Source organism: Actinoplanes sp. DH11, assembly GCF_020873875.1.
Taxonomy (GTDB): domain Bacteria; phylum Actinomycetota; class Actinomycetes; order Mycobacteriales; family Micromonosporaceae; genus Actinoplanes.
Genome location: NZ_JAHWGU010000008.1, coordinates 171,054 through 286,396 on the forward strand (window position 1 = coordinate 171,054; position 115,343 = coordinate 286,396).

Consider the following 115,343-nt stretch of genomic DNA (forward strand, 5'->3'; position numbering starts at 1 on the left):
GTTACCAGGTGGGTGCCGAGGGAGGCGGCGTGGATCTGCCCGGTGCGGTAGATCCAGATCGGTTGGTTCAGGCTGCACAGATGACAGCGCCGGAACAGTCCGGGGAGCAGGTGCGCGGGCTGCGGCATCACCGGGTGGTCGCCGTCGTAGGGCACCACCGGGTGCTCGAAGGTGGTGTGCCCGTCCCGGACGACCGCCACCAGGGCGTAGCCGCACACCCGGCACCCCATGTCGACTTCGATCATGCCGGTGCCTGCCCGTGCTCGGTGCGGTCGCGCAGCCGAGGCCCGTGCCGGCCGGCGGTGCGCGGCATCCGCATCTCCGTGCGGTACCTGCGGTAGCTGCCGCGTTCCTGTTTGGCGTGGTGCAGGGCGATGTCGGCGCGGTGCAACAGGTCGGCGTAGCCGAGGTCGCCGTCGCGTACGGCGATGCCGGCGCTACCAGCGGCCGGGATGGTGATGTCACCGTCGTCGGTGCGCAGGACGGCGGGGGCCTGCAGGTCCAGCACGGCCTGCCAGGCACCGACCTCGCCGGGCAGCAGGAGCACGAACTCGTCGCCGCCGAAGCGGGCGGCCACGCCGCCGTGGTGCTCGGCGCACCGGGCCAACCGTTCGGCGGCGGCTCGGATCAGGTCGTCGCCGGCCTGGTAGCCGTAGGTGTCGTTGACCTGTTTGAACCCGTCCAGGTCCACCAGGGCCAGCGTCACCGGCGCGTTGTTCTTGACGGCGCGCAGGAAGTGGCGTTCGGCGGCGGTGCGGTTGTACAGCCCGGTGAGCTGGTCGTGGTCGTTGAGGTAGCGGGCGGCGTGCAGCAGGGCGTTGAGGCCGGCGACGTTGCGGGCAAGGCGGCAGATCCGGGCGGCGCCGGTGGCCCAGCCCAGCAGCATGCCTGCGGCTGCCGCACCGATCAGATGGATGATCAACACGAGGGGTTCCTCTCGTCGTGGTGAGACGACGAACGGCCCACCACCAGGCGGGCCGTTCGTCACAGGGGCGTGATCAGCGGGACAGGGTTTCCGCTGTTTCGATGACCTTGTCGCGGCGCGCCACCGGCAAGGCGGCCAAGGCCGCGACCAGCTGCTGTTCCTCGACGGTCAGGGGCGCGGCGAAGGCGGCGCGGTACGCCAGCCGGGCCGGCTCGTGCGCGGCCTCGATCGCGGCGCGGGGCGCGTACCCGACGGCGTGCTCGCGTAGCTGGCGCATGGCCGCGACCGGGTCACGGGGCAGGGCGATGCCGTTGACGCGGAGTCCGGCCGGGCGCGGCGCCGCCCGCAACGCCGTGAGCAGGCACATCTCGGCCTCGACGTGGTGGGCGAAGGCCTCGGTGTGGCCGCGCACCTCGCCGCGGGCGCGGGCGGCGGCCAGACCGGCCTGCCAGTACAGCTGGGCCTCTTTGGCGCGGCCCGCGAGCGCGAGCAGCATCGCCACGGCCGGGTCGACCGGCGCGGACCGGCGGCTCACCGGGCGCTCAGCAGGTCGAAGGCGCGCCGTTTGGTCCGGGTAATGGTGCTGTCGGTCAGGACCCGGTTGGCCCGGTGCAGGTCGCTTTTGGCGGGCTGGTGATGGTCCAGCCATTCCACGATCGCCTGGTAGCCGGCCCACGCGGTGCCGTGGATGCCGGCCTGTGTCGGTGCTTGGGTGAACAGGTGTCGCAGGTCGTCGTCGCGGCTGTTGCGTTTGTCGGTGGCGGCCGTGGTGTCGTCGTCGGCGGGCCACAGGTGCGCGGCGATTCGCTGTAGTTGCTCCCACTCCAGCTGCTGCTCGATCATCTTCTCGGCTTCGGCCTGGAACTGGTCGAGGTAGACGGGCACCAGCTTCAACGCGGCACGGATTTCGGCCAGCTTGCCGCTGATGTCGCCGCTGTGCCGCAGCGCGTACTCCCCCACGTTGTTGCGGAACGCCGCCGCCTGGGTGTTCGCGCACACGATCCGCACCGGTGTCGCCAGGATCCGGGTGGCGCGGCTGCCGTCGTGCGAGGTGCACACCGCCAGATACAGGTCCATGTCGTCGATGCCGGCGATCCGCATCGAGGTCGGCAGTTTCATCGTCACGAACACTTCGCGGCCGCCGCGCAGGCTGCCTGCGGTCTCGTGATGTGCGCCGGTCTCGTCGACGATGCAGTCGAGCAGGTCGCACACTTGCTCGTTCTGTACCACCTTGTAGTTCTTGCCGACCACGCCGAGGGCTTCGCGTTCGCCGGTCTTGGGGTGCTGGCGGGTGGTGGCGTACCGGTCGGTCACGATGGCGCCGGATGCCACCGCCTGCAAGATTTCTTTGCGCACGTCCCAGCCGCCGAGGTAGGCCACTCGCAGCACGTCCGTGGCGGCCAGGCAGCCGGTGGTCACGGTGCCGAGCTGATGCCAGGCGTCGCGGCGGGCCGAGAAGAACGCGGCAGTGCCGTCGGAGAACTGTTCGATCTGATGCGCCATCACAGCGCTCCCTTCCAGGTCACAGATACGGGTATGGCCGGCGCCGCTACCGTGCGGGCCGGCCGGGCGGGTGGTGCGTGGTCAGCGCGTCGCGATGTCCAAATGGGCCTCTTTGACCCGGCCTGCGGCTTCGAGCAGCCGGGCGGTGGCCGTCGCCAGCGCGGCACTGGCCCGCTGCCGGTCGGGCACGGACGCCCGGGTCAGGTCGGCGGTGGTGCCGGCGTGGACCTGCTGGGCGAGGCGGCCGCTGATCTGTGTCAGACCGGCCAGCAGCAGGTTGAGTCCGTGCAGCAAGGTGGCGATGTCGTCGCGGCAGGCGAGAGCGGCCGGGCCGTGCGGGACGGCGTCGGTGAGGTACTCGACCATCTGCAACGCCACTTCCACGGCGGCGCCGGTGCGAGCCGGGTCGATGGCGGCGCCATGGCCGAACAGTTCGTGCAGCTGGGCGGCGAGGCCGGGGATCGGCAGCTGCCGCGGATGGTGGCTTTCGGTGATCGCATACCAGGCGGGTTTGATCATCGGGTGCTCCTTTCGGGCATGACGACAGGGGCGTCCACAACGACGGCGGACACCCGGTGGTGAGCTGAGATGCTCTGAGCGCTCGGTCGTGCGCCGGCTGCCGACCCGCGAAGGGTGGACAGATGTCGGCGCGCCAGCGAAGCGGCGCTCAGGCGGTGGATCGTGGTGCAACAAGTGAAGTGGCGAGGCTAGCCCGCACGCCTGACACCGCAGGTCAGCACGGCATCACCGGAACTGACAGGGCCTGTCAGCGGGCAGGGCGAACACCAGCACATCGGTGTGCAATTCACGCTCGGCGGCGCCGACGAGGTGCTGCACGTAGGCCAGGCCGGCGGTACGGGCGGCGGCGATCAGGCGCGGGTTGACGGTGAAGTCGATGCCGTCGAGCACCACCACGGCGTGTCCCCCGGCCAGCAGCCGGGTCGCGCAGTCGGCGAAGAATATCGCCGGATCGCCCGGCGCTGCCGCCACGATCAGGGCGGCGCTCAGATACGGAGCCCCCAGCGTCGCCGCGGTGTGCCGGGCGTGGCGCCGCCGGCTGGTGCGGGCGACGCGCGCCAACTGCTCGCCGCCGGTCAGGTCGAGAACCAGGTTGCGGCGGCGGGTGAAGTTGACGATCAGCCGCTGCGCCAGGCGCAGCGACATCGTCTCGCCGCGCGGGGCCGCCGGGACCTGCCAGACCTCGATCGGGACCAGGGCGGCACCGGGGGCTGGCGCGGGTTCGGGGAAGTCGGTCATCGGTGGTGGCCCCCTGCGGGCGGGCCCGGCGTACTGACATCCCTCAGACACCGGTTGTCAGCCTCACCGAACCCGGCGGTGACCTGACACGGCCTTACCGCAGCTGACAGCACCTGACAGTGCCCTGCCGGTGACAGGTCGGCGTGCCGGAATGGTGCCTCGCCCCACCGCATCCACCTCGGGAGTTCTCATGCTGCGTACCGCCCTGACCATCGCTGAAGACGCCTTCGGGCTGCTCGTCTGCGAGCCGGCACCGCTGGCGTTCGACGCCCGGCCCGTCGCCGGGCTGCCGGACCGGATGATGGTGCTCGACGAGCTGCGGGACCGGCTGCGTGCCGGCGCCGGCACCGACTGCGTTGACGCGGTGTGGCGTCGCCTCGCCCGGCACGCCCGCGACGACGGACCGGCTTGGGTGGTCGGTGCGGTCGGTGTTGCCGCACCGGGGCTGACCCGGATGGCGAGCCGGTTGTCGGCCGGCCGCCGGGCGCTGGCTGACGACATCGATGCTGAACTGCTCGCCGGTTTCCTGCAGGCGCTACGTACCGCCGATCTGGCCGCACCGCGGGTGTGGTTGCGGCTGTGCTGGGCGGCGTGGCGGGCCGGGTTGACCGCCCGCACGGTTCCTGAACTGCTGGAACTTCCCGCCGAGGTGCCCGTCGACGTAGCGACGGCGGCGGGCACACCGGGCCGACCGTACGGGCATCCGGACCTGATCCTGCGGCGAGCCGTGCACGCCGGGGTGCTCAGCAGCGAGCAGGCCGAACTGATCGGGCGCACCAGGCTCGGCGATGTGCTCATCGAGCAGGTTGCCGCCGAGTGCGGGGACACCGCGCCGGTCGTGCGGATGAGGCGTAAACGGGCCGAGCGCAGACTGCTGGCAGCGCTGAACCGCGGTGACCTGTCGATGCCGCGTACGCCGGCACCAGCGCCACGCTGACATCGACAGAGTTCGTTGTCGTTGCCGGTCGGCGATGGCAATATGCACTGTCGCGGCCGGTTTCGTCGCCGGTAAAGCTCGTTGTCGCGGCCGCAGGGCTGGCGACAACATCTGCTGTCATGACAAATTCGACGACGACAGCGGCTGTTGTCGGACGGAAGGATTCCGATGCCGGGCAGAACCAGCGCTCAGCACTACTGGTGGCGCGACGAACTCGCACGTTTGACCCTCCGGCTCGCCCAGCAGATCGCCGCCGACGCCGACATCGACCGGGAGGCGGTCGGCGATCGGGAGGTCGCGCTGGCCGTGCTGGCGGCAACCCACAGGATGCGCACAGAACTCGACGAACGCCTGACCGAGGCGGCGCAGCGAGCGGCCGCCACCGGCGCCGACTACGCCGAGATGGGGCACGCGGCCGGCCTAACCCGCCAGGGTGCACGACGACGCTGGCCGGACCTGGCCAAGATCACCCGAGCCGCTCGGGCATGACCCTGATGCGGCGGCCACGGATGTTGGCCGCACCGCCGACCCCACTCATACCAGCGACGGGCGGCTGTCCCGGTTCGGCCTGTTGCCGAGGTCCTCGGCGAGCTTGCCTGCGGTCCTTCACTGTCTCCAGCCAGGGACGGACACGGCCGGCGCCTTGAACACCATTCCGGTGCACGAGTGTCCGCACGGCTGCAGGGTGTACACCACCAGAACGGCCTGCACCATCGTGTCGCCAGCAGCCTCGGCCTGGGGCAACACCTCGCCCTGTACGTCGACTATCTCCGCACCGCAATGCATGCAGTTGATGTCGGCGCTCAGAATTGCCTGAACGTCGGTCGGGTCCTCTATCGGGTCCATGAGGTTCATCATGCGCGCCCTGGCCTGCCGGGGACATGGGTAGCGCATTGATCGTTCACCCCTGTCGCTCAACCGTGGACGGGGCCGCCGTTGCGCACCGGTGGGCGCGGCCCCAGCGGCGACAGGTGGACACCATGACTGCGACCACCCAGCTCGAGGCCGGGCGGCGATGATGACGGCGGATCCGCCGACCGGCGGAGTGCGCGGCACGTCGTGCGGGGAACAGGTGATGGTCGTCGCCGAGGCCGAGCAACTCACCCGCCGGGAAGCCGCACCGAGAAGCGGTCGGGCGCAGGCGGGCCGCGCGCCGCGTCCCGGCACGAGTACCCCAGCCGGTTCGGGGACCCGGCAGCCGCCGCTGACCAGCAGTGTCAGGTGCGGTGAGGTGCTGTCAGGTCGTATTTGCGTTCGCCGGACCTGACAGGGGGGTCTGGGTGGTTGCATGCCGCGTGACGGTGTGCCCGCTCCGGCGACGCTCGTGCTGAGGCCCGCCGGCCGTGTACCGGGTTCGGCGTACTGACCCCCAACCTTTGCGATCACAAGGGAGGAGCGCCCCCGGCCGGCCGGTCGCGCCGACGGCGAGTGATCGCCGGAGCGGTCCCCATCATCTCGTTGGGAGACCTTTCCATGGATCATTTCCTCTCGTTGGCTGCCGATCTCACGCCGTTGGCGGCGGTCAAGACCATTCCGCAGGTCATCGACGGTCTCCGTGCCTGGATCATGGGTATCCTCGCCACGGTGGCCACGCTGTTCCTGGTCATCGGCGGTTTGCGCTACACCGCCGCCGGCGGGGATCCGGCGCAGGTGGAGCAGGCGAAAGCCAACTTCCGGGCCGCACTGGTCGGGTACGCCTTGGCCGTGCTGGCCCCGGTGGTCCTGCAGGTGCTGCAGGGCATCCTGACCGTCTGATCATGACGGGCTGGATTTACGCGGGTTTCGTCGAGTGGCTCGCCGAACAGGTGCAGGGCATGCTCGCCGGTCTGGTCACCTTCCTGACCGGCAGCTTCTTCCTCTCCCCCGACGTCACCGTCTTCCCTCAGGTGCGCCAACTCGCCGACCGGTCGGTGCTGGTCGTCAACGCCGCCTACGTGCTGGTGATCATCACGGCCGGGGCCATCGGCATGACCCACGGCAGTCTGCAGATCCGCTATGCCGTGAAGGATCTGCTGCCACGCCTGGTCGTCGGATTCGTGGCCGCGAACTTCGGTGCCCCGATCTGCCGGGCGCTGACCGAGACTACCAACGCGTTGACCACGAGCCTGGCCGGGCAGTCCGCGCCCGGCCCGGACGCGGTGCGATTCGTGCAGGCGCGCATGCTGGCCGCTGCTGGTGACCCGGCGGTGGCACTGCTGGCCGCGGTGATCGGTGTGCTCATCGTGGTGCTGTTTTATCTGCTGCTGGTCGGCTGGATCACCCGGGTCGCACTGCTGATCGTGCTGGCCGGGATCGCCCCGGTGGCGCTGGCCTGTCACGGCCTGCCGCAGACCGAGGCCGCGGCGGCGCTGTGGTGGCGGGCCCTGCTGGGGTGCCTGGTGACGCCGACCTTGCAGGCGGTCTTCTTCACCACGGGCATCGGTTTGCTGCAGGGACCGGTCAACCTGGCCGGGCTGCTCGAGCTCGGGCCGGCCCCGGTGATGGAAATTTTCAATCTGCTGGTCGCGGCGTGCCTGCTCGCGTTGACGGTGCGCATCCCGGGCCTGGTCGCCCGGCATGTCAGCCGTTCGCGGCCGGGCACGCCGGGCGCGGTGATGATCCGCGCCGTGCTGGTTTCCACTGTCACCCGCCGGCTCCGGCTGGGCCGCTGAAGGTTCGGGGAGTTTCTCGTGGACGACGACATTCCGCGGGCCACGGTGCCCGCCGACATCGACACTCCTGACGCGATCGCGTGGGGGTTGTCCTTCCGCCAGCTGTCGATCATCGCCGTGGTGGCCGGTGCCGGCTGGCTGGCCTACGCCAGTGCCGGCGCGCTGCTGCCGCCGGCGGTGTGGCTGGTACTCGCGGTACCGGTCGCTGCGGGCACGGCGGTGGTGGTGCTGGGCCGCCGCGACGGCCTGCCGTTGGAGGCGTGGCTGCGGCACGGCCTGCAGCTGCGACGGGTGCCGCGCCGGCAGGTGCCCGGTGCCCCGGCGGATCACGCGCTGACCGCGACGGCGCCGGCGCCACCGGTGCCGGCGCCGTTGCGCGGGCCCGCCGTGCAGGTGGCCGCGGACGGCACACTCACCGTCGACGGCACGGAGCGCACGGTGATCGCCTGCGGCACCGCGAACATCGCGTTGCGCACCGGCGCCGAGCAGGCGGCGTTGCTGGCCGGGTTCGGGCAGTGGCTGACCGCGCTGAACGCTCCCGCCCAGTTCGTGGTCGCCGCGCACCGCCACCACCTGGGCGTGTACGCCGACGCGGTCGACGACGCGCGGGCCGGTCTGCCGGATGCGGCATTGCGGGCGGCCGCCGACGACTACGCGGCATTTCTGCGCCAGCTCGACACCGACCGGGAACCGCTGCGCCGGCAGATCGTGTGCGTGGTGGCGCAGGGGGCGTCGCGGGAGGCCACGGTGCGCGGGTTCGCGGCGATCGGTGTGGCCGCCGAGGTTCTCGACGGCCCGCAGGTCGCGGCCGTGTTGGCGGCCGCGGTCGACCCCTATGACCCGCCGGTGCCGGGTCCGCGCGCCGTGCCCGGCGAACCGTTGCGTTTGAGGAGGCAGACATGAGGTTGTTCCGCAGAATCGCCGGCCCTGCCACGGTGGGGCCGGCGGTGTTGGAGGTCAGCGCCGACCGGGTGCGGGTCGGTGACGGGTACGCGGCCACGCTGGTGGTGTGCGGGTATCCGCCGCAGGTGAGGCCGGGCTGGTTGGCGCCACTGGTGTCGTATCCGGGCCGGGTCACCGTGGCCGTGCACACCGTGCCGGTGCCGGCGGAGCTGGCGGCGCCGCTGCTGCGCCGCCAGCGGGCCCGTCTGGAGTCGACCCGGCACCTGGACGCGGACAAGGGCCGGCTGAGCGATCCGATGGTGGAGGCCGCCGCGTCCGACGCCGCCGGCCTGGCCGACCGGGTCGCGCGGGGCGCGTCGAAGCTGCACCGGGTCGGGGTGTACGTCACCGTGCACGCCCGCACCGTCGAGGAGTTGCGGGACACGGTCGCCGGGGTCCGTTCGGCGGCCGCGGCGATGCTGCTGGATCTGCAGCCGGCCACGTTCCGCCATCATCTCGGCTACACCAGCACCCTGCCGCTGGGGGCGGACGGCCTGGGGATGCGCCGCATCTTCGACACCGAAAGTTTGGCGGCGGCGTTCCCGGTGGCCTCCGGTGACCTGGCCGCGCCGGCGCCGGGGCGTGCCGATGGCACCGGCGCGATCCTGTACGGCATCAACACCACCTCGGCCGGGGTGGTGTTGTGGGACCGGTGGGCGCAGGACAACCACAACACCGTGGTGCTGGCCCGTTCCGGGGCCGGCAAAAGTTATCTGGTGAAGTTGGAAGTGCTGCGTTCGCTGTATCAGGGCGTCGAGGTCGCCGTGATCGACCCGGAGGATGAGTACACGGCCCTGGCCGCCCATGTCGGCGGTACCGTCATCCAACTGGGTGCGCCCGGGGTGCGCCTGAATCCGCTGGACCTGCCACCGGGCCGGCAGCCGGCGGCGTTCCGGGATCACCAGCTGCGGCTGCACACCGTCGTGGCGGTGCTGCTGGGCAGTGTGCCCCCACCGGAGGAACGCGCCGCCCTGGACCGGGCGATCACGTCCGTGTACGCCGCCACCGGGATCAGCCACGACCCGGACACCTGGGTGCGGCCGGCGCCGCTGCTCACCGACCTGGCCGCATGCCTGGCAGCCGACGGTGAGGCGGGGGCGCGGCTGGCGGCGCGGCTGACCCCGTGGGTCAGCGGTGCGTTCAAGGACCTGTTCGACGGGGCGACCTCGGTGCGCCCGCACGGGCACCTGGTGGTGTGGAGTCTGCGGCACCTGCCGGACGAGTTGCGCACCATCGGCACCTTGCTGGCCTTGCAGCACGTGTGGGCCGGCATCGACCGGGCCGGCGACCAGCGGCGCCGCATCGTGGTGGTGGACGAGGCGTGGCTGCTGATGCGCGACGGCGAAGGCGCCCGGTTCCTGTACCGGATGTCGAAGGCGGCCCGTAAACGCCGCGCCGGGCTGACCGTGGTCACCCAGGACGCCGCCGACCTGCTCGGTACCGAACTGGGGCTGGCGGTGGTCAGTAACGCGGCCACCCAGATCCTGATGCGTCAGGCCCCGCAGGCCATCGACGCGGTCACGGCGGCGTTCGGTCTGACCGCCGGGGAGGCGCGGATGCTGCTGGCCGCCGACCGCGGCGCCGGGATCCTCATCGCCGGTCAGGCGCGGGTGCCGTTGCGGTCGCAGGCCTCGGCCACCGAGCACCGGCTCGCGACCACGGGGATCGGCGGTGACCAGTGAGCCTCGTGCCGAGCTGGTGGCCGTGGCTGGTCGCGGCCGCGGTCAGCGCCCTTCTCGCCGCCATCATCAGTATGGATCTTGTGCGGGGTTGGCGGCATCGTCGGCTCGTGCGCGGCGCCCGGTGGGTCAGCATCGCCACGCCGCCCGACGTCGACGAACACGCCGCGGCCACGCTGTGGGCCACCATGATCGGCGTGCTGACGCCGTCGCGGCGGCACCGGATCGTGTGGGGTGTGCCGCACATCGCCTGGGAGTACCAGTGGACCGGCCGGACCCTGACGATCCGGTTGTGGGTGCCGGGCACCGTGCCGGTCGGTGCGGTGCAGGCGGCGCTGCGGGCGGCGTGGCCGGCCTGCACGATCAACGTCGGTGATGCCGCAGCGCCGATCCCGGTCGGGGTGCGCGGGCAGGCCGGCGCGGCGTGGTGGCCGCAGCACCCTGACGTGCTGCCGCTGCGCACCGACCACCACGACGACCCGTTGCGCGCATTGCTGTCCGCCGGCGCCGACGTGCGCACCCGCGAACACGCCTGCTGGCAGATCCTGGCCCGCCCGGCCGCGCCGGCGACGGTGCGGCGCTCGCGTGCCGCCGCCTCCACCGGCCGTGGCACCGACCTGCTCGGCCGGCTGACGACGCTGCTGATCACACCGCTGCTGTGGCTGGTCGAGGTGTTGCTGCCCGGCCCGCACCGCCGCCCGGCCGCACCACCGGCGCGGCCGACGAAGGACCCGGTGGCGGAGGCGCAGCTGCGCCAGATCACCGACAAGGCGGTGCGGGTGCCGCATTTCGAGATCGCGGTGCGCTATGCCGTCGCGGGGTCGGATCCGTCGCGTCTGACGGAGGTGGCGCACGCGTTCGCTGCGGCGGCCGCCACCTACACGCGCCCGAACCGGCTGCGGCCGATGCGACTGCCGAACCCGGTGGCCGTGCTCGCGGCCCGGCCGCTGCGCCACGGCTTCCTCGCCACCGTCGAAGAAGTCGCCGCGCTGGCCGCCCTGCCTCGCGATCTGGCCGTGCCCGGCCTGGACCGGGCCCGCGCCAAAGCCATGCCCGCGGCGGCGTCGATCCCGTCCGGGGGCCGCACCGTCAAGGTTCTCGGCCGCGCCCAGATCGGCGGGCAAGCTGTCGGGCTGAACGTGGTCGATGCCCGCCAGCATGTGCACCTGATCGGTAAGACCGGCGTCGGCAAATCCACGCTACTACTCAACATGATCTTGTCGGATGTGCATGCCGGGCGCGGCACCGTGGTCATCGACCCGCGCGGGGACCTGGTGCTCGACATCCTGGACCGGCTGCCGGCCGCGGCCGCCGACCGGGTCGCCATCATCGACCCCGACCAGCCGCACCCGGCGTGTTTCAACCCGCTTGCCGGCGCCGGGGATCCGCACCTGGCGGTTGACAACCTGGTCGGGGTGTTCTCGAAGATCTTCCAGCGGCATTGGGGGCCGCGCATCGACGACACGTTGCGGGTGTCGTGTCTGACGTTGATGCGTCACCCCAATCCGACGCTGTCGCTGGTGCCGCCGCTGCTCAACGACCGCCAGTTCCGGGCCCGGTTCACTCACGACCTGGCCGACCCGGAAGGCCTCGGCGGGTTCTGGACCTGGTACGACGCGATGAACGAAGGCCTGCGCGCCCAGGTCATCGGCCCGGTTCTGGCCCGGCTGCGGGCGTTTCTGCTGCGCGACTTCGTCAAGGACGTCATCGGCACCGCGCACACCAGTTTCTCGATGCCGCAGATCCTCGACGGCGGGCTGCTGCTGTGCCGGCTACCGAAAGGCATCCTGGGTGAGGACACCGCCCGGATCCTGGGGTCGCTGATCGTGGCCCGTACCTGGCAGGCCGCGATCGCCCGGGCCGGGCAGCCCGAAGCTCAGCGCCGGGACGCGAGCCTGTACATCGACGAGGCCCACAACTTCCTGAACCTGCCGGGCTCGGTCGACGACATGCTCGCCGAGGCCCGCGGATTCCGTCTGGGCCTGGTCCTGGCGCACCAGAACCTGGCGCAGCTGCCGCGCGAGACCGCCGAAGCCATCTCCGCGAACGCCCGCACCAAGATCATGTTCAACGTCGACCCCAACGATGCCCGCGAACTGGCCAAGCACACCGCCCCGGAACTCGACGACCACGACCTGGCCCACCTCGACGTGTTCACCGCCGCCGCCCGGCTGCTGGTCACCAACCGCGAAATGCCGACCTTCACCTTCACCACCAACCCGCCAGCCCCAGTCGCCGGCAACGCGGCGGCGATCCGCGACCGGGTCGCCGCCCGGCAGGCTCACCCGGCCGGGACCACCCCGATGCATCAGGTCGCCGGCCGCGCCATGGGCCGGCGTGCCCCGCGGCCCTGAGCCGGCGGCGCCCGGGCCTGCACCCGGGGCGGCGTCCGGGACTACCCCGACCCGACCACGAAACGAAGCCCCGACCGCAGCGAAACGACCGCTGCACCTGCGCAGAAGCCGTCACCGCCGTCCAGACTCCCCTTTTCACAGGGGACCCTTTCTCTGCCCGAGGGGACGCCTATGGCCTTTCCCGTGTCACACCTGAACCTGCTCACCTTCTACGCGCACCTGACCGACCGCGACCGCGCCGTGCTGTCCACCCTGGATGAGCACCGGGTGATGACCACTGACCAACTCACCCGCCTGCACTTCCCGTCGACCCGGACCTGTCAGAACCGGCTGCGCGCGCTGCTGCACCTGGGTTTGCTCGACCGGTTCCGTTACGCACGCACCGGTGGCGGCGCCTACCCCTGGAACTGGGTCCTGGGCCTGCACGGCGCCTGGTACGCCGCCGGCACCAACGGATACCCCCTGCCCACCCAGCGCACCCACCGCGACCGCATCCTGCGGCTGAGCACCTACCCCCGCCTGCGCCACCAGTTGATGACCAACGAGTTCGGGGTCCGGCTGGCCCACGCAGCCCACCGCGACAGCACGGTGCGGCTGCAGCGGTGGTGGTCCGAACGCACCGCCACCAGCCGGTTCCTGCGGATCCGGCCGGACGCACACGGCCTGTGGACCGCCGGCGCCAGCACGGTCGGGTGGTTCCTGGAATGCGACATGGGCACCGAGTCCCTGCCCACCCTGATCGCCAAGCTCGACGCCTACCGGACCCTCGCCGCCGCGGGCGGGCCCGCCTACCCGGTGCTGTTCTGGCTCCCCAACGCTCAACGAGAAGCGAACTTACAGACCCTGCTGCGCCGCCAACGCCCGGAGGTTGCCGTCGCCACCGCCGTGCACGACAGCGACCCCGCCGGCCGGACCTGGACCTCGGCGACCGTCGAGGGCCGGGTCGGCTTGGTCGGGCTGCCCAGCAGCCACGGCCTGGACACCGCCGCCAACCCCAACTACACCGACGGCCACCTCGACCTGACACGACCTGACAGCCGCCCCGGACCAGGCTGAGCTGTCAGAGCCCGGCCCTACCGTCGCCGACAGCCCCTTACCAGTCACACCGTTCCCCCACCGATCCGCTCGCGCCCGGCGCGAACACCCGAAGCGCCCACCCGTGCGGTCGGCCGCGGTGTCCGCCCCTGCGGCGTTGCCGATAGCGATCACCCGGGTCGCGGTGCGGCTGCCTGCTGTCCACTTCTGCGAAAGGAGCACCTGTCATGAGCACCTTCACGGTCGTCGTCTCCCTGCCCGCCACCGGCGAGATCGACTGGTTCAGCGCCTGCGAACGGCTGGAATGGCACAACATTCCCGCCGGTACCCCCCGGCCCATGTACCCGATCCGACGGCCCTGGCTGCGGCGCCTGGCGGCGCAGCAGTTGATCCAGGTCACCCGGCACGGAAAGACGGTGTGGGCCGCCGGCGGCCGCAAGGACCGTCTCGATCTGCACGGTGCGGTCACCGCCGCCAACCATCGCGCCAGCTACCGCTGGCACGTGTGGGCGCAGGTGGTGCGCGGCACCCCGCAGGCCCGGCTGTGGACAGAATTTCACCAGCAGCACACCAGCAACCCGCGCAAGGTCAGCCTCGCCCAAGCCCGGCGCCGCTTCGAAGCCCAGCCGCGGGTGCTGGCGATGCTGGCCTACGCCGCGCACCCAGGCACCCACCTCGAGCTCGACCCGTACGAACTCGACGCCTACCAGGCCGGGCAGCCCACCTACACCCTGCTGCACTGGCAGCACGCCGTCACCGGTGACGCCCTGATCACCGACGACGGCCGGCTGCTACGACCGGCGACCTGGTCTCTGGCTGACCGGTTGCGCTACTGCGGTGACGCCGGCACCTACCTGTCCCGGCTCGCCGGCAGCAGCAGCTTCATGGCGCTGACCATCACCGGTCAGCTCTGAGCCCGTATCCCATCGGACAACAGTTCGCGCAGCAGCCGCCCCCTGGACGGCTGCTCGTCTTTCACGCCCGGCACCCGCCGGGCGGCCATCCGTGGCCGCCCCGAGCGGACGGCCCGAACGTGAGGAGAACACCGTGCCCTACGACCCGGCGGTGACCGCGATAGCGGTCGCCACCAAGGCCGCCCTGCCCGAGCACGTGTGGCGCCACGACATCACCGCCACCGGCAGCACCAACCCGGTTGCGCACCTCGCCGAAGACCTGCACCACAGCGCCCTGCAGTTCACCGCCACCGCGCAGCTGCTGCACCGCCTGCTCGAGCACCTCGCCGACATCTACGGCACGGGATCCGCCGCCGTCAGCGACGTCGCCGACCTCGACCCGCGCACCGTCGAAACAGCGCAGCTGCACCTGGAACAGCACATCGGCCGCTTCGACGCCCAACGCGCCAGCCTGCTCACCCTCTACCGGCTATGGCGCCGCCACCGCCCCCTGTCGCGCACCCCGCGCCGCCAGCATCTGTGGCTGCAACCCCACGACCCCCGCCACGGCATGATCACCCTGGACGCCGACGAGTCCGCGCTCGCCTGGTGGGTCACCCCCGACGACACCGCCGCCGCCGCGTTCGGCACCCCCGACCCGGGCGTCGTCGCCGGCGACGTCTGGCCCGGCAGCGCCGGCTGGCACGCCACCGCCTACCGCGACCACGAGCACCGCCACACCACCGTCGACCAGGTGTTCCACCTGCCCGCGGCCGCCACCCAGCTGGGGGCTTGCCGGGCCCTGCTGCGCTGGTGGGCGCTACACGCCACCACCAACGTGCGCCCCGACGACCTCACCGCGGCCGTCCAGTCCGCACTCACCGCCTGATCACCACCGGGGTACGCACACCGTCCCCGCCACTCAGACAGCCCCGCATGCCACGGCATCGCGGCGCCCGCCTGTCCCACCTCACGGCCGTTGCCCGGCCACCAGCACCACCCGGGCACGGCCGACACGGCCGTGCCCGGGCCCTCCCACCACGAAGGAGACGGTCCCGACATGGCCTCGCATCCCGTACCGCCACACCCCGACGACGAGCAGCGGCTTGCCCGCGCCGTGCTCACCACGATCACCGCCCCCGGCGACCCGGACGTGCACCGCCTCATCACCGACCACGGCGCCATCGACACCTACCTGCGCCTGGGGTCCCGCGGCCGCCACCGGCTCACCACGACCTCCTGGCACGACTCCGGGCGAGCCCATCGGGTGCGCACCCTGCTGCACACCCCCGGCATCCGGCTGCTGATCCCCGGCGACCCCGACTGGCCCACCACCCTGGACAGGCTCGCCACCCCGGAGGCGGCCACGCTGCTCGGCCCAACCCACGCCCCACCGGTCGCGCTGTGGGTGCGCGGCACGGCCTCCCTGTCCGCACTGCTGTCACGGGCGCTCACCGTCACCGGCGCCCGCGCCGCCACCAGCTACGGCACCCACCTCGCCACCACCATCACCGCCGGCTGCGCCGAGCGCGGCTACACCGTCGTCGCCGGCACCGGATTCGGGATCGACGCCGCCGCCCACCGCGGCGCCCAGTCCACCGGACGTCCCAGCATCGCCGTACTGGCCGGCGGACCGGACCGCCCGCATCCCGCCGCCCACACCGACCTCTGCGACCGGATCGCCGAGAACGGGCTGCTGCTCAGCGAACAACCACCCGGCGCCAACGCCACCCGCACCTCCTACTCCGCCACCCACCGGCTGCTCGGCGCGCTGAGCGCCGGCACCGTCCTGGTCGAGGCCGGCCCGCGCAGCGGCGGCATCCGCACGGTGCACGCCGCGATCGGCACCGGCAGCGCCGCGATGGCCGTACCCGGACCCGTCACCTCAGCGCTGTCCGCCGGCTGTCACCTGTTGCTGCGCGACGCGCGCGTGCATCTGGTCACCGACATCGCCGACGTCCTGACCGTCCTTCACGGGCGCCAGCCTTGATCGCCCGCTGTTTCTGTGTGGCTGCCCTGTCGGGCGGCCACGCGCCCCTTCTTCGCCCCTGCCCGGCACGCACGCCGGTGCCGTCACGTCAGGAGAAACCCCCATGCGCAAACTGATCATCGGTGTCATCGTCGGCGTTCTGACGCTGCCGCTGCTGGGCGCGACCGCCCTGAGTAGCCCCACCGGCGCCACCTGCACACCAACGCTCGTTACCGGCAGCGGCTCGTCGAGGCACACGCCCGACTGGGATGCCGACCAGGTTGCGAACGCGACCACCATCGTCCGCGTCGGAGCAGGCAAGACCATCCCGCAGCACGGCTGGGTGATCGCCGTCGCCACCGCCATCCAAGAATCCACCCTGCGCAACCTGCCCGGCGGCGACCGCGACTCCATCGGGCTGTTTCAGCAACGCCCCAGCCAAGGCTGGGGCACCCCCACCCAACTGACCGACCCCGCCTACCAAGCCACCACGTTCTACGACACCCTGCTCGCCGTCGACGGCTGGCAACACCTGCCACTCACCGACGCCGCACAGGCCGTGCAGAAATCGGCGTACCCGCAGGCGTACGCCAAGCACACCAACACCGCCACTCAGCTGGTCGTCGCCATCGCCGCCTCCCTGGATCTCCCCGCCGGCGGCTCGTGCCTGAGCCCGTGCACCGTCACCGTCGCTGCCACCGGTACTGCGTGCGGCGTCCCGGCCGCGGTCTTCGACCGCGCGAAGACGTGGCTGACCGCGTGGAACGGTGGCCCGGTGCCGTACCTGTCCAGCGGCAACCCCGCCGACTGGCACGCCGGCTACCGCCGCGACTGCTCCGGCTACGTCTCCATGGCCCTCGGCCTGCCCGGCCCCGGCCTCAACACCGCCGCCCTGGCCGCCCGCTCCCAACCGCTCACCCAAGCCGACCTGCAGCCCGGTGACTTGCTCATCAACCCCGCACCGAATCTGCGCGGCCACGTCGTGCTCTTCGAACGCTGGGCTGATGCGGCGATGACCCGCTACTGGGGATACGAACAGTCCGGCAGCGGCGGCACCCACTACCACCAGATCCCGTACCCCTACTTCGGCCACTACCCGATGACCGCCTACCGACTCCACCACCAGGCAGCCAACTGACCATCCGCCACCATCGACACCAAGGAGCACCCGCCATGGGCGCCGACCTCGCCATCCGCCACCTCTACCTCATCGCCGACACCACCTACGACCTTGACGCCGCACTCGCCACTGCAGCAGGCCTGTGCCTCTGCGCGGACATTGCCGCGCTGCACCACCTCATCGACGAACAATGGCTGCCCGACCACGACTCCGGCCGCATCGACGACCTGACCGGTACTGAGCTCGAGCAGCGCATCGCCGAACTACGACAGCAGGCATACCGAGTAATCGGCGATCAGCTTCGGGCCTTCGCCGCCTCGCTCAGTTCCCGCGACGTAGCGCGCCTACGCTTCGACAACGCGGAAGATCCTGGCATCGACGCCTACATCACCGGCGGCCTCAGCCACGGCGACGACCCCACCGACGCCTACACGGCCTGGACCATCATCATGGAAGACCACCGCTTCCCCGACGGCTGGTCCGAGCAACTCGGCCAAGCCGGCGGCCTGCTCCACCCGTACGGAACCGGCCAGCCCGTCACCGCCGTGACCCTGCGCGCCTGGGCAGCCGACACCCTGGCAGGAGGTCAATAGGTGCAGGCGGAACCGACCATAGCGGAATTGACCATCCACTCCACCGGACACGTCGTCTGGGAGGCCATAGAGAGCCGGTGGGGCCCCATCGACGCGGACCGGCGAGCACTGCTCAACATGCAGCTGCTTGCCGACGACAGCCGGCGGCTGCTCACCCGAGCCGATCAGATCGAGCGCTGGGGCCAAGGCGAGCGCGACGACATCGCCGCGGCACACGCAGCCGGCCACACCCTGGCCGAGTACTACGCCAGCCGGCAGAGCAACAACGAGTCCGACTGGTAAGCGCTGGAAGAAGACCTGGACGGAGACTTCCCCTCAGTCAGGCAGGCCCTCCCCGATTTTCGGTCTGTCGAGCGCCGGACCGTAGAGTGGTCGGCGGAACCCACGGGCCAGGCTGTCCCTGCCAGGACGGTTTCGGTATCCCTCACGACGTGGAGCGGGATCCCCGCCGCCTGGAGAAACGCTCGCAGCGTCGCGGCGAGCGACTCGACCTTGTCGTCTTCGACGAAGATGGGCACCCCGGCAACCAAATAAACGCCGAGTCAAGGCTCGGCGCAGCTTCCCGGCTATCGCCAGGGGTATCCGAATCCTTCTAATTCGTCGGTGGCTCATCGGGGTTGCAGGCGTACTCCGCAGCCGCGTCCAACAATTCGGCTCGCTCTTCATCGCTCAACCTCGCCTGTTCCTGTTGGAACCTGGCCATTGCTTCCAGAAGCGGCGCTGAGTAGGCCGACGTGCGGGTGACGTCTCGGAGGCTGATCCGCCCGTCGAGCACGTCGCGGGCCATCTCTGCCAGATCGGGACCGGCCGCGCCCTCTCGGAGCGTTTGAAGATTCCTTCTGAGCTCTCCGGCGAGCTTCCGGTTGCCGGTTACCTCTTCCAGCTCACGCTCTACCGCGTCATCGGCCACCTCATGCCCCCGGCTTGGCGTAGGCGCCTGCGGGCAACGGGATGGTGGTCAGACTTCCGCCCCTGTAGCCGACAGTCATACCCGTTCCGAAGATGCCCATGACCGTGCTGCCTACGGTGTTGATGAGGATGGAGGCTTTGTTGACCATCGCCAGAATCTCCACGGCTTGCAGGGCCGCAACGCCGTAGCCGGCTCCTGCACCGACGCCCGTAGCGGCACCGGCCGCCGCCGCGATCGCCCCGATGACGAATTTGTCCGCGATAGCCTGCAGGATGTTGCTCAACTGGTTGGAAAGCTGCCACGCACCCAACGCCGCCTTCTGGTAGCCCTGCTCAATCTCCTTCAAGTCGATCTGCTGGCCGTTGAGCGCTGCCGCGAAATCAAGGAAGTACTGATGGGCAGCATCAGCAGCATTACCGTCCCAGTGCTCATCTAGCTGGATCACGCCGTCGCGGACGTTGATGCCGAGTTGATCCAGGCATGCGGCCAGGTTCCCGACGGCTTCGCCGAACTTCCAGATCGCATCCCACTCGCCGGTGATGGCATCGGTGAAGTACCCGAAGACGTCGAAGCCGGTTACCGCCTCGACGCCCTTGTTTGTCCACGCGGCAGGAGAGGCGTAGTTGAAGAGATCCACCGGATTCACGAAGCCCTGCGTCCAGGTCTCGTCCGGCACCGACGGCGCTACCAGGTGACTAGTCGGATCGGGCATGCCCCATCCCCCGCCTCGGCTCGGTCTCATAGTCCCAAGAACCGCCCCGCGGCACTCCCGGATAGCCCGCGTCGATCTCGGCAGCGGATCGTGTATCCGTACGTTCGTACTCAGCCGCAGCAGCGCCCACAGCCCGCTCAGACTCGATGCCCAGGTTCTTGAGGTGCGCCATCAAGCGGTGGAACTCGGCGACGAGAACACGGTGGCCCGGCGCGACGAAGCCCATGAGGCCTTGCTCGTGAAGAGCGAGATCCCCGTACACAGAGATGTAGCGATCGGCTTCTTCGGCCACCTGGTCAATGTCACCAAGCTGGCGGGCGTACGCCCGCAGTACCAAGGGCTCCACATGGAAGGTCATACTGGCGTGATCCCGTTGATGATGACGACGGCAGCGATTAGCAGGGCTGTTCCGGCGACCGCATAGAGCAGGCTTCGTCGCCACAGCCGCGCCGCTTGCACCTCATCCGCGGTTCGGTGCAGCTTGACCGCGTCGAGGAACGAGACAACGAACGCCGCACCCGGCAAAAGCATGATCGGCCACCCGAGCAGGGGGATGGAATAGCCCGTTGTCGTGCTGACCACGAGACCGAAAATCACGAGCAGGTAGACGCCGGTCAGGAAGATGGCGAACTTGCCCGCTCCCCGTTGCATGTCGAGCCGTGAACTGACCACCGGGCATCCCTTTCAGCGCTGGCTACTGCTGGGAGGCTAGCGAGTGACCTGCGAAGATCACCGACCCGCGAGCTACGCCCATCGATCCCTGATGGCCTCCCGTAGTGGTACACGCCAGTTAGAGCTAGCCAGTTCAAGGCGATCTTTTCGCGCAGCCGAGAAATTTCGACGAGGGCCCTGGGGGAAGTCGAGCACCCCCATAGCACTTGATCACTCGCCGGGGCTGCTGGTGTGACAGCGCACCCAGACATCTTCTCCGGGCATTTTGCCGAAGGGTGGTCCTGCACTTTGCACACTCGGCGAAAGCGCCGGTACGTGATCTTCGTAGGGGGCGGTGTGGCGGCGATACTGCGGCGTCTGGGCGTCAGACCAGCGTTCGGGGGACCTTCACCGGCGGCAACGGGTACATGACCTGGTGCAGCTGAACGCCTACTCGGACCGCGGCGACGAGGCGTTTAAGGCGGGCGGCCCTGTGCGGCGTGCGCCCGCCCACCGCTGATGTGGCCCCAACTGGCCGTGCAGACGACGGAGTCGACATACGCGGCTGCATGCACGCTCGTCAGCCTCTGCGATCAGATGTCGGCCGCGCGTATTCGTTCCTCGCATGGCGTCCCCACGACCATGCCGAAGACCGAAGCCGAGCGGCTCGGCATGCGCACCTGCTCGTGGTTTGGCAGGCCGATGCCACTGGTGCCTGCCCGAGTTGCCCTCGGTTGCTGCTTGGGCCGACTCCGCACGATGCCGAGGAAGCCCGCGAATGGGCCCAACCTGCCGACACGCGCCGTCGGTCTCGGAGCCGGCTCTTCGTACGCGGCGCCGCACAAATGGCGGTCGCGAGGCCGGCGGGTGCGTGCAACGGACCGCTCCGCGTCGCAGAGTATGCCGAGCTTGCGCGCCGGGAGCAGGTGCACCTGCAGGGGCACCAGCCGCGTATTGGTGGTCGTCAGGTTGGCCGCGTCTATCGTGCGTGGATGACCGTCGCCTTCGACCGGCCGGTACGCGAGATCACCGTCCGAGCCGGCACGCAAACCAACTGTGGAGGGTTCGCCCAGATTTCCGCCGACTTCGAGCCGGCCGATGAGTTCGCGTTCGTGGACGCCCACGATCCGCAACGGACAGGCAGCCGTGACCAACAGTTGATCGATGCCTGTGTGACCGCGGTGTGCCGCGGTGTCGTCGAAGAATTGACCAGCATCGGGCAGGGTGAGCTGCCGGCGGTCCGGTTCGTGTTGCGGCGGGTCCTGGTGCACGAGGTTGACTCGGTGGACTTCCGCAACGTACAAGCCGGGCGGAAGGCCGCCATCGAGGCAGTTCGCCGGCTAGGTGAAGCCTCCTGACGGTTGCCTCGATCCCGGCGGCTGAGGCCTTTGGCGCAACGGGCACGGATCGTGCACGAAACCATCGGGGCCGCATAGCTGATTCTGACAGGCCTGAACCGGGCTCCTGGACGGGAGCCCGATCTGGGGTTCATAGCATCACTCCGGCTAACAACACGCTTCGCTGGCGGAATCACCGCCCGACTGGCCAGAAAGCTGAAACGTCATAACCGCCGAACTGCAACGAGGGGAGTCCCAGTTACAGTGCGGCGGGTTGGTCCGTTTTAGGACGAACAGGTATTGAGCATCGCCTGTAGGGCGCTCTTCTCCGCAGTCTGCACCTTCAGCGCCCAGTGGGATTTCACCGCGACCCACATCTTCGCGTAGGTGCACCGGTAGGCACTGCGGGACGGCTGCCAGGTCGAGGGATCCTGGTCGCCCTTGGCCTGGTTTACGTTGTCGGTGACCGCGATCAGCTGCGGCCGGGAAAGGTCGTTGGCGAAGTTCTGCCGCTTGCTGGTGGTCCAGGTGCTGGCGCCGGAGCGCCACGCTTCGGCCAGTGGCACGACGTGGTCGATGTCGACGTCGCTTGCTGCGGTCCAGGTTGCGCCGTCGTACGGGGAGTACCAGGAGCCGGAGGTCGCTGCGCACGCTGAGCTGGTCACCACGCTGGTGCCGTCGCGCTTGAGGACGGTCTCGCGGGTATTGCAGGTGCCGCTGATGGTGATCCAGTGAGGGAACAGGTCCCGGTCGTAGCTTCCGGCATTGGCTTCGGCGGCGACGGTGAGCCCGTTGAGCTGGTTCTGCGCGGTGGCTTTGCTCGGGATGCCGGGCGGGGTGGCAGCGGCGGGGGCGGCTGGCAGACCCGCAGCGGCGGTGACGATGAGGGCGGCGGCGAGAAGATAGCGGATACGGCGCATGGTCGACTCCCATCGCTGGCGGCATCCCCGGATGGTGACGCCACATAGATGGGAGTCAGTGTGCGGCCGCAGTGGTTGCCGTCGGTCATCTTGAAAACGTCGTACGGCAACCGGGATGGAAACAGTTCGGCTACGGAGCCGAGGCAGCCGCCTACTTCTGCGGTCTTTGACGTCCTCGAGCGCATCACGCGCCACGACCGCGTCGCGTAGTCCAGTTGTCGAGCTGAGCGGGCGTTGCAACGCGCCGCCAAGGTTTGTGCGATCTGCCAACAGCCGCCCATGTCGCGGACCTGAGCAATGTCGCGCCTGTCGTCAAGGCCGCCGTTGCGCAACCCGACAGCTTCAGGCACGGTCTGAGCCTCAGCGACGCGACCGTGTCGCCGAGCAGAAGGATGCGGGACGCCCGGCCGGCGGAAGCCATGGTTCCCTGGATGTCAGAGCCACCCACCGGCGGGCGCCACCGCCAGCGCCAGCGCCAGCACGCGGTCGCAAGCGCGCTTCGCGCGGCCGCAGCTCACGGCGTCGGCCAGCCGGTCAGCTCGCCGCGTAGTGACTCCCTGTCGTGCCGTGGTTGAACGTGTCAAACAGGGCGCCGCGGCCACGCCCCGTGATCGGGCGTCGGCGATCAACCGCCAGAGGTGTGATCCTGCCCGCCAGGCCAGCGCATCGATGAACCCGTGGAGACGGCGGTGATCTGGATGCACATTGCGCCGGGCAGCGCGGCCGATCTTGGATGGAATGCCGATCGTGTCGGCGATGACCTGAACGATCACCCCGTGACGGCTGGGAACTGCCGGAGTATTGCGGCTGCTGGTCGGCGGTGCGGCCGATCGGGATCAGCGTGCCGCGCATGCGAGATCAAGGTCGAAGAAGGGCTCGGTGGCTGCCGCCCGTCGTGGTGGCGGTCAGGTCGAGGGCCGCACCTCTATCCCCTGCCGTGGGTGCTCATCCACAGCTCCACGTCCACGGTCTTCCAGATCTTGCCTTGGGCGAGATCTGCGACGGGAGCAAGGAAATCTGCGCGCCTGGTCAACTCGAAGGTCCGTTGCCGGCTGACGGCGCCGAGCCTGACGCGAATTTCGTGGGCGCCCATGAGGGAAGGCGTCTGTTCCATGCGCACGACAATAGGCGCGCGACAACCGAGGGCGCGATCCATCGACCGGGTATGAATCAGATTTCGGGGTTCACCCCCTGCCGTCGTTCACCTGGCTGCGTTAGTCAGACATCGACGGAGGCGTCGATCCGGATGTCGGCGGCCACAACGTGGGCTGGCGTCGCTTGCACCAAGTTCACCGTTGCGGCTCGGGCCGCGGGCACTCCGATCAGCGGAGATCCGTACTCAGGTTCGACCGGCAACGCGAGGCGGATCTCTCAGCGCGGGCGGTGACCCATGCCGGTAGGGGCCAGCCTGTTGCCCCGGGTTGCCGGCTCACAGGGATCGCGGGCATCGGCCTGGCCCACAAGGATCGGACCCGCCGCGAGCCTCGGCTGTGACCGACCCGCCTGGGATGCCGACGGCCCGCCAGCATTCACGGCTCCCCTCCCTCGCTGCAGGCGGATACGACTACAGATGGATCACGGCATGACGTTTCACTGCGGCGGCGGGCCGGCGTAGGTGGATGGCGTTGCCCCTTCTCATCAGGCGTGCTCAAGATGTTGCGAAATACGGCCTGCTCTCGAAAGGTTGGTAAAAATGAGGGCGATTCGCGATGAGCCTTCATGGGCGCTACGCGGAACGCTTTAAGATCTTGTTACGGCTTCGCTGAGTAAGGTCGCGTTCACACATATCGAACGATTTGCTGGAACATGATCGAATAAACATAATACGGCCCATGGACCGCCAAAGTCTGTGGCAAGCAACGGGGCCTGCCCTGCTCGTGGCCGCACTGTCGATACTCGCAATCGTGACTGCGAAACGATCATTTGTTCACGTCGTGCAAACGTTCTCGGTCCGCCTCGGGCGGCGATCGTCCGGGCGGCTTCTGCCCAAACGGCTCGTCGGACGGTACCGCCGCGCCGTGCGGGACAACTTCGCACGCCATCGGCTCGGTTTCGTCAACGAGCAGCCCAGCATGAGCACCGTCGACGTGATGAAGATCTATGTGCCGCTGGAGTACCAGGCCGGCGAGGAACGCAAGGATGTCTACAAGTGGCTGCGCCGCCAGATGCGGGTGGTCATCCTCGGACCTCCGGGCGCCGGTAAGTCGATGCTGCTCAAGCACTCGATGCTCATCTGGGCCGGGGAGAGCACTCCGCGGTCCGCGCGGTTGCCGGTGCTGATCGAACTGCATCGCTGCAACGCCAATGACGCCACCCTCGATCAGATGATCCACGAGGAGTTGGTGCGCAATGACACGCGGATGAGCCCGGACTTGCTGCACGTCGCGCTGCGCGAGGGCAAGTTGACGCTTCTGCTTGACGGCTTGGACGAGGTGGGTAAGGACGATCAGCGTCGAGTAGCAATGCTGCTGAGGGACTTCGCCCGCACCTACTCGGGTTGCCAGATGCTGGTGACGTGCCGGTCGGCCGCCTATTTCGGTCAGCTGCAGACCGAATTCGTGGATCATGTACAGGTGGCGGATTTCGACGACGCCAATATTCGGCGGTTTTTGAACAACTGGCCGGGCATGACCGATGCGGACTCGATGAAACTGTTTTCCGATCTGCAGCACAATCAGAATCTGATGCGTCTGGCGGCGAGTCCGCTGCTGCTGACCATGATCGCATACATTCACACCGAAGTGCTCGCGAAGAGCAGGCGTAGCCTGCCGGGCTCACGTCCGGCGTTCTATGAGATGGCCATCGACCATCTCCTGAAGCGTGATCATGACCTGGTACGCCACAAGTCCATTTCGGTCTACGACTGGCAGGAGAAACTCGCCGTACTCCAGAGGATCGCGTTGACGTTGCAGGACACTCCGGCGAACCACCCTGACCGGCGGTCGATCGACCGTAATGAGCTCGTGGCCATCACCAAGCAGATACTGCCGGATCTCAACCTGGGCCCGGACCATGCGCAGAAGCTGATCGATGAGATCGACGAGCGCAGTCAGCTGCTGGTCAAGCTCGACAACCGCAGCTCCCGGTACGCCTTCCCGCACCTGACGCTGCAGGAGTATCTCGCCGCGGTGGAACTGACCGCGCAACCGGAGACGCTGCTGCAGCGCTACTTCACCGACCGGCCCGCGTGGCGCGAGACCGTCAAGCTGTGGTGCGGAGCGTCCAGCAGGGACTGCACCGACGTCGTACGCACCATCCTGAACACTGGTAACCACGCGGACCGAATCCTCGCCCTGGAGTGCCTGGCGGAGGTCAAGCGCATCGACGACTCCTTCGCGCGGCAGGTAATCGTGGATGCGATGCGGTCGACGACCTCTCGCGGCTGGGACGAACGAGCGCTGACCGCTGCCTTCGCCGCGGTTGCCGCAGACGGCAGGCCGCGGGGCGCGTTCACCTTCAACCTTCTCGTCGATCAGGCCAAGAGTGGTGAGGAGCCCGGTGCCCGGTGGTCGATGGCGGCTCTCGCCGGCACCCGGCTCCCTCGCGCCGCCGCGTTCTTGTCCGAACTCGCCGCGGGAGGCGACCCGCAGGCGCGGGCGGCCTTGCGGTCCATGGGGGAACAGGCCATCGCCGCGTTGACGTCCTGGGCGTGGGCGGGTTCGTTGCAGGCCCTCGACGACCTGGCTGTGGTGGCAACACCCGCAGCGAGCGAGGCGCTGACCTCCATGCTGTGGAACGACGACGCCAAAGCGGTCCGATCGGCGTGGCATCTCGCGGCGCTCATCCAGAATTCCGAGATCGAGGCGAATCTTGCGCTGAGCGATGTCGGCGTCCGTGGCGACTGCAAACGACTGACCTGGGTGTGGCAGCCGTTTCACCGCGAGGGCGCGGGCAAGTTCCAGATCATCGTCGAGCGCATCGCTCATCTCATCGACCAGGGGGACGTCAATCAGATTCCACCGGAGGTCAAGCAGATCGACCCTCGGTTGGCGATTCCGCTGGGCATCGTCGCCGCCGTGTCCCAGCTGAAGCCTGTTGACACCGCGCCGAGCGAGGAACTCATGCGGGAGTTCCAGTCTCTCGGCCTCAATGTCAGGCAGTTCCCGCATTGGCTGGCGGGCGAACGGGCCTTGAGCTCTTTCTATCAGACCACAATGCCTGCCCGTGTCGCCTCCGTCTGCGATCACATTCTGGACGCCCATGGTGTCGATCCGTACCGCAAGCGCATCATTCGGATGCTCGACGACCGGACCTATGCCGAAGCGATCGTGCGGGTGTTCTGCCGCTTTCGGCCGAAGGCGTCGAAAGAACAGTGGGGCACCGTGCAGGACGCTCCAGCCAAACCGCGTCTGCTGAAGCTGTGTACGTACCTGTCGATCGGGTTCTTGGTGTCCTGCCTCGTGGTGCTGGGCGTAGGCCGCGCCGTCGGCACGGTTTTCGGCTTCTGGCCCTGGGGGCCGGCCAGTCTCAGTGCGGTGGTCGCCGTCCTGGTCGTGCCGGTTCTGGGGATCGCACTGTTCGCTTTCATCAACGATATCTTCGACGCTTTCGATTTCGCCGATCCCCTCGTGGACTACCTGGAAGAAAAGGTCGTGGACCGGTATCAATGGGCGGGCACACTGGTCGCCGCCATCTCGGTCAGCGGCCTGACAACGCTGGCGTTGAGCGCCGTCGCCGGCTGGACGAACTGGCCGATCGCCATCGCCATGCTGATCGCACTCGCGTCCCAATCCGCATTCCTGATGCTGCGCTACCGCCGACGGATATCTGACATCGACAACGCGCTGCGCCCGATCCGAGACCGCGCCCAGCTCAACGTGTCCAACCGTTTGTCGATCATCGGCAACAGCTTGTGAACCAATACACCGACCCCAAGGACGATCTCATGCCGGACACCACTGACCACCGACGGCAGGCCAACTCCACGGCACGGGCCCGGGCCTGCCGTGCCGGCCTTCTGCACTGGTTCCATCAGCAGCGGATCGCGAAGACGCACCTGCCGATCACCGAGGAGTTCACCAAGGGCGACGACGCCGTGTGGGAAGGCGTTCGCTTCTCCTCCGTCGAGGTGCAGGACGCCGCCGAGTACCTTGCCGACAAAGCTCTAATCAAGGGCGTCACCGTCGCCCAACTTCGTGGCCCGATCCGAGCGGAGATCACCACGGCCGGCATCGACTGCGTCACCGATTGGAACAGCGACGTGGCTGAGTACCTGCGCAACCAGCGTGGCTACGCTCCGACCATCAACCAGGGCCCGGTGTTTCACGGCAACACTCACGGAGGGCAATGGGCGTGGGGCAACCGCGACGTGACACAGACCCACACCGTTCAGGAGATCGCCCCCGGATTCGAGCCGCTGGCACAAGCTGTCGCCGCGATCCTGAAAGAACTACCCGCCTATGGCCTCGACGCCGACGACAGACAGGACGCCGAGGACGCCGCCAACGAGGTACTCGCCGAGATCAGCCGGGAAGAACCGGAGCCACGCCGGGTACGTCGAGCCGTGGCCGCTCTGCGCGGATTCCTCATGCCTGTCGCTGCCACCGCCGCACGCAGCGAGGTGCAGGTTCTCGCCCAGCACGGCATCGACCAACTCAACGCCGCCATCGGCTTGTGACGCCCCACCGCAGCCCAGCGTCATGGGTATGTCCGCAGCGCCCCGAACCCAGAGATATTGGCGCGACGAGGACTGAAGCCGCTTGCTGTCGCGGCCATCCGGCGTGGAAGAGTCGCCAGCAGAATTCGTTTCTCGCCGACGAGCTGATAGTCAGGGAGGCTGCGGATAGCGAAGGCGGGCCCGCGATGCGCTGCTGATGAACGGCTACGGCAGGTCGCGCTCTGCCGTAGTCCTAGCCGCAAGTCGACAACGAGCGCCAGCGCCCTCGCAGAAGACAACGCTCACTGTCGGGTTGACCGGGCCACGATAAGCCCATCCAACACCGGACCATCTCTGCGAGGCCAGGCCGGCAAGCCCTGCGTGATCCGCGGGTGCGGGATAGCAACGCCTCGGACTCAGGTGAGCCCGCGAGGGCCGGTCTGCGTACCGGATCCGGACGATGGCGAATTGCCGATCTTGGGCCGGTGCCGATGAAGGTCTTCACCCGCCGACGGAAATGCCAGTCGGAGCCGCTCACTAATTCATATTGACGCCAGCACCTGCTGCTGTTCACAATAGATGGCACGATCGATGCATCGCACGACCACCGCGAAATTAGATGCACCTTCGAGCACTGCCATCTAACGTCTCCCCCGCACCCTCACGAAGCAAGGAGCAGCCCGATGCGTCGCTGGCACGCCGAATCACACTCGCAGCCGACGCTGTCGGGTACGGCCGCCTGCTCCTTCGGGGCAGGTCACGAGCAGATCGACAGTACCGAGCCCACCGCCGGGAGGCGCACCTAGCGCCCGCCGAAGCGCCCAGCGCCGAAGCCGCCTCCCGCACCGGGACGGCGGTTTTTCTGTTTCACCGACAATTGCTTATAGGGGTGTGGCGCAATGGGGTAGCGCAGCGGCCTCCAAATCCGAAGGTTGCAGGTTCGAATCCTGTCACCCCTGCTTTCGTGTCCCCCGCGGCACCGTGCGGGCCGGACTCGCCTTTTGCGAATTCTACAGTGTGATGGCATGGAACTCTCGCCGCCGGGGGCCCGCCGCGAGCCCGCCGCCGGGGACACGACCCGTGTTGCACCGCGCCAGCCGCCGCACAATTCGGTCAACACGCTCGGGTGCAGCAGGGAAAACGCCGCTGCTGCGTGGCGGCGGTGCAGATCAAACTCAGTCGTTCCAGGAAGGAGACACACCGGTCCACAGGCGATTCGCCACGTCAGCTGGCTGAAGCGCCAAGGCGAGGCGTTGTGGTGTGGGCCTGCACGGATCGCGGCGATCGGTGCTGGCGGACATAACCCGTCGTCCCGATGTCTGCATGCCCTGAGACACCACAGGCACACGATCCGGACGATGCCGTCCCGAGATGGGCGCTGCCGTTGTAAGCGGGTAGCACGGCAGCGCGGACGAGCAGCGCAGATGCACCGGTCGACCGCCGTGCGCGCCTCGGCACCGCCGATAGGAAAGAGGAGCACTCCTTGACGACGCCGGCACTGGAGCCGTCGTCAGACGACGGCCCTGCAGGTAGAACCAGCCGCCCCGGCGTGACAGGCACTCGACTGTCGATCGAGCGGGCGCGGGTTCGCGCCCCGCCGGTGGCGCGCAGCAAGCAACACGAACTGGGAAGCGTGGCCGAGCGGCCTATGGCACCGCCCTGCTAAGGCGGATCGGGAAACCGACGGAGGTTCGAATCCTCCCGCTTCCGCATATCGACCGGACCATCCCGGGCCACGACAGTGAGACGGCTTCCGGCAGCAGGGGCAGCAGTTCGCCGCTGCCGCCGGTGGCGTCGAGGCCCGCCCGGGGCGCGGAGCAGGAAAGTTCGAGTCTCTCCGCTCAGACCCGGAGAATGGCGCCCAGTGGTGGGCAACCGGCCTCGAAAGCCGGGCCGTCGGCAACGGCGAGGGTTCGACTCCTTCATTCTCCGCTCGTACACCAGTAACTCAGCAGGAGGCGATCGGTTCCTCGGAGACAACAATCCCCTCCTGGCGGGCGCACGCGGTTGTTACGCAGCCCACGCGGGTTACTCAACCAGACCGTCAGGAGGCTCGACTCCGGTCGCTGGCGCCTTCACCGTCAGCTTTTCGGCGGCAAAACGAACGCGGCGCTGACCACGCCGGGCGGCACCAGCGCCTCGTGCCACAGAGGGGTGGTACCGCGCGGCGTGGGCACAGCACGGTGAACCAGCGCCAAATTCTGGCGGGTCTGGAGGTCCCCGGACGCGGCCCCGGTACGCCGCCACCTATGCCTTGGGCGCCCGGCCGGACTGGCGCTCGGCTCCTGGCCCGGAAAGATAAGGTTCAAAAAAGCCGCTGCCGGCATAGCCGGACAGCGGCTGGGCGTGTTCCGTCAGCAGGGCGCGGACATCCGCAACCGAGGCGTCCGGCTTCATCGCGTAGTTCAGGGCCGCCGCGCCGGAGACGACAGCGGCCGCCGGGGACGAACCGCGGATGCCGCGCCATGGCAGTCAAGAGGTTTGGATGGCCAACTGTCACGTGACGCCTATCTCGCACAAGGGCCGCGAGACGCTACGATCCCTTCATGCCACACGACCCCGACGACAAACGCGCCCTATTCCAACGGGTCGTCGACGACATCCTCGACCAGATCCGCGACGGACGCCTTCACCCCAACGACCCACTCCCCTCGGCCCGCAAGATGGCCGACCTCTACGGCGTCGCCTCCATGACCGCCCAACGCGCCCTACGCGAACTCCAGAACCGGCGCATCACCTACAGCGTCGCCGGCAAAGGCACGTTCGTACACCCCGACGCCTTCGACCTACTCCGCGGCGCAGTCCTGCAAGAACCCATCGCAGACCCCGAGCTACGCGGACGGGTCGCCGCCTACCTCACCGAACAGCAGGCCATCACAGCCCGACACCACGGCGCTCGCACGCTCGAAGACAAAGACGCAGCGCTGCACGACCTGCTCCGGCATGCAGACACTCACGGCCGGCTCATCGACGATGTGATCAAATACCACGCCGACCACGGCAACTACGCCAAACCACCCGCGCACATGATCCGCGACGACGCTCCCGGCGCCCAGGACGAGCCACCCGCCAAACCACCGCAGAACGGCACGAAGACTCGCCGCCCGCGCAAGCCCACCACCTGATCACGGTGGAGCTGGTCCAAAACTGCTTCACGTAATCAAGACGGCCCGGCTGACGCCGGGCCGCGCGCACGCGCTACAGGCCTACGGCCCCGCGCGCACGCCCAGCGATACCGAACCGCCGCCAGAAGAAGCAGACGATCTGCCGAGCGACGGCATGACGATCGCCGGGACACCCCCGTACCCCCGCGACGCACATTCGGCGATCGACGCCGCATCACTACGCGGTACGCGGCACGCCAATGACCGAACGGCTACCCAGTGCGAAAACATCGAAGTTCTTGGATTTGGATCCTCACATGACGGCAACGGTGACGGCAACCCAAGCGGACCGGGTCAACCATCGACACCCTTCCATCACGGATCGTCACCGTCGATCATTGCGCCGGAAGGGGCCAAACAACGCCAGTCAACAGCATCGCTTGGCCCTCCGCGCATTGGCTAGGCCTACGCCATTAAGGTCGCTCTCGCGAACGCTGCACGAATATCCCTACGTCCTCAAGTGCGTTATTTGCCCGCGAGGAAAGGGACGGATCAGTTTGCATTTCTTCCAGTCGAGAAACAACACCGCCTGAAATCGCCCGATGAATACGGGCCACATGACCCAAACAAATTACCGCCAACTGCTTTATCTGAAGATCGAAATCGCCGTCAATTACACCTAGAAGCACGCCTTCAATCCAACTCCGATCGCTCTCGTGATTAACCAATGAGAGCAATGCTTCAGTCGCCCGCGGCACGTCGCCGCTCGCAACCTCTGCCATCATATCTGCACGCCAGGCCAGGTCGACCTGCGGCGAGTCTCCATCATTCACCTTAAATCCAAACCTTACTCGTGCGGCGGTATGCATCGGTCGCTACAGCGGCCGGCCTTTTCGGTCGACTAACCCGGCCTTCCTAAGAGCGCTTTGCATACCTGGAGATAGGTCGCCCCAGCCACGAACATGACCATGCCAGATATCATTCGTACCGCCGTCCCGACTGCAACCGCAAGCCGCCTGTCGGGTTCGGTCCATAATTACGATCTCGCCATCCGAAACACCGATCCTCCGGGGAGCCTGGCCGGGGCCTTCGGACGTCCACTCAATCGAATTTTCGAGGGCACCTTGACCATTGCTTGGCTCGGCGCTATTTGTTCCTCGCGAAGAACTCCTCGCAGTGGGGCCATGCTTCCCACCGGCTTCATAAATGCTCTTCCCGCAATTGTGGACGAGAACCGGGGTTTTGCCGGCGAGCACATAGTACGTATGGATGTCGGCAACGGTCAGGTCGAGCATCCGCTCACTGCCGGTGTGTGTGACCACGCCCGCGGCCCAGACACGCTTGGCGGTGGTAGACCGAAGCTCAGAACCGACTTGGAGGTCGTCGGCCGCTATCCAGGCGTCGTTGCTTTCGTCCCAGAACCGGTGTTCGACGGTGGTTTCGATCAGCAGACGTCTGCCGTTCGCGTCTACGACTTCTACATCGGCGAGCTCTGAATCAACGTGGTCGTGGAGGTCGGTCACGGGTTTGGCGACGGACTCCCCGGAGACAGGATCGGTGGCAAGAACCTCGTCCCCGACCCGCACGTCGCGGATCGGCTTGGTGCTGCCGTCTGCCATCAGGACTGGGGTATCAGGATCGAAGCTGTGGCAGGATTTCTTGGATTTCGACGACCCGCGACCTGTCAGGGAGCCGCCGGGTCCCTCGCCTCCGATTCCGAAATCCTCGGTGGCGAGCCGGAGAAGGTTGGGCGTCGAGGTCATCGCATCGATCTCCGAGCCGCACCCGCCCTCACCGTGGCAGACGTCTTTCAGCATTTTGGTGAAGTTGTAGGGCAGGAAGTCCTCGGGGTCTTCGCGACAGAAGCCGTTCGAGGAGCAGAACAGGTAGCGATACGCGGACCAGAAGCGTTTGATGATGCGGTTCTGCTTCTCCACACCCAGGTGCGCGCGCAGGATAATTTTCTTGTACAGAACCTGCTGCCCGTCGCAGGTCGCGTGGCAGCTGTCCTTCGCCTTCTCGCGCGCCTTGCCCTTGCCTCCGGTGACGCCGCCGCCACCGCTCGGCGTCTTGCTTTCATCGTCGGTGTTCGGCTCGTCGAAGTAGTCGTCTTCGGTCTCGTGTCCGTCGCAGGCGCCGCCGTTGCCGGGGGCGCAACCGGGCCGGTCCGGGTCCTGTCGTCCGAGGCCGGAGGGGTCTGAGTAGGTGATCGGGTTACTGCCGGCGTAGGTGTAGCCGCCGAGTTGCGTGGGGTCGTTGCTGAACAGAAGCGGGTCGATGCTGATGAATCGGCCGATGGCGGGGTCGTACTTGCGGGCACCGACGTCGGTGTAGCCGGTGTGGGTGTTCTTGGGTGCGCCGAGGTAGCCGCGGGTCATGTCCGGCCACATGGTGGTGTTGGCGCTGGAGCGTGGTTCGCCGTATGGCTTGAATTGCTGGCGGGACACCTTCTGGGTGGTGGTGTCCATGGACAGGGTGGCGGTGCCGTGCGGGTCGTTGATCAGGTAGTGGGTGCCGCCGCCGGGCAGGGTGGATCGCATGGCGATCGCTGATCCGGTGCCGCCGTGAGCGTAGGTGCGGACCGCGCCGAGCAGGACTGCGGTTGCCGCGGACGTGTCGACGACGATCTCGGTGTCGCCAGCGAAGAGAGTGGTGCGGCCGGGGTCGCGGCGGATGAGCTGGTTGCCGTCGGCGTCGTACAGGTACTTGGTGACTGTCGTACTGCTGCCGCTGGTGGAGACCTGCGCCAGCTGGCCTTCGTCGTTCCAGGTCAGGGACTGGTTGTTGTTCTTGCCGGTGGTCCGGGTCAGCAGGTTGCCGGAGACGTCGTACACGTTCTTGGCGGGGTCGCTGCCGCCCAATGTCTCGGTAAGTGTGTGTGGCTGGCGACCGGTGGTGTTGCAGCCGGTGGTGCAGCCGTACTTGTAGCTGGTGGTGACGTCCTGTCCGCCGTTGGTGGAGTGGTCTACCAGCTCGGTGCGGTTGCCGACGGTGTCGTAGTCGAAGCTCTGCCAGTAGGCGCCGGTGGCGGTGGCGACGTCGGCGGCCGCTGGCTTGAGGGTGGCGGGGCTGGGGCAGGCGCTGGTCGCGGTCCAGGCGTTGACGAGCCGGGCGAGCGCGTCGTAGCGGTAACACTGGTTGTCGGTGACGGCGTTGCCGCTTTCGGTCTGGCGGTTGGTGACCGACAGTGGGTTGCCGGCGTCGTCGTAGGTGTAGCTGAGTTCGTCAACGAGCGGTCCGGGCGCCTGGTACCGGTGCGTTGCTTGTTTGCTCAGTCGTAGCGTGTGTTCTTCGTAGGTGTAGAGCGTCTCGGCCTGGTTGGTGGTGTCACCGCGGGTGACGTGCGAGGGCTGGCCGAAGTCGGTGTAGACGGTGTCGGCGATGTATAGCTCGGCACCGGCGGTCTTGGTCGGGGTGCCGATCTTGCTGCGGGTGTAGGTGATGGCCTCGCCGGGCAGGGTGCCGACGGCCGGGTCGGTCTGCTGGGCGAGCATTTCGGTGTTCGGGGTGTATTTGAACGTCGTGGAGTACGACGTCGGGAGCGGGCGTTCGACACCGGGCAGCGTGATGGTCTGGCCCAGGGGGTTACCGAGGGTGGTGTACCCGGTGACCGCGACGGTGTAGGAGCCGCTGACACCGGAGACGAAACGCGACGACGAGCTCGGTTTGCCGATGCGCAGGGTGTCGTAGGTCCAAGCGGCGAGTTTGAAGTTGGCGGCAGGCTTGGAGGTGGAGAGCTTGCGGCCGATGAGGTCGTAGGTGTGGGTGAGCGTGGTGCCGCGGGCGTCCTTACTGGTGGTGATGTTGCCGGCATCGTCGTACCCGGTGTAGCTAGTGCCGGCGTCGGGGTCGGTTTTGGAGATCTCCCGGCCGCGGTGGTCGTAGCCGAAACCCCACTCCGAGCCGTCCGGTCCGGTGAAGGATGCGAGCTGCCCGATCTCGTTGTACTGGTATGCAATGCTCTGGGTGGTGCCGCCGGAGGCGGTGAAGCCGCTGGTGATGCCGCCGGTCAGGGTGGGCCGGGTGGTGTAGTGCTTGAGCTGGGTGGTGTTGCCGCGGGCATCGACCGTTGTCGCGGTGGCGGTGCCGCCGGTCGGCGGCAGGACGATCGTGGTGTCGCCGGTGTACGCGGTGCGGGTACGCCAGGTCTGCTCGGTTCGGTGTTCCTCGCCGATCTCGGTGACCCGGCCGAGATGGTCGTACTCGGTGACCGTCACCGACGGGATGCTGACCTGCGAGAGCCGGTCACTGATCAACTCATTGCGCGGGTCGCCGCCGATGGCGTACGCGTTGTTGGTGATGACGGTGCGGCCGTGGGAGTCGTACTGGGTGTCGTTGACGATGGTGCTGCCGTTCTCACCGGTCTCCTGGGTCTCCAGGGGGCGCAGCAGTGCGTCGTAGAGCACTTTGCTGACGTGGTAGGCGGGCGCGTCGCCGACCTTCTCCGCTTCCAGCAGCGACTTGGTGGTGACCACGGTAGGTGCCGTGGACGACAGTGCGTAGGTATAGGTCATGTTGGCGGGCGCACCCGCCACCTTGCTTTTGTTGGGTAGCCACACCGCGGTGAGACGGCCGAGCGCGTCGTAGGTAAGGGAGGTGAGCGCTCCGGCGACGTCGGTCTTGGCGGTGGGAAGCTGCCGCACGGGGTTCATCGTGACCGTGGACAGCTGACAGTCCTTGCTGGTCTTGGTGACGGCCGAGCAGTTGACCCCCGCCGTGACCTGCGTGACGGTGGTGACGCTGGTGGGCAGCGCCCCGGCTGCCGGCACGTATCGGTTGTAGGTGCTCTGCGCGAGGCTGCTGTTGTCCGGCGCGGTCGATTTCGGCGTACGGGTGGTGGAGGTTATCCGGCCGTAGCTGTCGTAGGTCGTCGCCATGACGTCCACGAAGGCGGTGACCGTCGTACCACTGACAGCAGCGGACTGCTGGATCAGCGTGGGGTTTCCCCGCGCCGGGCGCGCCGGGTTCGCCTGGCCGTCGCCGTTGCGGGCGAAGGGATTGCCGTCGTACGAGGTGCGGGCGACCGCGGTCAGCATGCCGGACGGGCTGGCGCCGGCCTGGGCGCAGTCCTGATTCGTCGTGACGATTTCGGCCTGCACGACCAGGGTGGCGACACTGCCGTCGAGGTAGCGGGTGAAGGTGCACCGCGGCTGGTTGCCTTCAGCGCCAACCTCACCGCGGTCGACGCTCTGCACGGGCATGCCCGTGGTGCTCTGGCCGAGGGTGGTGTTGTAGAAGGTGGCCATCTCGGTCTTGCGATAGCCGTAGGAGACCTTGCTGCGGGACACGACCTTCGCGGTCCGCACCATGCTGGCTTCGAGTTCGGGAAGCCCGGTCCGGGCACGCGACGCGGTCGGGCCAATCTTGGTAGGAACGGTGACGGTGCTGCGCTCGACCGTTTCACCGTCCGCGGTTGGGGTGACGCTTTCGAACAGCTGCCCGGCGTACTCGTTGACGTCCGGAACCGTGATCGTCTTGTCTGTGCTGACAAGAGCGGGTGCGGCTCGCTTCTTACCGCCGGGGAGCGTGTCCTCGTTCATGCCGCGGAAGTAGTAGTTCTTCGTGAGCGACTTGCGGTCGTAGATCTGGTTACCGTTGTTGCGGTGGGCGACGCCCGTGTCGCCGGTGATGACATGAACTTCGGGGTATCCGCGGAACTGGCCCCAGGTCCGGTGTTTGGCCTTGACGGTCTCGTTGTCGTCGTAGTGCCAGCCCGGGTCGCCGTGGTAGGTGTACTCGGTTGTTGTTTTCGGCTGCGTGCCGTCCTGGTAGTGGTTGTTCTCGTCGTAAGTGGTGACGGCGGTGACCGGATGCGTGTAGAACCACTCGAGCAGGGGCTCGGGCTGCGCTTCGGGGGTCCAGAACACCGGGAAGCAGGCGGTCGTGTTCGCGGCGGCGAAATCGCGTTTCACCTCGGCCGACGCGCTGTCGGCGGGCAGGCCGGCGCACGTCGGCGTCTTGTAGTCGATCACCGTTTGCGCGCCGGTCTCGGAGAAGACGCGGCCGATCCGGTTGAAGTAGTACCTGAGCGATCCGGTCACCCGCGCGACACGGTTGGCAAGTTGGACCGGGTCGAAGGTGACGGTGCCGGCCGACACGTTGGACCCGGCGCCGCCGAGCAGGTCCTGCCCGGTGCGTTCGATGGACTTGAGGAACAGGGTTGGCTGGTGGTCTCCGTTGTCCGGAAAGTCGTGAACGAGGTCGTAACGGTCGACCGGTTTAGGGACGCCGCCAACCCGTACCGTTGTGGTGATGGCTTTCAATGCCCGGCGCGACCAGAAACTGGGGGCGTGGTTGGTGCAGTCCTTGCCTGAGGTGCAGTTGAGGTCGATCGGGACATCCGGCCAGTAGGCCGGATTGGATACCGAGAACTGGTTCGCCGCGCAGGTGTTGCCGGCAGGCAGGCCGGCGATGCATCGTTCACCGGTCACGAAGGTGACCTGGTTCAGCGCTGGCGCCGAGTAGATCGTCGACGCGGTCAGGCCGTAGTCAATGCGCTTGAGCGTTCCACCGCGGATGTACGAGACCGCGGTGTTCTTCATGTTCGGACCGTAATAACCGGTCTCGGGGTCGTAGTAGTACGCCATCGCATTGCCGTTGGGGTCAACGACGTAGTCGAGGTTGAACCGGTATCCCAGCGTGCAGGCGGTGTCGGCGAACGTTCCGTCCGGGCATTCCGCAGCGCCGGCGCGGGCCTTGTAGACCGGAACGGTCCAGGCGGACTCGGTCTCTTCGGCTCCTGCGCTCCAGCCGGGGAGCCGGTTGAGTCCGAAGTAGTACTGCACCCCGCCTTCGGTGACGCGAAAAGCTTCCTTGTTCGTGGTGCCGTTGGTGGCGTTCGGCAAGCGTTCGATCTTGGTAGTGGAGCTGTCTTCGACGGGCCGCAACGTCGTCCCGTCGTGGACGATCGCCGTCGACTTGCCGTTCAGCGACAGGGTCAGGATCTGGCCGGCCCAGCACAGATCGCCGCCGTACTTCGGGCCGCCGGTGCCCTCGATCTCCGTGCAGGCTCGGTACGTCCGCTCGATGTAGTTGTCGCCGCTGGTCCAACCGTCGCCAATCCAAGAGGACTGGTTGTTCGTGCCGATCGTGCGCGCGTCCTGCGAGCTCGAGTCGTAGGACAGCGACAGGCTCGGTGCCACGCCGCCGAGCGGCTGGGGAACGTTGATCGGGTAGCTATAGGTGAACGCGCCGGTATTGCCGCCTGCCGACCAGGACCCGGACGGAGACAGGCTGGTGGCCGAGTAGTCGCCGCCTTCTCCACTGGTTCCGGATGTCGCGGCGAGAACCCTGACATCCGATGCGGCAGTCAAGGTGAGCTTGGCGCTCAGTGGCTCGCCGGGCTCGGTGACCACCGGCGATTGTGTCCGGCACTCGTCGCGTTCGGGAGTGCTCAGTGCGCAAGCAGGCAGGCCTACCAGGCGCAGCCGGGAGGCGTAGGCGCCGCCGTAGGCGTTGCTGAAGGTTGACGGGTCGATGTTGACGGTGACGTCACCGGAGCCTTGCTCGCTGCTCAGTGCGACCATCACGCCGCGCACACCTGCGGCCTTCGCGGTCTTTTGATCGATCGTGGACACCCGCACCTGTTGTGGCGCCTGGCCGTGCGCCGGGCGCGCGACCGAGACCGTGGAAGAACCGGCACGGGCCCGCTTGCCGACGGCTGGCAGCGTAACGGTGTCGTCGTTCGGTGCCGGCAACTCCGCCCGGGTTGACGGGTTGAATCGGGCGTACTTCTTGCGCAAGTTGACCGCCGGCTCGTTGCGCGGCTCGCCGAGTTGGACCCTCGGTATCTGCTGCGGGTCCGGGATCTTCGGGGCTGCTGCAGCCGGCTGACCTGCCAGCAGGCTGGTCAAAGCGGGCAAGAGGAGCAGGGTGAACGCGGCAGTGGCGATACGACGCCGGCCGTCTAACAGCCGTCCGTTGGCCCTGTTGCTGGGCAGCATGAAACAGACCTCCCCGTGCGCACACCCGATCAGCGCGTCGTGACGCGCGTCGATGGATGAACCGATGCCGATCGATCTTGATCCCGGCGCGCACAGAGTACCGCCAAGATCGCATGCCGCGAACAATCGATGATCTTTTTCACCGCAAGATCGAGAATGGTAGGTACATCGATGGGCGAGACGGCACAGATCGGATATGTCCAGCAGGATCAGGGGTCGAGCTGGCGAGCTCGGACAGCCACAATGACCGCCACTGTTCCAAGATCACCGAAGTCAGAGGAAGGCCCAGGGCACCATGCCGTCACATCTAACGCGACGGGGGCATCGTCGGCGATTGAGCACGGCGATCGCCGCGTTGCTCATCACCAGCACCGTCGGCATCGCACACCCGGCTCACGCCGAAACGCCGACTCCCGCACCGACCGTCCCTCCGGAAGCGCCCCCGATCATCGGTCAGCCGCCGCAGGACCTGGAAGGCGAGGAAGCTCCCGCCCCGAGGCCGGCCGACCCGGTCGGCAAGGCGCTCGACGAGGCCAAGAAGACAGGCGCGGCGGTGTCGATCCCGTCGATGACCGACGAATTCTCCACAACGGTCGCCACCCCTGACGGCTCCTTCTCCACGACCTACTCGGTCAGCCCTGAGCGGGTCAAAAAGGACGGCAACTGGGTCGACATCGACACCACTCTCGTCCGCAATGCCACCGGTGATTACGTGCCGAAGGCCGCGGCCGCCAACGTGACGTTTGGTGCCGGTGAGGACACCACCCTGGTGACTCTCAAGCGCGGAGGCAGCGCGCTGACATTCACCTGGGACTCCAAACTGCCGAAGCCGAGTATCAGCGGCGACACCGCCACGTACGCCGAAGTCCTTCCCGACGTGGACCTGCAGCTCACCGCGAACGCCACTGGCTACTCCTCCATCTTCGTGGTGAAGACGCGCAAAGCGGCCGCCGACCCCGAGGTGCAGGAGCTGACGCTCGGCCTGTCGGGCAAGAAAGTCAAGATCGCGCAGAGTACGGCTGGTAGCGCCGAGGCTGTCGACACCCGGACCGGCGAGAAGGTTTTCCAGGCCAACGCCGCGTTGATGTGGGACAGCACGCCTGACCTAGACACATCCGCAGAAAACGCCGCGGCCTTGAAACCACTCGACAGCCCCAGGGATGCCCATGAGGCGGCGTCCAGCCTCGGCCGCAACCGCGCCGCGGTCAAGCTCGGCTTCAGCAAGGGCAAGCAGTCGCTGACTCTCGACAAGACGCTGCTGAACGCGGCAACAACCAAGTACCCCGTGTACGTCGATCCGGACTGGTCGGCTTACTTCGGCAATCAATCCGCCTGGGCACGGATTTCCAGTAACGGCTGGAACGTCTACAATTCGACGGCCACGACCGGCTCCTACAGTGCCCGGATCGGGCTCGACGACTGGCCTGGCGGTGCTGGCGAACGCGCCCGCACCTATTACAAAATTAACACCTCGGGAATCAAGGGCGCGATCGTCAAGTCGGCGCATTTCAACGTCAAACACCGCTGGTCCGCCTCGTGCGCCAAGACGGCAGCGGTCGTGTACGCGACCGGCACGCCGGCCGGCTTCACCGACAAGACGCTGTACTGGGGCAAGGAGCCGCAACGTGGCTCGCTGCTCGACACCGAACTGGGCCAGGAACTTAAATGCGGCACGTCGAGTCCTGCAGCGAGCCCGGCAAGCTTCCCCTTCGACGTGACCAACCACATCAGGGACGCGGCCAAGAACAAATGGAACTCTGCCCATTTTCTGGTCGAGGCCAAGGACATGAGTGACAGAAATTCATGGAAGCAGCTCGGCTACAAGGGCGGCGCGAGTCTCTCCGTCCAGTACAGTTACCGTCCAACGCTGAACGCGGACGACAAGAAACAACATGTGTTCCCGTCCGTCAAGGACGACAGCGGCAGGGTCATCACCACGTCACGGACTCCGACACTGAGGTGGCGGGCCACCAACAGGTTTCCCAACGGCACCGAACGAAATCTCATGGTCGACTACCACATCGAAAATGTGGCCACCAAAAAACTCGTCACCTGGGGATATGGGCCGGGTGAAAACAAGTACAACAAGAACGGGTCCGACTGGCAAACTCCTGTAGCTCTGCCTGACGGCAACTATCGCTGGCGGGTCACCGCCAAGAATCAGGACGGATTGTGGGCACCGGCGTGGGGGCCGTACATGTACTTCACCGTCGATGCAACAGCGCCCGGTAGGCCGACTATTCGATCTACCCAGTTTCCCTCCGGAATGGTCGGGGACGCATATTCGGACAAAGGAAAGTTCGTTTTCGGAAACGATCTGAAGAATAACGTCATCGGCTACCTCTTCAGCCTCGACGGCAATCTGGCCAACGTCACATCAGCAACAGCGACGCCGTGGGTGGCAGGCACCGCTATCAAGCGGGGAGTCGCCTACTACGCGAAAGCCGACAACAGTGACGGCACCGGTGCGGTGGTGATCAATGGAAGCGCCGCGCCTGTCTTTGCCCCGGGAACGGCGGGAGCGCATGCTCTGGTAGCCAAGGCTGTCGATCAAGCAGGTACCACCTCTCTGCAGACCACGTACGAGTTCATCGCCGGCACGAGCACCCCGGTCTACGTCTACGGCGAGAAGTTGGTCTCCGGCTGGACGGCCACGAACACCGACGGGACCACTACGGTCGTTCCACCGTCTACCACGACCAGCACGACAGGCGAACTCGTCGTGCAGTCCGGCGGCGCCACCTGGCCCTTCGTGACCAGGCAGGTGAAGTTCGCCAACAAGAGCACGACGAGCACGGTGCGGGCGAACGACACCGCCACGTTCTACTTCAATCTACCGCACATCGGTCTGTGGCAGCTTGGCGCGAACCTCACCACCGCCGCTGACTACGGGACCTACTCCTTAACGCTGGACAAGGGCAAGGCAACCGAAACGGAGCTGATCACCTTTGACGCCTACAGCTCCCGCGTCAGCACGACCTACCGCAACCTGGGCATTCCCAAAGATGCCGACGAAACCCCCCTGGTGCTCGACCAGGGCCTGCACACTCTCACCTTGAAGGTGACTGGAAAGAATCCAAGTGCGGTCGGCTATCAAGCCGGCATCGACGTCCTGCGGCTGGCCCCCACGCTGACATGCGCGATCAACGACACTCGCGGCTGTCTCAACAACAAGGCCATCAGCAAGTTCACGGCGGGCACCACCCCCACTGTGACAACGGCCGACGCCGACGGGTACGGCCACAGCCTCGAGGTCACCGACCTACGCAACGCGGGATGGGCCCCCAATGCCACCGTCACGGCCCACGGTGCGGCGATCAAACTGCCGGGGGCCGGGGGTGACGGCAAAGACGACAACATGCTGTCCTCCGGTCAGGTCATCACCGTGCCGAAGACCGGCGTGGTCAACAAAGGCAACGCCGTGGTCTTCCTTGGCTTCGCCGTCAACGGCGCAGTGAAGAACGCCACCGGCCGGGTCACCTATGCCAAGGACAGCGGATGCAACGTCTCCAGCCAGGCCTACACCATCGACTGGGTGCCCGACTGGGCCTACCCGCCAACCGACAGCGCGGTACTGCCGATCAACCGGCGTAACCGCAACACCGCAGTCCAGTACACGAACCTGACGATGGGCATCGGGGCGTTCAGCATCCCGCTCGTCTGCCCCGACGCCGCAGTCACCAGCGTCTCTCTGCCGCTGGTCTCGGGCACCGTCGTTGACCACCCGAACGCCCTGCACGTGCTTGGCATCGGCATCCGGCCCGTCTCGAAGACCGGCAGCGGCAACTCCGCAACCCGCTGGGTCGGCACCTGGTCGTCCGCGCAGGACACGGCCGCCATCCCGGGCTTGACCCTGAACGGCCAGACCATCCGCATCCCGGTGCGGCTGAGCATCGGCACGGGCACCGATCCGGGCAAGGTACGCATCCGCCTCGACAACAGCCGCGGCAAGACCCCGGTCACCTTCAGCCGGGCCTCCGTCGCGCTGCAGGACCCCGCCTCGGGCGGCGCGGCGACCACCGGCGAACCCCTGCCACTGACCTTCGGCGGCAGCAACACGCTCACGCTCCCAGTCGGATCCGAACGTCTGAGCGACCCGGTCGACCTCGCCGTGCCGGACCTGACCACAGCACTGATCAGCCTCCAAGTTGCCGGCTCACGCAATCCCGTTCCTGGTCACCTGAACAGCCCCACGCCCTTCTACGTCAGCGCGACCGGCGGCGCCAACCACACCGCCGACATCGACGGCGCCGCCTTCACCGAATCGACAGCCACCGGACTGCCCTATCTCGCCGGCATCGACGTCAGCACGGCATCGGACGCGCCTGCCGGCGCGCTGGTCCTCTACGGCGACCAGACCATCAACTCCGACAGCGCAACCCGCGACGGGCGCAGCCAGCTCAGTGACCACATCGCCACCGCGTTGTCCACCGACGAGTTCGGCAACCCCTATCCCCTGCGCACCGGCGTTCTCAGCCAAGGCAGCAGCGCCGGCATCACCCGGTCGCTGCTGCCTACCGTCGGCAACGACGAGCTACCCCCGAACGCGTACGGGCTGACCGATCGCCAGATTCTCAGCCAGACCAACGCCCGTACCGTGCTCGTCTCGGCCGGTGCGGCTGACCTGCTGGCGTGCACCGGCACCGCCGACGCCTGTGCCGGTACCGTGCAGGCCAAGCTGCACGCGCTGGCCAACCAGCTGCAGCAGTACAAGGCCGACGACGCCTTGGACTACAGGGTGCCCCTGCCCACCGCGTCGCGCGGTGCGAAGGTCTACGTCGCGACAATCCCACCGTTCATCGGCACCTACACCGCCGTACAGGAAAACGCGCGCAAGCTCGTCAACGCGCATGTCCTCAGCGGCGGCGTCATGGCGATGGACGGCTACGCCGACGGCTTCATCGACTTCGCGGCAGCCGTATCCGCTGATGGCACCACCGTCAAAGCCGAACTCCTCTCGTCCGGTCGCCCAAACGACGACTACTATCGGACCCTGGCACAGCAGTTCGTCATCGACGTCCACGACGCGGACGCGGTCTACGGCGACGGCGAGGCCCCGGTTGATCCGAACTCCGGGCCGGTCGGGGAATGGGCCTTCAAGGAGGGCAAGGGAACCGGCGCGGGTGACAGCGGCTCAGGTTATCCGAGCGGAACCTTCCACGACGCGCCACTGTCCAACGTCGGGTGGGGCCTCGGCCGAGGAGCGGACCGCAAGGCCGGCGTCTTCAACGGCTCCACCAGCTTCGCAGACACCCAACTGCCGTTCAACACGGCCAGGAGCTTCACGGTGTCCGCGTGGGTGAAGCTGTCTGACAAGGCCACGGACCGGACGTTCTTCGCCAAACAGGGTGCAGAAAACGCCAACGACTCGTTCACCTTGCAGTACGACAAGGCCCGGGACGGGTGGCGAGCCCGGATGCCGTCGGCCGCCTCCGGCGACACCGTCAAGTGGTCGGAAGCGGTCAGCAACGACGAAACCCCGGTTCGCGTCGGTGTCTGGACCCACCTGGCGGCCGTCTACGACGCGTCGACCAACGCCCTGACCCTCTTCGTCAACGGCGAGGACCAGAGCACCGCCGACGAGGTCCTCTCCTTCAACAATCCCGACACCACAGCCTGGATCGGGCGCAGCGAGAAAACCTACTTCGCTGGGGACATCTCCGACGTGAGCCTGTGGCTGCGCCCACTGGCGATCGGTGACGTCCAGATCATCGCAGCTCCTAAGGCACCTACGGTCAACTGGCAGTTCGAGGATCAGAGCGCCGACATCGCCACGGACTCGTCGTACTCCGACCCGGCTGCCACCGGGACGTTCGCCGGCGGCACGAGCTGGAACGTGGAGGGTCACCCGCTGCCCGCCGATGCCACCGACGGCGTCGACGTCGACCGGGGATCCGTCAACCTTAATGGCACGGACGCCGCCGTGACGACTCGCGCACGGCTACGCACCGACCAGTCCTACACCGTGGCCGCATGGGCACGACTAACTTCGGGAAGCACGTACGTCAATGTGGTGGGTCAAGCGGGTGCGCATTCCAGTGCCTTCCAGCTCAACTACGGGTCGAACTGCAGGTGCTGGAGGTTCGTGCTCACCAACACCGACACCGACGCGAATCCCGCGTCGGTGATCGTCCAGGATCCCACGGCCACGGCGCTCAACACCTGGACACACCTCGCCGCCGTCTACGACGCCACCGCCGGCACCGCCCGGCTGTACGTCAACGGCGTCGAGGTTGCCCAAAACCTGGCAGTGCCGCCTCGTACCTGGAACGCGACCGGTGACTTCATCGTCGGTCGCGCCATGTGGAACAGCGCCCTCAGGGACTACTTCCCGGGCGGAGTCGATGACGTATCCGCCTACCAGGAGGCTCTCACCGGTGCCGAAATCACCAATCTGATGAGGAGTGAATCCGTCAAGGGCTGATGCCACACGCGCTTCGATGGCCGCCCAGGCGGCGGCCATCGAAGCCTCCCTTCCAGCACAGTCTTCAAGATCGCTACACTGCCCTGGTGACAGACGCTGATTCGTCGCCGACCTCGCCGAAGACATCCCGCAGGCTTGCTCTCGCCGCGATCCTCGTCCTCACGCTCGGCGTCGCCACCATCGGGTTTCTGGCTCTGCGCAAGGACGGCACCCAAGTCCGCTACGAAGTCGAGACGGGCAGCGGCCGCACCATGATGGTCGTGTACACCACTGCTGACGACATCGGTCTCGGCACCTACAGGTCCGACGTGCCGGGAGAAACCGTCAGCACGCCTTGGTCGACCACGGTGACGTTCGCCCAGCCCACGTCACTGATCAGTGTCTCCACCGACGCCGCCGAGAGCAGCGACATCGCCACCTGCCGCATCTTCGTCGACGGCGAGAAGGTCGCCGAGACCAACGGTATCGGCGGTACCAACTGCGAGGCCCGGATCCCCTAAACCTTAACGCCATCGACCGGGTCACGTACCAACGGCCATGTTCCAGCAGTGCCACGCAGCCGAGCCACCCGGATTTAGCCTCCGCGCCGCATAGGCGATGATCTCCCGCGTCCGCTCACGTCCGAGGATAGAAGGCGCTGCGCGTGAGCCGGTCTTCGACAACAGTGGCGTTACACCGTGGGAGGGCCAGGCGGCCGACGGTGTTCAGTGACAGACATTCCGTGGCCGGGGTGGTTCTTGGCCCAGTTGTCGTCGACGGCGTGCTTCCACGAGGTCACGTCTTCGAGGGTCTGCCGGATCAGCTCGTCCTTGAGGCGCTGCGCCTGCTGGCGGACTGTCTGCTCGTATGCCGCGCCGGCCAGGTCCGGCGGCGTGGCGGTCCGGCCCCTCAGAACATGGGGAATGCCTCGCGGGATAGTTGCGGTAGCGGCGGTTGGTGATTCCCCGATCGCCCCGTCATCTGGGCGGCGATAATCAGGCGCGTCTCTGATGCTCCGAGGGGGAAGATCGGCTGATGGTGCCAGGAAATGCAAGTTCGGAGTTGCCGCCGAAGAGCGCGGACGCGCTTCCAGATTCCACCGAGCCCAACGGGCCATGCCCCAGGTGCGGGCGGATCAGCAACTTCACGGTGGCCGGCAATGCTCCGGTCACCTTCAACGGCAAAACGACCGTCTTCAGCGGCAAGGGCAGCTCCCGCGATTTCGATGAACGTCTCTCGATTCTGGAGTGCCACGGCTGCGCGCAGAACATCGTTGTAGTCGAGGAGAAGTTCATCGGTGGCGTCGCGGCGCGTGATGGTGCCGAGTTCGGTGGTGCCATTCAGTGGCGCGGCATCCACTGGTGGCCGACGCCGGGCATGACGGCTCCGAACCCCGACGTGCCCGTCACTGTCGCTGGCGAGGTCACGGAGGGCACCCGCTGCTTGGCAGTTCAAGCGCCCCGGGCAGCGGTCGTGATGTTCCGCGGAGCCCTCGCGGAGATCGTCCAGGACCGTGGCTCGGCAACGGCGAAGGGCAAGCACACGCTCTTCGACCAGCTCAAGCAGATGACCGACGACGGCGATCTCGTTCCGGCGTTGTCGGACTGGGCGAGTCACATTCGCGTCCTGGGCAACGCGGGCGCGCATCCGAGCACCCTCGCGCCGGTCTCCATGGAGGAGGCCGAGGAGCTGCTGCGGCTGGTGAACGCGCTGCTGGACTACCTGTATGTGATGCCGGCGAAGGTCCAGCGGGCTCGAGCTGCTCGTCCGTAATCGTTCCGGGCGGCCTGGCGCGCGGAGCAGGTGGCGCCAGGCATGACCGGGTCGGCGTTATTGCGGGAGCGCGTTGATCACGTCCCCGATGACTCGGAGGAAGTCTCCCAGGTTGTGAAGGTTTCCGATCCCGATGCCGACCGCGATCCAGCCGAGGCGGCGGGACATGCGGAGGTCGAGCTTGAGTCGGAAGATCGGGTCAGAGGGGCCGGGGATCTGCTGCTGGGTCACGCTGCGCTCGCTTCGGGTCGTGGCTGAGCCTTCGGACGCATCCAGCGGGCGAGCCGGTATTGATAGAACTTGGTTGATCCAGTGGGGGTGAGCGGCGCCTCCTTGAAGACCTCGCGCCGTTCGACCAGGTCCAGGGCGACGAGCTTCTTCAGCCCGCGCAGGGTGGTGTCGGCCGACCACCCATACCACTCGTCCATGCGCTCGGCCGGGAACGCGTGCCAGGGCTTCTCCGCGGCGACCGCGAGGAGCATGGCCAGCCCGGGCAAGCCGACCTTCGCGTCGTAGCCCTTCGTCCAGAACGTGACGGGCAGGCGCAGGTAGGCGTCCTTGTCGGCGATGCCGGGCCGGGTGTAGTCGTTGCCGGAGCCGTCCTCGCGGAGCAGGGTCACCGAGATCTTGCGGCTGCCGCGGGCCCGGGTGAGTTTGACGAGGTCGCGGTCCGCGAGACGGTTCAGGATGCGCCAGGCCGTGGTGCGGGCGCCCTGCTCGCCGGCGGTGTAGAGATGGGCGTCGAAGAGCCTGGCCCAGACCAGGCTGTCCAGCTCGGTGGTCCAGCCGTCCTCGTTCACCTGGCTGTTCGCCGCGACGGTGATCAGGTAGGCGCGGGCGCCGCGCTCGTCACCGTTGGCGACGAACTCCTTGAGGGGCCCGTGGCGTGGATCCTCCCCGGGAGGGCGCTGGACGAAGACCCTGCGAAGTGGGACGGTGGAACGGATGGCGCGCTTGAGAAGGGCTGTCCGGGTCGCCTCGCCGGTGACGACCGGCTTCTCGACTTTCGGCTGACCGCTGCGTGTGTTGTTCATGCCGATGAAGGTAGGTCACGCAGCCCGCCGAACCCAACCGCGATAGTCGTCCTGGATCTGACTGTTCCAGCGGGTGTAATAGCGATGACCGTGATGCAATATCCGTGATGCAAGCACCCACTGCGAGGACCATGCGATAACCCAATGCTAGGCAGTTGGGCCGAGCCAGCGGCGGGCCCTGGCGGTTGGGGCGGGTCCTGCTTGTCACTTCGGCGCGGCAGGCCAGCCATTTCATCGAGATCCGCGAGCGCGAGGATTTTGTCCCTCTTGATCCCCTTCCTGGGGCGGATCGCGCCTGGCGCTCGCGCGGCTCACCGGTCAGCGCGGCGGAGAAGGTCCGCCGCGTAGTCCGCGGCGGGAGATCCCGCTGTGGCCGTCCACCGGGTCGCCGTGCTCAGGTGGAGGTCGAGTAGCTGGCTCAGGACGACTGCAGGCAGGTCTGCGGCGAGGTCGATCAGGGAGGTGTTCCGGGCTGGCCGGGCGTGGACGCCGAGGGCCTTCATGTTGCGCTGGAGCTGGTGGCTGCTGAGGTGCCCGCCGGGAACCCCGCCGGGGAACAACCACGGGTTCGAGTCGGTCCGGCCGATGGCGGCGTGTCCCTGCCGGCGGTCCCGAAGCGCCCGGAGCAGATCGTCCAGCGGCGGCGGGATCTGGATCGGCTCCGCGCCCAGCGTGAGGGTGAGGAGCACGCCGTCGTCGTCGATCTGGTCGATGGTGAGGGTGCTGATCCGGGTCAGCGGTTGGGCGAAGAGGAGCAGGATCAGGCCGGCGACCCGGTCGCGCAGGTCGAGGGTGTCGTCGTGCAGGAGTCGGCGGATCAGGTTCCAGCGCTTGTCGGTGTGGATGCCGGCGCCGGACAGGCGTTGTTGCCGGGCGGGAATCTTGACCTTCTGCGCGTGCCGGTTGCGGACGGCCCAGGCCAGGAAGGTTCGGGCCAGGACGCGCAGCCAGGCCGTGCCGGTCAGCCACTCGTCGATGTCGTGCTGACGGCAGTCGGCGAGGGTGGTGCCGTGCTGCCGGAGCCAGTTGACCAGTTCGGCGGCGGCCTTGATCTCGGTCCGGGCGCTGTTGATCTGCTCGTAGGAGGCTGGCTGGCTCCGGCGCCGGAGTCGGCGAAGGTGGTGCCAGGTCGCGAAGCTGCGGACGGTCCGCCGGTCCCCTGGGTCGATGACCCGGGCGGCGATCCGCAGGACCTGGTCCTCCAGCCGGGCGAGTTGTTCGTCGCGGGGCGGTATGGCACCGGCGGTGACGAGGGCGGCGCGGATCAGGCGGACGGTGCCGTAGGGCTGCAGCCGGTCGAGGGTCTCGTGGGTGACGGGTCCATGGCCGGCGGCGAGGTCTTGCAGGGCGCCCTGGGGTGAGGGGTTGCGCAGCCAGTGCATGACACTCGTCGCGTCGCCGTTCTTCAACGCGTCGAGCAGCGGCTCCCTCGAGCCGGGGATGACGCCGCGGCTGCACCTGATCGCCCGGCAGAACACCTACCCCACCTGTGAGCGTTTCCTGGTCGCTGCCCCGGTCGGCGTCCGCGACAAGGAAGACACCGGCTTTTCCGTCCTGTGGGCCTCGACGCTGGCCGCCCAAGGCACGGCCGGGCGACTCACGGAGAAGGAGATCGCATCATGATGTCGTCGGGGCGCGGATGCCCGGTCGCCGCGGCTGCCGCCGCTACAATCCAGGCGCGCTCGCGGGCGGTGCCGCCACCCGGGGGCGCTGCCGCCAACGGGCGAGCCGGCCCGGTTCCGGGCCTACTCCGTGAGCCGTGCGAGGAGCCGATGCAGACCTGGACCATCGACGGCCGGACCGCCACCAACCGGGCCGGCGCCGCCGAGCACCTCGGCCTCAGCACGGCAACGATCAACATGTACGCGTCCCCGGCCGGGCAGCGCCGCTACGGGTTCCCGGCGCCGCTGCCGCAGGCCGAGGGCCTGCCCCAGTTGTTCGCGCTGGAGGAGCTTGACGCGTTCGCCGCGGCGCGTCGTCCAGCACCACGGCCAACACCGCAACTGGATGCCTCCGCCGACGAGTTGGTCGGCTCCGCCGGGTTCGCTGAACTCATCGGGGTCAAGCCTGACACCTTCCACCGGTACCTCACCGACTCGTGGGCGGCCTGGGGACAGGAGCACGACGGCTACCTGCCCCGCCCGGACAACTGGCCAGGCCGGCCGGCGAGTGTGACCGACCAGGTCACTGCTCGGCTGGGGCTGGTAGCAACGATCTGGACGACTGCGGCCGGTGAGGTGATCAATGAGGCGGCTGTCGCGATGCGCCTCGGCCGCGACCTCGAGGAGATTCACCGATACCGCGCCGCGGAGGCGCGGCCGGCGCAGGTCCCGGCGCCGCTGCCGGAACACATCGACGGCCAGCTGGTGTACGACGGTGCTGCTGTCGACCGTGCTGCCGACAGCGGCGCCCGAGTTTCCCGGCGCGGCCGCCGCCCCGCCCCCGCGCTGATCCGCCATGGATTTGAGGGCGCGTCAGGCTCGCTCGTCAATCAGTTGGGTCTCGCCGCCCTTCTGGAGATTCCCGCGCCGGCCGTCGCCCGCTACGCCAAGGGCGGCACCTTCGGCTTCCCCACCCCGGTGGACGGGCTGGCCGAGCACGGCCCGTGGTACGCCTTCGGCGATGTGCTGGTGTTCGCTGCGCGGTGGGCATCGGAGCACCCGATGTGGCGGCGTTCCACGGTCGTCGAGTGGGCCACTGGCGATCGGAAACGGACCGGCGGCCGCAAGGCCGGGCGCCGGCCCACCGTCGGCGACCTGCGAGCGGTTCTGGACGAGGCCGGCGGGGATGAGCTCACCGTCGCGGAGATCGCCGCACGGCTCAGCGACCGGCTGAACACCGACGTGAGCTCGCAGGTGGTCCGCCGCCTCAAGCAGGCACTGGCAGCAGCGCCCGGGTGAAGAGGCGTTACTGGGGCAGCGCGGTGCGCTGCTACCTGGCGGCGGTTCACCGTTACCAGGTAGCGGCATTTCGGCCCGTACGGGATCATCGCAGCCCCTCCCAAGCAGGTGCGCTAAGCGACTGCCTCAGGGCCTCTGACTCGCGACTATTGCGTTGCTTGATCTGCGAAAAAGGTAGGCGGGTAAGGGTACTGATCTCGCGGGTCCCACGGACGGCGGCTACCGCAGCTGATTCGGCGTGGTGGTGCCGACTGGCCAGACAGGGTGAGCTCGCGCTGAGGGTGTAGTCGTAGTGGTCGTTGTGGTTGTAGCCGGCCACGGAGACGCGGTATCCGTCGGGTGTTTCGACGATGTAGGTGGGGATGTCGGGTTCAGTGCGCCGGTCGTCGTGGACGCGGTAGTGCTGTTGCTCCCAGTAGGCGGCCAGGTCGGGGATGACTTGTTCTTCAGGCCACGTGCCGCCGCTGGGTGGTACGACGGTGTATCGCTTCTCAACGAAGACGCGTCCAGCGGGGCCGCTATCGATGAAGCCGTCGCAGAGTGAGTCGTCGCCGCCGTCGCTGAATGTGATGGTTGCGCCGTCGGTTAATGCCGTCGCGGCTTGCTGGATCAGTTGGTCTACTCGGTTGATCGCGGTGGCTTGGTCATAGGCGGGTTGCACCGGCTCTTCCTGGTTTCTCGTGCACCCGGTGAGTGTGACGGCGAGGGTCATAGTGAGGGCGGCAGCAGGTCTGAGGTGGCGACGTTGCACTGCAGGGCTCCTGTGTTGCCGATGACGATCTATTCGGGCGGTGTTCTTGCGGGCGATGTTGTCCGGGGCCCCTCGCTGGGGATGGGAGGCGCTTCCTTCACGGGGTTGCCGGGGCCGCTGGCGAAGACCCGCGGTCGAGGTGGCGCTCCTGTTCGCGCTCGCGGTTGTGGCCGCCGGAGCATGGCCTGCCGTTGACCTGGGCGGCGACGGGAGTATCGCCAGCCAGGTCCGTGCTGTTGCTCAGTGTCAGCCTGCTCGGCGCACCGGATCGCTCCGGGTGCCCTCGTCCGGATCCGGGGCGGATGCCGAGTTTGCCGTTCTTCGTCGTCGCCAGTGATCTCCGCCACGGGGCCGGATCGGGACGTCAGTCAGGGCGAGTAGGCGGCGGGTGATGTAGTAGGAGACACGAAACTCGTCAGCGACTGCCTGAATGGATGGTTCGTCCGGTGCGGCGTATCGGGCGGCCATCTCAGCACCGAGCTTGGTCTCAGCCTTCTTCGAGGCGTCCGTCGCAGCACGCGCAGGTTTCGCCGTCCCTCGCTGTCGCCCAGTGCTTGCCGATGTCACCGTCCTGGGCCGCCTGCGCCGGCCCCGATAGCCGCCTTGGGCTCGGAGCGGGGTGCCGTTGTTCGTGAGGAGGCGATGTGCGGTGCCGTAGGAGACACCGAACGCGTTGGCGACAGCCTGGATGGATGGTTGATCAGCTGCGAGGTATCGGGTAGCCATCGCGGCGCCGAGTTCGGCCTGCTCATGTGGTGTTCGCTTCGGCCGGTGCGTGTGCTCGGCTGCGGGTCCGGGATAGGTGGTGTCGCGCGGCGGGGTGCTCATCGTTTCTCCTGGGGGGTGCGGGAGTGCGGCGCTGTGAGGTTCGAGATGAACCTCAGGTGGTGAGGTGCGCAATGAGGAGGGCCAGGCAGGCCGCCAAGATGAACAGGGCCAGCGTTACGCGTCGTGCCCGTTGGCGGGCCAGGTAGGCGGCGACGTTCTCGATGAGCTGCTCTCGGGTCGCGGGGTTGCTGGGTTGTGCGGACTGTTCGGGTTCGAGCAGGGCCGCGGCCTCGGGCCGGCTGAGCAGGTGGCCGATGGTGCGTGCGATGTCGGCGGGACGGTAGCCGGCCAGGGGATGGCGAGTTGCGGTGTTGTCATCGCGACGTGCCGTGGCTCGGCGGCGGACCGGCAGTCCTGGTGTGAGCTGCAGTGGCGTGACAGGTCGCTGGGGATCCGGGTTGCGGGCTGGGGTGGGGGTCAGGGTTTGCGGTGTGTGGGTGCATACCGTGGCGCGGTGGGTGTCGATGTAGATGGTGTCGGCGGCGGCCGCTTCGGGGTGGTGTGCGGCGACGAGGTTGTCCCAGGCGGGGGTGTCGCGTGCTTGGGTGAGCAGGGCTAGGAGGTGCAGGTTCTGGCGGCAGGCGCGCAGTGTCCGGATGAATGTGTCCAGGAGCGCGGTGCCGGTGCGCAGGTTGCCGTGGGGGTGGTGGCGCCAGGTCTGCCAGGCGTCGGCGAGGGTGTTCAGGGCGTCGGTGCAGTGGCCGGTGGTGTGCAGGCTGACGGCGAGGTCGATGGCGGCGGGGATCGCGTTCTGTGGCTGGTGGATGCGATAGCCGGCGAGTAGTCGGCGGCGTACGTCGATCGCGCGCGCGTGGTGGTCGTGCTGGTGCAGCGCCGCTGCGTAGGCCTCGGCGGCGGCGAGCCGGCGGGGATGCCCGCACGGGTAGTGCACGTGGCTGGCGTGGTAGGCGTGGCGTGCGGCCCGCAGTTGGTTGGGGCCGGTGGTGACCCGGGCGTACAGCGTGCACACGTCGATGAGGTTCGGATCGGCGAGGACGTGCGCCAGGTCCGTGGCGTGGACGTACGGCTCGAGTGTGGCGGCGGCCTCGGCCGGGCGTCCTGTGATGCTCAGGTGCAGCGCTGTCGTGACGGCGCGGGAGCAGTCGCTGAGGTCGGCGTCCGGTGAAAGGGCGTGGCTGACCTGTGTGGTCGGGTCGGGGGCGATGTCGGTGTGCGGTGGGTGGGACGGTCGGCGCTGCGGTCCCATGATGGTCTCTTTTCGGTGGGCTCGGCGCCGATGCCAGGACGCGAGCGGTGTCTGGTCGAGCGGGGAACAGTGGCTGGCTGTGCTGCGTGGGGGTTGGTCCGCGGTGCGATCAGCGGCGCGGCGCCCGGGTGTGGGCACGGCCGCGGTGCTGTCGGCCGATCGAGGCCGGGATTGGGGTGGGGGAGTGACTATGGGTGGCGGTGGATGAGCGCGGGGCTGTGGTCGTGAGCCGGGCGGCGTTTGACGTCGGCTTCGACCAGGAGGTTGTGGACGAAGCCGTACGAGCGGTGGATTTGGGCGGCGATGGCGCGGATTGACAGGGAGTGCCCGGTGTCGGGGCTGGGTGTGTAGAGGCTGACGACGCGCTGGCGCAGGTTGTCGCGGGCCTCTCCGGTGATGCGTGGCGACTTACGGCAGGGTTTGCCGGCACGTCATGATGTCTTCTTGGTGGGCTCGCTGGCGGGGTGGGGCATCGTGTACTCCGGGGCTGGTAGGACGGACGGGCCGGTGTGGTGTCAACCGTTCTGGTACGCCGGCGATGCCGCCGGCATCAGGCAGCGGTGGACGTGGCTACTCAGGGCGCCTCCGGGGCCTGACACCCGCTTTGCCCATCGCGGTCCGCGTGCCGATGGGGTGGATGGCTGTGTGCTGGCTGACCCGATGCACGGCCTGGAGGGGCGCTGACATCCCGGGTGTTGTTCGGGCTCGCCACTGTCGGCGGGGATGCCGGTGGAGTCACGGCTGGCTTGCGGCGGTTGGCTTTGTGGTGCTCTCTGAGCAGCGGGAGGTGGCCGGCGGCGCCGCCTAAGAGGCCGCCGCAGGCAATCCATGCCGGCCCGTCCCGGTCGTCCGGCAACAGTGCCGCGACGAGTGCCGTGACCAGGGCGAGACCCGCGAAGGCGATCGGGGCGTACGCGATGATCGGTGCTCGGATCGGGATGGTTCGCAAGTATCTGGCAGAGAGCCATATGCCGGCCACGACGGCCGAGATACTCGCCACCGGTATCAAGAGGTGCTGGTGCCCAGTCCTGATCAGCAGTTGGGTGACGCCTCCTCCGAGGAGGAAACACACCACTACGTCCAGCCACCGGGATAGGAGCAATCGGCTACCGATGCTGCGCCAGGGACTTTCCGGCGGTGGTGTCGCGTCGTGCATGTCGCATGCCTTTCGCCGGTGGTGTCAGGTCTCGTGTTCGCAAAGAGGGCGGCGCCTGGACCGGTCACCGGGGATGTCACACCCGTGCGGTGTGTGACATCCCCGGTGGTGGTCACCGCTGCCAGGTTGCTGGCGGCGGTGACCCGGTTGGCGAATCGGTGTGCCGAGGGGCGTGAAACCTCGGCCTGTGCCGATGCGCCGGTTCCGGTCGGGGTTGCTGGGGAGCGGAGGCCCGGGACCGGAACGTTCATGGGGTGGAGCGGCGAAGGGGGTCGCCGGAGCGGCTTGATGTCAACCCTGGTGGGCGCCCTGCCGGGTGGAGGTGCTGCTGCGGGAGGCGGCGTCCCGAGGTAGCGGGCCGGCGCGGGCGGGCCGTGCTGGAGGGCGGCGTTGCCGCCGAACCGGTCTAGACCAGGGCGGGTGAGGCGGTGGTGTCGGCTGCTCGGGCGGGTCGCCACATGCGGTGCAGGACCGTGCCGGGGGTGACCGGGATGGTCGCAGGCGACATGGTGCTGTAGCTGTGACTCTGATACAGCAGTCGGTTCTCCTCGTTGGTGGCTTCGAGGTACGCGGCGATGCCGTCGGCATCAAGCTGGCGGTGGGTGTGCTCCATCAGGGCACTGCCGAGGCCGTGGCGCCAGTTTTCGGGACGGACGGCGAGGAACAGCAGGTGCCAGTGCCGGTGGCCGGGGTGGTGGGTGTCCATCTGGTGGTCGAGGTGCTGGAAGCGGGGCAGGTCGTCGCCGGCGAGTTCGGCCAGGCGCTTGGCGTAGTCGTGGGGTTCGGTGACGTCGCCGGTGCGGTCGAACCAGATGGCGGCGGCGGTGGCGTCTTCGGTCATGACGACCTGTCCGGCGCCGTCGATGGCGTGTTCGATGAAGAGGCGGTACCAGTCGCGGGACACGGTCCGACGGCGGGCGGGGTCGGGTACGAGGTAGGCGATGACGGCGAGTTGCAGGAAGGCTTCCGCGACGATGTCGGCGACGGTGTCGACATCGCCGGGGCCGGCGAGGCGCAATGCGGTCATGATCATTTCCTTTCGTCAGTGGACGGTGGACAGGCCTGAGGTGGTGGCGGCGGCGCTGCGGGTGCCGCGGCCGATGCCGTCGTAGACCAGGGGGTTGGTGCGTTTGAGGGCCAGCCCCCAGAGGGTGCCGAAGGCGAAGACAGCCAGCAGGGCGATCGGGACGACCCGGGCGGGCCCGGTGCCGGGCTCGACGCCGAACAGGGCGGCGAGGTTGTCGAGCGCGAGCCAGGCGACGACCAGCAGGACCACGGTGGCGATCACCGGTGCGACGGCGCGCTGCCACAGCCCTACGCCGTGGGTGTCGCGGCGGAAGTAGGCGACCACGGAGACGGTGGTCAGGGTGTAGAGCAGGAGCACGCCCAGGCCGCCGGTCGTGGAGCCCCAGTAGAACAGCTGCACCAGCGGATCCCAGCCGGCCACGGCGTAGGCGATGAGCACGATCAGGGCCACCGCTGACTGGGCGAGGGAGGCGTTGCGGGGTGCGCCCTTGCTCGTGGTGCGGCCGAACGCTTTGGGCAGCACCCTTTCGCGGCCGAGGGCGAAGACGTAGCGCGCGATGGCCTGGTGGAACGCGATCGCCGCCGCGGCCGTGCCGGTGCCGAGCAGGATTTTGCCGAGGGTGATGGAGCCTTGCCCGAGCACGACCGCTGCCTGGTTGAAGAACAGGTTGTCGGCTTCGGTGGCCGCGCGCTCGAGGATCTGTGGCCCGCCGGCCGAGATCTGCACCCAGGAGGCGAACCAGTACACCGCGGCGATCGTGGCGATCGTGACGTAGGTGGCGACCGGGATGGTGCGCTCGCGGTCTCTGCTTTCCTCGATGTAGACCACCGACTGTTCCACGCCCGCAAAGGACGTGGCCCCGAGGACGACCAGCACGCCGAGGGTCGTGGCCAGCGCTGGCAGGTTCTGCCCGGACAGGTCGAGCGACATCGCCGCGCCGTTGAAGGCGAATCCTGGGCTGAGCATGATCGCGATGCTCCAGGCCGCGACGAGGACGGTCTCGGCGACGACGAGGCATACCAGGACGTAACCCGACACCCGGACCTCGTTGGCACCCAAGATCGCCACCAGCAGCCAGAGGAGCAGGGCCGGGATGAGCCAGGGCACGGTGAAGTCGAGCAGGTCGCTGAGCAGTGGGGCGCCGATCGCGGCGGCGAAGGCCCCGTAGCAACAGAGCTGGAACGCGTTGTAGGTCGCCAGTGCCAGCCACGAGCTGCCGACGCCGGCGGGCCGGCCGAGGCCGTGCGCGACGTAGGCGTAGAACGCTCCGGCGTTGGGGATCTGGCGGGCCATCGCCAGATAGCCGACCGCGAAGACCATCAGAATGGCGGCGACCAGCAGGATGGCGATCGGGAACCCGACCAGGCCGGTCGCGGCCAGGGACAGGGGCACGACCAGAGTGATGACGGTCAGCGGCGCGACGGACGACGCGATCGCGGAGCCGATGGCGAACGGGCCGAGCCGGTTGGCGGCGAGCGTGTGGGCCACGCTCGGGCCTCGGGGTCGGGATGGTGTGGGTGCACGCACCGCAGGTCTCCTGTAGTGAGGGGGTGAGCAGGTGGTAGGTCGCGGGAGGGGTCAGCGCATGGCGGCCTCCCCGATGGCGGCGTTGGCGGCGCGGAGCAGCTCCCGGGACATGCCGTCCAGGCGGTCGAGCTCATCGGCCAGCCAGGACAGCTGGCGGTGGGACAGGCTGTCCAGGGCCTGGTGATGCAGGCCGGTGGCCAGGACCAGCCCGGCCAGCATCAGCTGCGCCCAGTCCAGACGCAGGCCTCGTTGCGCGGCGACACGAAGCCGGCTCGCCGGTGTTCCCGCGACCGTGGAGTTGCGCGGGACGGGCCGCACCGTCCGGGGGCCCAGCAGCAGGCGCCGGTGTTCCCGCGTTCCCGTCAGGCCAGCGCGGGCGAGCCGGGTGAGGACGCTCGCCTGCGCCCGGCCTTCGTAGGCCAGGTACGACAGCCACTCGCCGAGATCATGGCCATGTCTGCGGTGCCGGTGCTCATCACTGGACTGCAGCGCCGCATACGGGCGGGGCCACGGCGGGGCAGGCACCGCCTGGACGCGTCGCTCCTCTTCCACCTGCATCGTGTCGAGCAGCGGCTGCAGCGCGGGATCGTCGCTGTACCCCTTGCGGCGCAACAACTCGCCCTCTTGCAGCTCAACGTGACCGTCGTGGATCAGCTCACCGATCAGCGCGGCTGCGAGGCCGATACCGAGGGGCCGGGCGCCGACGGTCGCGGTGAAGCGCACGTTGTCGTGCGCGGCGAGCCACAGATTGTCGGCGGGCCGCCGCGACTCAACGGCCGGCATGACGGCTCCGTCCACGCACCGAGGCGCCAGCACGCCGCGGAGTACCGGCCGCACCCCGCAGCCGGTGTCCAGAGGTGGACGGGCACGGCGCCAACCACGGCACGATGAATTCACCGCGCCCGCCCCTCTCAGCCGACTCCCGCAGGGAGCCGGAGCCTGAACACAGCCCTTGACCGCCGGGGATCGCGGTGCGACGGCGGCCGCCACAGCGGCGCCGCTCTCCGCGGCGGGCCGCTGCACCGGCGCTGAGCACCGCCCACCAGCCGGCGACGTCATCACCCGGCGCGCCAGCCCCGGTCGAGCTGTCTCGCTCGGTCGGCGAGCCGCCGCCGTGCACCAGCCCTGCTGCGCGGCCACGCCGCGGCGGTACGGTGGAGACCGACGCTGTCGCGCCGGCTCGTCGGATCTGGCTGGCGGTCACCCGGTCACTGGCTGGCAGCGTCTGTGCCGGAGATCGAAAGGCTGAGTCCATCAGGAAATATCCCCTTGCATGGTCGACCGATTACGGTTTCGGTCGAACGGATGCGTCGGTCCGAATTGGCCGGTCCCAGGTCGTGCGAGTCTGGCCGTGTTGGCTGTTCCTCACCTGCCGATTCCCCTCAGGGAGATCGGTGTGGCCGGTTCAGTGCCGCCATTAAATTTGGCAGAGTGATCGACCGTTGGGAATGGTGGCGACCGTACGGACTTGATGTACGGACTTTTACGAACAACACCAGCATCAAAAGCGCGATGACCTGCATTTATAGCGAGTCCAGGGGCATCACTTTGGGCGTTTTGTTCCTCAAAAAAATTGTGGTCGGTCACGTATCGGCCTATCGCGCGAGAGCACGGAAGCAGAAGGCAGACACCATTCGAGACAGCCTTGGCCGGCATCGGGATACCCTCAACCACCGTGGCAGCCTCGCCGGGCCGCGCGCCGGAGCAACCGCAGGAGTGACCAGCGTTTTCTCGGCAGGGGCCTAGACCTTCTCGCTCCGAAAGCCAGGGGGACGTGGACACCTGGGCGTCAGGCCGCCGCCCTGTGACAGATACGCTGGCACCTGCCAACGAAGCGGCTAGCGAACGTTGTTGCTCGAATAGCGGAAGGCGACTGCGCTAGCCGGGATCACGGGCCCAGGCAATCGCTTCTGCCGACCGGTAGACGAAACGCTTGGACAACCTGACAACCTGACAACCTGACAACACCGACACTGATGCCACCGGCATCAGGCATCGCCTCCTCGGCGCCGCCTCAATGACTCTCAGCAACTTCCTGGCAGATTGAGAGCATGGCGCGGCAGTGCTGGCAGTTTTATCGAGCCGTCCTGTAAATGAGAAGGGCAACGATCACAGCAAGGGCGATGGTCACGGCCCAGTAGCTGATAGCACGAAGGCGCTTGCGGCGCCTGCGAAAGCGCGCTGCACGCAACATTTCTAGGATCTCCTCAGTGTCCATCGCTGCGGCAGGAGGCATGGCGGCCGCGTCCCATGCCCGCACGCAGAGCCGGGCGACTTCACGATCGGTGAGCCCGCTCAGCGGGTGTACGGGCTCACCGCCATCGCCATCGCCATCGCGCATCACAGCGTCCTTCCGGTAGTGGAGCGTGGCAGCGTGCTAGGCGGGCTTGCGACCGACACCGCAGTACAGTCCAACCGCGGTATCCGGCAGCTGGCCGAAACGTGGCCGCTCGTTCGGCCTGCTGCGCCAGCGGTGAACCGGGATGATCCCGGGCGCGACGACGTCGAGACCGTCGAAAAACGTGGTGATCTCGGCGAGCGACCGAGGATAGACCGGGATGCCAGACGCGGCGATGACCGTAGGGACGTGGGCGTGCAGGCCGACCGGCAGCAGGTCGAGGCTGAAGTGGCTGAGGGCGATGCCACTGCGCGGCGGCAACGCCGCGACCAGCTCCCGAAGAACGGCGTGGGGCACGTCGTCGTCGGACAGGTAGTGCACGACCGCGGTCAGCACCACCCCGACGGGCCGGCGCAAGTCGATGCCGCCGTCCTGCACCGCCCGGCGGAGGATAGCGCCGGGGTCACGCAAATCGCCCTGCAGGACGGTGATCTGCCCATGGTCGGGACGACCAGTGAGCCGGGGCGGGGCCAGGGCGACGACCGCCGGATCGTTGTCGACATACACCACCGTCGCGTGGCGATTCCTCCACTGGATCCCGTTGTGCAGGTTCGGGCCGCTGGGATCGGGAACCGCCGGAATGCCGCAGCCGACGTCGATGAACTGGCCGACACCGGAGCTGGCGAGCTGGACCGCGGCCTGCCAGGCGAACTCCCGGTTGGCGTGGGCGGCCAGCCCGGCGGTCGGGAAGTAGTCGGTGATCGCGGTCGCCGAGGCCCGGTCGGCAGCGGTGTTGTCCTTGCGGCCGAGCAGATAGTCGTAGCGTCCGGCGCTGCGGGGCCTGGTGTGCTCGCTGCTGGCGGTCATCGGATCCGCCCCACGACGCCGTACATGCCGACCTGCTCCGCCAGCGGCTGCTGCGCCGCGTCGGGATCGGGGCGCCACGCGGTGATCGGGACGAGGCCAGGTTCAACGAGGGCGAGCCCGTGCACGAAGTTGCGGATCATCGCCGCGGGCCGCGCGCGGGCCATGACACGTCCGTCGGCATACATCTCCTCGTAGACAGCGGCGCTGCGGGAGTTGCTGAGGTCGGTCGTGGCGTGCGAGATCACCAGGGCACTGCCGGACGGCATCGGCGCCAGGAGCCGTTTGACCGCGGTGGCCGCGTCTTCGTCCACGCCGATGTGGTGCAACACCGCGCCGAGCACGATCCCGACCGGCCGGCGCGAATCGAAGGCCTCGCGGACCGCCGCGCTCCTGAGGATCGTCTCGGGTTCGCGAAGGTCGGCCTGCACGTGATCGACCCGGCCGGCGGGATCACTGGTGTGCAGCGCTCTCCCGTGTGACATCACGACCGGGTCGTGGTCCACGTACACCACACGACTGTCTGCTGCGATGCTCTGAGCGATCTCATGGGTGCAGCCGGGCCGGGGGATGCCGGCGCCGATATCCAGGAACTGCCGGATGCCGGCCTCGGTGAGGAACCGGACGGCGCGCCGCAGGAACGCGCGATTCGCGGCCGCGGCCGCCGCCACCATCGGGAACGCCGCGAGCACCTCCTCACCCATCACCCGATCCGCCGCGTGGTAATCCTTGCCACCCAACCAGTAGTCGTAGACGCCGTCTGACCGTGGACGTGACCAGTCGATGCAAGCGCTGGCTTGGGCATCGTGGCGGCGGCCTGCGACCAGGCGCGCCGATGCTCGGCGGCCGGCTGATCCGAGCGCGACGGTGCCGGGACGATCCGGGTCGGCGTCGGTGATCGCATCGCCGAACCGGGGATCGTAGAGGCCGAGCTCAGCGTCGGAGGCGGCGCGAAGCACGATGCGCAGCGCGGTCCGACGCTCTGCCCCCGGCCAGGAGGTGTATCCCAGCTCGACGTCCCTGATCCAGCGTTCGGTGACCTGCAGCGCCCGCCTACGGGGGTACAGGCGACTCAGCTTGCGGTTGACCGCCTCCGCCAGTTCGGCTCGTGACATCGAGCGTCCCACGTCAGTGGGGGACGAAAGATTCTGCCGATGGGCGTGGAACCTGTGGTTCGTCGCCATCGGACTCTCCTCTCGTGTGGGCGACCAGAAAATGACGTCATCGAAGTTCCGCACGGACCATCCCGTTCTTGCAGGTAACCGGCCAGTCCGGGCGCCTCGGGTGGCGAGGATCTACGGTGCCGAGGGCAGCGACATCCGGCGGGCCAGGCCCATCGCGTCACGGTTTCCGGGCGACTCCGGCCCAGTAGTACGCCGCCTTGGGGTCGGCGACCTCCTCGTCGGGGCGCCAGCTGGAGACCGGGACCAGGCCGGGCTCGAGCATCTCCCAGTCGCCGAAGAACCGGGCCACCTCGTCCTGGGCGCGCGCGACGAGCGTCATCCCGGCGCCAGTGGCCGCGGCGACGGCCGCGCTCACCTCGTCCGGGCTGAAGTCGGCCGTCGGGTGGGTGATCGCGAGCAGACTGCCAGACGGCATCGCATCACGCAGCACGGCCACGCTGGCCCACGGATCGTCGGCGTCGCCGAGCAGCATCAGGATCGCGATGAGCGTGAGCCCGACCGGCCGGCTGAGGTCGAGGGTGTCGCGCAGCACCCGGTCGCCGAGGATCGAGCGGGGGTCGCGGACGTCGGCCGAGATGTACTCGCTGCGGCCCTCCGGCGTGCTGATCATCAGCGCGCGGGCGTGCACCAGCACGAGCGGGTCGTTGTCCACATAAACCACCCGCGCCGTGCGGTCGAATCCCTGGGCGATCTCGTGCAGGTTCGGCCGAGTCGGGATGCCGGTACCGATGTCCAGGAACTGGCCGATGCCCTCCCTGGACACCAAGTCACGAGCGACCCGGTGCACGAACCTGCGGTTCTCACCGGCCATGTAACGCATCCCGGGGATCGCCTGCATCATCGCCTCGCCCACGGCCCGATCGGCGGCGAAGTTGTCCTTACCGCCGAGCCAGTAGTCATAGACGCGTGCCGAGTGCGGCACGGCGGGGTCTATTCCTGGCCCGGCGACCGTCCGGTCCGCGGGAGCGGTCATCCGGCACCTGCCAGTAGGTAGGTGGCCGGCAGCCATAGGTCCTGCCGCTCATCGACGGCTCGCCGCCGGACAGACGGACGGTGCTTGACAGAGTGGCTGCACAAAGCCTCGAACAGGGGGCTGACCGGAATCTGCCGATCAGCGTCGACGGTCTGCACGTAGGTGAACTCTTCGTGCGTCTCGCAACGGACTTCGACGGTATCGGCACCGACCTTCAGATAGATATCCGAGGCAGCAACCAGCACCGCAGGGACGGGTGGTGTCATCGCGAACTTCCCCTAACGAGCCGCGCGATCACGCGCGGTCACATAGCGATGGACAAGACGAGCGCCATGGCATCCGCAGGTAGCAAGCATGCAGACCGGCAGACAGACCGCAGATGTGTCACCAAGAAGTGGCACATTGAGCTGGCGCATGTCGGACGCCACCCTCATGACCCATCTCGGCGCCGGTGGTCCACGAACCCCACCGTTCCCGAGGCCATCCCGGTTACAGGTCGAAGCCGGGATTCAGCGACAGAATTGCGGGAACGCGCGGCGCAAACCGTAGGGGCGCGGACCATCATCCGCACCGTCGCGTGTCCACCATTAAGGAGTACCGGCTCGCCCTGCGGGCGGTACCCGCATTGCGTACACAGGTCGGTGAACGCACCTGCAACCGCGGTCACACAGCGCGCCGGGCGCAGTGGCGCCATGTCGTCCTCGGTGAGCAGGCGGGTGGCGATGCCGTGCCGCTGCCAACGGTGTAAGACTCCCAGGCCAGCTAGACGTAGGTGCGGGTGCGGAAGATGCCGCGAGTTCAGCGCAGTACCAACCTGGCTAAGTCGCTCATCGAAGCCGTTCCCGCCGGCCGTTGCCGAACGCGCCGGCCGATCAGCAGAGCCACAGGGCAGCCACAGTGCTGCGGCGATCACCTCGTCGCCATGCTCGACCATCCGTGCGGCACCGCCGCGGATCGCTTCCGCCACCCGGGCCGTGTAGTAGACGAAGAGGCTCTGTGCCCGAACACCGGGCTCCGGCTCCAGCCACCGGCCGAGCACGGAATCCAGCATCGTGGCCGCCAAGACCCCGGCTACCGCCCGGACGTCCCAGTACATGGCGTTTTTGAACGTCAGCGACGTCATCGTCATCACCAGGTCCGCAGCCTGTCGTGAGGTACGCCGGCGTACCAGCCTGTCCCAACTTGCAGCGTGTGGGAGGGCGATGAAGGAGTTGCTTCGGTGACACCCGCCGAAGCGGGTGTCACCGGCTCGCCCACCACCGCGGCCTGCGTATCGGCACCCGGCAGCGGGGAGAGTCCTGGGTGGCCCAGCGACACATGCTGCACCTTCCCGACGGGCATGAAGGCCCGAAGATTTACGGCAGGCGTGGCCACGCGCTGAGCCGGCAAGTTAGCGCCAATGGCTGTGCCGGATGAGTGCGCGGCTTCGACTCCAGCGGGTAGAGCAGGATGGTTTATCTTCATGATCTCCATTCCTCCTCGGAGACAACAAACGCGAACTCTCATGTCCCGTGAGCTAGTTGGCCACGATGGAACTTGCGTCAGCACAGTGACGTCCATGGCCGGCCTCATCAGAAACCCGACACGATGTATGCGTCGCAGACGTCACCCTTCGGTTGTGTGCTTCCACGATCAGCGACCGCAATGCCGTTGGGAAGACCAGAGAAGAGGGAATATAAGGGGAATTTAAAAGGGAACCAAAGGGGAACTACTACTCCTGACCTGCGCATACGCGCGTTTCACTCATGTCCTCAGCAAACTGGCAGGCGGTATGCTGCGTTACGATGCTGCCGTCGCGTCCGTGCGGTTTCCGGCTGGACGCTTGCTTAACCGGCGGAGGTAACGTTGCCGAAGGTCAGCCCCTACGTAAGCCGCCTTAGACTGGCGACAGAGATCGTTGACGCTCGCCGGCACGCTGGATACGGCACTGAGCGGCTGCAGCGAGAAACTGGCATCCAGCGACAGCGAATCAGCCACATTGAAAACGCGCGACGGCGCGTTGAAACAGAAGAGATCAAAGCGATCCTGCATGCGCTGGACGTACGCCCCGACCGCTTCCAGTTGATCATGAAACTGGCCGAGGGATCGGTTACCAGGGGCTGGTGGGAACGGTACGACGATGAGATGGGGATCCGGCAGGCGCGCATCGCCGACCTGGAGTCCGGCGCCGTCGAGATCTTCCAGTACCAGCCTTTCCTTATACCCGGCCTGCTGCAGACGCGTGACTTCGCCTCCGTTCGCGCAGAGGCTGACCACCCTGACGACCCCCGCCGGTTCTCGGCAGCCAGAATGCTGGAGGCCCGCGCACAGCGTCAGGCCATCCTTTCGGGGCCCGACGCTGTGCGCTACACCGTCGTCCTGGATGAGGCGGTACTACGCCGGCGTATCGCGCCACCGGAAGTCATGCACGAACAGATCCTTCATCTGATCAGTGCCGCACTCCACGAGCACGCCGTCACGATACGGATCCTGCCCCTGGCCGCCGGCCTCGAGAACTACATGCTGGCACGGGCTGCCTTCGCCCGGTACGTCTACGCCGACCCGCACGACCCGGTCGTTGTTACCGTCGACACCGATATCGAGGACACGCTCGTGACGGAGCCGGCCACGGTGTCGATCTACAACGATCTGTGCGACCGACTGCGCCGCGCAGCGCTAACCTCGGTCTTTCACTTGGGCGTTAGTCAATAGCCGATTATCGATGAAGAAGGATTCGCGTCGTATCGGCTGTTTCATGGGCATGCTGAATGCCCGGCGCGGGCCGGGTTCCTCCGTGCTGCTGGTCGGGGCGTGAGTTTCGCCGGTCAGCCGGTGGGCCGGGGTAACGCGGCGAGTTTGGTGAATGCGCTGGTCAGAGCATCGGTCCAAGGCCAGTTCGCGGCGATCGCGAGACGGGTCCGGCGGGCGGTGCGGGTGATCCGGGCCGCGACGTGAAGCAGCCGGTAACGCAGTTTCTTCGGTTCCGCGGTGGCCATGTCGCCGTCCAGAAGCAGGTTCCGGGTCCAGGCGAGTAGGTCGATGCCGGTCAGCGCGAGTTGGAGCCAGGCCTGGTTGATCGCGAACACGCGGGACGGGAACCGGCCGAAGCCGGTGTTCTTGCCGGTCCGGATGCGGTCCTCGACGCGGGCGTGGGCCCGGTGCCGGGCCTCCAGGAACTGGATGCTGCCGTTGCCGGGCGGGGTGTCGGTGGCCACGACCTGGTGCCGCCAGCCTTCGATGGTGTCGAACAAGCTCAGTTGGGCGCCGGGGTGTGGGCGTTCCCGGCGGACCAGGAACCGGGTTCCTTCTGGCCAGCCGGCCGCATCGAACAGACCCGTGATCTCGCAGACTTCGGCATGTTCGCGCAGGTCACCGCCGGTGTCGACGGCGGGGATCCAGCCGGTCACAGCCCGGATCGCCGCCCGGACCGGTTCGGTGATCGCGGTGCCGACACTGAATCGGATGTCCAGGTGCTGCTCGCGCAGGGACCGGATGCGGGCGAGAAACCCGTGGCTGGAGCCGGCCGAATCGGCGCGGAGCAGGATCGGGGTGCCGTGCCGGACCGCGTCGGGGATCTGGGCGAGGGCCTGGTCGAGGACGGTGATGTGATCGGCGGTGGTGTTCGACCCGGCCCGGCCTTCGCGTAGCAGGCCGGCGAGGGCTTCACCGGTGTTGTCCAGGAAGCACAGCAGCGGATGGAAACCGAACGTCTTCTTCCAGGTGCGGGTGGCCGATTCCTTGTCGGAGTGGCAGATCACGATGGTCGCGTCGATGTCCAAGACCAGGCCTTCGACCGCCTGGCCGGCGACGATCGGCTGTGGCAGGTCGCCGCGGGCGTCGGCGTGCTGGGCCCAGGCGATCTCCCGGGCCTGGGCCCTGGCCGTGCGCAGTTCGGCCAGCATCGTGGCTTCGAGCTGCGACAACAGCCGCCACGCGGTCGGGTCCGACGCGACGGGCCCGAACAAGGCCGCCTGGTCACGCAGCACCGCCAGATCGGCGATGGTCTCCCCGCCATCGGCGAGCATCACGGCGAGATCGACCGCGATCCGGCCCGGGTCGTGCCCGCGCTGCCGCCGCCGCAACCCCGCCAATGCCTGACTGAACGCGCTGGTCAAACCAGTCGTGTCAGCGAGATCGGCGAGCAGTCGGGCACCGGCGTGACCGACCACGCCCCGCCCGTCTCCGGTCACCATGATCTTCGGACGTGTTGCGGTAGCCTTCACCCAGCAAGTGCCTTCCGTGACAGGAAATCTGGACCCTCAGCAAGTCCTATTTTCCCTGATCAGAAGGCACTTCTGCGTTTCCGGTCCACTCCTTGGACAACCCGTAACGAAGGGCCGAGGCTAAGCCCAGAGGATTCGGTTGACTTCCTTGATGCTGTCGTTGATCAGGATCTGATTAGGAGATGAGGGTGCAAAACGTCCAGCGCAGGCCGTCCATCGCCGAGGCCGGCGTGTACCGGAATGCCGATCCACGGCCAAGAAGAGCCGGATCGCCGTACGGACGATATCCGCACCTTACGGCCACGGCCATGACGGCATCATCGGCCGCGAGCAAACAGCGCGCCAGCGCTGCAACACCCGCCAGATCTTCGGTGAGCAGCACGCTGGCGATACCGTGCCGCTGCCAACGCGGCAGAACCCCCAGTCCGGCCAGCCGCAGATGTGGCTGGCCTTCGTGCGCCTGCCTGGATGCGGCATCGAGCTCGCCGAGCTTGGCGGCGAACGCGCCGCCATCATGTGCGGTCACCGCGCGGGCGGAGCAGGGAGCCCCACAGGGCAGCCACAGCGCTGCAGCGATCACCTGATCGCCGTTCTCAACGATTCGCGCTGCACCGTACTGGATCGCCTCCGCCGTCCGGGCAACATGATGATGGAACAGCTGGCGGCCGCGGGCCACCGGCTCCGTTTCCAGCCAACGGCCCAACATCGTGGGCAGCGCGGCGGCCGCAAGCACACCCGCCAGGGGCCGGATGTCCCAGTAGGTCGCATCTCGGGTTGTCCACATCAGCGAGACACCGTCCCCGCGCCAGGAACAGGAGCGGGTACGCCTGCCCGGCTGGACCAACGCGCGGATTCGCTCGGCGGCCAAGCGCCGCGGCGGCAGGCCCCCAGCCCCCTGTCGTAGGCGGCGACGCCGACGAGCAGCCGCGGGCCATCAACGACCCGGGCTTCCGTGGTGCTGGGCTGCCCGGCGTGACGGGTGCTCGCAACGATCTCAGCCATGATCGGTTCCTCGCATCGTCTTGTGGCTGGCGGTCGTGCATCGGTCTCGGCATCTGGCCAGCAGTGCGGTGTGAGGCGCGGCACCGCGGTATCTGCAATTCGAGGTGATGCCCAATCTGTGTTGCTCCACAATCGCCTCTGCATGAGGCGAGAGGAATCCCTGTTTCACGGGAATCGACGGGAATTTAAAGGGGAATCGGCGCGGGAATTATGCGTCCTGAGCTGCGAAAACGTCAAGGAGGTCCGCTCCTGAGGGTCTGGCTGCGTTTCGGCGGTGGGTTACGATGCCGCCATTGCCGCTTCTCGTCGAGCGGCGCAATCAAATGCGGCGGAGCAGGGAAGGTCGCGTTGTGAACTTCAGCCCGTATGTGAATCGGCTTTGGCTTGCCGCGGCGATCCTCGATGCGCGCAAACAAGCTGGCTACACGACTGACAGGCTGTCGCAGGAGACCGGTATTCAGCGGCAGAAGATTAGTCACATCGAGACCGCCAATCGGCCAGTCGATCCTGCGGCCATCCGCCTCATCCTGGATGCCCTCGGCGTTGCGGCAGCTAGCCACACCAAGATCATGCGAGCGGCTGAACGTTCCGCAGCGCAGGGCTGGTGGAAGCGCTATGACGACGAGATGGGCCCGCGACAGGCACAGACCGCCGATCTGGAAGCCGGCGCCGCCACGATCTTCGAGTATCAGCCGTTCATCGTTCCCGGCCTTCTGCAAACGCCGGACTTCGCGAAGGCTCGTGCCGAAACCGCTCACACCGCACGATCTCGCCGGTTCTCCACGGCCCGCGACTTGGAGGCTAGAACGACCCGCCAGGCAATCTTGTCAGGAGCCGCGGCTACACCCTATGAGGTGGTCATCGACGAGATAGCGCTGCTTCGGCGTTCGGTCACGGCCGAGATTATGCACCGGCAGATGGAGCACCTGATTGGCGCAGCGCTGAACCTGCGGGCGGTCACCGTCCGCGTCCTCCCGCTTGATACCGCCTTCACCTCCCGCCAACAGGCCCGCACCGCCTTTTCGTACTACACCTACACCGACCCCGACGACATCGAGATCGTCACCGTCGACACCAACATCGACGACATGATCCTCACCGAGCATGACCAGGTGAAGGTTTACGCCAGCCTGCGATCCGAACTTTGTCAAGACGCACTGAACGCAGCCGATTCCCTCGAACTCCTCACTGCCTTGGAGCAGGAGCACTTAACAAGGAGATAGCCATGGAGCCCACTGCAGCAACGCCAGTCTCGCGCCCGATGGGGACGTGGTTCAAATCCCGGCGTTCAAACCCCGCATCCAATTGCGTCGAAGTTCGCTACCTCGCCGGCGGCCGGGTGGAGGTACGCAACTCCAAGCGTCCGGATGCCGGGTCGCTGATCTTCACCGACGAAGAGTTCGACGCTTGGGTCGGCGGAGCCAAGGACGGCGACTTCGACCGCTAACGCCAGCAGGAACGACCACACCGATGTGTGGCCTGCTCCGGCCGACAGCTTGCGGGTCTGGCAGGCCACTCAGCACCATACGTATGCCTTGCTCGTAGCATCCCCTACCCCGCGCGCAGGAAGAGACGGCGATGCCCGAGTCGGACGCGGTACCGAACGAGCGGTTCCGGGAGGCACGCATCCGGCTGTTCGGCAGCAGACAGGCCCTCGCCGACGCCGTGAACCAGCTCGTCCCGGACGCCTACCGAATATCGGACAACGACATCGGCAAGATCGAACGTGGCCAGGTCACCTGGCCGCGCCAACCACGTCGCGACGCATACCGGCAGACACTGCAGGCGGCCACGGACCAAGATCTCGGCTTTTTCGATCGTCGAGAGCAGCAGCCGGGTGCCGGACAGTCCCTGACGCGCCACGCGGCGGGGAACTTGGCTCTGCTGACCCAGCATCGGGTACCGACCAGCACGGGCGCCGTGCCGAAGCAGGTTGTCAATCAGCGGCTCGATGGTGAGATCCTACGCAGAGCGCCTTGGGAGATCGCGCTGACCGAAACCCAAGGAGGACGGCTGTCGGCAGATGCGACGACTCACGTGCTGGCAACCCCGGCTGGGCGAGCTCTGCCGGGGTTGGAGATACCCGCACAACTGCATCCCGCCGTACACAACGACAAGATCGTCGTCCAGATCCCCGCCGGGTACGCCGCCGACCCGTTCCTGCATCGACCCGGCAGAACCCTGGTTGTCGGCCAGACACTCGCCGACGACCCGGGCGCCTACCTGCTCGACAGCCGACACGCGCGTCGGATGCTGCGGGGCGCACCACTCGACGCCCGACTCATCGTGCCGTCCGCGTATCGGCTCGACGAGCTAACCTACGCGCTGCTGTGGGCCGTCGCGAACTTCGACGCCGAGCTGCTGGCCGATGACGCTGCTCTCGCCGCCGGCCTACGCGACGCCGCCAGCTACACCGCCTTGCGCCGATCAGCCGCCAGCCGCGACATCGCCACCGACCTCAGCCCGGCCAGCTTCATGTGGCTCGGATCGCAGTTCTGCGCCGATCACATCCTGCGCCACGCGAGCGACCTAACTTCCCCACCTCTGTTCTGGACCCGGGAACAAAGCGGGGAGCAGGCCGCGGCCTGGCTGCTGTTCACGCACAAGCACGACTATCTACGCGCAACCGCCACAACCGGCGGCGGGGCGACCCGAGTGTTCTGCGTACCCGAAGCCGCCGTGACCTCTTCGCCAGCCGGCGAACGCGCCCTACTGTTGCTGGCCGTCGCCTTGATGGAATCGCACGGCATCACCACGACAACCACCGACACCGCCGAACTGGCGGCCATTCCCGGCTTCGTCCTGGACCCCGAGAACACCGCCATCACCGCGACCTGGATCGGCGCCGACGGGATCTGGTACGTCGATGTCACCGACAACCACGGCACCCTGCGCGAATACACCGACGCAGCCGGACACGCCGCCCACCACTCGGTCACCGCGGCACCGACACCGACCCTGCGCCTGCGGCACCTGGCCGACTATCTCGACCTGGACTGGGCCTGGCTCAGCGTCCGTTGCCGGGAACTTGGCGCAGCCGGCACCAGCGGCATCGCACAACCCCGCAGCCGACTTTTGTCGCTCGACGGCGTCGACCGTGCGTGCCGATTCGTCGCCGCCTGCGCCGGCGACCGCGATTAGGCTACCCACGCAGCGCCCGACCGGAAGGACCCACAACGTTGTCCGAACCCGTCACACCGTCCCCGCGCCCGCGAGTCGTGGTCATCGGGCTCGGCGGCACCATCGCCATGACTCGAACCGGAGGCGGCGGCGTCACGCCCACCCTGTCGGCCCGTGACCTCATTGATGCCGTGCCCGGCCTCGCCGACACCGGCATCGAGGTCCACGCGCTGTCTCTGCGCAACCGACCGGGTGCTTCGCTGACCAGCGAGGACATCCTCGAACTCGCCGAGACGCTCACCCAGCACTTCGCTGGCGGTGTCACCGGTGCGGTCATCACCCAGGGCACCGACACCATCGAAGAAACGGCCTACCTTCTCGACCTGCTCCACACCGGCGCCCAACCGATCGTGGTCACCGGCGCCATGCGCAACCCCACTTTGGCCGGCGCCGACGGAGCGGCCAACTTGCTCGCCGCAGTCACGGTCGCGGCATCTCCTCAAGCCCGAGAACTCGGCTGCGTCGTCGTACTCGCCGATGAGATCCACGCCGCCGCACGGGTCCGCAAACGCCACAGCATGAGCACCGCCGCGTTCGTCTCACCAACCGGCGGCCCTCTCGGCTACCTCGCGGAAGGGCAACCCCGCATCCTTAATCGGCCCTCCCACCACGCCACCCTCACCCGCCAGCTGATCGATCGCCCGCTACCACGGGTCGGAATCCATACCGCGACGCTCGGCGACGACGGCGCCCTGCTTCCCCTTCTGGCCCGTGATCTCGACGGCCTGGTCATCGCCGGCTTCGGCGTCGGCCACGTCCCCGACACCTGGGTCACCCACCTGGAAGACGCCGCAAGCCGCATCCCGGTCGTCCTCGCCTCCCGCACCGGAGCCGGCTACACCGCAACCAGCACCTACGGATTCCCCGGGTCCGAACGAGACCTACTCACCCGTGGCCTCATCCCCGCCGGCATCCTCGACCCGTACAAGGCACGTCTGCTGCTTCAGCTGACACTCGCCTCCACCAGCAGCCACGCTGAAGCACTGGCCGCCTTCACCACCATGAGCCAGGCAGACGACACGCCACCGTTTAGCGGCGCAGCCACTCCTTACCGCGAAGCGGTGCCGCGATGACACGTAGCTGGCAGGCCACTGTCGGACGGACGATCGTCGCGGTCTTCGACCACGGCGACGACTTCTACACGGCCCTCGACGAGGTCTGCACCGAGTACGGCATCCGCCAGGGCTACATCCCCATGTTCATCGCGGGCTTCGCCACCGCCGACCTTGTCGGCACCTGCGAACGCCTCGCGAACCCCCAGGCGCCAGTTTGGTCGAAGGTCCAGCTGTCCAACATCGAAGCTGTCGGTGGCGGAACCCTCGCCTGGGACGAGGCTGCGGACCGGGTAGCACCCCACATCCACGTAGCCGTCGGCCTCAAGGAACACAGCGCCACGGGTCACACCAGCCACCTACTCAACGCGACCGTGCAATTCCTCACGGAGATAGTCATCGTTGAGGTGACTGCTCCCCCAACATTTCGTAAGAAACAGCCGGATCTCTATGACGTGCCATTGCTTCGTACCTGATCGTTGAGCGACGTCCATTGACCCGAACCTTCGGTAGCTCGGGTCCAGGGTGATAGGGGACAACGGTGTCTGAGTCGGGAACAACGCCGAATTCGCCGTTTCGCGACGCCAGGCGGAGGCTATTCGGAAGCAGGCAGGCCCTCGCCGATGCCGTCAACCAGCTCGTCCCGGACGCCTACCGGGTATCGGACAACGACATCGGCAAAATCGAACGCGGCCAAGTCACCTGGCCGCGCCAACCGCGTCGCGACGCATACCGGCAAACGCTGCAGGCCGCCACTGATGAGGATCTCGGCTTCTATGATCGTCGACAGCATATGTCATCCGCAGGTGGCATGGCGCCGGATCGAGCGGCGGTCTACGGTGGCAGCAGCCCGGCCCGCGGCTCTGCAGCCAGCTTGGCATCGGTAGCGCACATATCTGCAGTGCAGGAACTAGATTGGCCCGCAGCAGGCTCCGTAAGACCGGCCAGCCAGGCAGACACTGTCGTCACGACACCGCAAAAGCGGCAGTCAGAACTCCTGGCCAAGGTCAGCCACACGGTTTCGTCTGTCACGTCGCTCGCGATCGGTGACGACTCATATCGTGAGCTGGTAGCTGATTTAGTCAGGTGGGCAAGATCCATGAACAGGCGTGAAGTGCTGCAGTGGCTGACTTGGGCGGCTGGCACGGCTGCCGCGTCCCTGGAGCTGTTCGACAACCTCGACCCAGACGAGCGGGCCCGGACCGCTGCTGCGCTCGTTCAACCAGAGCGCGTCGATGCAACGGTTATCAGACACATCGACGACATCCTCTGGCGGTGCATGCGCCAGGACGATGCCCTCGGGCCACAGGCGGCGTTGAACACCGTGCTGGCGCAAAGGGAACTGGTGCAGGGCCTCCTGGTCGGTGCTGGTCCGACGTACCGTGACGCATTGCTGAGTCTGTTAGCGAATCTGTCCCGGTTCGCCGGCTGGCTGTCGTTCGACCTCGGTAACTTCGACGCGGCCAGCGTGTATTACGAGGCTGCCCGAGCGGATGCGCACGAGGCCCGCAACACCGAGTTGGGTGCGTTGGTGCTGTGCAATATGAGCCATTTGGCTACCTGGCGCGGGCAACCGCGGGTGGGTATCGATCATGCGCTGGCCGCTCAAGGTTGGGCGGCGCAAACTAAGGACCATCGATTGCGGGCGTACGCCTCGGACGTGGCCGCCCGTGCGTTCGCCGGCGATCGGCGTGACCAGGCAGCCCGAAACGCCTGGGAGACTGCGGAACGGGAAATCGGTGAAGCGCGAGGCGAATCGCGGTGGGCGTACTTCTTCACTGCTGGGCAATTAGAAAGCACGAAGGCGGTGTGTCTGCTGTCGCTGGGTCAGGCTGAGGAGGCCGCCGTGGTCGCCCAGGCGGCGGTGGAAGGAATCGACTCGTCGTTCGTGCGTAACCTCGGCATCTCATCGACGTACCTGGGAATCGCTCGGCTGAATCAGTGCAAACCGGATGTTGCCGCTGGGGCGGCCGCGCTGGCGGACGCCGTCCAATTGTCCGCCCATAACCGATCGGTACGGCTAGTGCAGACACTGCAAGGCGGGCTGCGCCAACTGGAACGGTGGCACGATGAGCCGGCGGCAGGCGAGACGCTGGCACTCGCGCGTTCCTATCACCTGGTCTGACGCAAGTCGTCCAGGGAGTCGCGGAGGTAAACGTCGAACAACGGTGCCGCTGCTGTGGAACCGCCTTCCATCTGGCCGACCTGGCGCCAGCCCCAATGCTGATAGATGGCTTTGGTGTCGGCCGCAGTCGGCTGGACCGTGAGCGTGGCACGCTGCTCGGCTCGGCTGGCCAGCAACTGGTCATGCAGCGTCTTGCCCACACGGTGACCGCGTGCCGCCGGCAGGACCGCGAAGTCGAAGAGCATGAAGGTCCTGCCCGGCCATTCCCGGGTGGTCTCGTCTGGCAGCGGCCCGGTTACGTTACTCCAGCGCCGGGTGGTGGCCGGCAGCGTGAACCCGTAGGCAAAGCCGACTAAGTCCTGGCGCACCAGAGCCACTGTGATCCCGAAGCTGGGATCAGTCAGCAACTGATCAAGGCGTTCCCGATGCAGCACAGATTCATCGTCGCGCCAGAAGAACGGCGGCCGCGAGAAAACCTCGTCGTAGACCGTACAAATGGCGTCAAAATGCGCGGCCGCGAGATCGGCGTGTCCGCCGTGAGTGGTGACCTCATCGAGCATGTTCGTCAGCATACGTTGGGCGCCAGGAACCCCCACAGGCTCGACGCCCTAACGGTGGTGGAACCTCGGGGAGGTCGGTGTTTCCCCAGGCAAGAGGGCACCTTTCCTTTCTCCGTTCCCACATAAATTCCCGAGAGATTCCCGTTTGAACGGCGTTCCTATGCGTAGGTGTGGATGTGAATGTGGAGGTGCAAGTTGTATTGATCGGCGGGCTCTTTCGAGGCGAGGAGAAATGGCCATGGCAAGTAGCCAAATGGTTACCAGCATCAAGGTGAAGCGAGCAGCGGGGTTCATCGGCGCCTACGTCGAGAATCTGGATCTGGCCGCCGACCTCGACGAGGCCATCGTCGCTGAGCTGCGTCGGGTGCTGCTCACACACAAGGTGTTGTTCTTCCGGGATCAACACTTGAACCACGCGTCGCATGTCGCGGTGGGCCGCCGGTTCGGGACGCTACACACCAGCCCTCGGACGCAGAACCTGCCGGATCTCGAGGGCTTTCCGGAGATCCTGACGATCTCTCCCCAGGTCGACGAGAAACTCGTCGGTGCGAACCGTGAGGCCATCTTCCGCAAGAACTGGAACACGGCGCTCAGCGGCTGGCACATCGACGCGTCGCAGGTCGTGAACCCGCCGGCGATCGCGATCCTGCGTGCGGAGCGGGTTCCCCCGTTCGGCGGTGACACGCACTGGACGAACCTAGTGGCCGCCTACGAAGGGCTGTCGCCGGCGGTGCGGAAGATGTGCGACGGCCTGCAGGCCGAGCACACCTTCTGGGCAGCGCACAACCTGGATTCGTCGGTGCCGGCCGAGCGGCAGGCGATGGAGGAGATCGGCAGCCAGCGCGTCGCGGTGCACCCCGTGGTCCGGGTGCACCCGGAGACCGGCGAGCGTGCGCTGTTCGTCAACCCGTCGCGGACCGCCCGGATCCTGGGCATGAGCCCGGTCGAGAGCCGGCATCTGCTGAACATGCTGTTCGAAGAACTCACCCGGCCGCAGTACACCACGCGGTTCTCGTGGGCGCCGGGCTCGGTGGCGATCTGGGACAACCGGTTCACCGCGCACCTGGCCGCCACCGACATCGACCACCTCCAGGGTGAGGACGCGGTTCGGATCATGCACCGCACCTCGACACGAGGTGAGGTGCCGGTCGGCCCGGACGGCTTCGAGTCCTACGCCACGGCGGGCCAGCCGCTGGACGAGCCCGGCGCCCAGATTCCGGCGACCGCCGGAGCGTCCCAGCGGTGAGCGCCAGGTCGATGTCCGGGGCGGGGATCACGGACGCGGCGCCGTCGGTTGTCACCGGGTCCTTGATCCGGGCCTCCGATGTCGACGAGGCTGCCGGCCGGTGGCCGCAGTACGAGGCCGGGCTGCGCTGGCTGGACGACTTCGTCACCCAGCCGCATCCCGAGCTGGGCCGGCCGGGGGCGGTCTGCCCCCGGCTGGCGCCGGCGCTACACGCTCGCGCGGTGTGGCTAGCCACGGTCGACGTGCCGGCCTACACGGCCGACCAGGCGGTCCTCGCCGGCCGGCTGTTGATGCAGCTGTTCAACGACCTCGCCCGGCAATCGGACCGAGCAGATACCACCCTGCTGGGCTTCTTCCCCGACCTGCCGGCGGATCGCGCCGCCGACTTCATCGACGGTGGCCACCGGCTACTGCGTAACGAGTTCGCTGCGCACGGTCTGATGCTCGGCGAGTTCCACCAGGCCAGCACGGTCGGCAGCGTGCACAACCGGGCGTTGCCGGTGATGCGCAGTCCCGAGCCGATGTTCGCCGTGCGCACGATGACCCCGCACGACCTGCTGTTCGCCGACCAGCCCGACACGCCACCGGCCGAGCGACTCGCCTACCTACTGCATTTCGACCGGCACGTCAGCGCCCGGCTCAGTTCTGCCGCCCGGACGCAGTTGTACGCCCGTATCGCCGCCGCTCGAACCGCCTCCCGTACTGGAGCCTCGTCGTGATCGTCCGACTGCCGTCCCCCGTCGACGCGCCCACCGTTGCGGAAGCGCTGGATGCCGCCTTGCAGGCGTATGCCTCCGAGCCGGCGATCGTCACAGCGTCGCGTACCTGGACGTACGACGACCTGGCCGGCGCCGTTCATGCCGTGGCTTGCGGCCTGATCCGCGCCGGGGTGCCCACCGCGGGCGATCCGGTCGTGGCGGTGGTCCTCGACCGGTCTGCGGAGTTCGTCGCGACGGTGCTGGGCGTGCTCGCGGCCGGTGCCACCTACCTGCCGCTCGATCCGCAGGCTCCTGACAGCTACGTGCAGCAGGTCCTCGAGGAAGCGCGGCCGGTGCTGGTCGTGACCAGCGCCGGCCGCGCTGAGCGCATCCGGACCGGGACCCAGGCGCGGGTGTGCGCCTACCCCGACCTGCTCAACGGCCCGGCCGTCGAGGTGTCCGGGGTGCCGTCAGCTGCGGCGTACATCATCTACACCTCCGGGTCCACCGGCACCCCGAAAGGGGTGGTGGTGCCGCACACGGCTCTGCTGAACTCGACCGCCGCCCGCACCGACGTGTACGGCCGGGCCGGGCGGGTGCCGCTGCTGCATTCGCCGGCGTTCGATCTCACCACCGGGGTGCTGTTCTGGACCTTGCTGACGGGCGGAACGTTGATCATCGAATCGATGCCGCTGGCGGATGTCGCCGGCACCGTCGACCTGATCAACCGGCACCAGGCCACCCATCTGATCTACCCGGCGTCGCTGTACAGCGCCTTCCTCGACCGGATCGCAGCCCAGCCCCCGGCCAGCCTCACCGCTGTGGGCATCGGCAGTGAACGGTGGAGCCCTGCCCTGATCGACCGGCATGCCGCGGTGATGCCCGGGGTGTCGCTGGTCAACGAGTACGGGCCGACGGAAGCGTGCGTCTGCTCCAGCTACTCCGTGGTCTACGACAGCGACACTGGGCATCGGGCGCCGATGAGCATCGGCACGCCGGTCCGCAACACCGGCTACCTGATCCTGGACGCCGACGGCCAGCCCGCCCGGTCGGGGGAACTGGTCATCATCGGCGCGAACCTCGCCACCGGGTACCTCAACCGTGACCAGCTGACCGAGCAGCGGTTCATCACCGTCGACGGAAAACGCGGCTACCGGACCGGGGACCTGGTCGAGCAGGCGCCGGACGGTACCTTCGTGTTCCTCGGCCGCGCGGACCGGCAGATCCAGATCGGCGGGCACCGGGTTGAGCCGGGGCACGTGGAAACGGTCCTGATGGGCCATCCCGCGATCATGCAGGCCCACGTCGCCCCGCGTCCGGCGTCGGACGGCGGCGACGCTGCAGCGCTGATCGCCTACCTCGTCCCGATCCCGGGCCTGCACCGTGCCGGTGCCGACGATGATCCTGCGTTCATCGACGACTGCGACCGGTTCCTGCGCGGCCGGCTGCCGTCGTACCTGGTGCCCGCCACGTACGTCGTCCTCGAGGAGCTTCCCCGCACCGCAGCCGGGAAGATCGACGACCGCCGGCTACCCGACCCAGCTGGCACGGTGCACGACCCAGCGGATGCCGACGACGGCGGCGACGTGCTGCTGCGCAGCCTCGCCGCCCGGGCCGCCACCATCCTCGGCGTCCCGCGCCTGGCGCCCAGCGCGTCGCTGACGCAGCTGGGCGTCAACTCGCTGGCGCTGATCAGACTGGCCGCTGCGATCACCGCCGACCACGGGGTCGACGTGCCGATCAGCGCGCTGTTCGCCGCCCGCACGATCACCGATGTCGCCGGCCTCGTCCGCAAGGCGACCCCGGCCGCCCGGACGATCGAACCCGGCACAAGCGAGCCGCGCGGCAGCTATCCGCTGAGCGGTCAGCAGGCACAGATCTGGGTACTGACCCAGCTGGCACCGGACGCCCGCGCCTACAACACCCAGTTCTCCCTGCACCTGCACGGGCCGGTCGACGTCGACGCGTTGCAGGCGGCACTGACCAGCATCGTGGCGCGGCACGAGATCCTGCGGACCACCTTCCACGACAGTGCGACCGGCCCGGTCCAGGTCGTGCACCCGCCCTGGCCGGCCATCATCGACCTGGTCGACCTCTCCGGCCTCGAGAGGACGGACCGCGACGCGGCCCTGGCCAGCCGGATGCAGGCCGCCGTCGGCGTCGGTTTCGACATCGCCGCGTTGCCGCTGGTCCGCTGGCACCTGTTCCGGCTCGCCCACGACCAGTGGCGGCTGCTGCAGGCCGAGCATCACTTCGCCCACGACGGCTGGTCCGCGCAGCTGTTGCTGGCCGAGCTGCGCGACGCCTACACCGCGATCGTCGAAGGCCGCGATCCGGATCTGCCGACGCTGGCGGTGCAGTACCGCGACTACGCCAGCTGGTACCAGCGGTGGCGCACCACCACGGACTTCACCGCCTACACCGACTATTGGCGGAAGCAGCTCGACGACTGCCCAGCCGACGGCGCGACGTTCACACCGGACCGACCCCGCCCGGCTGTCCGGTCGTTCCGTGGCGACCGGATCGACACGCACATCCCCGCCGTCGTCGTGCAACGCGTCGACGAGCTCGCAGCCCGGCACGGCGTCAGCCGGTTCGCGGTGTTCCTGTCCGCGTTCGCGGTACAGGTGTGGCAGCACACCGCCCGCAGCGACATCGTCGTCGGCTCGGCCCTGGCCAACCGGCGGCTGCCGGGCACCGCCGCGCTGCTGGGCATGTTCGTCAACGCGCTGCCGCTGCGCGTCCACGTCGACCCGGACGCTGGCGTCGCTGATCTGCTGCACGCCACGATGACGATGCTGCTCGGTGCGCAGGACCACCAAGAACTTCCGCTGCTCGACCTGCTGGCCCACCTGGACCGGCCGCGCGATCCCGGCCACAATCCGCTGTTCAACGTCATGTTCGCGTTTCACGACACGCCCCGTCCCCTCATGCAGATGGGGCCGGTGCAGGCGCAGCTCGTCATCGAGCACAACGCCACCGCCAAGGGCGACGTCAACGTGGTCTGTGTCCCCGACCCGGACCACGACGGCACCGGCGGTATGACGGTGCTGTGGGAGTACGACACCGACCTGTTCGACCGGGCCACCGTCGACCGGCTGCTGTCCGGGTTCGCCACGATCCTCGGCCGGCTGCCGGACAGCAGCGACCGGGCTGTCCGGCACCTGGACCTGCTCGGCGCCGACGAAACCTGCCGCATCCTCACCGCCAGCCGGGGCCTGCAGGAGCCACTACCGCACGACACCCTGCACGCGGGATTCGCCGCGGCCGCGGCCGCACAACCCGACGCGGTCGCCGTGGTCCACCGCGGCGCCCGGTGGACCTACCGCGACCTCGACGAACGCGCCGCCGTCCTGCAGGCGCGTCTGGCCGCCGTTGGGGTACGCGCCGGTGGCGTCGTCGCTGTCGCCTGTCCGCCCGGTATCGACCTGATCACCGCGATCCTCGCCGTGCTGCGCAGCGCAGCCCTGTACGTCTGCCTGGACCCCGACCAGCCCGCCGCCCGCACCGGCGAGATCCTCACCGACGCCGGCGCCCGGATCATCATCACCACCGGTCACACGGTTCTGGATCCCGACGCCGTCGGAGCCAGAACGGTCGTCACCGCCGACGACCTCCCGCCGCTCGACGCCTCGGCCACGCCCGCACCACAACCGGTGGAACCGGGCGACGGCGCCTACCTGGTCTACACCTCCGGGTCGACCGGCACCCCGAAGGCCGTCGTCACCACGCACGGCAACGCGTGCACCGCCATTCACGCCCGAACCCGATTCCTACACGACGCCGGCACCGGCGCCGGGCCGGTCACCACACTGATCACCCTCCCGGCCATCTTCGACGTCGGCCCACACATGATGATGTGGACGTTCTGGTCCGGTGGCACGGTCGTCTTCCCGGACAGCCCGGATCAGATCCGCGACCCCAGCGCGCTGCGCGTGCTGATCGAGACTGCGGGGATCACGCACGTCAACTTCACCGCCTCGTTCTACCGGCAGTGGCTGACCGCGGTTCCCGCCGGCTGGCAGCCCCGGTTGCAAGTGGTCGCTGTCGGTGGCGAGCCGTGCACACCGCAGGACGTGCGCACGCACGCGGAGCTGCTGCCCGCGGTCGCGTTGGATCACGAGTACGGGCCGACCGAAGGCACCGTCTGGTGCACGGCGCAGCGGCTGCACCCGGCAAGCCCCAACCGGATGTCGCGGGTGACCGTGGGCGGGCCACTGGTCAACTACACCGTCGCGGTTCTCGACCCGGCCAGCAATCTGGCCCCGGCCGGCGCTACCGGCGAGCTGGTCATCGGCGGGCCCGGCGTCGCCGCCGGATACCACCGGCGCCCGGACCTGACCGGCCAGCGGTTCGTCACCCCGGCAGCCGGGCCGTTCGTCGGCCAGCGGCTCTACCTCACCGGGGACCGGGCCCGGCTCACCGACACCGGTTTCGAGATCCTCGGCCGTACCGACGACCAGGTGAAGATCCGCGGTTTCCGCGTCGAACTCGGTGAGATCACCACGCAGCTACGCGCCCACCCCGATGTCACCGACGCGGCCGTGCTCGTCCACGGTGACGGCGACGCCGCCCGCCTGATCGCGTACGCCGCCACCCCGGGTTCGCACACCGGATTCGGTGAACGGCTGCGCGCCTGGCTGGTCCAGCGGTTGCCGGCCTACATGATCCCGGCCGTGTTCATGGTCGCCGACCAGCTTCCCCGAACCTCGACCGGGAAGATCGACGCCAAGGAGCTGGCCGCGCTGCCCGCAGCTGGCGGTCCGGAGCCAGGGCACGGCCCCTCGACCGACCAGCAGTGGCTGCTGGCCCAAGTGTGGCGCGACGTCCTGCAGCAACCGGCCCTCGGCATCGACGACGACTTCTTCGCCGCCGGCGGCGACTCGCTGCAGGCTATCCAGGCCGCGGCCCGGATCACCGCCCTCGGTGTCACCGTCAGCGTCGCCGAACTGCTCGCCGCGCCTACCGTCCGTGCCCTGGACATCCTGCTCACCAACCGCCCCGCATCGGCGGGCATCGCGGTCACCGACCGGCGACCGGTCGGCACCACCCTGGCCACCACACCGATCCAGGAATGGTTCATCAACCTGGGCCTGGTCGACCCCGACCACTTCCACCAGTCCCGGCTGTTGCGGATCCCCGCCCACAGCGACCTGGCCCGCCTCCGGGCAGCGCTGTCCTGGACCGCTGGCCGGCACGACGCCTTCCGCACCCGATTCACCCGCACCGGCAAGACGTGGACGGTAGTCCTGGCCGATCAGGTGCCGGCCGACCTGATCCGCGAACACACCCTGCCCCCCGATACCGGCACCCCGGTTGCTGAGCAGCTCGAGGTGGCCCTGCGAGGGCTGCACGAGCAGATCCGGATCGCCGACGGCCGCCTCGCGTCGTTCACGATCATGCACGATCCCACCGGTGCGAGCTGGCTCTACCTGATCGCCCACCACCTCATCGTCGACGTGGTGTCCTGGCAGATGCTGCTCGCCGACATCGAGCACGCGTACCAGCTACTCACCGACGGGCGCCCGCTGCCGCACGGCTGCGCACTCGGCCTACCGTCACTCGACAGCACCGCCACCGTGCAGCCGGCGCCGGATCTGCGCCGCTGGGAGGCGCTGGCGGCCGCCGCCACACCCCGCCTCGGCACCGGCCGGCGCGGCACGGCCACACTCGCCGATCGGGTCCAGCTCACACGGCAGCTGTCGGCCCGGGCTGGCACGTACCTGCGTCTCGAGGTGCCACGCCTGCACGGGATCACCGCGCACGCGGTCCTGCTCGCCGCCCTGAAACGAGCGATCACGCCGGCGAGCACCGGCATCGGCCTGTACGTGTGGCTGGAGGGTCACGGCCGCGGTGTGGCAGGCACCCGAGGCGCCGACCACGCCGTCGGCTGGTTGACCTCGCTGCATCCGGCCCTGTTCACCGTTGACGACGGGCTGCCGGCCCGGCTCGTCGATGTGGCCACCAGCATCCACCGGCAGACCTCCGCCGCTGCGGACGCCGCCGCCGGGCTCGGTGACGCGGTGCTCCGCAACCCGGGCTCGGCGCTGTACCAACAGCTGGCCGCGGCGGGTCTTCCGCAGATCACGTTCAACTACCTCGGGCAACCAGCCGACTCGACCGATCGGCTCCTGCAGCCCGTCGCCGCTCCTGAGGGTGCCACGATCGGCGCGAGCAACGTGCTGCCGACACCGTTCGACCTCACCGTCGCCCCCGCATCGGACGGCACCGTCACCTGCCGCTTCTCCGTCGACCCGACGGTGCTCGACCCGGCACAAGCAGCCCAGGTCGCGGACCGTTTCACCGCCGAGCTCGAAGCTGCCGCCCGGCTGATCCCCCTCACCGGCGCCGCAGTCGGTCCTGCCCGCCGGACCCTGTTCCTGATCCACCCGGTCGGCGGGCTGCTCGACTGGTATCTGCCCCTCGTCAACGGCCTCGGCCCCGGCTGGGAGTGCTACGGCATCCCCCGCGACCGGGCCTGTGCCGACACGACGATGCAGGACCTGGCCAGCCGGTACCTGGCCCTGATCAGGGCGGCCCAACCCGACGGCCGGTACGTCGTCGGCGGCTGGTGCCTGGGCGGGCCCCTGGCATACGAAATCGCCCGCCAGGCGCACGCCGACGGCGACGGCGACCGGATCGACGAGGTGATCCTGCTCGACCCGCCCCGCGCCGAACGGCCCCGCAACCCGCACGCCGTCCTGATCTCGCACATCCACAACGCCTGCCCGCACCAGAGCCGGACTGCGGTCGTCGACGCGCTCGCCACGACCGGCCAGCTGCCCGTCGAGCAACGCGCGGCAGCACTGGTGGACCTGCTCGGGCCGGTCGTGCCCGGCCGAGCCGACCCGCAGCTACTGAGCCAGCTGGTGATGCGGCTGACCGACCACGCTGCGATGTCGGCCTGGCAACCCACCGCCACGGTGGGCCGGATGACCCTCTACGTCCCGCAGACCGGTACGCCCGACCACGACGACGCCGTAGCCACCTGGCAGCCCTACAGCCGTGAACTCACCGCCGTAACCATCCCGGGAGATCACGAAAGCCTGCTCGTCACCGCCGAACTGATCGGCTACCTCGACGCCCCGTCAAGGCCCGGCAGCGATGACAGCTGACGGCATCTGGCCTCTTCGCCGCAGCCGGAGACCGGTAGTCCACGGTCCGGCAAGCGCCGGCATGGCCCCTGCTGACCCCCGTCGCGGGGCGGAAGATCTGGCATGGAGATCGACATGAAATATCCCTGGCTGACGGTCGTCTACCGGCCTGACGACTTCGCCCCCGCCTTCCTCGAGCGGGCCACCCAGCGGATGGTCGCCGCCTCCACCGAAGACGCGGACAGGGCCGGCTTCCGCTACCGGGCCATCCCGCACCACGAGTTGATACCCGGCTGCAGCGACCGGCCGCAGCTCTGGCATCACGGCCACGACCTGCTCCAGGACCGGCAAATGTTCCAGGTCGACGACTTCAGCAGCGATCCCCAGGCGCATCGTCACCTGGCCGCGATCCACCGCACCGTGAAGGCCAGCAATTCGATCCTGCTCAACCAGGCCTTTGGCGCCCCGGAATACCTGACGACCGACAAGCTGGCCATCAGCCAGCACGCCCGCAGCCTCGGCCTGCCCGCCGCGACGACGGTCGCCGTCCCGTTCGGCCGGTACGCCCGCACGGCGCTCCCGCTGATCGACGCGCAGATCGGAGCGGGCCCCTACATCCTCAAACCGCGGGAAATGGGCATGGGCTTCGCAGTGCTGAAGGCCGAAACCCGTGAACAGTTGGCCGCCGGGCTGGATCTCACCGCGCAATCGGGCACGGCGTACATCGTGCAGCCCTACCTGCCCAACGACGGAGATGTCCGGGTGTTCGTCGTTGCCGGTCAGGTCGTGGTCAGCGAGCACCGCCGCCCCGCGCCCGGCTCCTATCAAGCCGGTACCAGCCAAGGCGGCACTGGTAGCGGAGGTACGGCCACCGTCCGTATGGAGGCCAACAGCGTCCGCGTCGCGGAAAGCCTCGACGCCGCGTGCCTGCAAGTCGACTGGCTGCTGACCGAGGACGGGCCCATCGCGAACGAATGGAGCGCCGGATTCGGCGGTCACCTCGCACTCCCGGCAGACGAACGCGCCCGCTGGAGCGCCGCCTACTTCGCCTGGGCCCGCACGGTGTGGTCGCCGAACTGACACCACCACCTGCATTCGCCATCAAGCCCAGCACACGCCCGACACGACAGCACAGGAGCGCCGACCATGACCGCCACCGGCATCTCGCCCACCGACAGCCGCCACCCTGTCATCGCCCAGCACGCCCGCACCTACGCCGCGACCGGCGGCCACCAAGGCCACCTGTGGAACGGCGCCCCCACTCTGCTGCTGACCACCACAGGTCGAGCCACCGGCCTACCGCGCCGCACGCCCTTGATCTACGGCAGGTACCACGACAGCTACCTGGTCGTTGCCTCCAATGCCGGAGCGAACGACCATCCCGACTGGTACCTCAATCTCCTGCAGACCCCGCACGTCACCATGCAGGTGATCAACCGAATCATCACCGCCCGGGCCCGCCCCGCAACCGATGCAGAACGCCTGACCTGCTGGGCGATCATGACCGCTCGCTGGCCGGACTATGACTCCTACCAGAGCCGGAGCTCGCGAGTGATCCCGATCGTCGTCCTCGAACCGACGACGGCTCAGCATCCGGCGGCGAAGCCGGCAGGAGGTCGGCGGTGACCGGCATCGACATCACGAGCGCCGTGGCCGCGGCAACAGAACGCTCAGTAGCCGCGGCTGCGCTTGCCGGCCGAGACGACGGTGACCACGCCGGCGACCTGTCCGAGTCATCGGCACCGTCGCCGGCTCCACGCGACGGCCTGCCTCGGGAAGTCGTCGACGGGATCCGCGAGAGTGGCCTGCTGAGGCACTTCGTGCCGGAAGGGCTCGGCGGAGCGGACGGGCAGGTCGCGGACAGCCTCGCACCGCTCATCCAACTGGGCCGCGCGGATCCCTCCGCCGGCTGGTGCGCCTCCCTGATGACCTCAGCAGCACGGATGGCGACCCACCTGCCAGCCGCAGGGCAACGTGACCTGTGGTCCGCCGGACCCGACGTGATGATCGCCGCCACGCTCAGGCCGGCAGGGACCGCCACACCCGTCGACGGCGGCTGGATGCTCGACGGACCATGGCTCTACGTCAGCGGCATCACGCACTGCCAGTGGGCCCTACTTTCCACCACCAGCGGTGACGAACAGCGGTTCATGCTCGTTCCGCAGAAGGCATGCGCCATCCACGACACGTGGAACGCGGTAGGAATGCGCGCCACCGGAACCCACACCGTGCTGGTCCAGCAGTCCTTCGTCCCGCAGAGCCACTCATTCACTCGCGAGCAACTCATCCACGGGCAGCACACGACCGGCCGGCCGGTCCCGCACGAGGCGATATTCGGCCTCTTCTTCGCCGCCCCGCTGCTCGGCGCTGCGCAGGGCATGCTCGAGACCTGGCGGCAGCATCGCCGAACCCGACGAGGCACCGAACACGGCACCTCCCGGGAACTCGGAGCGGCGGTCGGCTACCTCGGCGCCGCCGAGGCGATGCTGTCCCACGCCGCTCACATCGCCGACACCGGCGATCTCGACGACGAAACGACCCTGCGATGCCGGGTCTACCACGCCACCGCCGCCGACCTCATCGCCCAGACCACCACCATGCTGTTCCGCGCCGCGGGCACGGCGGCGGTCGACGCCAGTCACCCGGTGTCCCGATTCTGGCGTGACATCACCACCGGACTCATGCATCCGGCTCTCGACCTACCGATCGCGGCAGCCGACTACGCCCGTCTCAGCCAGACGTGACAGCACAGCCATCACCCGCCGCCTGCGGTCATTCATATAGGTGATATGTGCGATTCTTCCCGAACGACTACGACTGGTAATGTCACCCGATCACCAGCTCAACCAGCGCAAACATCAGCGAATCAACTGTCAAGGAGTGCAGCAGTGCGGATCCTGTCCGAGACCTCCCGCACCTTCGGTGAGTACCTGCTTCTCCCGAATCTCACCACGGAAAAGTGCACTCCCGACCGGGTCGACCTGTCCACCTCCCTCGTCCGGCACCCGGTCGGGGAGCAGTCGGCGATCCGTATCGCGACACCGCTGGTCAGCGCGATCATGGGCGCCGTGTCCTCACCCCGGCTGGCGATCGCCCTCGCCCAGGTCGGTGGCGTGTCCTTCCTGCACCAGAACCAGCCGATCGACGAGCAGGCCGCCATGGTCGCCACCGTCAAACGTCACAAAGCCGGCTTCCGGCACAACGACGTCAACATCAAACCGTCGGCCACACTCCACGAGGCCGACCTGCTGATGAAGGAGACCGGCCTCGACGTCGTCGTCGTCACCGACGACGGCACACCATCCGGCCGCTTCCTCGGCCTCATCACCAGCCGGGACTACAACTTCCACCGCCACCAGCCCGGCGACAGCGTCGAGGCCCGGATGCTGCCGGTCGCCGACCTGACTACCGCGCCGCAAGGAACATCGCTCGAGCAGGCCAACTCCTTGCTCTGGGACTCCCGCCAGGACGTGCTTCCCATCGTCGACACGACCGGCCAGCTGACCGCCCTGGTGCAACGCCGCGACTACGAACTGCACGAACAGTTCCGCACTGAGTCCGTCGACGCCGACAAACGGTTCCGCGTCGGCGCCGGCGTCAACACCCGCGACTTCACCGACCGGATCCCGGCGCTGGTCGAAGCCGGAGCGGACGTGCTGTGCCTGGACTCCTCCGACGGCTTCTCCGTCTGGCAGCACCGGGTCATCGAGTTCGTCCGCGAACGGTACGGCGGCACCGTCCGGATCGGGGCGGGCAACGTCGTCGACGCCCGCGGTTTCCGCTACCTCGCCGAGGCCGGCGCCGACTTCGTCAAGGTCGGCATCGGCGGCGGCAGCATCTGCATCACCCGCGACCAGAAAGGCATCGGCCGCGGCCAGGCGACCGCCCTCGCCGAAATCGTCCCCGCACGCGACGCCTACGCCGAGAAGACCGGCATGTACGTGCCCGTCTGCTCAGACGGCGGCATCATCCACGACTCCCATATGGCCATCGCGCTCGCCTTCGGCGCCGACTTCCTCATGCTCGGCCGCTACTTCGCCCGATTCGACGAAAGCCCGGCACCGAAGGTCCGCGGCGCCGGCGGCCAGGTTCTCAAGGAGTACTGGGGCGAAGGCAGCTCCCGCGCGCGGAACGCCGCCCGCTACGGCGAAGGCGACATGGTCTTCGAAGAGGGCGTCGACGGGTACGTCAACTACTCCGGCGCCCTGGCCGACACCGTGAAGGTCACCCTCGCCAAGATCCGGTCGACGATGATCAGCTGCGGCTCGACCACCCTCCGGCAGTTCCACGACACCGCGATCCTTGAGCCGGTCTCCCAGCAAACCTTCGTACAGAACTCTGAGGAGGTCGACCGCAACGACCGGCCGACCGTCGTCTGATCGCACCACGCCTCGCCACTAGCCCTCCTTGTTCGACGGGTTGTGCCCTTCGCATGGTCTTTGGGACCATTTCCGGACTGTGACCGACGCCATCCGGACCGGGAAGGAGCGGCGGTGGCGCGAACCGAACCTCAGCGCAATGAACGGTTCCGCGTGGCGCGCACACGCCTTCAATTCACGCGGCAAGCACTCGCAGACGCGGCGAACCAGCATTTGCCGCGTCTGTACTCCATGAACGACAACGACATCGGCAAGATCGAAAGAGGCGTGGTTACCTGGCCGGGCTCCGAGCGTCGCGCGGCACTCAGAAAAGTTCTTGGTGCCGCGACCGATGATGAACTGGGTTCGTCAATTCCCGTGCCATCTTCGCTGGGTCCGGCACTTCCACACAGCGCATTGAGCAGTTCACACCGCCGGCGGATTCGCTCGCTGCCGGGCGTTTCGACGATGTCGGTCTACCGGAAGGCGCTGATCCGCTTGTAGCCTTCGCTGTCGGCGGACCGGTGAGTGGTCCATGGCTGGTCCTGCTGGACAACCTTGCGTCACTGGCTGAATCCCTGGGATGGAACGCCGTCCGGCCGTTGGCGGCTAGAGCGCATCTGACGGATCATCACGGATGACTGTGGTCGATCGTTGGCGTGTTGTGGCTGGTGATCTGACTGATCAGGAGTGGGAGCGGCTGGAACCGTTGTTGCCGTCCATGGCACCGCAGCGGGGTGGCCGGTGGCGTGATCACCGGCAGGTGATCAACGGGATCCTGTGGCGGATCGACAACGGCGCGAAGTGGGATCAGATCCCGGAGCGGTACGGTCCGGCGAAGACATGTTACGACCGTTTCTCCCGGTGGGAGCAGGACGGCACCTGGGCGCGCATCGAGCGGCATCTGCAAACGCAGGCCGATGCCGACGGCGATCTCGACTGGCGCGCGCAGGTCGACTCCACCATCGTCCGGGCGCACCAGCACGCCGCCGGGGCGCGTAAAGGGGGCTGAGTCCGGCCGACTCGCGGGCAGCCCAAGGGATGGGTCGCTCGCGAGGAGGACTGACCACCAAACTGCATCTGCTGGCCGAAGGACGTGGGCGCAGCCTGGTCAAGCGGCTCACACCCGGACAGGCCTCCGACACCAAGGAACTCGTGCCGCTGCTGGACAACGTTGCGGTGGCCCGGCCCGGAGGCATCGGCCGGCCCCGCAAACGGCTTGATCACCTGACTGCGGACAAGGCGTACGGGTCGAAGGCCAACCGGCGTTCACTGCGAGCCCGGCGGATCCCGCACACCATCCCGGAACGCGATGATGTGCGCAGAAGCCGCGCTCGTAAGGGATCCCGGGGTGGACGGCCGCCGAACTTCAACGGACAGCGGTACAAGGACCGTAACCAGGTGGAACGGGCCTTCAACAGGCTCAAGCAGTTCCGGGCCGTCGCCACCCGGTACGACAAGCTCAAAGACCGTTACGAGGCAACGGTAACCATCGCCTCGATCATGATCTGGCTCCGCGCGAAACCCGACCGGAGCTCACCATGATCCGTCAGACGCGCTCTAAGCAGATGCAGAGTCTGGAAGCGCTCCGCCGGCAGGACTCCGAACTGGCCGGACCACTCGCCGTCGCAGATGCGCGCTGGTCCGAGTTCATGAGCTGGATATGCGCTAACAACGGCATTCCCGGCGACGATTGGCTGCGTCGAGCACGCCACCGCGCGGAAGCCGCCGGCGATGCTGTGGTGGAGGTGTACGTACTCATGCGGCAGAGCCGGTAAGCGCTCGATGCAGGCAATCCCACCTCCGCAGTGGCCCTGTCACGCAAGGCGCTGCAATACGGCCCTCTCCCGACCCGCACTCAAGCACTGTGCCTGACGAGGCTGGCCGACGGCCTGTCTTTAGCCGGCAACGAGTCAGGCCTGGAGGCCTTGGAGATCGCTCATCAAAGTGTGAAGACCGCTTCGACATCGCCGCAGGACCACATCGCCCGGCACTGCGTGTCAGCGCTTTCTGAAAATTGACCCTGTGTGGGTTCGGGAAAGTTGACCCCCTGACCTGTGGTTATGAGCGTTTGGTGCGGGTTTCTCTGGCGAGGAGTTCTCGCCGGTGGCGAGTTCGGTAGGAGTCGCCGGTGAGGGTGAGGACCTCGGCGTGGTGGACGAGGCGGTCGATCATCGCGGCGGCGACGATGTCGTCGGCGAAGGTCTCGCCCCAACGGCCGAACGGCAGGTTTGAGGTGACCATGATCGAGGCCTGCTCATAGCGTGAGGCGATGAGCTGGAAGAACAGGTTGGCGGCGTCCTGATCGAAGGGGATGTAGCCCACCTCGTCGACCACGATCAGTTTGTAGCGGCGGATCTTCTTCAGCTCGGCGTCGAGCCGTCCGGCTTGGTGCGCGGTGGTGAGCCGGGTGATCCAGTTGCTGGCGGTGTCGAACAGCACCGAGTAGCCGGCGTGAGCGGCTTTGATGGCCAGGCCGATGGCCAGGTGGGTCTTGCCGATCCCGGGCGGGCCGAGCAGGAGCACGTTCTCGGCTTTGGCGACGAACGTGCCGGTGGCCAGGTGCGCCAGGACATCGCGGCGCAGTGACGGCAGGTGGTCTAGGTTGAAGTCTTCCAGGGTTTTGACCTGCGGAAAGTGGGCGGTGCGGATGCGCATCGTGGTGCCCTTGGACTCCCGGTCGGCGACCTGCCGCTGCAACACCGCGGCCAGGTATTCCTCGTGCGACCAGTTCTCCTCGCGGGCCTGGACGGCCAGTTCCTCCCAGAACGCTGCGATCGTGGGTGTCTTGAGGACCCGGGTCAGATAGCCGATCAGTGAGAGGGTGGTTCGAGATCCTTCGGGTTGATCTATACGCTGAGTCCGTTTGGAGATCGTTCTGTGGGTTCGCTGTAGATAGTGATCGCTCGATGGTGTGAAAGATGAATCCCGGTCATGACGGTGCCGGTAGCTGCGGCGTTGGCTGGGCATGGGTGATCGAAAGTCGTACCCCAGCGACGTCACTGATGAGCAGTGGGCGTTGCTCGGCCCGTTCCTGGAAGCCTGGCGGTCCACGCGCGTTTCGGTAGCCGGCCGCACGGGTGAGCATGATCTGCGGGAGGTCGTGAACGCGATCCTCTACCAGACCAGGACCGGCTGTCAGTGGGCGTATCTGCCGCACGACCTGCCGCAGAAGTCCGCGACCTACTACTACTTCGCCCTGTGGCGTGACGACGGCACCGACCAGGTGATCCATGACCTGCTGCGATGCCAGACGAGGGAGAGGGCCGGCCGGCGGGAGGATCCGACCGCAGTCGCGGTCGACACCCAGTCGATCCGGGCCGCGAACCACGTCCCCGCGGCGACCACCGGCAAGGATGCCGGCAAGAAGGTGCCGGGCCGCAAACGCGGACTGGCCGTGGACGCCCTCGGTCTGATCATCGCCGTGGTCGTGACCGCCGCGTCGGTCACCGACAACGCGATCGGCATCAAGCTCCTCGACAAGGTCGCCGAGCACAGCCCGACGGTGACCGTGGCCTGGGTCGATGCCGGGTTCAAGCAGGACGTCGGCGTGCACGGCGCCGTGCTGGGCATCGACGTGCAGGTCGTCAAACGTACCGACACCCAGCCGGGGTTCGTGCCGGTCAAGAAGCGATGGATCGTCGAGCAGGTCTACGGCACCCTGATGCTGCACCGCCGCCTGGCCCGCGAATACGAGAGCCGCCCGGAGTCATCGGTATCGCGAACTCTGTGGGCGTCGATGGCGACCATGGTCCGCCGGTTGACCGGCACCACCACCCCGACCTGGCGACACGGATAGGCAGGCCCGGTGCACCTCGACACGATCCTCACCCTCATCGGCGAACGCGAGACCACCGCGGCCGCCACCGCCGGGCGGCTGCGCGAGCAGATCACCCTGCTCTCGGGCGAACTGGGCCGCATCGACCGTGAACTGGCCGACCTGGCGACCACCCGCAGCATGCTGCAACACCTCGCTGCGACCGAGTTCACCGCCGACGACCCGACCATCGTCAGTTCCGCCTACCAGCAGATCCTCGCGGTCCTCACCACCGCGACCGCCGGCATGCGGGCCAAGGACGTCTGCCTCGCCCTCGACATCGAGCCCCTACCGAAGAACGTCGAAGGCACCCGAGCGAAGCTGAAACGCCTGGTCAACCGCGAGGTCGTCACCGAAGACAAGCCGGGAATCTTCGCCCTGATCCAGAAACGGACCTAACCTCCCGGAACGTCCTCTGATGGGAGCCCGTCACCGGACGCAGCCTGGGCTGGTGTTTTGTTCTTCGTCGCTGTGCTCACTGGTTACTCGCTTCCGACGGTGGGTTGAAATCGACGCCGAACAGGGCGTCGTAGTCCGGCAGGGCCCGCATGCTCACGGCATGACCGTCGGCGTGGTAGCGGGTCGCCGCCTGCCGCCGCCGGCGTTGCTCGGCGAACTCCTGCCGCAGTGCGGCGGCGGTCTGTTTGTGAACCGGGTCGGTGACCACGGCCTGCTTGGCCCAGCACCGCTGATGCCAAGCGACGAGCTGGCCGTCGCAGTGGACGGCGACGGTGTCCAAGGTCGCGGTGACGTCGACGAACCGGCCGATCACTCGCGGGTCGACCGAGTAGTCGACGGTGTCGACCCGCACGTAGTAGTCACGGCCCAGCCGTACTCGTTCACGGAGTCCGACCGCCGGTGCCGTGGGCGGCAGGACCAGCAACGACGGATACTCGACGTCGAGCATGTCGACCGGCCGGCCCTGGATCGAACGGACCGTGCGGGCGTTGGCGAACGGCAGCCACTCGGCGAGCTGGGCGTTGAAGTCGGCCGGTGATGCGAACGTGCGGCCGGGCAGGAACGAGGTCTCGAGGAATCCGTTGGCGCGTTCGACCATGCCCTTGAACTCCGCGTCCCGTGGCGGCGCCAGCTGGATCCGGGTGGCGAGGGTGCCGGCGAACGTTGCCGCCGGGACGCTGACCCGCCCGGTCCCGCCGATCGCTGATTCCCGGTCCCATAGCAGCGTGCTGGTCACCCGGCCGACGCCCTGGATCAGCAGCCACATCCCGGCCAGGATGTCCCCGGCCTGCCGCGACGGGATCATCACCGCGGTCATGAACCGGGAGAACGCCAACGTCATCACCAGCACCGGCAACATCCGCTCCTGACCGGCCGCGACCGGGATCCGCGGCTCCGGGAACCACAGGTCACACTGCGTCAACCGGCCCGGCTCATAGACCACACGGTCCACCGGATCCACGCCCACATACTCCGGCCGGATCCGCGTCAACAGCTTCTTCAACGGGCTCAGCGAATGCGGCCAGCCAACCCTGCGGGCGATCTCCGGCGCTGGCATCCGCGGCCATTCGACCAGCAACGCGCGCACCCGTGGCTCGAACGCGTCGGTCACCGATCCGCGCGGCGCCCGCTCGTACTTCGGCGGCCGGTCAGATGCCAACGCCGACCGCACCGTGTTCCGAGCGATCTTCAGCCGCCGAGCGATCTCCTTGATGGGCACGCCCTCGGCTCGATGCAGCCGCCGGATCTCAGCCCAATCCTCCACCTTCAGCACCCCTTCCAAGATCAAGGAGGAGGGGGTTAACTCTCGCGGATCCCTACGGGGTCACTCTTCAGGAAGCGGCGACACTGCGACGTGCGGTACATCGACGGGATTCGAGCCCGCTGCCACTACCTGCTGGGAAACCATCAGGAAGCAGCGGCGCTTCTGACGGACGTCCTCGCGGACGAACAGCCAGCCGGATCGGTTGACCTCGGAATCTGGTACTCCTATCTCGCAGAGACCCACGCGTCACGCCAACCGGAGAAGAGCGCTGAGGCGGCGTTGCAGGCGCTCGCGTTGTCCCGGGCGGCAGACTCCGCACGCGTTACGCAAGCCCTGCTCCCCGTCGCTGTGACGCTCAGACCGCATCGTCGTCTTGACCTCGTCGACAGATTTCTCCAGCAGCACAACGCAGCCGTCGCCACTCAACTGTCAGTATCGGAATCATGGACTTGATCACCCTTGCCACAACGGCGGACATCCGAGATCGCCAACCTGGCATAGCGGTTCTGCCCGTCGGCAGTTTCGAGCAGCACGGCCGCTACCTTCCCCTAGCCACCGACACGATCGTCGCGTCAGCCATCGCCGGCGAACTCGAAACGTCGTACAACGTGCTCGTCCTGCCCCCGATCACCATGTCCTGCTCACACGAACATGCGGCGTGGCCAGGAACTATCAGCCTGAGCCACCGCACCGTCAGCGCAATGATCGACGACGTGGTGGCCAGCCTCTCCGCTCAGGGTATCGACAAGCTGGCGATCATCAGCGGTCACGGAGGCAACTACTTCCTCAGCAACGTGGTCCAGTCAGCGAACGCGGTGACGCCCAAGTCCATGACTCTGTTCCCGAGCCGAGACGACTGGCGGAAGGCACGTCAGGATGCCGCACTCGAGACGGACGACCATGAAGACATGCACGCCGGCGAACTCGAGGTGTCCATCTTGCGAGCGGTCACGCCCGACGCACTGCGAGACGGCTTCGAATCTGCCGACCATCGGTCAAATGCACGGCCTCACCTGCTGATCGAAGGTATGGCGGCCTACACCAGTAGCGGCGTGATCGGCCGCCCCTCAGCTGGGACCGCGGCAAAGGGCAAGGCGATTCTGGCCAGCCTTGTGGCGTCCTTCGGTGAGCACCTGCACCAGCTCAACGCAGCCTGAATGCCAGTTACGCGGCCGTCGATCGCCCGTCCGCACCGAACTCCTGCCACGCTCGGGCCGTTCGCAAAGAGGCCGCCCATACATGGTTCGCGATCAGCGGGGCAGCTCAGCGAACGGTATCCATCGGGCATCGCCGTCGTTCTGCTGCACCGAACGCAGCCTGGTGGCGAACTCCTGCGCGACTCCCGACGCCGAGGCGAGCAGCGGCACGGCGGCGACGACCATCTTCAGTTCTCTAGCTTCGCGAAACAAGGGCCAGTGCGGGTCGGCGGTGACATCGCGCCCGTACGCTCTCGTCAGCTCTCGGTGTCCGCTGCTGCGCTTGAACCTGACCTCGCCGACCGGCACCGCTGTCAGATCCACTTGCCAGGGGCCGAGGCAGGTGGCGTCGAAGTCGCAGAGAACCGGCTGGCCGTCTTGGCGGCGTAGGACGTTGCCGACGTGCGCGTCGCCGTGAACCAGCAACGGTGTATCCGCGTATGCCGCCTCCCCGAGTCGGTGCGCCAGGGAGTCGCACCACTGGAGGAGGAACTCCTTGTCCCGCTCGCCGAGCGCCTCAGCGTCGTCGAGGCGAGCGCGGGCGTCACCGACCGGATCCCACGCAGGCAGAGCAATCGAGGGGACGCCGAGCCGGTGGAAGTCGTTCAGCAGTCGCCCGAGCTCGTTAACGGTGGGCGTCGGGGGCTGCGGGGGAAGGTAGGCCCAAATTGTGGCGAGTAGACCGTCTTCTTCGATGGGCTGCTCAATGTCGGCCACGAGGCGGATGGTTGGTGCTTGAACGGTCGTGAACCAGCGGCCGAGGGCGGCGACTTTGCCGACTCGTTGGCGTAGCCGGTGGGAGCGGGTTATGCGGATCACCAACCCGACCGTCGGCAAGGCAAACACCGCGTTGTTGGTCAGTCGCAGCAGGGTCAGGTCGTCGTGGAGCACCCCGAGGCGATCGGCGATCCGTGTTGCTATACGGCGCATGGCAGCTTCGGTGAACCGGCCGTTGGTTGGGGCGCTCATCACGCGGTCATTACCTCGAACCGGGCTGCGCTGTGGCGGAAGTCGGCCAGAGTGCTGTCAGCATCGGCGGGAATGTCGCGTGCGAGATTGCGAATGCGGTCGTGGACCCGGCACGACGTCAGTTGCGCGCCGTGCGTCATCAACGCGCCGCCGATGGCAAGGGCTTGGTCGGTATCACCGGCGAGTAGCAGAGCACTGCAGAGCCCGGCTTCGTTGAGCACGATGCTACGCACGTTCTGCTGGCTCATCCCCGCGATTGCCGCTTGCGTCCATAGGATCGCCGAGGCGGCGTGCTGGCGGTTGCGGCGCGCCATGTCCCGATGAACCCGACCGTACTGGGCGAGCAGCTCCCCCTGGTCGTAGAAGTGCATCCATGGCGGCTCCTGGTCCATGCAGATGTGTTCGTAATGGGCTGCGGCGCGATCCAGCGCGAGCTGCGCGCCATGGTCATCACCGAGAGCAGCTAGGGAAGCCGCTTCGGCACCATGCAGCATTGCCAGCAGTGCTGGAGTGCCGGCACTACCGAGCTGCACCCGGGCCAGACGCAGCGTATCGAGGCATCCTGATTGTGGTGCAGGTGCTGATACTGGCGGGCCTGGCAGTAGCGGATTCGCGCGGCGAGCGCCAGATCCACGCTGGCCACTGCGGCGCGCTCGGCTGCCACCCAGTGCCTGCTGGCATCGCTGTGCCAGCCGGCGTCGAAGGCGGTCCAGCCGGCGAGCTGTCGAGCCGATGCCACTGCCGTCTGCAGCTGCGCTCGGATCTCGCTGCCGGCTTGCGCGTGTGCCAGTAACGCCGAGGTTGTATCGGCGAACCGTCCGACCTCGCTGCACAGCGTTCCACCGCCCTGCTCGTAGTCGACCGAGCGGTAGAGAGCGGTGACTGCCTCGATCCTTGCGATGTCACTCCTACCGATACGCCGCCGAGCATCGCTGACTGACAGGCCGAGCAGCCCTGCGCCGCTCGCGACGGCCGCGATAGCGATAAGTAGCCCGCGCCGTGCCTCATCAGGCTGCGCCGATCGGGGTTGTTCGATCTGGTCGACGGTCGGGCCGCCGGGTTTGACGGCATCGCCCGCGACCAACGTGGCCGCATTGGAAGACGGCGCGAGCGGACGGCGGTCATGCAACTGGCGTCGGGTGTCGATCACACCGATATCGGCGTCGGCCGCCACCTGGAGCACGGTGCGTAGGGCGCGGCGTCGAACCTCGCGGGGGAAGGTCACCGCTCCACGTTCGATCTTTCCGATGTCATTGTCGGTGAGGAGGCTGTGCCGTGGCAGCAGCTTGTTCACGGCATCGGCGAGCTCCTGGCGGCTGTAACCCAGCCGCCGCCGGGCACGTTGGAACAGCACGTTCGGTACTCGGGGAGCGCCCGTCATCCTGCTTCTTCCCACGGCGATCCACGGCGTTGGTAAGGCTCCTATGGTGGCAGCGGACCGGACGCCTTACAACCACGCTTCGACGTCATCGGGCTGACGCCCAACCGTTCACAGCGCAGTGCCCGCCGGTGCACTAGTGGAATATGAGCAGGTCAGGCCAATAATTCCCGTCCCAATTCCCCCTCGATTCCTCCGCGAATGGGCTTCCACCGGCCACGCCTGTTGCCAGATCGTGGACCTACACAACAACGCCTCGCCCGATTCGGAGACCGAGTGGCTCGGCATCGATGCTTGCACCGAACAGCACAGTTGATGCTGCAATCCGGCCGGGCGTCGATCCCGTCGCGTCCGCGCAATACCCGCGATCTGCATCAGCGACTTACCCAAGCACGACGCGCATCACCGAGACTTCGGTCTGCGTTCGTCGTCGTTGCCGCCACATTCCGGCACAGGTGCTGCCGCTCCGGCCAGCGACACGCGGCAGTCGTTCATATGTGCGAATCAGATGCCCGAAACGACGTAAGAGGTCGCGTGCCCGACAGCCGACTCTCCCCACGGTCCGGTACCCCTAAGGCGTGACCAGCTACCAGCCACCTGCACCCAGATTGACGTCTGACACAGCGGACCACCCGGCAGGAGGAAGCGAGCAGGTGAGTGCCACAACGGACAGTCACGAAGCAGGAGAAGCCGTTCCCGGGCGCGGCCACTCGAGCGCTGCCCAAGAAGTACTGCCGGAGTTCCGGCCGAGCTGGTGGGAGACCGGGCTACGCGCCCGGGCGAACGCCAGCGTGTTCGGCGTCTTCGCCGAACTGCCGGGACTGACGCGGCGCGCCGTACGGGTAGCGTGGCGAGCTGACCGGCTGCGTACGTCGTTGGTGGCCGTGGCGACCGTGGGCGCCGGGACGATGGCGGCTTTCGGGCTGTTGGCTACCCAGCGGATTTTGATCGAGTTGTTCGCCGGAGGCCCGACTCCGGACCGTGTGCGGGCGGCGCTGCCCGCCCTGGTGTGGCTGGCCGCGGTCACCGCGGTGCGCGGCGGGCTCGGGATGCTGGTCGGATACGCCCTCAACGGCCTGACGCCGCGCGTGCACATGCTCGTCGAGCGCGAGTTGTTCGAGAACACGACCGCGGTCGAGCTGCGGGCGTTCGACGATGACCAGTTTGCCGAGGGCATGGAACGCGCGACCCGCGGCACCGAGGCCGCGATCGACCTGGTGCAGACCACCATGAATCTGTTTGCCGGCCTGGTCAGCTTGATCGCCGTCACGGTGGCCGTGGTCGCCGTGCACCCGCTGCTGCTGCTCGCGTTGCTGGTCGCTACGGTTCCCGCCGGGTACGCCGCGCTGCGCGCCGGGCATGTGCGATTCCAGAGCTTCCTGGCGAGTTCGACGCGGCGACGCCGACAGTGGGTGCTGCAGCGGCTGATGGCCGAACGGGAATCGGCGGCGGAGCTGCGCTCGTACGGGCTGCGCCGCTTCCTGCTGCGGCTGTACGACAAGGTGATGGGTGCGCAGATCGCCGAGGAACTGCGGGTGGCGCAGCGAGTCACCACCACGACGAGTGTCGGCGCGCTCGTCGGCGGCATCGCGCTGGCCGGGGTGTACGTGCTTCTTGGTGTGCTGCTGATGCGGGGTCAAATTCCACTCGCTGCGGCGACCACGTGTGTGATCGCGGTGCAGGCCGCTCAGCGCGCACTGGCCCAGGTGACATTCCAGATCGACCGGGTGTACTCAAGCGGTCAGTTCTTCAACGAGTACGTCCGTTTCCTCGCCACCGCGGCGAGCTACCTGCCGAATCTTGCTGCGAAAAGTCGACGCGCGCCGGATCCCGTGCCAGAAGGGCTGGTCGAGCTCGCGGTTCGCGAGGTGAGCCTGCAGTACCCGGACCGGGATCGACCCGCGGTCGACCAGGTGTCGTTGACCATCCGAGCGGGCGAGACGATCGCCTTGGTCGGGGAGAACGGCTCCGGAAAGTCGACCTTGGCCGCGATGATCGCCGGCCTGCGCGAGCCGACCAGCGGGGCGATCCTGTGGAACGGCCGCCCCTACGGTGAGTGGGACGCGGACGGGCTTCGACGTCAGGTCGCGGTCGCCATGCAGGATCATCATCGGTGGCCGTTCAGCGCCTCGACGAACATCGCGATGGGCGACATCGACGCCGACACCGACCCAGAACGGATCGAGGCGGCAGCGCAACGGGCAGCCGCGCACGACATGATCCTTGACCTGCCGCACGGCTACGACACCCTGCTCGACAAGACGTTCAAGGACGGCCAGGAGCTGTCCGGTGGCCAGTGGCAGCGCATCTGCGCCAGCCGCGCCTTCCTGCGCGACGCCTCACTACTGATCATGGACGAGCCGTCGTCGGCGCTCGACCCACGCGCTGAGGACGCCTTGTTCCAGGCGCTGCGCAGCCGGCAGGGCCGGCACACCACCATCCTGATCACCCACCGGCTGGCCAACGTCACCCACGCCGACCGCATCGTCGTACTCGAGCACGGGCACTTGATCGAGTCCGGCACCCATCAGCAGTTGATGGCCACCGGCGGGCTGTACGCCCAGTTGTTCACCCTGCAGGCGGCCGGCTACCAAAGTGAGCCGTCCGCTGTTGCATCCGATGCCGGTGCCGCATGAACCCGCCCGCCGTCAACGGCGCGCTCGCCCTGCTGACGGAGGCCCGTACGGACTGGTTAATCCAGGCCCTCGACGTCTTTTCCTCGCACCGGTTCGTGGATGCGGTGTGGGTGGAAGGTTCGTTGGGGCGCGGCGACGCTGACGCGTTCAGCGATGTCGACCTGGTGCTGGCCATCGGCGGATCGGCGCCGCCCTCGGTGTTCGCGGATCCGGTAGCAGGGCTGGGGCTGCCCGGCCGCGTGCTCTATACCCGCGACAAGCCGAAAAACGCGCCGTCCGGCGGCGCCTACCGGGCGGCGTGCGTCGAGCTGGTGGGGTTGCCGGTCCTGGTCGACCTCTACCTGTGGCCGGCGGCGACGGCCTCAATGTCGGCCGCCGCCCGGCTGCTGTTCCAGCGCGGTGACCGGCCACCGCGCAGCGATCTGAGCTTTCTTCCGCTGATCAGTCAGTACCTCAGCGGGGACACCCGAGATAGCGACCCGTACCAGCCACAGACCGTTCTGATGCTGGTGCAGCTGGCCGCGAAATACCTTGCCCGAGGCAATCACGAGTGGGAAGCTTCGATCCGCCGGCAGCTGCGCGATCCGGCAGACGCCAGCGATGCCGCCGCGCTGCGGCGCCTGCTTGCGGCCCGTGTCGACTCGATGACGGGCTCGTCGCTGGAGGCAGCGGTCACCGCCGTGCACCGGCTGATCGAGATCGCCGAACACCAGGCCGCGGTCGCACCGAAATCCACGACCTCCCGGTCCGGACTCGCCACGACGACGGCAGGGACACCGCCGACCGGACCCGGGACCACCTCATGACCGCCGGTCAGGAGACCCCGCCGCACGCCGATGACGCGCCGGTGCCGGACACGTTCACCGCGCTCGTGGCGACGGTGCACGCGCTGAACATCCGGTTCCCGAACCACAACGGCCCGTTCGAACGCGCGATCAGTCCCGCCGCCGCCAACGTGCACGCCCTGCTCGCCCATCTTGAGCGGCAGGGTTTCACGCTGGTCCCCCGGCTGCACGCGACGACAGCCGACGGCACCCGCGAAATCCTCGGCTACCTGCCCGGAGACAGCGGATACCCGCCGCTCGCCCTCGCCTGGCGCTCCGAGGAAATCCTGATCTCCGTTACCGGCGCGGTCCGGGATCTGCACGACGCCACCCAGGGGTTCGTCGCCCCGGAACCCGAGCGCTGGCACCGGATGGAACTCGCGGTCCCCGCCGTCATCGACTGCATCGGTCACGGCGACCTGGCGCCGTGGAACATCCTGCTCGACGGCACCCGCGTGACCAGCATCATCGACTGGGACACCGCCGGGCCCAGCAACCGCGTCTGGGACCTGGCCTACCTGGCCCACCACCTGGTGCCGTTTCATCCCACCGAGGATCTGGTCGGGTTCGGCTGGGACACCGAACCCGACCGGGCCGACCGGCTGCGGCTGCTCACCGGCGCCTACGGCCACGACGTCCGGGCCGAGCAGATCGTCGACTTCGCCGCCCTACGGCTGTGATAAGCACCCTTTCAAGGTCGCCGAACAAATGCTGGCACCAGCCGAGAAGGCTAGACGCCGTCGGCGCTCTTGGAAACGCGGCAGACGGGTGAGACAGTTGGACTCTCGGCAGAGCAGCGCGGGGCAGGACTTCGGGCAGTACTGCAGGTAGCTCGTGTCGACGATGGCGGCGTTGCGGGGTGCGGTCCTCCACCCGCTCCAGGGCCAGGCGTTGCATGGAGTACACAGGGGTGCCCGCACGAAGCCGTGCTCGCACGCAGTTGCCGCCGGGAAGGCGGCTAGAGCCGCTTCATGCGCTCGGCCAGGTCGAGAAGGTCGGCAGGAGTCAACCCGGCGTTAGCGAGATATCCGGCAGCCCGGTCTTTCCCCTCGTAGCTCTTGCGCCGGTCGGCCAGTTCGGCGGCGGCCAGCGCACCTCGATCGGGCATGCATCCGCTCTCGGCGGTGCGGATGAGATACCGGTTGGCTATCTCCTGTTCGTTGATGCCGGACCAACGGTCGAACTGGACACGTGACCACTCGCTGGCTGGCAGCACCCGCTCGCTGCGTACCAGCTGGCGGGTCTGGTAGTCGGTGACGGCCTGATCGTGTTCCGCATCGTCCGGCCGCCACGCAAATACCCCCAAGCCGGGCCGGTAGTCATCCGCAATGAACTCGATGCCGTCTATAGTCTCGCGGGATAGATCGAAGTACTCCCGCTTGCCGGGAACGGAGTCGATCAAGAATTCCGTCTTGAGCGTGCGGAGTGTCGCGCGTTCTATGTCGAATGCATTGATGCCGCCTGCCGGCGTCACGATCAGCATGTTCACATGAGTGAGCCCGGCCCGGTGGTGGTCGTCAAGACGAGACCGGTAGTCGAATCCGGTCACGCCCAGTTTGGTCAGCTTGGTATCCGGGTTGGACACGACATAGAAGGCTGCCCGCCGGCGCCCGCAGGCATTTCGCCGGCACGGCTCGGACGCGGCGTTCACTCGGGCCCGGTGGCCGTTTGCGCATTCGGCGGCATAGACGGCGTCTGGCCCTTTCCAGGTTTCACCAGGGGTGAACCTCCAGCCCTTGTGTGCCGCAACGGTCCGCACTCGCATCGCCTCGGCGTCGCCTTGACCTATCCACGACCTCTCGCACGCCGGGCAGTTGAGCTTGACGACGCGGCGCAGTTCGACGGGGCGGGCATCGGCAAGATGGCCCGCGTGACATCGCAAGGGATGCTGTTCGCTCTGGCCCCGCCAACGACTCACCATCGTCATTTACGGGTTGCCGTAGAGCAGGGTCCGAAATGCTTCGGCAGCAGCTTGATCGGAGTATGTGACCGGGGAAAGAGGAGTCTCCGACGCCTCGGCGGCGAGTATGGCGACGTCTGTCATGCCGTGACCTTTTCGTTCACTTCAGGGGAATCGCTGGCTCCTGAGCCAGCCCAGCAAGTTGATCAATGCTGGAAGCTACCGCCAAGCGAATACGGCCTGCATGCAGGTCAAGAAGCGGCCGGCGATCGTTCGCCACAGACGTCGGGGAGGCTGTCACGATCGACGCCGCTTCGTGGGCCGGTACGCGCTTCGCCGAGAAGCGCTATACGTTCTGGGAGACTGCGGACGGCGCACCGGTCTCCATGGCCGGCGTAACCCCGATGGTCGCCGGCCAGATCCGGGTGGACCCCGTCTACACCCCGGCCCACCTACGCGGGCACGGCTACGCAGCCGCCGTGACAGCCGAGGTCAGCCGAGCCGCGCTCGCCGCCGGCGCGACGGATGTCGTCCTGTTCACCGACGCCGCCAACCCCACCAGCAACGCCCTCTACCACCGGCTCGGCTACATCCCGATCGCCGACTGGGCCAGCTACGACTTCACCCCCACCGGATCGAAGGCCAGTTGGACCGACCAGCGCCTGCAATCCGGACGCTCGAAACGCGATTAGGATTCGCTTTCAAAGAAACCTGCGCACGCTGCCCGGCCCTGCGCCCCGACCCCGCATAGGCTGGCCGGATTTCGGGGAGATCCAAATGCAGCCGGCAGAAGCTATGGCGCGGAGGTCACCGTCGCTCGCCGTGCCTCGTACTGCCGCGCTTCACACGAGGTTCTCGTCGAAGCCTTCCAGTTCGAGGGCACGGCGAGTCACCGCCATCGCGTCGGCACCACGTCGGGCGTACTCGGCGTTGTAGGCAGTCGTCCAGGTGCGATCACTGGGAACCGGGCGGTACAACGCCAGGCACCCACCGCTGATCTCGAACTGGAGATCGGAGACCAGGTCAGCGGCAGTGACCGGCATGATCAACGCGCCGGTCGGAAAGCCGGTTCCCGCGCTCACCTGATTGAGAGTGGGATCGAACAGGAGCCCCGCCTGCGGCGCGTGCAGGACAAGGTGACCGGCGCCGGCCCACCGGGTGAGGTCTGCCGAGCGCATCACGGTCCCGCCGTCGAAAACGGGGATAACTCCGTCAACGGCATCTCCCAGGGCACGTGATCCGATCGGTCCTTGCGCCGCGAGGGCGACAGCGACCGGATTCGCCTTGATCGCCAAGAGGTTCGCCGACCGCTCCAGGATCGCGACGCCCTCGAAACATTGGGCGCTACCCGCGTTCACCTCGGCGATCAGCCGTGCCGCCCTGCCCAAGATCTCAGCGCGCTGCACCTTGGACAACGTCCGAATATCGGCTGCCTTGGAACCGCGCCGTGATGATCTTGCCAACTTGAGCCCTTTCACTCGCCGCTCGCGCCCACCATGTTCCCCGAGATATGCCACCCATCTTCACCTATTCGCATTGGGATGGCCTTCACCGCGGCGCTCACCGCACGAGGATTAGCGGCGCCGGCGCCGTCATTTTCAAATCGGTTCCCTGCTCCGTAGTTCTTGGACGGCTCGCCGAACGCGGTCGCGGGCTCGTCTACCTCCGCTGCGCGGCGCTGGCGGCGACACGACCTCATCGGTTGGCCAGGCCAACGTGGTCGGCTCTTCAGGCTCAGCGGCTTGGGGTAGGTGGGTCACGTCCAGTCGCACGATGTTCCGGCCCGCGATGACGACCATCTGCGCGGTCAGCGGCTCGTGCACGCCGTCGGCAGTCACGTACCGCAACGGTGCCGTGAGGATCAACTCCCGCTTGTCGTACTCCAGAACTCCGGCGGTGGCCGAGACCAGGCTGCCCTGGATGTAGGAGCCGTTGTCCTGCAGGACCCCTACGGTGGTGATACCCGTGCCCGCCGGTTTTAGGTCTTCGAATGCCCGCCACCACGTGGTGACCTCGGATATGTCTTCATCGCTGCGGCTGGTCAGCCAGCGGATCGGCCGTTGCTTGACCGCGCTCTCAACCTTGCGGATCACGCGGGGATCCGCCGCCGCCCAGGCAACGATCGTGGCGGCCGTGACGAGGCCGAAGGCCCACCACGACAGGTGAACGTGATGTTCGCGGAAGAACGTCCCCGGGGCCCTCAGCAGGCCCCGCACGTTCGGAGTGTGCTCCGGTGCGATGACGCGCGCCAGCGTCGCCAGCAGACCGACGAAGGTCAAGCTGACGACGCTGACGAAGATGACCTGAAGCGCTTCCCGGAAGGCGGTACGAGGGCCGGTGGGTACCACCTTCTCCCGGCGAAGCACGTAAGCAAGCCCCGGAGCGATCAGGACCAGCAGGAGCGCCACACCTACCGGCGTGGAGGGAATCACGACTTCGTCGGCGCCTTCGCCCCGGACGGCGGTGCCGGCGGCGGAGGCGGCGTGCTGCTGGTGACCACCGGAATCGCAGCGGCACCAGCGGCGTTGAGCTTCTGACTCCGCTCCGATTCGAAGGTCTTGCGCCCGGCCCCCTGCTGGCGCGTCTCTCTGGCATGTGCCATACGTTTCCTCCTCCACCTGACGGAGACGAATCCCCCGTCGAGAACACGATTGTGCCGGGCGGGTCTGACATTCTGCCCAGCCGACCAGCCGCACAGATCGGATATCAACTCAGCCAGCCGAAACCGCGGGGGCGAACTCGATCGTTGAGGCGCCGACCGGACAACAGAAAGCCGCCGTGTACCGGCGCGGCATCGGTGCCCCCTCGGAACCTCGCCCCGCCGAACGCTACGGCCCGCCGGTAACGCGGACCGCCAACACCAACCCCCAGGCATTCCCAGAACTCGGGGTCGATGTAGTAGCCGGTCGCCTTCGAAGCCTGGCGGGTGTACTCCATAGAGGAGCCGTCCGTCATGCCTTCGGTCGGGATCGGCACGTGGTGCACGAATCCTTCCGCGATCTGCTGGCAGCCAGGTACGACCCGGTGTGTTGCAGCCACACGTGCCAGGCCGTGTCGACGGGCTCGGTCGGGACGACGCGGTAGGACCGGCCGTCTGTGAGCAGCCGGCCGAAGTCGGGGGTCGCCCTTCGAGTCGGCGTGCGCCTTCAGCATTAGCAGCGACGGCCCGACGGCCCGACGGCCCGACGGGCGTAGGCCTTGGTGGCCTCCTGCACGGCGGCGAAGTGCAAGACCAGTTGTCGAAGGCGGCGCCGGTAGCTGCGCGGCGGGCGATGGCCCGTCGCCGTGCCGGCCACACCGCAACGCCGCGGCCGTGATCACCGCGCACGGCGACGACCCCGCTCGGTACGACACCACGGAGCATGCGGCGTCGCTGGCGCGAGCCAGCTGAATCCTCGGACTCCCCGTTGCTTGGTGCCGCTTGGGGCCGGGGTAGCGGGTGAAGGGTCGGGCGTACCCACGCGGCGTGGCCGTGCGGCTCAGGCAGTGTGCGCGCTGCGGGGTACGCCCTTCCACCCAAACCGGGTTGGCGAAGCGATGCTGATCCACCTCAACAGCGGGGCGGCAGGCGATGGCGGACACCGCCCCGGCAAAAGCCAACGTGAGACACGGCCGGCGGTGCACCGCCACGGCGTGCCGGTCGCTGGCCGACACCGTGTCGGCCCCTTCGAGCAGGCCGCGGCGGTGTTCCGGGTGGACGCCGGTGTTGCCGCGCCACGTCCCCGGCACGCCGCGGCCGCAATTGCTCGGCACCCGGCGCGGCGCCGCACACGGTGCACGCATTCGAGCTGATCCGGGGAACCGGTGCGGCACCGCACACGGGCACAGCGCTGCACCGCTGGCCTCGTCGGTGTGCGTAACGAACCCCCGGCGGCCGGCTACAGCGTCGCCGTTCTGCAGGCAGGAGCACGGCGGTGACCCACGACGTCCCGGACGAAGCCGGCCAGAGCGACCCGCTCGTGGACGTCGCCGCTGAGGTGCTGCGGGCGCACGTGCCCGAGCGCGGCGGCTGGTGTGTGCACTGCCGGCTGGCGTGGGGCCGGTGGGTGTGGTTTCCCTGCGAACCCGTCCGGTGGGCGCAGGCCGTTCTTGATCAATTCGGTGGCTCCGGTACGGGGCCTGAACCTGGGGAGCAGCAGCGATGAGGGCACTGACAGCAGCACCCGCCACGCACCCGATGACGGGGGACCGGCCGGCGCCGATACCCCTGCCGCGGTACGTCGAGCTGAGACCTCGCGCCGCTGCAACCGCACCTGCACGTGGTGCCCGAACGGAGAGAGCACGACCGGAACGCAAGAGGCACTCCAGCACCCGAAAGTGGAAAGCTCGGGGGCACCAATCGGAGGTTGACCCTGACCGGCGGTTACGCTCCGTAGTCGGATGGCCGGGTAGATGTGGCCGGGCCGGCGCCCCAGAAAGGGCAGCTCAATGCCCTGATCCACTGTGGATCGTCAGTCAGAAAAACACGCGATAGCCACCCGATAGCCATGGTCCCAGCAAGTGGGATTCTGGAGGCCGAAAATGGGAAACAAAAAGGCCGTGACCCTTGTTTCCGCAGGTCACGGCCTTGATCGTTTGTGCGCCCAAAGGGACTCGAACCCCTAACCTTCTGATCCGTAGTCAGATGCCTAGTGGTCACGAGTACACTCCGCTACCCCTCGGGCTCAAAGCCGTACCGAAGACAAGCTACCAGCTCAGAGCGGCTTTGCGTTTCCGCCGGTCAGGGTCGAGTGCATGATTCAGCCGCCAGGAGAATCGATGACCGCCGCTCGAACGTGCTGATTTAGCCGCGCCTGTAATGAAACGGTCGCCAACATCCGATCACCACCGGATCACCACGCTATCAACTCACTCTGCGTAGAACGCGGCCGTTACAACGCCGATTCGACTGAAGGCGTGCCTGGCGCCAGCCTCGTCAGCGGCACGCACAGTAACCGGTGGCGAGTAGCGATCGCCGAAACATCGTCCACGGCGGGTGACCACGGCTGGGCCAGAAAAATCTGGCTCTTGGGCAGGTGAGTCACAGCGTGGTTATGGAACGGTGAGGATCGTTGCGAAATTACTGTCGCTCCAGTCAGCGGGGAGCACCGCCAGGCCGTCCGCTGCCGCCACGCCGTGCAGTCCCGCAGATCCGTTGGTCGCGATGATTTGCATGGCGGCTTCCCCGAAGCGAATGGGGACGATGCGAACGCCGCAAGGCGTTGCCGGGACGGTGCCGGTCACCGCAGTGATCGGCAGCGGGCATTGCTGCTTACCGGCCAGCGTACGCAGCAGCGGTTCAAGCAGCGTCAGGACGGCGACCAGGCCGGCGAACGGATTCCCGGGCAGGCTGATCAGCCATCGCCCGTCGGGGAGAACGGCGAGCGCTTGCGGGTGCCCGGGGCGACATGCCACTCCACGTACGTGCCAGGTGGCCTGTTGTTCGTCGAGGATGTTGTGCAGATGATCGGCGGCGCCGGCGGACGATGATCCGCTGACGACGATCGCGTCGGTGTCCGCGTCTTCTAGCGCGGCACGGAGTAGGTTCGGATCGTCACGCACGGTGTGGCTGGTATGCAACACGCCGCCGGCACGGCTGGTGACGGCGGAAACCAGCCCGGTGAAGCTGTCGCGGACCTGGCCGGGTCCTGGTGTTCCAGACGTGATCACCTCGTCGCCCGTAACAAGTAACGTCACGGTGGGTGGTCGGTGAGTCGACACGTCATCGACGCCGGCTTGAACTGCGGCTGCGGCGACTGTGGCCGTCACAATCCGGCCGGCCGCGACGATGAGATCACCGGGTCGCACGTCTTCGCCGGTGCGGCGGATGTGAGGACGAAGACCGACCGTTCCGGCGACCACGGACCCGTCACGATTGCAGGCTTCGTATGGCAGTACTGCCTCACAGCCGGCGGGCACGGGGGCACCGGTGCCGATCTCAACAGCGGTTCCGGGTCGCAAGGTGCTGGGAGCGACGGATTTCCCGGCGAGTGCGCGGCCGGTGATGGTCCACGGGCCCGCTCCGGTGATGGCGTAGCCGTCCATGGCGGCGTTGTCGAATCCGGGTACCGCAGATCGGGCGTGGATCGGAGCGGCGAGAACTCTGCCGGACGCCACGCCGATCGCGGTGGTCTGCGGCGCCAGCGGGGAAGGCGTGTCACGGGCGATCGCGTACGCCTGTTCCCAAGGCATTCCCCGTTCCTGCCGGCGCTTCGGCATGGTGGCCGGCGTCAGGTCGATCACTGCCGCATCGGGCACTTGTGCGGGCGTCCGCGGTGTCGCTTTCAACGGCTCTCCGTGTGGTCGGGTCGACATGTTAACACTCAATCCGATACTGACAGTAACGGCGCCTTTTGCGTGTCGGTGTCAAATGTTGACTGGCCAGCGGCTCTGGCGACCCTTATTCGGCCAGCTTGGTAGGGACGGGAGGTGGCATCAGCACACGGGTCGCCGGGATGGTTTTCGAAGCCCGTGAAAGGACTGCGCCAAGTGAGGTGCAAGTCCTCCCAGCTGGTCCGACACGAACACAGGTGTTGGTAGCTGCACGATTTCAATCTGTGGATGAGGGTACCCGGATACCCTCAGGAAGATCATTCCGTTGTCGAGCGGGCTCGGCGGGCAAACGGCTCATGTGCCGTCCTAAACGCCTTTCACAGCCCGACTCGTCTCCGCGCGCATCCGTCACCTTGCAGGTGCGCCCACCACCTCCGGGAGGTCACTGTGCTGTCTGACAAGGCCCGGCCGATCGTCGAGGCCACACTGCCCGTCGTCGGCGAAAACATCGAGGAGATCGCCAGCCGGTTCTACGCCCACATGTTCGCCGAGCACCCTGCCTTACAGGACGGCGTGTTCAACCGGGGCAACCAGGCCGAGGGCAGCCAGCCGAAGGCCCTGGCCGGTTCGGTGGCAGTGTTCGCCACCGCGCTGGTGAAGGACCCGCAGCAGTTGCCGGAGCGGCTGCTGACCCGGATCGCGCACAAGCACGCGTCGCTGGGGATCCGCCCTGACCAGTACCAGGTGGTGCGGGACAACCTGATGTGGGCGATCGGTGACGTGCTCGGCGACGCGGTCACGCCGGAGGTGACGGCCGCGTGGGACGAGGGGTACTGGCTGATGGCGTACGCCCTGATGCATCAGGAGCGTGGCCTGTACAGCGCACGCGGCGTGACCGCGGAGCGGGTGTGGCGGCAGTGGGCCGTCTCGGAGAAGATTCAGGAGACGAGCGACGTCGTGCAGTTCGTGATGCGACGCGTCTTGACCGGCCGGTCAAGACGTCACTGCCGGGCCAGTACATCAGCGTCAACGTGCTGCTGCCGGACGGGGTCCGCCAGCCGCGACAGTTCAGTCTGACCCGTGCCGACGACGGCGAGCACCGGTACTTCACGGTGAAGCGGGTGCACGGTGGCGGGAAACCCGACGGGGAGGTGTCGACGTTCCTGCACGACCGGGTCCGGGTAGGCGACGAGCTCACGATGAGCGTTCCGTACGGCGATGTCGTCCTCGACGACGGTGGCCGGCCGGTGGTGTTCATCAGTGCCGGTATCGGCGTCACGCCCATGGCCGGAATGATTTCGCATCTGGTCGCGGCCGGCTCGCACCTGCGGGTGACGCTGCTGCACGCCGACGCGAACGAGCGGTCGTTCCCGCTGCGCCGGCAGCTGATCGAGGACTTGGCCCGATTGCCGGAATCGGCTCTGCACGTCTGGTTCGAGGACGGCACCGGCAGCGAACTACCGGTCACCGGCGCCCACGCCGGCATCATGGACCTGTCCGCGATCGAACTGCCGGACAACGCCGTCTACTACCTGTGCGGGCCGATTCCGTTCATGCAGGCGATCCGCAGTGCCCTGCTGGAGCGGGGTGTCGGCATCCGCGACATCCAGTACGAGGTGTTCGGCCCCGATCTGTGGCAGGCCGACACCGACTGACGGCGCACCTCGCGAGCTACCGCAGCCGTCCGCGAAGCGCGCGGCTGCGGTAACGCGTTCGGCGTCATCGGCTCGCTGCCGGCGAGATGCGGATGCCGACGCGGTCCCGGACCGCGTCGACGGCGTCCCAGTCGCTGCCGGTGAGGCTGGTCAGCGCGGCCGGGAACACCCCGTCCTGCTCCTTGAGGATGTGGGTGCGCAGATCCTGCAGAACGTCGAGCAGGGCGCCCGGCCAGGCCGGGTCCGTCGGCGTACGGGTGGCGGCCGCGACGAGGACGTGTTCGACGTGGCGATGCTCAGCGCGCAGGACGGCGACCTGCTCGGGGAAATCGTCGGCAAGCAGCGGGAACAGGCCCTCTTCCTCGACGGCGGTGTGCGGGGCGAGGATGTCGGCGATCTGGCGGGCGACGGCGGCCATCTCGTCGATGTCGCCGGCGGTGCGCGCGGCACGGACCTTGCCCATCAGGCCGACGACCTCGTCGTGTTCGCGGGTCAGGTCACCGATCGCGGTGACGTCCTGGCAACCGCAGTATTCACACATGAGCGGCCTTCTCCCCTCGTGCGCTGTTGCGGGCTACGGACAGGACGTCCAGCATCAGGGCGGCCAAGGCGACCACGGCGAGCAGAGCCAAGCCGACGGCGTAGGACTCGAACTGGCCGTAGATGGACCCCATCACCAGTGGCGGCACGAACCCGCCGAGGCCGCCGGCCGCACCCACGACACCGGTGACCGACCCGACCTGGTTCGGCGGGGCGACTTGCGCGACCAGGGCGAAGGTGGCGCCACTGCCGGCTCCGAGGGCGGCGGCCATGGCGAGGAACGCGATCGTGCCGACGGGTGCCAGGCCGGGGGTGAACGCCTGCACGATGGCACCGGCGATGACGACCCCCAGGGATGCCGCCAGTACGCGGCTCGGGGCGATCTTGTCGGAGATCCAGCCGCCGACCGGCCGCATGATCACTGCGAGGAGCACGAAACCGGCCATCCGGTTGGCGGCGTCGGCCTGGGTCAGCCCGTAGGCGGTCTTGAGGTAGGCGGGCAGGTAGACCGAGAAGGCGACGTAGCCGCCGAACACCACCGCGTACAGCGCGGACGCCTGCCAGGTGATTTTCAATCGGAGGGTGGCGGCGAGGCGTTGCGCGAGCGGCGCGGTGGGCACCGGCCGGTTCGGGGCGTCGCGCAGCACCAGCCAGGCAACAACCGCGTACACGGCGAGCACTGCGGCTGTGAGCAGGAACGGCGTGGCGGTGCTGCCGGCGTCGACGAGCTTGACGGTGGTCAGGGCGCTGATCGCGGTGCCACCCATACCGGCGCCGAACACGCCGACGGCGAACCCGCGCCGCTGGGGCGGGAACCAGGCGCTGACGAACGGGACTCCGACCGCGAAGGTGGTGCCGCCGATGCCGAGGAAGAACCCGCCGATCAGCAGCGCGGCGAGCGAGTCGTGCCCGAACAGGCCCAGGTAGAGCACCGGGACGATGGTCGTCAGCGACACCAGCGGGAACATGAGCCGGCCGCCGAACTTGTCGGTCAGCGCGCCGACCGGAATCCGGCCGATCGAGCCGACCACGACCGGCACGGCCACCAGCAGCGCCTGCTGGAACGAGGTCAGGTCCAGAGCCGCGGTAAACCGCACCGCGAGCGGGCTGAGCAGTGCCCAGGCCCAGAAGTTCACGGCGAACCCGACCGTGGCCAGAGTCAGCATCAGCCCGGCCCGGCTGGGCGTGGAAGTCGTGGCAGGTGTGCCCATCAGTCACTCCGCTGAGAGGGATTTCCTTTACGGGTCAACAGTCCCGGACCTATGCCGTCTCCGGATAGGGCCTTTCTACCCGTCGGGAGCGCCACGATGCGGGCCAACGCGGGGAAGTCGGGACCTAAGTCCTGCGCCGGTGGGCCGTTGCGCACGAATATCCCGATTCGAGTTGCGGCGGCTTATTCACCGTACAAGTGTGAAATCGGGTCACCCAGCCGAGGAGACGAACTCGATGACAAACGGAAACGGTACCGCCGGGAATGCGCTGCTGCAGGTCGGCGGGCTGGTACGCCGAGCGAAGGTGTCACCCGACGGCCGTTCGCTCTATCAGATCGGTGGCCGGGAGGCGGACGCCTTCTACCGGGACCGATGGTCGTACGACAAGGTCGTCCGGTCGACCCACGGCGTCAACTGCACCGGGTCCTGCTCGTGGAAGGTGTACGTCCGCGACGGCATCATCACCTGGGAGCAGCAGCAGACCGACTACCCGAGCGTCGGACCCGACAAGCCTGAGTACGAACCCCGAGGCTGTCCCCGTGGGGCGGCGTTCTCCTGGTACACCTACTCCCCTACCCGGGTGCGTTATCCGTACGCCCGCGGGGTTCTGCTCGACATGTTCCGGGAAGCGAAGAACCGGCTGAAGGACCCCGTCGCCGCCTGGGCCGACATCCAGAACGACCCGGTGCGCCGCCGGATCTATCAGAAGGCTCGCGGCAAGGGGGGCCTGGTCCGGGTGAGCTGGGACGAGGCCCTGGAGATGGTCGCGGCCGCGCACGTCCATGCGATCAAGGAATACGGGCCGGACCGGGTGGCCGGGTTCTCGCCGATCCCGGCGATGTCGATGGTGTCGCACGCGACCGGTGCCCGGTTCATGAGCCTGATCGGCGGCACGATGCTGTCGTTCTACGACTGGTACGCCGACCTGCCTGTCGCCTCACCGCAGGTGTTCGGTGACCAGACCGACGTGCCCGAGTCCGGTGACTGGTGGGACGCCTCCTACCTGATGATGTGGGGCTCCAACGTGCCGGTGACCCGGACGCCGGACGCGCACTGGATGGCCGAAGCCCGCTATCGGGGACAGAAGGTCATCGTGGTCGCCCCGGACTTCGCCGACAACGTGAAATTCGCCGACGAGTGGATGCCGGCGCAGCCGGGTACCGACGGCGCCCTGGCGATGGCGATGGGACACGTCATCCTCAAGGAGTTCTTCGTCGACCGGCGCACGCCGCGGTTCGTCGACTACGTGCGCCAGTACACCGACCTGCCGTACCTGATCACCCTCGAACCGGCGCCGGACGGCGGCTACCGGCCCGGCAAGTTCCTCAGCGCCGAGAACCTCGGCGAGACAGCCGAGAACGGCGCGTTCAAGCCGGTGCTGTGGGACTCGGCCACCGAAGCGCCCGCCGTCCCACGGGGCTCACTCGGGCACCGATGGGGTTCCGAAGCAGGTCAATGGAACCTGGACCTGGGCGACCTGGAACCCGCCCTGACCTGCCTGGACAGCGGCGAGCCGGTGGAGGTCGCCCTGCCCCGCTTCGACGGTGACACCCCCGGCGTGCTGCGCCGCGGCGTGCCCACCCGCACCGTCGCCGGCCGACTGGTGACCACCGTCTACGACCTGATGCTGGCCCAGTACGGGGTGGCCCGCGACGGGCTACCCGGGCAGTGGCCGGAGGGCTATGACGACGTCGCGTCGCCGTACACACCGGCCTGGCAGGAGCCGATCACCGGAGTGCCGGCCGCGCAGGTGGCACGGGTGGCCCGGGAGTTCGCCGACAACGCGGAACGTTCCGGTGGCCGATCGATGATCCTGCTCGGCGCCGGCACCAACCACTGGTTCCACTCCGATACCACCTACCGGGCGATCCTCGCCCTGGTCACGCTGACCGGCTGCCAGGGCGTCAACGGCGGCGGCTGGGCCCACTACGTCGGGCAGGAGAAATGCCGTCCGGCCACCGGCTGGCAGCAACTCGCCTCCGCCCTCGACTGGGTGCGGCCACCCCGGCAGATGATCGGCACCGCGTTCTGGTACACCCACACCGACCAATGGCGGTACGACACCTACAGCGCCGACACGGTCGCCTCACCCACCGGCGACGGCCTGTTCGCCGGCAAGCACACCATGGACCTGCTCGCCCAGTCCGTGCGGTCCGGCTGGATGCCGTCGATGCCCACCTTCGACCGGAACCCGCTCGACCTGGCCGACGCCGCCACCGAGTCCGGTGATCCCGGCGGCTACGTCGCGACCTCGCTGCACGAGAAACGGCTGAAATTCGCCTGCACCGACCCGGACGCGCCGCAGAACTGGCCGCGGGTGCTCACCGTCTGGCGGGCCAACCTGCTGGGCTCGTCGGCGAAGGGCAACGAGTACTTCCTGCGGCATCTGCTGGGCACCGACAGCAACCTGCGTGCCACCGAGGCGTCACCGTCGCAGCGGCCCGACGACGTCGCCTGGCCCGAGCAGGCCCCGGAGGGCAAACTCGACCTGCTGCTGAACATGGACTTCCGGATGACGTCGACGACGCTGCTGTCCGACGTGGTGCTGCCGGCCGCCACCTGGTACGAGAAGCACGACCTGAACACCACCGACATGCACCCCTTCGTGCACGCCTTCACCCCCGCGATCAACCCGCCGTGGCAGACCCGCACCGACTTCGACACCTTCCACGGCATCGCTCGCAGCTTCTCCACCATGGCGAAAACGCACCTCGGGGTACGCAAGGATC

The 115,343-nt window shown here is 67.7% G+C and carries 98 protein-coding genes, 3 tRNA genes and 1 pseudogene (2 of these 102 cut by a window edge); 55 read left to right on the forward strand and 47 right to left on the reverse strand.

Annotated elements, in window-relative coordinates; all coding sequences use genetic code 11:
* From LPA41_RS14025 to LPA41_RS14050, 6 genes are all read right to left on the reverse strand, one after another.
* A protein-coding gene (locus tag LPA41_RS14025; protein ID WP_229070796.1) for a hypothetical protein crosses the window boundary here: on the reverse strand, positions 1–245 show its 5' end (the start). It extends 1,024 nt beyond the left edge of the window; only the first 245 of its 1,269 coding nucleotides appear in the window; the start codon lies at positions 243–245; its stop codon lies off the left edge, out of view.
* A complete protein-coding gene (locus LPA41_RS14030) occupies positions 242–925 on the reverse strand; it encodes a GGDEF domain-containing protein (RefSeq protein WP_229070797.1) in 684 nt (227 codons plus the stop codon). Before LPA41_RS14030 ends, LPA41_RS14025 begins: the two co-directional genes overlap by 4 nt.
* Before the next feature lie 73 nt (positions 926–998).
* Positions 999–1,460: a hypothetical protein gene (locus tag LPA41_RS14035; protein ID WP_229070798.1), complete on the reverse strand. Its 462-nt coding sequence runs from the start codon at positions 1,458–1,460 to the stop codon at positions 999–1,001.
* The gene (locus LPA41_RS14040) at positions 1,457–2,428 is read right to left on the reverse strand and encodes a DUF932 domain-containing protein (RefSeq protein WP_229070799.1); all 972 of its coding nucleotides are present in this window, start codon (positions 2,426–2,428) and stop codon (positions 1,457–1,459) included. Before LPA41_RS14040 ends, LPA41_RS14035 begins: the two co-directional genes overlap by 4 nt.
* Before the next feature lie 81 nt (positions 2,429–2,509).
* Positions 2,510–2,947: a hypothetical protein gene (locus LPA41_RS14045; RefSeq protein WP_229070800.1), complete on the reverse strand. Its 438-nt coding sequence runs from the start codon at positions 2,945–2,947 to the stop codon at positions 2,510–2,512.
* 225 nt (positions 2,948–3,172) lie between these two features.
* Positions 3,173–3,685 (reverse strand): hypothetical protein, encoded by a 513-nt coding sequence (locus tag LPA41_RS14050; protein WP_229070801.1) that lies wholly within the window; start codon positions 3,683–3,685, stop codon positions 3,173–3,175.
* Positions 3,686–3,875: 190 nt separating this feature from the next.
* Between LPA41_RS14050 and LPA41_RS14055 the strand changes: the two genes are divergently transcribed.
* Both LPA41_RS14055 and LPA41_RS14060 read left to right on the forward strand, forming a co-directional pair.
* Positions 3,876–4,622, forward strand: coding sequence for a hypothetical protein (locus tag LPA41_RS14055; RefSeq protein ID WP_229070802.1), 747 nt, complete (start codon positions 3,876–3,878; stop codon positions 4,620–4,622).
* Positions 4,623–4,790: 168 nt separating this feature from the next.
* Positions 4,791–5,111 carry a hypothetical protein gene (locus LPA41_RS14060; protein WP_229070803.1) on the forward strand — a complete coding sequence of 107 codons (321 nt, stop codon included), beginning with the start codon at positions 4,791–4,793 and terminating at the stop codon, positions 5,109–5,111.
* A 117-nt stretch (positions 5,112–5,228) separates the two neighbouring features.
* Here the strand turns inward: LPA41_RS14060 and LPA41_RS14065 are convergent, their stop codons facing one another.
* Positions 5,229–5,468 (reverse strand): hypothetical protein, encoded by a 240-nt coding sequence (locus tag LPA41_RS14065; RefSeq protein WP_229070804.1) that lies wholly within the window; start codon positions 5,466–5,468, stop codon positions 5,229–5,231.
* Between the two features lie 627 nt (positions 5,469–6,095).
* On the opposite strand from LPA41_RS14065, the gene LPA41_RS14070 reads away from it, so the two are divergent.
* The 12 genes from LPA41_RS14070 to LPA41_RS14125 all read left to right on the forward strand — a co-directional run bounded on the left by LPA41_RS14070 (position 6,096) and on the right by LPA41_RS14125 (position 18,140).
* Positions 6,096–6,377: a pilin gene (locus LPA41_RS14070; RefSeq protein ID WP_229070805.1), complete on the forward strand. Its 282-nt coding sequence runs from the start codon at positions 6,096–6,098 to the stop codon at positions 6,375–6,377.
* Positions 6,378–6,379: 2 nt separating this feature from the next.
* Positions 6,380–7,273 (forward strand): hypothetical protein, encoded by an 894-nt coding sequence (locus tag LPA41_RS14075; RefSeq protein WP_229070806.1) that lies wholly within the window; start codon positions 6,380–6,382, stop codon positions 7,271–7,273.
* Positions 7,274–7,291: 18 nt separating this feature from the next.
* Entirely contained in the window at positions 7,292–8,176 is an 885-nt protein-coding gene (locus LPA41_RS14080) for a PrgI family protein (RefSeq protein ID WP_229070807.1), read from the forward strand.
* Positions 8,173–9,897 (forward strand): VirB4 family type IV secretion system protein, encoded by a 1,725-nt coding sequence (locus LPA41_RS14085; protein ID WP_229070808.1) that lies wholly within the window; start codon positions 8,173–8,175, stop codon positions 9,895–9,897. The genes LPA41_RS14080 and LPA41_RS14085 overlap by 4 nt, the downstream gene beginning before the upstream one ends.
* A 107-nt stretch (positions 9,898–10,004) precedes the next feature.
* The gene (locus LPA41_RS14090) at positions 10,005–12,248 is read left to right on the forward strand and encodes a TraM recognition domain-containing protein (protein ID WP_229070809.1); all 2,244 of its coding nucleotides are present in this window, start codon (positions 10,005–10,007) and stop codon (positions 12,246–12,248) included.
* Between the two features lie 183 nt (positions 12,249–12,431).
* Positions 12,432–13,304 (forward strand): replication-relaxation family protein, encoded by an 873-nt coding sequence (locus LPA41_RS14095; protein WP_229070810.1) that lies wholly within the window; start codon positions 12,432–12,434, stop codon positions 13,302–13,304.
* Between the two features lie 206 nt (positions 13,305–13,510).
* Positions 13,511–14,197: a hypothetical protein gene (locus tag LPA41_RS14100; RefSeq protein WP_229070811.1), complete on the forward strand. Its 687-nt coding sequence runs from the start codon at positions 13,511–13,513 to the stop codon at positions 14,195–14,197.
* 133 nt (positions 14,198–14,330) lie between these two features.
* On the forward strand, positions 14,331–15,065 hold the full coding sequence (locus LPA41_RS14105; RefSeq protein WP_229070812.1) for a hypothetical protein: 735 nt from the start codon (positions 14,331–14,333) through the stop codon (positions 15,063–15,065).
* A 171-nt stretch (positions 15,066–15,236) separates the two neighbouring features.
* Positions 15,237–16,166 carry a DNA-processing protein DprA gene (locus LPA41_RS14110; protein WP_229070813.1) on the forward strand — a complete coding sequence of 310 codons (930 nt, stop codon included), beginning with the start codon at positions 15,237–15,239 and terminating at the stop codon, positions 16,164–16,166.
* Between the two features lie 103 nt (positions 16,167–16,269).
* Positions 16,270–17,283 (forward strand): glycoside hydrolase, encoded by a 1,014-nt coding sequence (locus LPA41_RS14115; protein WP_229070814.1) that lies wholly within the window; start codon positions 16,270–16,272, stop codon positions 17,281–17,283.
* A 35-nt stretch (positions 17,284–17,318) separates the two neighbouring features.
* On the forward strand, positions 17,319–17,858 hold the full coding sequence (locus LPA41_RS14120) for a hypothetical protein (RefSeq protein ID WP_229070815.1): 540 nt from the start codon (positions 17,319–17,321) through the stop codon (positions 17,856–17,858).
* 27 nt (positions 17,859–17,885) lie between these two features.
* A complete protein-coding gene (locus LPA41_RS14125; protein ID WP_229070816.1) occupies positions 17,886–18,140 on the forward strand; it encodes a hypothetical protein in 255 nt (84 codons plus the stop codon).
* A gap of 310 nt (positions 18,141–18,450) precedes the next feature.
* On the opposite strand, the gene LPA41_RS14130 is transcribed toward LPA41_RS14125, so the two are convergent.
* Genes LPA41_RS14130 through LPA41_RS14145 form a run of 4 tightly spaced genes read right to left on the reverse strand, consistent with a single transcriptional unit; the run spans position 18,451 to position 20,152 of the window.
* Positions 18,451–18,768 (reverse strand): hypothetical protein, encoded by a 318-nt coding sequence (locus tag LPA41_RS14130; protein ID WP_229070817.1) that lies wholly within the window; start codon positions 18,766–18,768, stop codon positions 18,451–18,453.
* Between the two features lies 1 nt (position 18,769).
* Entirely contained in the window at positions 18,770–19,480 is a 711-nt protein-coding gene (locus LPA41_RS14135) for a hypothetical protein (protein WP_229070818.1), read from the reverse strand.
* Positions 19,464–19,838, reverse strand: a complete 375-nt coding sequence (locus LPA41_RS14140; RefSeq protein ID WP_229070819.1) for a hypothetical protein — start codon at positions 19,836–19,838, stop codon at positions 19,464–19,466. Before LPA41_RS14140 ends, LPA41_RS14135 begins: the two co-directional genes overlap by 17 nt.
* Positions 19,835–20,152 (reverse strand): hypothetical protein, encoded by a 318-nt coding sequence (locus LPA41_RS14145; protein ID WP_229070820.1) that lies wholly within the window; start codon positions 20,150–20,152, stop codon positions 19,835–19,837. Before LPA41_RS14145 ends, LPA41_RS14140 begins: the two co-directional genes overlap by 4 nt.
* A gap of 971 nt (positions 20,153–21,123) precedes the next feature.
* On the opposite strand from LPA41_RS14145, the gene LPA41_RS14150 reads away from it, so the two are divergent.
* A complete protein-coding gene (locus tag LPA41_RS14150; RefSeq protein WP_229070821.1) occupies positions 21,124–21,489 on the forward strand; it encodes a hypothetical protein in 366 nt (121 codons plus the stop codon).
* 263 nt (positions 21,490–21,752) lie between these two features.
* Here the strand turns inward: LPA41_RS14150 and LPA41_RS14155 are convergent, their stop codons facing one another.
* The 3 genes from LPA41_RS14155 to LPA41_RS14165 all read right to left on the reverse strand — a co-directional run bounded on the left by LPA41_RS14155 (position 21,753) and on the right by LPA41_RS14165 (position 23,502).
* Positions 21,753–22,388, reverse strand: a complete 636-nt coding sequence (locus LPA41_RS14155) for an HNH endonuclease family protein (protein WP_229070822.1) — start codon at positions 22,386–22,388, stop codon at positions 21,753–21,755.
* Positions 22,389–22,822: 434 nt separating this feature from the next.
* The gene (locus LPA41_RS14160) at positions 22,823–23,161 is read right to left on the reverse strand and encodes a hypothetical protein (protein ID WP_229070823.1); all 339 of its coding nucleotides are present in this window, start codon (positions 23,159–23,161) and stop codon (positions 22,823–22,825) included.
* Between the two features lie 152 nt (positions 23,162–23,313).
* The gene (locus tag LPA41_RS14165; protein ID WP_229070824.1) at positions 23,314–23,502 is read right to left on the reverse strand and encodes a DNA-binding protein; all 189 of its coding nucleotides are present in this window, start codon (positions 23,500–23,502) and stop codon (positions 23,314–23,316) included.
* 718 nt (positions 23,503–24,220) lie between these two features.
* Between LPA41_RS14165 and LPA41_RS14170 the strand changes: the two genes are divergently transcribed.
* The 5 genes from LPA41_RS14170 (at position 24,221) to LPA41_RS14190 (ending at position 29,916) form a co-directional block, all read left to right on the forward strand.
* The gene (locus LPA41_RS14170; protein WP_229070825.1) at positions 24,221–27,244 is read left to right on the forward strand and encodes an NACHT domain-containing NTPase; all 3,024 of its coding nucleotides are present in this window, start codon (positions 24,221–24,223) and stop codon (positions 27,242–27,244) included.
* Positions 27,241–28,005, forward strand: a complete 765-nt coding sequence (locus LPA41_RS14175) for a hypothetical protein (protein ID WP_229070826.1) — start codon at positions 27,241–27,243, stop codon at positions 28,003–28,005. The genes LPA41_RS14170 and LPA41_RS14175 overlap by 4 nt, the downstream gene beginning before the upstream one ends.
* Positions 28,006–28,869: 864 nt before the next feature.
* Positions 28,870–28,943, forward strand: a tRNA-Trp gene (locus LPA41_RS14180).
* Positions 28,944–29,611: 668 nt separating this feature from the next.
* Positions 29,612–29,694 (forward strand) — tRNA-Ser (locus LPA41_RS14185).
* Between the two features lie 139 nt (positions 29,695–29,833).
* Positions 29,834–29,916: transfer RNA gene (locus LPA41_RS14190), tRNA-Ser, on the forward strand.
* 315 nt (positions 29,917–30,231) lie between these two features.
* Here the strand turns inward: LPA41_RS14190 and LPA41_RS43270 are convergent.
* A complete protein-coding gene (locus LPA41_RS43270; protein WP_374238162.1) occupies positions 30,232–30,456 on the reverse strand; it encodes a S8 family serine peptidase in 225 nt (74 codons plus the stop codon).
* 74 nt (positions 30,457–30,530) lie between these two features.
* Between LPA41_RS43270 and LPA41_RS14195 the strand changes: the two genes are divergently transcribed.
* Positions 30,531–31,109: a GntR family transcriptional regulator gene (locus LPA41_RS14195; RefSeq protein WP_229070827.1), complete on the forward strand. Its 579-nt coding sequence runs from the start codon at positions 30,531–30,533 to the stop codon at positions 31,107–31,109.
* 452 nt (positions 31,110–31,561) lie between these two features.
* Here LPA41_RS14195 and LPA41_RS14200 read toward each other — a convergent pair whose 3' ends face one another.
* Positions 31,562–31,921: a hypothetical protein gene (locus tag LPA41_RS14200; RefSeq protein ID WP_229070828.1), complete on the reverse strand. Its 360-nt coding sequence runs from the start codon at positions 31,919–31,921 to the stop codon at positions 31,562–31,564.
* A gap of 42 nt (positions 31,922–31,963) precedes the next feature.
* A complete protein-coding gene (locus LPA41_RS14205) occupies positions 31,964–39,031 on the reverse strand; it encodes a polymorphic toxin-type HINT domain-containing protein (RefSeq protein ID WP_229070829.1) in 7,068 nt (2,355 codons plus the stop codon).
* Positions 39,032–39,365: 334 nt separating this feature from the next.
* On the opposite strand from LPA41_RS14205, the gene LPA41_RS14210 reads away from it, so the two are divergent.
* From LPA41_RS14210 to LPA41_RS42975, 3 genes are all read left to right on the forward strand, one after another.
* A complete protein-coding gene (locus LPA41_RS14210; RefSeq protein WP_229070830.1) occupies positions 39,366–45,455 on the forward strand; it encodes a LamG-like jellyroll fold domain-containing protein in 6,090 nt (2,029 codons plus the stop codon).
* Between the two features lie 86 nt (positions 45,456–45,541).
* Positions 45,542–45,955 carry a hypothetical protein gene (locus tag LPA41_RS14215; protein ID WP_229070831.1) on the forward strand — a complete coding sequence of 138 codons (414 nt, stop codon included), beginning with the start codon at positions 45,542–45,544 and terminating at the stop codon, positions 45,953–45,955.
* A gap of 628 nt (positions 45,956–46,583) precedes the next feature.
* The gene (locus LPA41_RS42975) at positions 46,584–47,207 is read left to right on the forward strand and encodes a DUF4145 domain-containing protein (protein ID WP_229070832.1); all 624 of its coding nucleotides are present in this window, start codon (positions 46,584–46,586) and stop codon (positions 47,205–47,207) included.
* 57 nt (positions 47,208–47,264) lie between these two features.
* On the opposite strand, the gene LPA41_RS14225 is transcribed toward LPA41_RS42975, so the two are convergent.
* The 3 genes from LPA41_RS14225 to LPA41_RS14235 all read right to left on the reverse strand — a co-directional run bounded on the left by LPA41_RS14225 (position 47,265) and on the right by LPA41_RS14235 (position 49,623).
* Positions 47,265–47,438: a hypothetical protein gene (locus LPA41_RS14225; protein ID WP_229070833.1), complete on the reverse strand. Its 174-nt coding sequence runs from the start codon at positions 47,436–47,438 to the stop codon at positions 47,265–47,267.
* Entirely contained in the window at positions 47,435–48,241 is an 807-nt protein-coding gene (locus LPA41_RS14230) for a hypothetical protein (protein ID WP_229070834.1), read from the reverse strand. The genes LPA41_RS14225 and LPA41_RS14230 overlap by 4 nt, the downstream gene beginning before the upstream one ends.
* 311 nt (positions 48,242–48,552) lie before the next feature.
* Positions 48,553–49,623 (reverse strand): hypothetical protein, encoded by a 1,071-nt coding sequence (locus LPA41_RS14235; RefSeq protein WP_229070835.1) that lies wholly within the window; start codon positions 49,621–49,623, stop codon positions 48,553–48,555.
* Between LPA41_RS14235 and LPA41_RS14240 the strand changes: the two genes are divergently transcribed.
* Both LPA41_RS14240 and LPA41_RS14245 read left to right on the forward strand, forming a co-directional pair.
* Complete coding sequence (locus tag LPA41_RS14240) at positions 49,622–49,864, forward strand: hypothetical protein (protein ID WP_229070836.1); 243 nt, start codon at positions 49,622–49,624, stop codon at positions 49,862–49,864. The two genes, LPA41_RS14235 and LPA41_RS14240, sit on opposite strands and share 2 nt — an antisense overlap.
* A 149-nt stretch (positions 49,865–50,013) precedes the next feature.
* Complete coding sequence (locus tag LPA41_RS14245; protein ID WP_229070837.1) at positions 50,014–51,141, forward strand: hypothetical protein; 1,128 nt, start codon at positions 50,014–50,016, stop codon at positions 51,139–51,141.
* A gap of 85 nt (positions 51,142–51,226) precedes the next feature.
* Here LPA41_RS14245 and LPA41_RS14250 read toward each other — a convergent pair whose 3' ends face one another.
* From LPA41_RS14250 to LPA41_RS14270, 7 genes and pseudogenes are all read right to left on the reverse strand, one after another.
* Positions 51,227–51,853, reverse strand: a complete 627-nt coding sequence (locus LPA41_RS14250; protein WP_229070838.1) for a hypothetical protein — start codon at positions 51,851–51,853, stop codon at positions 51,227–51,229.
* A gap of 285 nt (positions 51,854–52,138) precedes the next feature.
* A complete protein-coding gene (locus LPA41_RS43275; protein WP_374238158.1) occupies positions 52,139–52,720 on the reverse strand; it encodes a helix-turn-helix domain-containing protein in 582 nt (193 codons plus the stop codon).
* 52 nt (positions 52,721–52,772) lie between these two features.
* Positions 52,773–53,927 carry a hypothetical protein gene (locus tag LPA41_RS14255; protein WP_229070839.1) on the reverse strand — a complete coding sequence of 385 codons (1,155 nt, stop codon included), beginning with the start codon at positions 53,925–53,927 and terminating at the stop codon, positions 52,773–52,775.
* Positions 53,928–54,115: 188 nt separating this feature from the next.
* Positions 54,116–54,328, reverse strand: a pseudogene (locus LPA41_RS42710) (helix-turn-helix domain-containing protein); the annotation flags it as partial.
* Positions 54,329–55,489: 1,161 nt separating this feature from the next.
* Positions 55,490–56,110: a GNAT family N-acetyltransferase gene (locus LPA41_RS14260; RefSeq protein ID WP_229070840.1), complete on the reverse strand. Its 621-nt coding sequence runs from the start codon at positions 56,108–56,110 to the stop codon at positions 55,490–55,492.
* Between the two features lie 15 nt (positions 56,111–56,125).
* A complete protein-coding gene (locus LPA41_RS14265) occupies positions 56,126–57,598 on the reverse strand; it encodes an APC family permease (protein ID WP_229070841.1) in 1,473 nt (490 codons plus the stop codon).
* A gap of 90 nt (positions 57,599–57,688) precedes the next feature.
* Positions 57,689–58,420 carry a GPP34 family phosphoprotein gene (locus tag LPA41_RS14270; RefSeq protein WP_229070842.1) on the reverse strand — a complete coding sequence of 244 codons (732 nt, stop codon included), beginning with the start codon at positions 58,418–58,420 and terminating at the stop codon, positions 57,689–57,691.
* Positions 58,421–59,068: 648 nt separating this feature from the next.
* Between LPA41_RS14270 and LPA41_RS14275 the strand changes: the two genes are divergently transcribed.
* Positions 59,069–59,383, forward strand: a complete 315-nt coding sequence (locus LPA41_RS14275) for a hypothetical protein (protein ID WP_229070843.1) — start codon at positions 59,069–59,071, stop codon at positions 59,381–59,383.
* Between the two features lie 631 nt (positions 59,384–60,014).
* On the opposite strand, the gene LPA41_RS14280 is transcribed toward LPA41_RS14275, so the two are convergent.
* The 5 genes from LPA41_RS14280 to LPA41_RS14300 form a co-directional block, all read right to left on the reverse strand.
* Complete coding sequence (locus LPA41_RS14280; RefSeq protein ID WP_229070844.1) at positions 60,015–60,842, reverse strand: SAM-dependent methyltransferase; 828 nt, start codon at positions 60,840–60,842, stop codon at positions 60,015–60,017.
* Positions 60,839–62,023 (reverse strand): SAM-dependent methyltransferase, encoded by a 1,185-nt coding sequence (locus LPA41_RS14285; RefSeq protein WP_229070845.1) that lies wholly within the window; start codon positions 62,021–62,023, stop codon positions 60,839–60,841. Before LPA41_RS14285 ends, LPA41_RS14280 begins: the two co-directional genes overlap by 4 nt.
* 157 nt (positions 62,024–62,180) lie before the next feature.
* Positions 62,181–62,996, reverse strand: a complete 816-nt coding sequence (locus LPA41_RS14290; RefSeq protein WP_229070846.1) for an SAM-dependent methyltransferase — start codon at positions 62,994–62,996, stop codon at positions 62,181–62,183.
* Positions 62,993–63,262, reverse strand: a complete 270-nt coding sequence (locus tag LPA41_RS14295) for a hypothetical protein (protein WP_229070847.1) — start codon at positions 63,260–63,262, stop codon at positions 62,993–62,995. Before LPA41_RS14295 ends, LPA41_RS14290 begins: the two co-directional genes overlap by 4 nt.
* A 164-nt stretch (positions 63,263–63,426) precedes the next feature.
* A complete protein-coding gene (locus tag LPA41_RS14300) occupies positions 63,427–64,119 on the reverse strand; it encodes a hypothetical protein (RefSeq protein ID WP_229070848.1) in 693 nt (230 codons plus the stop codon).
* Positions 64,120–64,841: 722 nt separating this feature from the next.
* Between LPA41_RS14300 and LPA41_RS14305 the strand changes: the two genes are divergently transcribed.
* The gene (locus LPA41_RS14305) at positions 64,842–65,687 is read left to right on the forward strand and encodes a Scr1 family TA system antitoxin-like transcriptional regulator (protein ID WP_229070849.1); all 846 of its coding nucleotides are present in this window, start codon (positions 64,842–64,844) and stop codon (positions 65,685–65,687) included.
* Between the two features lie 113 nt (positions 65,688–65,800).
* On the opposite strand, the gene LPA41_RS14310 is transcribed toward LPA41_RS14305, so the two are convergent.
* Both LPA41_RS14310 and LPA41_RS14315 read right to left on the reverse strand, forming a co-directional pair.
* A complete protein-coding gene (locus LPA41_RS14310) occupies positions 65,801–67,198 on the reverse strand; it encodes an IS1380 family transposase (protein ID WP_308036556.1) in 1,398 nt (465 codons plus the stop codon).
* Positions 67,199–67,373: 175 nt separating this feature from the next.
* Positions 67,374–67,982 (reverse strand): hypothetical protein, encoded by a 609-nt coding sequence (locus LPA41_RS14315; protein WP_229070851.1) that lies wholly within the window; start codon positions 67,980–67,982, stop codon positions 67,374–67,376.
* Between the two features lie 511 nt (positions 67,983–68,493).
* Between LPA41_RS14315 and LPA41_RS14320 the strand changes: the two genes are divergently transcribed.
* From LPA41_RS14320 to LPA41_RS14345, 6 genes are all read left to right on the forward strand, one after another.
* Entirely contained in the window at positions 68,494–69,423 is a 930-nt protein-coding gene (locus LPA41_RS14320) for a helix-turn-helix transcriptional regulator (protein WP_229070852.1), read from the forward strand.
* 2 nt (positions 69,424–69,425) lie between these two features.
* A complete protein-coding gene (locus tag LPA41_RS14325; RefSeq protein WP_229070853.1) occupies positions 69,426–69,647 on the forward strand; it encodes a DUF397 domain-containing protein in 222 nt (73 codons plus the stop codon).
* 131 nt (positions 69,648–69,778) lie between these two features.
* On the forward strand, positions 69,779–71,341 hold the full coding sequence (locus LPA41_RS14330) for a hypothetical protein (RefSeq protein ID WP_229070854.1): 1,563 nt from the start codon (positions 69,779–69,781) through the stop codon (positions 71,339–71,341).
* 38 nt (positions 71,342–71,379) lie between these two features.
* Positions 71,380–72,453 carry an asparaginase gene (locus LPA41_RS14335; protein ID WP_255689668.1) on the forward strand — a complete coding sequence of 358 codons (1,074 nt, stop codon included), beginning with the start codon at positions 71,380–71,382 and terminating at the stop codon, positions 72,451–72,453.
* On the forward strand, positions 72,450–72,908 hold the full coding sequence (locus LPA41_RS14340; RefSeq protein WP_229070855.1) for a PPC domain-containing DNA-binding protein: 459 nt from the start codon (positions 72,450–72,452) through the stop codon (positions 72,906–72,908). Before LPA41_RS14335 ends, LPA41_RS14340 begins: the two co-directional genes overlap by 4 nt.
* A 65-nt stretch (positions 72,909–72,973) precedes the next feature.
* Positions 72,974–74,557, forward strand: a complete 1,584-nt coding sequence (locus tag LPA41_RS14345) for a hypothetical protein (protein ID WP_229070856.1) — start codon at positions 72,974–72,976, stop codon at positions 74,555–74,557.
* Here the strand turns inward: LPA41_RS14345 and LPA41_RS14350 are convergent.
* A complete protein-coding gene (locus tag LPA41_RS14350) occupies positions 74,545–75,117 on the reverse strand; it encodes a GNAT family N-acetyltransferase (protein ID WP_229070857.1) in 573 nt (190 codons plus the stop codon). The genes LPA41_RS14345 and LPA41_RS14350 overlap by 13 nt on opposite strands.
* 238 nt (positions 75,118–75,355) lie before the next feature.
* Between LPA41_RS14350 and LPA41_RS14355 the strand changes: the two genes are divergently transcribed.
* From LPA41_RS14355 to LPA41_RS14400, 10 genes are all read left to right on the forward strand, one after another.
* Positions 75,356–76,363, forward strand: a complete 1,008-nt coding sequence (locus LPA41_RS14355) for a TauD/TfdA family dioxygenase (RefSeq protein WP_229070858.1) — start codon at positions 75,356–75,358, stop codon at positions 76,361–76,363.
* Positions 76,360–77,082: a DUF6875 domain-containing protein gene (locus LPA41_RS14360; RefSeq protein ID WP_229070859.1), complete on the forward strand. Its 723-nt coding sequence runs from the start codon at positions 76,360–76,362 to the stop codon at positions 77,080–77,082. Before LPA41_RS14355 ends, LPA41_RS14360 begins: the two co-directional genes overlap by 4 nt.
* Complete coding sequence (locus LPA41_RS14365; RefSeq protein ID WP_229070860.1) at positions 77,079–84,176, forward strand: non-ribosomal peptide synthetase; 7,098 nt, start codon at positions 77,079–77,081, stop codon at positions 84,174–84,176. Before LPA41_RS14360 ends, LPA41_RS14365 begins: the two co-directional genes overlap by 4 nt.
* Positions 84,177–84,278: 102 nt before the next feature.
* Positions 84,279–85,235 carry a hypothetical protein gene (locus tag LPA41_RS14370; protein ID WP_229070861.1) on the forward strand — a complete coding sequence of 319 codons (957 nt, stop codon included), beginning with the start codon at positions 84,279–84,281 and terminating at the stop codon, positions 85,233–85,235.
* A gap of 66 nt (positions 85,236–85,301) precedes the next feature.
* The gene (locus tag LPA41_RS14375; protein ID WP_229070862.1) at positions 85,302–85,781 is read left to right on the forward strand and encodes a nitroreductase family deazaflavin-dependent oxidoreductase; all 480 of its coding nucleotides are present in this window, start codon (positions 85,302–85,304) and stop codon (positions 85,779–85,781) included.
* The gene (locus LPA41_RS42980) at positions 85,778–86,899 is read left to right on the forward strand and encodes a hypothetical protein (RefSeq protein WP_229070863.1); all 1,122 of its coding nucleotides are present in this window, start codon (positions 85,778–85,780) and stop codon (positions 86,897–86,899) included. Before LPA41_RS14375 ends, LPA41_RS42980 begins: the two co-directional genes overlap by 4 nt.
* Before the next feature lie 144 nt (positions 86,900–87,043).
* A complete protein-coding gene (locus tag LPA41_RS14385; RefSeq protein WP_229070864.1) occupies positions 87,044–88,534 on the forward strand; it encodes an IMP dehydrogenase in 1,491 nt (496 codons plus the stop codon).
* 114 nt (positions 88,535–88,648) lie between these two features.
* Positions 88,649–89,017: a hypothetical protein gene (locus LPA41_RS14390; protein WP_229070865.1), complete on the forward strand. Its 369-nt coding sequence runs from the start codon at positions 88,649–88,651 to the stop codon at positions 89,015–89,017.
* 133 nt (positions 89,018–89,150) lie between these two features.
* A protein-coding gene (locus LPA41_RS14395; protein WP_374238159.1) for an IS5 family transposase occupies positions 89,151–90,058 on the forward strand; the annotation gives its coding sequence in 2 pieces (ribosomal slippage) (positions 89,151–89,522 and positions 89,525–90,058; 906 coding nt in all).
* Entirely contained in the window at positions 90,055–90,291 is a 237-nt protein-coding gene (locus LPA41_RS14400; RefSeq protein WP_229070866.1) for a hypothetical protein, read from the forward strand. Before LPA41_RS14395 ends, LPA41_RS14400 begins: the two co-directional genes overlap by 4 nt.
* A 283-nt stretch (positions 90,292–90,574) precedes the next feature.
* On the opposite strand, the gene istB is transcribed toward LPA41_RS14400, so the two are convergent.
* On the reverse strand, positions 90,575–91,483 hold the full coding sequence (gene istB / locus LPA41_RS14405) for an IS21-like element helper ATPase IstB (protein WP_229070867.1): 909 nt from the start codon (positions 91,481–91,483) through the stop codon (positions 90,575–90,577).
* On the opposite strand from istB, the gene LPA41_RS14410 reads away from it, so the two are divergent.
* Together LPA41_RS14410 and LPA41_RS14415 are read left to right on the forward strand one after the other, a co-directional pair.
* Entirely contained in the window at positions 91,482–92,312 is an 831-nt protein-coding gene (locus LPA41_RS14410; protein WP_229070868.1) for an IS5 family transposase, read from the forward strand. The genes istB and LPA41_RS14410 overlap by 2 nt on opposite strands.
* A gap of 9 nt (positions 92,313–92,321) precedes the next feature.
* Positions 92,322–92,729 carry a hypothetical protein gene (locus LPA41_RS14415; protein ID WP_229070869.1) on the forward strand — a complete coding sequence of 136 codons (408 nt, stop codon included), beginning with the start codon at positions 92,322–92,324 and terminating at the stop codon, positions 92,727–92,729.
* A 76-nt stretch (positions 92,730–92,805) separates the two neighbouring features.
* On the opposite strand, the gene istA is transcribed toward LPA41_RS14415, so the two are convergent.
* A complete protein-coding gene (gene istA, locus LPA41_RS14420) occupies positions 92,806–94,062 on the reverse strand; it encodes an IS21 family transposase (protein WP_229070870.1) in 1,257 nt (418 codons plus the stop codon).
* Positions 94,063–94,496: 434 nt separating this feature from the next.
* Between istA and LPA41_RS14425 the strand changes: the two genes are divergently transcribed.
* The gene (locus tag LPA41_RS14425; RefSeq protein ID WP_229070871.1) at positions 94,497–95,210 is read left to right on the forward strand and encodes a creatininase family protein; all 714 of its coding nucleotides are present in this window, start codon (positions 94,497–94,499) and stop codon (positions 95,208–95,210) included.
* 93 nt (positions 95,211–95,303) lie between these two features.
* Here the strand turns inward: LPA41_RS14425 and LPA41_RS14430 are convergent, their stop codons facing one another.
* Genes LPA41_RS14430 through LPA41_RS14440 form a run of 3 tightly spaced genes read right to left on the reverse strand, consistent with a single transcriptional unit; the run spans position 95,304 to position 97,572 of the window.
* On the reverse strand, positions 95,304–96,221 hold the full coding sequence (locus LPA41_RS14430) for a phosphotransferase (protein ID WP_374238160.1): 918 nt from the start codon (positions 96,219–96,221) through the stop codon (positions 95,304–95,306).
* Positions 96,218–96,712 (reverse strand): hypothetical protein, encoded by a 495-nt coding sequence (locus LPA41_RS14435; RefSeq protein WP_229070873.1) that lies wholly within the window; start codon positions 96,710–96,712, stop codon positions 96,218–96,220. The genes LPA41_RS14430 and LPA41_RS14435 overlap by 4 nt, the downstream gene beginning before the upstream one ends.
* Complete coding sequence (locus LPA41_RS14440; RefSeq protein WP_229070874.1) at positions 96,682–97,572, reverse strand: hypothetical protein; 891 nt, start codon at positions 97,570–97,572, stop codon at positions 96,682–96,684. Before LPA41_RS14440 ends, LPA41_RS14435 begins: the two co-directional genes overlap by 31 nt.
* Before the next feature lie 755 nt (positions 97,573–98,327).
* On the opposite strand from LPA41_RS14440, the gene LPA41_RS14445 reads away from it, so the two are divergent.
* From LPA41_RS14445 to LPA41_RS14455, 3 genes are read left to right on the forward strand one after another with little or no spacing between them, the layout of a single operon-like run.
* A complete protein-coding gene (locus LPA41_RS14445) occupies positions 98,328–100,232 on the forward strand; it encodes an ABC transporter ATP-binding protein (protein WP_229070927.1) in 1,905 nt (634 codons plus the stop codon).
* Positions 100,229–101,038 carry a nucleotidyltransferase domain-containing protein gene (locus LPA41_RS14450; RefSeq protein ID WP_229070875.1) on the forward strand — a complete coding sequence of 270 codons (810 nt, stop codon included), beginning with the start codon at positions 100,229–100,231 and terminating at the stop codon, positions 101,036–101,038. Before LPA41_RS14445 ends, LPA41_RS14450 begins: the two co-directional genes overlap by 4 nt.
* Positions 101,035–101,736, forward strand: a complete 702-nt coding sequence (locus LPA41_RS14455; RefSeq protein ID WP_229070876.1) for an aminoglycoside phosphotransferase family protein — start codon at positions 101,035–101,037, stop codon at positions 101,734–101,736. Before LPA41_RS14450 ends, LPA41_RS14455 begins: the two co-directional genes overlap by 4 nt.
* A 278-nt stretch (positions 101,737–102,014) precedes the next feature.
* Here the strand turns inward: LPA41_RS14455 and LPA41_RS14460 are convergent, their stop codons facing one another.
* Entirely contained in the window at positions 102,015–102,983 is a 969-nt protein-coding gene (locus LPA41_RS14460) for a hypothetical protein (RefSeq protein WP_229070877.1), read from the reverse strand.
* Between the two features lie 182 nt (positions 102,984–103,165).
* Between LPA41_RS14460 and LPA41_RS41895 the strand changes: the two genes are divergently transcribed.
* Positions 103,166–103,648, forward strand: a complete 483-nt coding sequence (locus tag LPA41_RS41895) for a GNAT family N-acetyltransferase (RefSeq protein ID WP_255689669.1) — start codon at positions 103,166–103,168, stop codon at positions 103,646–103,648.
* Between the two features lie 150 nt (positions 103,649–103,798).
* On the opposite strand, the gene LPA41_RS14470 is transcribed toward LPA41_RS41895, so the two are convergent.
* The 3 genes from LPA41_RS14470 to LPA41_RS14480 all read right to left on the reverse strand — a co-directional run bounded on the left by LPA41_RS14470 (position 103,799) and on the right by LPA41_RS14480 (position 105,932).
* Entirely contained in the window at positions 103,799–104,371 is a 573-nt protein-coding gene (locus tag LPA41_RS14470) for a hypothetical protein (protein WP_229070879.1), read from the reverse strand.
* 183 nt (positions 104,372–104,554) lie between these two features.
* A complete protein-coding gene (locus tag LPA41_RS14475) occupies positions 104,555–105,652 on the reverse strand; it encodes a DUF6338 family protein (RefSeq protein ID WP_308036557.1) in 1,098 nt (365 codons plus the stop codon).
* 10 nt (positions 105,653–105,662) lie between these two features.
* A complete protein-coding gene (locus LPA41_RS14480) occupies positions 105,663–105,932 on the reverse strand; it encodes a hypothetical protein (RefSeq protein ID WP_229070881.1) in 270 nt (89 codons plus the stop codon).
* Between the two features lie 938 nt (positions 105,933–106,870).
* Here LPA41_RS14480 and LPA41_RS14485 point away from each other — a divergent pair.
* Entirely contained in the window at positions 106,871–107,101 is a 231-nt protein-coding gene (locus LPA41_RS14485; protein WP_229070882.1) for a hypothetical protein, read from the forward strand.
* Between the two features lie 886 nt (positions 107,102–107,987).
* On the opposite strand, the gene LPA41_RS14490 is transcribed toward LPA41_RS14485, so the two are convergent.
* Positions 107,988–109,178: a molybdopterin molybdotransferase MoeA gene (locus LPA41_RS14490; RefSeq protein ID WP_229070883.1), complete on the reverse strand. Its 1,191-nt coding sequence runs from the start codon at positions 109,176–109,178 to the stop codon at positions 107,988–107,990.
* A 477-nt stretch (positions 109,179–109,655) separates the two neighbouring features.
* Between LPA41_RS14490 and LPA41_RS14495 the strand changes: the two genes are divergently transcribed.
* Together LPA41_RS14495 and LPA41_RS14500 are read left to right on the forward strand one after the other, a co-directional pair.
* A complete protein-coding gene (locus LPA41_RS14495) occupies positions 109,656–110,285 on the forward strand; it encodes a globin domain-containing protein (RefSeq protein WP_229070884.1) in 630 nt (209 codons plus the stop codon).
* The gene (locus LPA41_RS14500; RefSeq protein ID WP_229070885.1) at positions 110,240–110,863 is read left to right on the forward strand and encodes a hypothetical protein; all 624 of its coding nucleotides are present in this window, start codon (positions 110,240–110,242) and stop codon (positions 110,861–110,863) included. Before LPA41_RS14495 ends, LPA41_RS14500 begins: the two co-directional genes overlap by 46 nt.
* Positions 110,864–110,927: 64 nt before the next feature.
* Here LPA41_RS14500 and LPA41_RS14505 read toward each other — a convergent pair whose 3' ends face one another.
* Positions 110,928–111,404 (reverse strand): hemerythrin domain-containing protein, encoded by a 477-nt coding sequence (locus tag LPA41_RS14505; RefSeq protein ID WP_229070886.1) that lies wholly within the window; start codon positions 111,402–111,404, stop codon positions 110,928–110,930.
* The gene (locus LPA41_RS14510; protein ID WP_229070887.1) at positions 111,397–112,614 is read right to left on the reverse strand and encodes an MFS transporter; all 1,218 of its coding nucleotides are present in this window, start codon (positions 112,612–112,614) and stop codon (positions 111,397–111,399) included. The genes LPA41_RS14505 and LPA41_RS14510 overlap by 8 nt, the downstream gene beginning before the upstream one ends.
* A gap of 235 nt (positions 112,615–112,849) precedes the next feature.
* Here LPA41_RS14510 and LPA41_RS14515 point away from each other — a divergent pair, with 235 nt between their 5' ends.
* On the forward strand, positions 112,850–115,343 hold the 5' portion of the coding sequence (locus LPA41_RS14515) for a nitrate reductase subunit alpha (protein WP_229070888.1). 1,166 nt of this gene lie beyond the right edge of the window; only the first 2,494 of its 3,660 coding nucleotides appear in the window; its start codon is at positions 112,850–112,852; its stop codon lies off the right edge, out of view.

Coding starts and splice junctions, on each gene's coding strand:
- LPA41_RS14040 (WP_229070799.1), bottom strand. CDS start 2,428: ATGGCGCATCAGATCGAACAGTTCTCCGACGGCACTGCCGCGTTCTTC.
- LPA41_RS14045 (WP_229070800.1), bottom strand. CDS start 2,947: ATGATCAAACCCGCCTGGTATGCGATCACCGAAAGCCACCATCCGCGG.
- LPA41_RS14050 (WP_229070801.1), bottom strand. CDS start 3,685: ATGACCGACTTCCCCGAACCCGCGCCAGCCCCCGGTGCCGCCCTGGTC.
- LPA41_RS14055 (WP_229070802.1), top strand. CDS start 3,876: ATGCTGCGTACCGCCCTGACCATCGCTGAAGACGCCTTCGGGCTGCTC.
- LPA41_RS14060 (WP_229070803.1), top strand. CDS start 4,791: ATGCCGGGCAGAACCAGCGCTCAGCACTACTGGTGGCGCGACGAACTC.
- LPA41_RS14065 (WP_229070804.1), bottom strand. CDS start 5,468: ATGGACCCGATAGAGGACCCGACCGACGTTCAGGCAATTCTGAGCGCC.
- LPA41_RS14070 (WP_229070805.1), top strand. CDS start 6,096: ATGGATCATTTCCTCTCGTTGGCTGCCGATCTCACGCCGTTGGCGGCG.
- LPA41_RS14075 (WP_229070806.1), top strand. CDS start 6,380: ATGACGGGCTGGATTTACGCGGGTTTCGTCGAGTGGCTCGCCGAACAG.
- LPA41_RS14085 (WP_229070808.1), top strand. CDS start 8,173: ATGAGGTTGTTCCGCAGAATCGCCGGCCCTGCCACGGTGGGGCCGGCG.
- LPA41_RS14100 (WP_229070811.1), top strand. CDS start 13,511: ATGAGCACCTTCACGGTCGTCGTCTCCCTGCCCGCCACCGGCGAGATC.
- LPA41_RS14110 (WP_229070813.1), top strand. CDS start 15,237: ATGGCCTCGCATCCCGTACCGCCACACCCCGACGACGAGCAGCGGCTT.
- LPA41_RS14115 (WP_229070814.1), top strand. CDS start 16,270: ATGCGCAAACTGATCATCGGTGTCATCGTCGGCGTTCTGACGCTGCCG.
- LPA41_RS14120 (WP_229070815.1), top strand. CDS start 17,319: ATGGGCGCCGACCTCGCCATCCGCCACCTCTACCTCATCGCCGACACC.
- LPA41_RS14135 (WP_229070818.1), bottom strand. CDS start 19,480: ATGCCCGATCCGACTAGTCACCTGGTAGCGCCGTCGGTGCCGGACGAG.
- LPA41_RS14140 (WP_229070819.1), bottom strand. CDS start 19,838: ATGACCTTCCATGTGGAGCCCTTGGTACTGCGGGCGTACGCCCGCCAG.
- LPA41_RS14150 (WP_229070821.1), top strand. CDS start 21,124: ATGACCGTCGCCTTCGACCGGCCGGTACGCGAGATCACCGTCCGAGCC.
- LPA41_RS14155 (WP_229070822.1), bottom strand. CDS start 22,388: ATGCGCCGTATCCGCTATCTTCTCGCCGCCGCCCTCATCGTCACCGCC.
- LPA41_RS14165 (WP_229070824.1), bottom strand. CDS start 23,502: ATGGAACAGACGCCTTCCCTCATGGGCGCCCACGAAATTCGCGTCAGG.
- LPA41_RS14170 (WP_229070825.1), top strand. CDS start 24,221: ATGGACCGCCAAAGTCTGTGGCAAGCAACGGGGCCTGCCCTGCTCGTG.
- LPA41_RS14195 (WP_229070827.1), top strand. CDS start 30,531: ATGCCACACGACCCCGACGACAAACGCGCCCTATTCCAACGGGTCGTC.
- LPA41_RS14205 (WP_229070829.1), bottom strand. CDS start 39,031: ATGCTGCCCAGCAACAGGGCCAACGGACGGCTGTTAGACGGCCGGCGT.
- LPA41_RS14230 (WP_229070834.1), bottom strand. CDS start 48,241: ATGAACAACACACGCAGCGGTCAGCCGAAAGTCGAGAAGCCGGTCGTC.
- LPA41_RS14240 (WP_229070836.1), top strand. CDS start 49,622: ATGACACTCGTCGCGTCGCCGTTCTTCAACGCGTCGAGCAGCGGCTCC.
- LPA41_RS14235 (WP_229070835.1), bottom strand. CDS start 49,623: ATGCACTGGCTGCGCAACCCCTCACCCCAGGGCGCCCTGCAAGACCTC.
- LPA41_RS14245 (WP_229070837.1), top strand. CDS start 50,014: ATGCAGACCTGGACCATCGACGGCCGGACCGCCACCAACCGGGCCGGC.
- LPA41_RS14250 (WP_229070838.1), bottom strand. CDS start 51,853: ATGACCCTCGCCGTCACACTCACCGGGTGCACGAGAAACCAGGAAGAG.
- LPA41_RS43275 (WP_374238158.1), bottom strand. CDS start 52,720: ATGAGCACCCCGCCGCGCGACACCACCTATCCCGGACCCGCAGCCGAG.
- LPA41_RS14255 (WP_229070839.1), bottom strand. CDS start 53,927: ATGGGACCGCAGCGCCGACCGTCCCACCCACCGCACACCGACATCGCC.
- LPA41_RS14260 (WP_229070840.1), bottom strand. CDS start 56,110: ATGACCGCATTGCGCCTCGCCGGCCCCGGCGATGTCGACACCGTCGCC.
- LPA41_RS14270 (WP_229070842.1), bottom strand. CDS start 58,420: ATGCCGGCCGTTGAGTCGCGGCGGCCCGCCGACAATCTGTGGCTCGCC.
- LPA41_RS14280 (WP_229070844.1), bottom strand. CDS start 60,842: ATGACCGCCAGCAGCGAGCACACCAGGCCCCGCAGCGCCGGACGCTAC.
- LPA41_RS14285 (WP_229070845.1), bottom strand. CDS start 62,023: ATGGCGACGAACCACAGGTTCCACGCCCATCGGCAGAATCTTTCGTCC.
- LPA41_RS14290 (WP_229070846.1), bottom strand. CDS start 62,996: ATGACCGCTCCCGCGGACCGGACGGTCGCCGGGCCAGGAATAGACCCC.
- LPA41_RS14295 (WP_229070847.1), bottom strand. CDS start 63,262: ATGACACCACCCGTCCCTGCGGTGCTGGTTGCTGCCTCGGATATCTAT.
- LPA41_RS14300 (WP_229070848.1), bottom strand. CDS start 64,119: ATGACGTCGCTGACGTTCAAAAACGCCATGTACTGGGACGTCCGGGCG.
- LPA41_RS14315 (WP_229070851.1), bottom strand. CDS start 67,982: ATGTGGACAACCCGAGATGCGACCTACTGGGACATCCGGCCCCTGGCG.
- LPA41_RS14325 (WP_229070853.1), top strand. CDS start 69,426: ATGGAGCCCACTGCAGCAACGCCAGTCTCGCGCCCGATGGGGACGTGG.
- LPA41_RS14330 (WP_229070854.1), top strand. CDS start 69,779: ATGCCCGAGTCGGACGCGGTACCGAACGAGCGGTTCCGGGAGGCACGC.
- LPA41_RS14340 (WP_229070855.1), top strand. CDS start 72,450: ATGACACGTAGCTGGCAGGCCACTGTCGGACGGACGATCGTCGCGGTC.
- LPA41_RS14350 (WP_229070857.1), bottom strand. CDS start 75,117: ATGCTCGATGAGGTCACCACTCACGGCGGACACGCCGATCTCGCGGCC.
- LPA41_RS14355 (WP_229070858.1), top strand. CDS start 75,356: ATGGCAAGTAGCCAAATGGTTACCAGCATCAAGGTGAAGCGAGCAGCG.
- LPA41_RS14370 (WP_229070861.1), top strand. CDS start 84,279: ATGGAGATCGACATGAAATATCCCTGGCTGACGGTCGTCTACCGGCCT.
- LPA41_RS14375 (WP_229070862.1), top strand. CDS start 85,302: ATGACCGCCACCGGCATCTCGCCCACCGACAGCCGCCACCCTGTCATC.
- LPA41_RS14400 (WP_229070866.1), top strand. CDS start 90,055: ATGATCCGTCAGACGCGCTCTAAGCAGATGCAGAGTCTGGAAGCGCTC.
- LPA41_RS14410 (WP_229070868.1), top strand. CDS start 91,482: ATGGGTGATCGAAAGTCGTACCCCAGCGACGTCACTGATGAGCAGTGG.
- istB (WP_229070867.1), bottom strand. CDS start 91,483: ATGCCCAGCCAACGCCGCAGCTACCGGCACCGTCATGACCGGGATTCA.
- LPA41_RS14425 (WP_229070871.1), top strand. CDS start 94,497: ATGGACTTGATCACCCTTGCCACAACGGCGGACATCCGAGATCGCCAA.
- LPA41_RS14435 (WP_229070873.1), bottom strand. CDS start 96,712: ATGCTGCATGGTGCCGAAGCGGCTTCCCTAGCTGCTCTCGGTGATGAC.
- LPA41_RS14450 (WP_229070875.1), top strand. CDS start 100,229: ATGAACCCGCCCGCCGTCAACGGCGCGCTCGCCCTGCTGACGGAGGCC.
- LPA41_RS14455 (WP_229070876.1), top strand. CDS start 101,035: ATGACCGCCGGTCAGGAGACCCCGCCGCACGCCGATGACGCGCCGGTG.
- LPA41_RS14460 (WP_229070877.1), bottom strand. CDS start 102,983: ATGACGATGGTGAGTCGTTGGCGGGGCCAGAGCGAACAGCATCCCTTG.
- LPA41_RS41895 (WP_255689669.1), top strand. CDS start 103,166: ATGCTGGAAGCTACCGCCAAGCGAATACGGCCTGCATGCAGGTCAAGA.
- LPA41_RS14505 (WP_229070886.1), bottom strand. CDS start 111,404: ATGTGTGAATACTGCGGTTGCCAGGACGTCACCGCGATCGGTGACCTG.
- LPA41_RS14510 (WP_229070887.1), bottom strand. CDS start 112,614: ATGGGCACACCTGCCACGACTTCCACGCCCAGCCGGGCCGGGCTGATG.